The following is a 115,343-nucleotide window of genomic DNA, read 5'->3' on the forward strand; positions in this document are numbered from 1 at the left end:
TCCCCAGAACCTCTCCTTTAGAGGCAAAGACAATGATAGAAACCGCACAGAATAATCTTTATCATTATGTCTTTGATTTTATGCCGAATCAACGAATTACTTTTAGTTGTGGTATTGCTAGCTATCCTTCTAGTACATATAGCCCTCAAGATTTTTTTGAGATGGCTGATAAAGTAATGTATCAAGCAAAGCTTTCTGGGAAAAATAAAGTATTGATTGGTTAAGGAAAAAGTCTCTTAAAACAGAGGAAAGACCAAAAGAAAGTTCTCTTGGTCTTTCCTCTTATTCTTTACTCTACTACCATTGCTAAAATACTTTGCTTACTTTGAATACCTACAGTGCTCTTTACGATCTTACCATCTTTCATGGAAACAAGGGTTGGAATACTCATAACGTTAAAAACCTTGGCAAGCTCTGGTTCTTCGTCTATGTTTACTTTACCGATTTTTGCTGCATGCTTTGTCTCCTCTGCTACCTGATCTACAATCGGTGCTACCATTTTACACGGACCACACCAAGTTGCCCAAAAGTCCAGTAAAACGGGTTTATCTGATTTTAAAACCTCTTTTTCAAAATTTTGTTTTGTAATCTTTAATGCTCCCATATGTTTACTCCTCTCAAAATAAAATAATTTCATTTGTTGCTTATAATTCTATTATAATGATTTCTCATTATTTATCTGTGATAGCATCACACACTCTTATCGTACGAATGCATATAATGAATCATTTATACTTTTATCACTTTTACAAGGATTTGCTTTTGTAGTTATTATATTTATGTAAAAAAAAAGGCTTTGTGCCTGTTTCTTTACAAAACTCACAGCTAAAAAAAAATGAGCAAGACTTTTTTTGTCTTACTCATTTTTTATTCTTATTGAATACGTATGTTAATGTATTCTTTAATTAGGGTAACTGCTTGTGCAAAGGTTAGTTCACTAGTATTAATACAAAGATCATAATTTGCTGCATTATCCCATCTTCTCTTTGTATAGTATTCGTAATACGCCGCTCTATGTTTATCAATTGATTCAATCTTTTTTTGTATTTCTTTTCTTGAACCGTGGGACATCTTTTCTAACGTATCAATACAATGTTCGAGTGGCGCATGTACAAAGATTCGAATCACATTCTTATGATCCTTTAAGATATAGTCTGCACATCTCCCCACTATAATGCATGACTTCTCCTCTTCTTTTGCCAGTTGCTTTATTACTTTTGCCTGATAATTAAAAAGATTGTCATTTGAAATGAAATCATCGCTATCTGGTGTAATAATTTCACCAGAGTAAGATTTTCTCATAATCTTATAAAGAAAGCTTTCCTTAATCTTTTCGTCTGCTTTTCCAAATAGTTCTTCACTAATTCCGCTCTCATCGGATGCAAGGCGAAGAAGCTCTCTGTCGTAATAATGTATTCCAAGCTCTTCTGAAAGCATCTTTCCTATGGTTCTACCACCACTTCCATACCCTCTTGCAATAGTGATTACATATTTACTCATAAAATCCCTCCCAATTATCATTTTTGCTGCTTGGATCTAAGCAAATTATACCATATTATTCTCCTAAATATGCCTTTTTAACAGAATCATTTTCCAGTAAATCCTTAGCTGCTCCTTCTAAAACAATATTACCTGTTTCCAGAACATATGCCCTATCTGCAATGGATAATGCTTTTTTGGCATTTTGCTCTACCACAAGAACAGTTGTACCACTGGCACTGATTTCCTTGATAATATCAAATATTTCGGATACAAATATTGGTGATAATCCCATGGAAGGTTCATCCATTAAAATAATCTTTGGATGTGACATTAACGCACGTCCCATCGCAAGCATCTGCTGTTCACCACCACTTAGTGTTCCAGCCATTTGAGATTTTCTCTCTTCTAGTCTTGGAAAGCGTTTATAAATGACTTTCAGCGTATCTTCGATCTCTTGCTTATCCGTTCTCGTATAAGCACCTAGCTTTAAATTCTCAAGTACGGATAAATCTGCAAATACTCTTCTTCCTTCTGGTACATGTGCCATTCCAAGAGAAACAATTTTATGTCCAGGCAACTTTGTAATGTCTTTGCCCTCAAATTCTATTTTCCCAGCTTTGCATTTTAATAATCCCGTAACGGTATGAAGAATCGTTGTTTTACCAGCTCCATTTGCACCAATTAGCGCAATTACTTCACCTTGTTCTACTTCAAAGTTGATACCGCGGATTGCCTGTATCATACCATAACTTACTTCTAAATCTGTTATCTTTAACATTGCCATGCGTTTATCCTCTCCTATTCTCCAAGATATGCTGTAATAACTTCTGGATCGTTTAATACCACCTCAGGTGTACCAGTTGTAAGCTCTGTTCCAAAATTTAACACAGTAAGCTTTTCACAAATACCTGTAACCAATTTCATATCATGTTCAATTAATAGGATTGTAATTTCAAATTTGTTGCGGATAAAACGAATGGTATCCATAAGCTCTGCTGTCTCATTTGGATTCATTCCTGCCGCTGGCTCATCTAATAACAACAGCTTTGGATTGGTTGCAAGAGCCCTTGCAATCTCTAATTTTCTTTGCTCTCCATATGGAAGATTGGAGGCTAGAAGACCCGCGTATTCCTTCATTCCAAATACATCCAATATTTCAAGTGCTCTCTGATCCATAGCCGCTTCTGTCTTTTTATATTTGCCAAGATGAAGTAATCCACTTGCCAAAGAATAATTATATTCGTTATGCAAGGCAACCTTTACATTATCAAGTACTGTCATTTTCCCAAACAAACGAATGTTTTGAAACGTTCTTGCAACTCCACTTTGGCAAATCTGTGCTGGGTTCTTACCCACCAAATTCGTTCCATCTAATAGAATACTCCCATCTGTTGGAAGATAAACGCCAGTAAGCATATTAAACACTGTAGTTTTACCAGCTCCATTTGGACCAATTAATCCATACAAACAACCTTTTTCAATGGTTATATTAAAATCATCAACTGCGCGTAAACCACCAAAGGAAATTCCTAAATTTTTAACTTCTAATAATGCCATGATTTACGCCTCCTTTTTTGTCTTTTTCAATTTTAAAAAGATATCACTTGATAAAATGCGTTGTTTTATTTGAGAAGAATTAAATATCATCATTGCAATTAGCACAACTGCATATAAGAACATTCTAAATTCATCTGCACTACGTAACATCTCTGGTAATATCGTAAGAATGATAGCGGCAATTACAGAACCTTTTATACTTCCCATTCCTCCAAGTACCACGATAACTAAAATCTCGATCGACTTATTATAATCAAATGTAGTTGGTTTTAAAGTACCTACATTATGACCATAAATAACACCTGCAATCCCTGCAAAAAATGCAGCAACCACAAAAGCCATAACTTTGAATTTACTTACATTAATACCAACTGCTTCCGCTGCAATATAATTATCACGAATCGAGCATACTGCTCTACCTTGTCTTGAATTTACCATATTTTTAATCGCAAATATCGTGATTACGGTTAAGAAAAATACATATCCAAAATTTTTATAGTTTCCATGAAGTTCAATGTTTGATAATCCCATTGCACCATTGGTAATCTTTAATGAGTTAATAATTGATTTGATAATTTCACCAAATGCTAAAGTAACAATCGCTAAGTAATCTCCGCGAAGTCTAAGTACTGGTACACCTATAATAACACCGAATAATGATGCCACCAATCCTCCTGCTATGAGCGCAATTGGAAACTCTATTATCATTGGCAGATTTAAGTTCATCGTAACCAATGCCCCTGTATAAGCTCCTACTGACATAAAGCCTGCATGACCTAGGGTTAATTCGCCAAGAAATCCAGTTGTTAAGTTTAAAGAAACTGCAAGAATTACGTTAATGCATACTGGAATCAATAAACTTCGAAACTGACGGGTCAATAAATCCCCATAAAGAAGAAATTCAATGGCCGCGAATACAATGACGATAATTGCTAAATTCTTAATAAGCTGCTTATCTATTTGTTTGTTTTTCATCACTTGTTTCCTCCATTAAACCTTTTCTTTTCTTATTTTACCAAGCAAACCAGATGGCTTAATTAATAAAACAAGAACAAGAATACCAAAAACGATTGCATCAGAAAGCTCCGTTGAGATATAAGCCTTTGATAAGCTCTCAATCAATCCTAAGATAATACCTCCAAGCATAGCTCCTGGAACACTACCAATTCCTCCAAGCACCGCTGCTACGAAGGCTTTGATACCAGGCATCGCTCCAAGCGTTGGCTTTAAAGACTGGTACTGGCAAACATAAAGAATTCCAGCAATGGAGGCAAGCGCAGAACCAATTGCGAAAGTTAATGATATAGTTTTATTTACATCAATACCCATTAACTCAGCGGCACCTTTGTCTTCTGCCACTGCACGCATTGCACTTCCCATCTTTGTCTTTTGAATAAACCAAGTAAGAGATATCATACAAATCGTTGTTACAATTAATGTAACAACCGTAATTCCTGAAATTGATAAACCACCAATCTTAATTCCTGCAAATTTAACGATTGATTCCTGTGGAATTGGAGTTGCACCAAAAATCAACAAGGAAACACTTTGTAATAAAAAACTAACACCGATTGCCGTAATAAGTACAGCTAAAGGTGGTGCCGAGCGAAGTGGTTTGTAAGCCACACGTTCAATTACTACACCAAATATTGTACAAACGACAAGTGATAGAAGTATTGCGAGAATCGCTGGTAAATGAAGTATGGATAAACCAACATAAAGTGCATATGCACCTACCATGATAATATCACCATGTGCAAAGTTAATCATCTTTGCAATTCCATAAACCATTGTATAACCAAGAGCAATCAAAGCGTAAATACTACCACTTCGAAGCCCATTTATAAATTGCTCTAAAATATTTTGAAGAATTCCCATTCTTTTACCCTCCTGCTTTTATAAGCCTTTATCTCAGCTGATAAATACAGCCTTTAATTCTTTAAAAGTTGTATTTATCAACTGAAATCTGTAAAAGATTGATAGCAGGAGTGAGCAACTCCCAAACCATCAATCTTTTACTATCTATTTCATCACTTCTTTTATGTTACATAAAATATATCATTCTTATTCTGCTGTATATTCACCATTTACAATTTTGATAAATTTAGCAGCTTTTTGTGGCTCGCCATCTTCTGTAAAGCTGATTTTTTCTCCTGTAAGACCATCTACAGAAATCTCAGTCATTGCTTTTACTAAATCTGCTGTTTTTGTTGATGCTGCTTTTTCCAATGCTGCTTTGATTACATAAACACCATCGTAACCATCTGCTGCAAACTGATCTGGAGTCGCTTTATAAGCTTCGTTATATTTTGTAACAAAATCAGCGGCTGCTTTATCTCCTGAGAAGAATGGACTTAAGAAAGTAGCTCCTTCTACAGTCGCTTTATCTGTAACCGTATCAAGAATTCCATCCCATCCATCGCTACCAAAGAAAGGTAATGTCATAGAAAGATCTGCTGCCTGCGTTACAATGTGAGATGCATCTCCGTAATAAATTGGAGCAAAAATTGCTTCTGCATCTGTTCCTTTGATTGAAGTAAGCTGTGTATTAAAATCTTCTCCATCTGCAAATGCTTCTGCTGTTGTGATTGTTCCACCTAATTCTGCAACCTTTTTTGCAAATGCTTCGTATACACCTGTGCTATATTCATCTGAATTTTTATAGATAACTGCTACATTTTTAAATTTTAAATCTGTAATCATATGCTCAGCCATTGTCTCTCCTTGTAAAGGATCGGTAAAACAAAGACGAAATACGTTAGTGTTCTTTGTAATATCTTGCGCTGAACCTGATGGAGTAAGCATTAATATATCATCTTCTTGTGCTAAATTTGCTACCGCTAAACAAGAACCTGAAGTAACTGCACCTAAAAGAGCGTCCATTTTGCTATCCATTAATGAGTTATATGCAGTAACTGCTTTATCTGGTGTAGCTTGATCGTCTTCGAATTTAAGACTTAATTGAAGTGTCTTATCTCCAACCTTTACGCCACCTGCATCATTAATTTCTTTAATTGCAATTTCTGCGCCTTGTTTTACAGAAATTCCATAAGAAGCGGCATCACCTGTAAGAGGTCCAATTCCACCAATTACATATGTTTCTCCACCTGCATTTGCACTAGAATCTGTGCTTGTATCTGTATTTGTATCTGTTCCTTGCTTTGTATCAGTTTCTGATTTACTTTGACAGCCTGCAAGTGATGCAAGTGCTAAAGTTGTTGCCAAACCTAAAGCTACTAATCTTACTTTTTTCATAATATTCCTCCTGTTTCGACTGTGTCATGTGTACGCACATTTGCATCTGCTTAGCGTACAATATCAAAAACAAATATACCTTAAATGTGTTAAAATGTCAATGGAAAAGCGTTATAATGCTTTAGAATGCGTGAAATTGTTCAAATTAAAAAGTATAACGTATGAAGGAAAAACAATTCTATTATCTTGTTAAAATAGTTAAATTCTAAGAAATAATTCAACAAAATTTGCTTATACTAAAATAGATTACTATTAACAAAGCGATAAAACCTTTCAAAGGAGGTGTTCAAATGACAACAACTACAAAGCAACCCAATAGACTGTTACAAGAAAAATCACCGTATCTGCTTCAACATGCTTATAACCCTGTTAACTGGTACCCATGGAGTACAGATGCATTTAAAAAAGCTGTAGCAGAAGATAAACCCATCTTTTTATCTATTGGGTATAGCTAACTTGTTATATTTATAGTACTTGTCATTGGTGCCATGTAATGGCACATGAATCATTTGAAGACCAAGAGGTGGCTGATTATCTAAATGAACATTTTATATCAATAAAAGTGGATAAAGAAGAAAGACCTGATATTGATAGTATCTATATGTCTGTATGCCAAGGTCTAACTGGTAGTGGCGGTTGGCCACTCACTATATTTATGATGCCCAATCAAAAGCCTTTTTTTGCTGGAAGCTATTTCCCAAAACACTCTCGCTACCAACTGCCTGGATTTTTGGATTTACTAAAGGCCATTCATGAAAAGTGGTTAAAAGACAGAAATGATCTGGTGCATACGAGCCTTGCAGTTACACAATCATTGCAAAAAGAATCGATGCAAGAGAGTTCGCAAAAGATAAATATAAAGACAATAGAAAAAGCTGCCAAAAATCTACTGCAACAATTTGATTCAACCTATGGCGGCTTTGGACATGCACCTAAATTTCCAACCCCGCATAATCTAATGTTTTTACTTCGTTATGCCGCTTTAAAACAAGATAACATGGCCTTAAAAGCGGTAGAAAAAACACTTGACTCAATGTATCTTGGTGGTATCTTTGATCACGTAGGTTATGGTTTTTCCAGATATTCAACAGATGAAAAATGGTTGGTTCCTCATTTTGAGAAGATGCTATATGACAATGCTTTGCTTGTACATGCATACATCGATACCTACCAATATACGGGTAAGCAATCGTATAAAGAAATAGCAGAAATGACTCTCGCATATGTAGAGCGAGAATTAACACATCCAGAAGGGGGATTTTATTGCGCACAAGACGCTGACAGCGAAGGTGTGGAAGGAAAATATTATGTATTTGATCCTAAGGAAATCGAGCAAGTGCTCGGAAAAGAAGATGCAGCATATTTTAATTCCTATTTTGACATCACAAAAGAGGGAAATTTTGAAGGAAAGAGTATTCCGAATCGAATCAAGTCACTTCACCCCACTACGCCATTGGAAGATAAACGAATCAATGCAATGCGTACTAAAATATATGATTACCGTTATAAGCGAACAACGCTTCATAAAGATGATAAAATACTGACTTCTTGGAACGGAATCATGATTGGTGCTTTTGCAAAAGCTTATAAAGTACTGCGTAAAGAAAAATACCTTCATCTGGCACAAGCGGCAGATTCCTTCCTTTGTAATCATTTGACAGATGGTACAACCCTTTTTGTTCATTATCGTGATGGTAAGGCAAGTGGTGTAGGCCATATTGACGATTATGCTTTTTATAGCTGGGCTTTATTGGAATTATATGAAGCAACGCTAGAAACGGATTATCTAAGACGCTCACTCTCTTGGATTACACAATTAATCGAACTCTTTTTTGATGATACAAGTGGAGGATTTTATTTATATTCTAGTGAGGCAGAGTCCTTAATTGCCCGTCCCAAAGAAGTATATGACGGCGCTATACCATCAGGAAATTCCGTTGCTGCTTACGTATTGGAAAAGCTATATCGCTTAACGGGGAATTTAAGCCTTCGAAAAACACTTGATAAACAGCTTAACTTTCTTACTAATGAAGTGGTTCACTATCCAAATGCTTTTTGCTTTTCTATGATGGCATTCATGCAAGAGTTATATCCTACAAAGGAATTGGTATGTGTCCTTCCAACTGATGAATCCATGGAGGAGTTAAATGAAATGATATCAAGTCATTTTCTTCCTCAATTGTCGATATTGGTAAAAACGAAACAGACAAAAGAAGCACTCTCTCAATTAGCAGAGTTTAGCAAAGATTACCCTTTGACAACGGATGAACCCTTCTTTTATCTATGTGAAAATCATGCTTGTCTTGCCCCTGTTCATGATCTTACAAAAATTATCTCGTTATTATAGAAAAAAGTGGAAAGATTTATTATATCTCTTTCCACTTTTTTCTTATATGTAAGGACTCGTTGCCTATCTCCTAGCCCTTTACGGCTCCTTCTACAATACTTTTTTGCACCTGATCACTTAAAAGCAGATAGATAAGTATCGTTGGTATGGTAGCAATTACAAGTCCAGCTCCAATCTCTCCCCACTTAGTCGTATAAGCCCCTACCATGGACATAATTCCAACCGTTAACGTTTTATACTCTTTCTTACTTACAAAGGTAACTGCAAACATCAATTCATTCCATGATGAAATATAGGTAAAGATGGCAACTGTTGCAAGTGCTGGTTTTACCAGTGGAAATATTACATTTCCAAAGATACGTATTGTTCCACACCCGTCAATCGCTGCCGCTTCCTCCATTTCGCGTGGAATGGAGGATAGAAAGCTTGCCACAATATAAACAGCCATAGGAAGCCCAAACGCCACATAAGGAATGATAAGTGCGAAATATGTATTTAAGATATGAAGTTGTTTGAGTACCATAAATAACGGCAGTAATGCCGCATGAATGGGAACCATAAGACCTAGTAAGATGATTTTCATAACGGTCTGCCTTCCTCTCCATATCATTCGTTCAATTGCATATGCACTTGTTGAGGCCAGAATAATTACAATCAAAATGGTAATCGACGTAACAAACACACTATTAAAAAAATAATTTAAAACCTTTGCTTCTCCAATGGCACTTAGATAGTTTTCAAACTTCCATTTATGTGGTAATCCTGCTACATTACCGCCAAATATTTCGGTATTGCTTTTTAAAGAAAAGGTCAAAAGCCAATACAATGGATAGATTTGAATGATAGCAAATAATATCAAAGCGATTTGTATGCACCATTTTTTCCAATTTCTTTTCATTACAATACCTCCTTTTCTTTAAATAAAAATCCTAGAAATACCGTAAACAAAAGACATTCTAAAATAATAAAGATAGAAATTGCACTTCCATATCCATAATGATACGAATCAAAAATGGTTGTATACATATAGATGCTTGGAACCTCTGTAGAAAAAAAAGGGCCTCCATTTGTTAAGACATATATTAAGTCAAATACCTTTAATGCTCCTATTAAGGAAAAGGTAACACAGACTTTAAGAATTGGCTTTAACAGCGGAATTGTAATACGGAATGCGACTTGAACTTTACTAGCACCATCCATAAGTGCTGCTTCTAAATATTCGGGTGGTTGCGATTTCACACCTGCATACATAATCAACATATGATATCCCACGTACTGCCAAAGAATCGGAATGAAACTACATAGTAAAGCGGTCTTTTCTTGCCCCAGCCAGTCTTGACTTAGGTTGGTAAGTCCAAGGTTATCAAGTAACGCATTCAACAATCCATAATCTCCATTGTATATTTTTTGCCAAAGCTGCCCAATTACTACCGTTGAAATAATAACTGGAATAAAATATGCCGTACGGTAAAATTTTTCTCCTCTGCTTACGTTAGCGACCACAATGGCCAGTAAAAGAGAAAAAGGAAGTTGGATAAAGATAGACAATGCCGCGAATAGTAATGAGTTTTTCACTGAATTTAAAAAGCGCGTATCTTGCACTAATTCTATATAGTTATGTAGACCAATAAAGCTTCCTTTTCCAATTCCATCCCAATCTAACATACTATAATAAAAGGAAATAAAAATAGGTATAACAACAATCAGTGTCGTTATAAGAAGCGTAGGTAGTAAAAACAAACATAACACTTTCTTATTCGATAATATTTTATTCATAATTTCTCCAATAATTATCTGAGTGATTTATCTATTTGTTTGGTTCTAATAAGGGGCTGTCATTCGACAGCCCCTCTCTTATATTAATAAAGCTCTGATGGCTGCAATTTTGACATCTTTTCGGCAAACTCTTGAGGAGTTATCTTTAATGCAAGTAATTCTGCAACCAAATTTTTATAGCTTTCTGAATCGTCAGCACTTAAGATGTTATCCCACCATGTAATGTAAGATGTTCCAGTCTCCATAAGCTGTGCGGATTGCTGGCTAAGCGGTGAAAGCTTGCTTGCATCTACACTAGAAGCATCCCAGCAAGGAAGTCCTGCGCCAGCTTCATAGCCTTCGATTCCGATTCGCTCACTTAAATAAGCAAGATATTCATAGGCTTCTTTTGGATGTTTGGTATTGGCATTGATGTAATAACCGTCTGAACTTCCACCAGAAAATTCGGTTGCTGTTCCAGCAGCGCCTTCAATAATAGGAAAAGCGATTGCTTTTACTTTTCCATTGGTAACTGCATCCTCATTTTCAAAGTTTGGATGAATCCAGTTGGCTTGGAATAGCATAGCTCCTTGACCTGCCGCGAATCCAGATACCATTTCATCATAACTCATACTAAGCATGGTTGAATTAAAAGCACCTGCATTTACTAACTCTTGCATTTTTTCGGCTGCCTTTACAAAGCCTTCGCTGTTGAATTTGGTTGGATCTTTAAACGCTTCCATTATCGCAGGATTTCCCACCTGTCTTGCGGAAATGATGTCAAACCAGTACATACCAGGCCATCTATCTTTTTCTCCTAGAATAATTGGATTATAGCCTGCTGCCTTTAATTTATCAACTGCATCTAATAATTCAGTCCATGTCGTTGGATAGGTGGCTCCTGCTTTTTCAAACATTTCCGTATTGCAATATAAGTTTGCTAAGAAGGTAATGGTTGGAAATGTATAAATTTTTCCATTATAGGTGCAATTTTCAAGCATACCATCTAATATTTTGTCTTTTACATCACTTGTCAGATATTCATCAATTGGTAATAAATAGCCTGCATCAATATATGGTTTTACAAAGCTTCCACCCCCAAACATATAAGAAATATCAGGTGCTTCGCCTGCGGCAAAAGCAGTCTTTATTTTTGTCTTATATTGTTCTCCAGTAACCCCTTCTTGTACGATGGTTACATTTGGATGAAGCTTTTTATAATCTTCTACAGAATCTTCAATGATTTTTTTAACAGGATCTGTGTCCGTTACAGATTGATGCCAGATGGTGATAGTGACCTCTTCCTTGGCTTCCTCCTTTACGTCTTCTTTTATTGACGTATCATCACTGGTTTTGTCCTCAGTTGTTGTGATTGTATCTTTTGTGTCCCCTTTTGTAGATGTGCCTGCACAAGCCATAAGCTGCATTGTCATAACAGCGCTTAATAATAAGACTCCTACCTTCTTCAATCTCATTTCATACATACCTCCCAGTATAGTTTGTTTGTAGAGAATGGCCATTCTTTTACAATAATTATTGTTTCCTCTATTCTACATGAATGGTACGATAGGAATACATTCATAATTATAACTACAACATTCACTTTTTTTGCAGAGAAAATAATTCATTCATTATTTGAACCTCTTCGATATTCACTTAATGAAAAACCTGTCATTTTCTTAAACCAGATACTTAGATAATGTGCATCATGAATACCAATACAGGTTCCAATTTCATACCCCTTTAACTCAGAATGAAGCAATAATTCTTTCGCTTTTTCTAAACGAATTTCAGATAAATATTCGCTATAGGTTTTGCCTACAAAACGTTTAAATAATCGTCCCATATATCCTGCGCTGATATGAAACTTCTCTGCCACTTCATTCATATTAAGTTGAGGATTATCCATATTTTGAAGCAAGAACTTTTGAATTGCTTCAATCAAATCGCCCTTTTCCTTCTCATTAATACGGGCAATCTCACTTGCGGTATAGAGTAAGACTTCTTTGGCAATCTGATACATGGTCGGTAAGTCCAAATCCTTTTCATAGGTTCCCTCTAACTTACTTAACTTTTTATAGTAATCTTCGATTTGCATACTTACCATGATTTTTAGGCACCAAGAATAAATATCACCAATTCTTATCTTTGCTTTTTGCAAACCATATTCTTTATCATGTTCAAACAATTCCCATAGTAAGAGTAGTTGGTCATCTACCTTATCAACCATTCCATTTTGTACCAAGGAAGCAATCTCATTCCAGATACATTGTTCCTCACCCGATACTTCAAGTTCTAATTTCCCTAGATTCGAATACGAAAGAATGCAGTTATTTGCCTCAAGGCTTCCAACATTCAACGCTTCAATTGCTTCCTTATAAGCCGCCCCAAGCTTTTGATAACTATTCTTTTTTAAACTAATTCCTATGTTTATGTAACATTTTAATCTAGTTATAATCATCTTTTGTAATAAATCCAGGCACTCGATAAAAGGCATACTTGGGTTATTATTTGCGACTATGATTCGTCCCAATTCATCTTTAAAGAAAAACAAATACTCATCGCTTTCAAAAAACTGTTCAATCAATTCCCTCGCTTTTAGATACAGTAAAATATCACTATGCTCCACAAGAAAAGACTTTACTGGTTTGATTTCAATGGCAGCGATTTGAATTCTTGCATCGGTTGGATGCAATTTTACTTGATAACTTTCCATCTTTTCTCGAAATACACCATCTTCAATTTTACGATTCATTATCTCAATTAAGAATTTCTCACGAAATACTGGAATATGCTCCTTGATTTGCATTTCAAGTTTTTTGCGTTCTTCTTTTTTGCTTCTTTCTTCAAAAATCTTTGTTCTTATTTTATATAATGAGCTATTTAATGCCTCCTCTTTAATTGGTTTTAATAAATAATCTGCCACCCCAATTTTTATGCTGCGCATGGCATAATTAAATTCATCATAGCCTGTTAAAATAATGACCTTTATTTGCGGAAAGAGATGAATGCATTCTTCACTAAACTCAATTCCATCCATTCCTGGCATGCATATATCTGTGATAATAATATCTGGCTCTAATTCCGAAAGTTTTTCAAGTGCCTTTTTGGTATTGGAGAATTCTGCTATAATAACTAATCCTAATTTTTCTGCATCAATTTTCATCCGCAAGGATTTTCTTATTAACATTTCATCATCTACTAGAATTACTTTTAATTGTTCCATATAACCCCTCTCCCTTTTTAATACTCTTTCATCTCTACATAAAAATGTATCTGTGTCAATTCACCATTTTCAATGCGATAAGAAAAACGCTCTTCATAAATAAGCTGCATTCGTTCAATGGTTCCCCTTAGTCCAAAACTAGTTTGTTCCTCTTTTTGGGATTTACTTTTTATATGTTCTAAAATATGAGTTGGTATTCCATCTCCGTCATCCATCACCCAGATATGTAGTATGGTTTTGTCCATCTTGGCTCCAATAAAGATATGTCCTATCTCTTCTTTTTCTCGAATTCCATGCTGGAACACATTTTCCACTAAAGGCTGTAAGGTAAGCTTTGGCAAACGATAATTTAGTGCCGATTCATCTACTGTGATTTGCTCTATGAAGGTATCACTAAATCGAATCTTCATGATACTAATGTAATCTTCTACAATCTTAATTTCTTCTGCTACCGTAAGCATATCTCTACCTTTACTTACACTCCTTCGGTAAAAGTCACCTAAGGCTTGTACTAGCTCACATACTTTTTTATTTTCTCCCAACATGGCAAGTGCTTCAATGGCATCTAACGTATTATATAAAAAGTGAGGCTTCATCTGCTCTTGCATCTCATTTAGCTCTACCCTTCGAATTATTTTCTGCTTTTCTATGGTTTGTCGAATTAACAATTGGATTTTTTCAATCATTAAATTATAGCCTTCAAATAAAATCGTAAATTCCTTAAAAAAGGATTTTTCATGTATCTTATAAAATTCACCTGTTTCAGCCTGCTTCATATGTGTAAGCATTAACTGAATTGGCATTGTCACTGCTCTTGAAATAATGACAGAACCAATCAATATTAAGACGGAACTAATAATAATTAGTATTATATTAATAGAGAGCATTTCTGTGTTATAGCGCTTCATATCAATCGGTAAGATTCGAAGAATCGTATAACCTTCTTTGGGAATCTTTACCCCAGTAATCAGATACCTCCCGCCATTGACTTTGATATGCTCCATAAAGCTATCCTTTGTCATGTTATTTAACTTATGATTAAACCTAGCAAATTCCCCTTTATCTAAAATAGAAACCCCATCCTTACAGATAAAATTATCTTCTTGATCCATAATTACAATTTCTTCACTGCCTTGATCTAGAGCATTTAGATAAGTAGAGCGCAAGGCATCTATTTTTATATTAATACTATAAAAGCCAATGATTTCAAAATTTTCTAAGTTCTTATAGGGCCGAATCATAGATATTGAATTGGTTTCTTCTTGTGTCGTAACAACCAGTTCATAGCCTCCTTTTTTTAGCAACACTGGTTCATACCATGTAAAGTCATGTAATGAGTCAATGCTATAAAAGTCATTGGACTGATCTCCAATGGATAGGATTTGATTTTTCGAATCAATAAACCACACGGATTCTATCAGGTCTGAGAATTGTGTTTGCGCATAGATTCGTTGGTTTAAAGCAGACTGTTCTGAGATATTACCAAATAAATCACCTGAATTCATGACCTTTTGAATGACTTCATCTGCAAGCACTAACTTTGAAAAGTCGTTGGCGCTTTTAATAACTGTACTAATCGCGGTCTGGATGGTCTGTAAGGTTGCAATGCTTTCTTCTCCCATTATCTTTTTTTCATGCTCCATATAGACAAATTGAAATGTTCTAAAATACATTCCAATAATAAATAAAATAACAGCAAAATACAAAAGAATTACCTTTATCTCAAGTCTATGTTTCGTCATTTCAACTATTCTCTCCCCCGTATTTAGTTATTTTCTACCATATATAACCAATATACAGCCAAACTGTCAAAATGTAAACCAATGGAATCGCAAATACCCAATCACAGACAAGACGACTCAAGTCTAAGTGATTGGGTATAAAAAACAAGCGTATCAATCATAGTAAATGATACGCTTGTTTAGATATTTCTCTTGACAGTTTTTTTCCGCATTATAAAATCGTATATTTTTTTAAGAATTCAATAATTTGCTTTAAGGTTTCTTTACAGTAAAAGACACTTCCTCCATGATCGGCATCATCTACACAATAAAATTCAACCTTCTTTTTATGCTCTACACATTTCTCAAATAACTCTATACTTTGTTCAAATGGTACAACACGGTCCTTATTACCATGCATGATTAACAACGGATCATCATTTGATTCATCATTAATAAAGTAAATAGGCGATGCCGTAAGTGCCTTTTCCAAATGATTTGAAAGATGGTCAATACCAAGTATGGCTGTTGCAGGTGAATTTGTTTCATGCTCAAATGCAGATTCGTAATGATGCATCGAGGCTAAGTTGCTTACCCCATACAAATCAATAAACCCTTTGACACTACAAAGAGGTTCATTCGTATAATCAAGCATTCCATTCTTCCAGGTTGCCCAACACATGGTAGACGTATGTCCTCCACTTGAATCTCCTGATACAAAGACATTTTCTAAGTCAACTTGAAGTTCGTCGCTATGGTTTTGAATATAGCGCATGGCACATTTGGCGTCTAAAATCTGTCCTGGAAATAATGTAACATCACTAAAACGATATTCTACGATTGCTAAAATGTAACCGTTTGTAACAATATCTTTCAAATCCAATATGTGGTCATTTAAGTTTTGTTTCATCCACGCGGAACCTTGTACATGAAAAAAGAGGGGATATTTCTTATGCTCTTCAAGCGACATTGGGTAAACCATTCTAAGCCTTAATTCGATTCCATCTCTCTTACAATAAATGATATCATCACTTATAAATGCTCTTATGTTATCTTTATCCCCTTTTATTACTTTCGTTCCCTTTGGATAATTAATAACCTTTGGCATCGTTTCATAGCTATATTTCATTTCAGGTACCATATCTTATCCTCCAATCTATATCTTACGATATTGTTTCAACTATGCTTTTGTTCTATTAAGAATTATATCAAATCATTTGTCCGAAATACACGCCATATTACTCCTGTATTAGGGATAAAAGCATCTGGGTCTCCCCATATATTTAGTCCTGTATCTATGATATACATTGCACCATCAGGCCCAAATACGAGATGTGATGGTCTTTCAAAGCCTCCTTCTTTTGATAAAGAGGAGGGAAATCCAGTTTTATTGATAGCAAAAGTACTAATTGACCTTGATTTCATATCTATTTTGGATATGCGATGACCTGCATTTGTATAGGATACGACATCACCAACTCTTGTGTGAATTGTACTTCCATACTCCGCCAAATAAACATCCCCATAAGGTCCAAACTCCATGTTGTAATTAAACTCAAACGATCTTATAGTCGAATTAGGCGGAAACGTGACAAAAGGTCTTGGTGGCACATTTGGCTGATTTTTAAACAAAAGGGTCGGTTGGACACCTCCTGCTGGTCTAAATCTAGGTGAATTCACTGCCTCTCCTGCTGAATAATCAGGCCAGCCATACCACAAATTAGGAAAAATATAATAAAACTCATCTGGCGCATTTTCAATCGGCCTACTTCCTACTGAATTATAGCTATTATTTATTGCATACAGTTGACCACTATTATCAAATCTTAAACAGGAGGGATTGCGAAATCCCCACGCAACTTGTTCCAAATTGGAACCATCTAAATTTGCCCTTAATATACTTCCTGATGCCTTGATATATTTCTTTCGAACCTCAAATTGTATATTGGGTATTCCATAGGGCGAAAAAGCACCGGTTAATGCAATATCATCTGACAAGCCTTCTGCTAAAATATTGTTTGTTGAAAAATTTTGTCCGCGTAACATGACATAGTCTCCAGAGTAATCACATAAAAGTGGAGAAATCGGTACCCATTCATTGTCATTTCCAACTACTCCACTATTGGTCACTGTCCCCTGTCCAAAATATAATTTATTGTCTGGTGAAAAAGTAACTGGACTATTATAATGATCTCCATTGCTTGGCAATCCCATGATAATATTTTCTCTTGTACCATCTTTGTATATCTTTGTTACAAATCCTCTATGAGACACATAAAGTACACCGTTTAAATAATTTATTCCTGATATGGGAGTGACAAAGTCTTCTGCCACTGTCTCCAAATGATTCTCTACTAATTTTAATACTTTAGGATTTCCACTTGCCAATCCTGAATCGGTCAAAAAGATGGCTCCATCCTCATCAAAGACCATACTATTTGGAGCATTTAATTCCTTTAAAAAAACTTCGATGTTATAACCATTTATAATATAAATATCAGATGGATTTACATATCGCTTTTCTATCGAGTCATTTTGATTGCACGAATAGATTTTCCTTCCCTTGTTATCACGAAACATTCGATTAACCTAGTAATTTTTATTATAATATATTCGAACTTATGAAGTAATTATACAATATATGAAAAAATTAACGATATTTTTCAACTTCTTAAATGTATTTTGATTTCTATCTATCGATTTTTACTTTCATCTCTTGCCTTTTTGGCCTTTTCAAACTTATCGACTCCAATATGACAATACCCGTTTGGATTCTTGGTAAGATATTTTTGATGATATTCTTCAGCCTTATAATAGTTCGTAAGTGGTAATACTTCTATGGCAATCTTTTCGTCATACTTTTTTTGTAGCTCTTTTATTGATGCAAGTATCATCTCTTCATCTTTGTTATCTGTATAATAGATACCCGTTCGATACTGCGAACCAACATCTCCTCCTTGTCGATTGATGGATGTTGGATTAATAACATCATAATAAAGTGTTAAAAGATAAGATAGTCCTATGATATCGTCATCATAGACAACTTTGACTGTTTCTGCATGTCCAGTATTGTTATGACATACCTCTTCGTAGGTCGGATTCTTTGTCAATCCATTTGCATATCCAACCTCTGTTTCTAATATTCCTAAAACATGTTCCAAATATTTTTCCGTTCCCCAAAAGCATCCTCCTGCCAGATATATTTCTTTTTCATAAATAAAATCTCCTTAGATAAGTTTCACTTTATATATCGATGCACTTCTTTTCGAATGATTGGTAATCTTTGCGCTTCAAATTCAGGATAATCTTTGAACCATTTCATATTAAGAGGCGATGGATGGGGCAAAATATAAGCTGGTTTTCCATTGATTGTTTTGTCCTCAAATGCTAAATCCGAAATCTTTTCGTCTGGAAAAAAATATTTTGCTGCAATTCCACCAATAATAATATAGATTTCATTTTCCACAAGCTCCATTTCTCTTCGTAGCCACGTTTTAGAGCAAATCTTTGGGGGATGTCTATCTCCGCCTTTTGAGGCTTTGCCTGGGTAGCAATGAGCCATTGATACAATATAGAAATTATCAGGATTATAGAATTCCTCGTCTGTTATTTGATACCATTCATTTCGAAGTTTTTTCCCACTTGCATCATGAAACGGTCTGCCTGTTTCATGAACACTTTTAGATGGTGCCTGACTTATTTGCATGATTTTTGCATTGCAATTCCCAAAAAGAATGGGATGTGGTTTAAATCCAAACGTCTCTTCACATAGTTGACATTGTGCAATTTGGCTATGAAGTTGTTTTAGTTTTTCCTTGTTATCATTTTTTTGTTCTATTCTTTTTTTCATATTATATTTCCTTAGCTATTTTATATCATCTAGTATTGGTCACACTGCTTACTCTAATGCTTAAAATAATTATATAATGTTTTCATATAAAAAAATAGTAATTATTCTTTTTTGATACTTCACTTTATAAAATCTTATGTTTTTAAATTTTCCTAAAAATTCAACATAATAACAACTTTTCGAAACATGTCACATAGAATATGAACTTTTAATATTCTATAATTAATTTGTAATAAAAGCCAAACGAATTTTAGGAGGAAAATAATATGAAAATTACTTTTATGGGTGCTGGAAGTACTGTATTTGCAAGAAATGTATTAGGAGATTGCATGTGCACCAACGCTTTAAGAGATAGTGAAATTGCTCTTTATGACATTGATGCCCAAAGACTAAGTGAAAGTGAAATAATATTAAAAGCAATCAACAAAAACATAAATAATGACAGAGCAGATATAAAATGCTATTTGGGTGTTGAAAATAGAAAAGCGGCTTTAAAAGACGCTACTTTCGTGGTTAATGCCATTCAAGTTGGAGGATATGATCCTTGTACAATTACAGACTTTGAAATCCCTAAAAAATATGGCTTAAAGCAAACCATTGCAGATACAATGGGAATCGGTGGAATCATGCGAGCACTAAGAACCATTCCTGTCATGGCAGAATTTGCAAAAGATATGGAAGATGTTTGTCCTGATGCATATTTCTTAAACTATACAAATCCAATGGCTATGCTTACAGGGTTTATGCAACGTTTCACCAAGGTAAAAACAATTGGTCTATGTCATAGCGTTCAAGTATGCTCTGAACATTTATTAGAGGATTTGGGTATGGAGGATAAACTTGAAGGTAGAAAAGAGCTAATTGCTGGTATCAATCATATGGGTTGGTTATTAGAACTCTACGATAAAGATGGAAATGATTTATATCCTGAAATAAAGAAGAGAGCGGCTCTCAAGAATTCTAGCAATGAAAAACATAATGATATGGTTCGTTACGAATATATAAAGCATCTTGGATATTATTGTACTGAATCTAGTGAACACAATGCGGAATATAATCCATTCTTTATTAAATCAAAATATCCAGAATTAATCGAAAAATATAATATACCACTAGATGAATATCCAAGAAGATGTATGAAGCAAATAGAAGGCTGGGAAAAAGAAAAAAATGAAATTTTACAAAATGGCAAGATTACACATGAACGTTCCAAAGAATATGCTTCTTATATTATGGAGGCAATCGTGACCAATACTCCATATAAAATTGGTGGAAATGTAATCAATACTGGCCTTATCGATAATCTGCCAGCTGATGCCTGTGTAGAAGTTCCTTGTATGGTTGATGCTATGGGTATTCATCCAACCTATGTTGGCAAACTTCCAACTCAGCTTGCTGCTATGAATATAAGCAATATAAATGCTCAACTATTAACAATCGAAGCAGCAGTAACCAAAGACAGACATAAAATATATCAAGCTGCCATGATGGACCCACATACAGCTGCTGAATTATCCATTGATGATATTATAAAAATGTGTGATGAAATGATCGAAGCACATGGGGATTATATGAAAGACTTTAACTAGACTTGAAGCATCGAATATAAATAGTCGTATTAAAAGCTTCGTTATAAATCAGTTATAACCTGTTTATAACGAAGCTTTTGCTTAATAGAAAAATATCTTCACCGAAAGAAATCTTTCTTTCATTATTCACCTAACCCTTGTTCGATGGCTTTTAATAGGCAATCAAGGTCTTCTTTTTCCGTCTCACCACTACATTCTATTTCTATTTGAGTACCACACTTGATCCCTGCTGACATAATACTAAAAATACTTTTGGCATTGATTCTTCTCTCTCCCACAATGAGTGTAATATCAGAATCGCAAGAAGTAGCTATTTTTACTAATTCTCCTGCAGGTCTTGCATGTAATCCATGTGGATTCTGAATCATGATAGTCTGACTAAGCATTTCTTACCTCCTCTAATTTATATGATTCCATGATGTTGAAACAATATTTTTTCTGCCTCACCATTCCATAGTCCATTATGTCGTTTCACAGATTCCGCTAATTGTTTCAATAATGGATTTGTTTTTCCTAATTCTTCAAAATCTTCGATTGCTGTAAGTGGCATATCAAATTGCGTATATGTTAATTTTTTACCGCCTGGTATAGAAGGAAGATTTAATGTCGCATCGGCAATTGAATCAATTCCCCCTATATGAGTTACCATTACTGCTGGTCTGATTTTTCCTTTTGCCGCAAGTTCAAGAGCCTCCATTAAATCATCATTGTTTCCACCTGTCGTACCAATGATATGTGCACTGGTGTAATGTACGTTGTACATATTGATTTCAGAGGTAAAATCATTGTTTGAAGGGCCAGCAAAGAAATTCATACATCCGTCAAAAGCCAAAAGAGAATCTCCCAGTTCAACTACTGATTTATTTGGTATGTAAACAAATACATCGTCATAGCCATGATAATTCGTTAATTCCATTAGAGTTTTGTATGGGCCTTCTAGACTGGCTGTATTGATATAAAGAAGTTCAACTCCTTTTTGCGCTGCTTCTTCTGGCGAAATTTTCTTTTTTGCATCTTCAATTCTTGCATCACTAATATCCGTTACCACAATTCTTTTTGGTTTGTTTTCTGTATATAGTCCATAGCTTACAGCACCCATTCCCATTGGACCACATCCACCAAGTATGATGATATTTCCGTCTTTTTTGGTGCCCATGGCATGATTGTAATTTTGTTTGTTTGTATGATAATTGGCATGATAACCACCGATGATACAACTCATTGGCTCAGCAAGTGATGCCTCAAAAAAGCTTTCACCATGAAAAGGAAGAAGACAACCTAGTTCCATTACTTCATGAGGCATAATGCAATAAGTCGTAGCTCCTCCACAGTACTCATAGGAATATCCAGGAGAATCTAACTTACCCATGTAGTTTAATGCTGGCTGCAATGCAAATTTATCTCCTACGCTATACTTATCTTTCCATTTTTCTCCTACCTCAACGATAATTCCTGCACATTCATGCCCTATAATAACAGGATTCGTGTCTATGTTTTGAGGCGCTCTTTTATGCTTTTTTCCTTGTTTTACTAATTTATAGGTTGACATACAAATGCTATCGCTCATTATCTTTACTAATATCTCATCGTCTTTGATCTTTGGCAGTTCAAATTCTTCTAATCGTAAATCATCTTCCCCATACATTCTTACCGCTTTTGCTCTCATACTCTACACTCCTTTATAATTCTATGACTTCAATCATTTGTTTCAATTCCTCTATTAGTTCTTTACTTGGTGGTTTCGTTCCGTGTGTTGTCACAGCACCTGCTGATACTGCTACTGCAAGCTTTACACATTCCACGAGCTCAACTCCTTTTGAAAGACTATAGACCAATCCAGCTACCATTGCATCCCCTGCCCCTACTGTAGAATGGGCTTTTACTTTAATACCAGGACACTTTATCACTCGTTCATTCGTAAGAAACAGTGCGCCCATTTGCCCAAGTGAAATAGCTACTAAGCTGCTCCCTTTTAAAAGCAACTCTTTTCCCATGTCTAAAAGCTCTTCTTGAGTGACTCTATAATCCTTACCAAAGTACTCCTCTAGTTCAATTCTGTTTGGCTTAATGTAATCAGGTTTCCCTTCCATTCCTTTTGCAAATAGTTCTGCGTCTGCATCTAAGAATACCTTTGCTCCTTTTTCTTTCACAAGCGGTATCAGCGTCTGATAGATGTCATTTTCTATGCCTCTTGGGATACTCCCTGCAAAAACAAATATTGCTTCATCATTTGCATAATGAATTAGTTTTTGCGTCAATTCCTCTAACTCTTTACTTGTAACAACTGGTCCAGGTTCGTTTAACTCCGTAACAATTCCATTTTCTTCAACTATCTTTAAATTCACACGAGTTTCATCCTTGATAGGAACAAAATCACTTTCGATTCCAAACTTTGCTAAACTTTCTTCAATCTGCCTTCCTGTTCCACCACCACAAAATCCAGTTGCAATGGATTCACCACCCATAGCCTTTATAGTCTTTGATACGTTGATACCTTTTCCACCAATATCCCATAGACAATTTTGAAGTCTGTTTAAGTTTCCTCTCTCAAGCTGTTTTATTTCAGCTGTCTTGTCGATTGCTGGATTCATTGTGACCGTAATTATCATAGGGCACTTTCCTCCTTTTTCGTTTCTACTAAAATCTCATAAATCGTATCAATATCACTGTTTATTATACGATTTACGTTTTCCATTTCAGATAATTTATCTGCTATATTTGCCAGAATCGCTAGATGCTCATCTCCCACACCTGCAACTCCTATGACTAGATTTACTTTATCACTTCCCCAGTTGGTACCTTCTGGAAATACCATAACGGCAATGCCTGATTTCTTAATTGCTCCTTTGGAAGCTTCTATTCCATGGGGTAACGCAATTTGATTTCCAATGTTGGTAGAAAAGGACTCCTCTCTTAACAGCATGGCTTCTATATAACTTTCCTCAACATAACCGCTTTCATATAACTTCTTACCTATTTGACGTATTACTTCTTCTTTATCTGCTGCTTTGCAATTAATCTCAATGTTCTCTTTTTTTAAAAGTTCCATCTAACCACCTCTTTCTGGTTCTATTATAAATTCTTAAATCTGTCTATACAAGAAAAGCAAATTTGACTTTGTCATCATATCTTGTAGACATTTTTAATCTTCTTTTTTGTCCTATTCTTTAAATAAACTCTAAATATTGCTTAAAATACTGTCTTAAAATCCTCTCCAAGCATTCTTTTAATTCTTCTTTTTCACCCTGAAATACTAAATGTAAAAATTCTTTATTTTCAATTAGCTGACTACTCAAACAGCCCATAATATCACTATTTATTGCTGTCTGTTCATCTTCTGGAATCAACATGATAACCACTGCTTTTACCCCTTTAAAGTATGGGTCTGCAAAATAAGTGCGATCCTTTGTTACACATACTGAAAAGTTAGGCTTTACCACGCCTTTTGTTCTTGAATGCAATAGAGCAAATCCATATTCTGGTATCATTTGAGAGGATATTTTTTCTCTTCTCATAATGTCCTCTTGGATTTGTAGTCTATTCCTATTAAAAGGTGATATTTTTTCAGAAATTGCAACTAAAAGCTCTTCAAAGTAAATAGACTCACTTACCTTCATAAACTGAAAATCTTTAATAATACCTTTGATTTGATTGATGCAGATATTAATATGCTCTAATTGTCTGCTAAACTCTCCTTCTCCATGATTGTTATTGGAAGTTTTTGAATAAAATGTAACCTTATCTTCAATCATGGTAAGCTCAGTCTCACTTAGGATTTCACTCACTTTTAAGATATCTGCTTTTGTATCACCAAGTTCAATATTGGAGATGATAAAGTCTAAATTTTTTAATACACCAGGGGTCAAATCTCTTTGCCCATATGTGTATATTTGAACTCGATCTTTTAGAAAATTTTTTAACTGTGAATGCATCAGTCTTGATATCCCAATTCCACTTGCACATATAATACCAATGTTTACCTTTCTAAGGCTTTCTTTTCTGTCAAGAAGTCGAACTTCAGCCGCCCCAAAATGCATAGTTAAATATCCAATTTCATCCTTTGGAACCAAAAATCCATACTTTTTCTCAATATAGTCTCCCACTCTTAAACAGCTTTCATAAGTTTTTGCATAGGCAACTTGTATCTGAGATAATAACGGATTGCTAATTGATAACCGATTCTTTAACCTAAAAAAGGTAGGCTTTAGATGAGCTAAAAGACCTAGTATAAATTCTTCATCTTGTTTTAAATCATAAGCTATTTGGGGATCATAAATATCAGTGATTTCGTTGATTAATTCCAAAAGTTCTTCTCTTACAGCCACATCCTTTTCATACTCTTCTTCTATGTTGGCTGACTGAATTTTGGCTCCACTTACATGAAGCAGTATATAGGCGATTTCACCTTTTGGAATTTTAACTGCAAATATACGCTCTAACGATTCAGCTATTCTATAGGCTAATTGATGATCTTCATGATAAAGAAATTGATTCCATGTTTTTGAATCTTCTTCTATAAATTCTTGACTTTTAATTCTCATAATTGCTATTGTTATATGCATTATTAGAGAATAATAAGATTCATTGGTAAAGCGTGTCAATTTCTTATCTGTTACTTGTTTTAGACACAACATTACTTGCTTTAAAACCTCATAATCTATTAATTGAAAGATACCTTTATTTTCTTTTTTGTAATAGTCTTCTAATACTTCTAATTTCTTTTCTTCAATTGCAACTTTAAAATCATCGGTATCAGAATTCTCATCAATAAAACTTTTCACCGCAAGGCGATAGTTCTTTTCACTACCCTCAAGTGCCACTCCATACCCTTGCTTTCGAATTAATGTTAAATCAAACCTTTTAAACCAATACTCAATTGCTTCCATATCATTACTTATGGTCGCTTCACTTACTCCAAAAATATTTCTATAATAATAAAGTTTCTTTGGTTCTCTATCCTTTAATACTTCTAAAATGAGACCATTTCTTCTTTTTTCTTTGTCAATATAATCAAACGTCTCTTTGGATTGCAATTCCTTTAGCAGTTGTTTCTTGCTATCTTCCTCACCCTCCATCCAGATACCTGTTCCAGCCTTGGTATTCAGACTTAATCCATATTTCTTTAAGAACCCTTGTGTATTATCCAATTCTCTTTGAACCGTTCGCTTACTTACCTTAACATCATCTGCCAGTTTTTTAACTGATACCACCTTATCCTCATTTAATAGTATTGTAAATATCTGTATGAGACGCTGTGATAAAATCATTTATTTCCCTCCTTTCTTATTTGAAACAGATGCGGAACAGATGTTTTGCAATTAACAAATGCAACCTTCTGTTCCGCTACTTAATTATAACTTTAATTCTTCTACTAATAAATCATATTCCGGAGCAGACATGAAATTCTTGATAAGTACTAATTTGGCTCCTGGACAACTACTAGCCGCACGTTCCTTTAACTCTTCATGTGTCACAACGACTTGCGCACCTTCTGGTATTGAGGATACGGAAGCATGCACAACACTTATATCATTAAGTCCTGCTGATGCTAATTTCTTTTTTAAAATGGTCGCTCCCATTGCACTTGAGCCCATTCCTGCATCACATGCAAAAACAATACTCTTTACATTTTTTGCGGTTTTTAAATCCACTAATCCTTTGGAAGCGTCTTTCATTTCTTTTACTTTTTCTTTTGCTGCCTCTAAATCCTCTACCCTTCCAAAAGCCTTTAGAAGTGGTATGGCTACAATACAAGATACCGCACAAGATATAATTACAGACAGAATAACTCCTAAATAACTGTCTCTTGCTGTCATTCCAAGAACCGCAAATATACTTCCTGGAGAAGCTGGACCTGCAAGACCTGCTCCAAAGATACTAAGTGTAAATACTCCACTTGCTCCTCCTGCAATCGCTGCAAGTAATAAAATTGGATTCATGAGGATATATGGAAAATAAATTTCATGGATACCACCTAGGAAATGAATGATAATGGCGCCTGGAGCGGAGCTTTTTGCATCTCCTTTTCCAGCTAAGCAATAAGCAAGTAAAATACCAAGACCTGGACCTGGATTTGCTTCTAACAAAAAGAATATGGATTTACCTGTTTCCGCTGCTTGCTGCATACCCATTGGTGATAAGATTCCATGATTTACTGCATTATTTAAAAATAATATTTTTGCTGGTTCTATAAAAAGACTTACCAAAGGTAAGATTCCATGATTAACAAAGAAACCTACACCCATTTCCATAACTGTGTTTAATCCTGATACAATCGGACTAACACCAGCATATCCGATAAGAGCAAGAATTGCTCCTAAAATACCCAATGAAAAGTTATTAAATAGCATCTCAAAACCTGCTGGTATTTTATTTTCTACCGCTTTATCCAGTTTCTTGATTAGATATCCACTTAAAGGTCCCATTAACATAGCACCTAAAAACATTGGTACATCCGCCCCAACGATTACACCCATAGTTGCAATCGCACCGATTACTCCTCCTCTTACACCAGCAACATTTTTACCACCAGTATAAGCAATTAGTATCGTCAATAGATACGAGGCCATAGGCCCTACCAGTTCTGCTAGTTTTTCATTTGGAAGCCAGCCAGTTGGTATAAACAAAGCTGTTATGAATCCCCATGCAATAAAAGCTCCGATATTTGGCATTACCATACCACTTAAAGCTCTGCCGAATGTTTGAATTCTTTCTTTCATATCTTACCCTCTCTTCGATTCAAATTAAATAGCACATTGCCTTTAAGAACTGATTGGCCAATCTCTTCTTAAGTTACTTTTATTATAAATATAGCCTAACAAATATTCAACTTATTAAAAATTCTTTTTGTCACTATTTAATAATGACATGGTTGAAAAACTATTTTTTTTAGTAAATTTTATAGCTATGTTTAGTTTTCATAAAAGATTGTAAGTCAAAACAGACAATTGATTCAAATGATTATCGTTAGATAGCGATAACGAAAGGTCATGTATTTCATGCAAGCATGAAACAATGACCTTTACCTTTCACAATTATTGCAATACTCTCTTCTAATATAGCATTCCCCTCTTCACAAAATATTAAGTGTAATCAATATAATTATAAAATCAGTTGAATAAAGGCTATTTTAGCATTTGGTTATCGTGAAAAAAATTCTTCCAAGGATCATCAGCGTTTATTCTTAGAAGTGCTTCTTGCATATCTATCCCATCAGGAGCAATTGTTTCTAACTCTTCCCACGAAATTGGCATAGATACCTTTGCCCCTTTTCTTGCTCGCAGGGAGTATGGTGCAACGCTTGTAGCCCCTCTTCCATTTCTAATCCAGTCAATGAATATCTTTCCTTTTCGATTTGCTTTCCTTACATTGCTTGTATAGCGGTCTGGCCACTTTTTCTCCATGACTTCGGCAACTTTTCTGGCAAAATCATGAAATGTATCCCAAGAAACTGAAGGCTTTAGTGGCACTACAACATGATACCCCTTACCTCCACTGGTTTTAAGATAAGAATGCAAAGATAGCTCACTTAAAATGCTTTTCACATCGTATACTCCCTGACGAACTCTATCTAATTCCATTCCCTCATCTGGATCTAAATCAAATACCATCATATCTGGTTTTTCAAGTGTATTGTAACTACTTCCCCACGTGTGAAATTCAACTGTTCCCATTTGAACCTCATATAAGATTCCCTTGGTATCTTCCACATAAAAATACTCTTCCACCTCCCCGTCACCATTTGTAACAGGAACTGTAATTATCCCTTTACTATCAGCTCCTGGATGCTTTTTATAAAAGCAATTTTGAGAAATTCCTTTGGGGCATCTAACAGTGGTTAGAATCCTTTGCTTCATGTAAGGAAGCATACGTTTTGATACCTTTTCATAGTACTTTACCACATCTAATTTGGTTAGACCGCTATCATCATAAATGACTTTATCTGGGTTGGATATTTTGATTCCTTCAAATATAAGGTGATTTGCTGTATTGGATTCCATTGTCTCCTCCACTCTACTTACTGATGCTAAGGGTTGTTGTATCTCCCTTGTTATTTCAGTAGGCTCTTTATCTTTTCGCAGTCCTTTATAACTAGCCTGCCTGAGTTGATTTTCTTTCGTCCACTCTGCAAATTTAATTTCTGCTACTAAGCCTGGTTCAAGCCAAGTGATCACTTCTCCTGGTTTTGATTTTGGTGGAACATGAAAGGGAGAGTCCATTCGTTTTATGTCTTTAAATTCATTTTCTAACCGTTTCATCTCCCCTTCACTAATACCTGTTCCCGCACGTCCTGCATAAATCAGTTTATCCCCTTCAAACACGCCAAGTAATAGTGCACTTACTCCACTTACTCGTTTGTCCGTAAGTGTAAATCCTCCTATTACAAACTCCTGCCTCTTATCACATTTTAGTTTAATCCAGTCACCATTTCGTGTTCCGCTGTAGATAGAACCAATTTTTTTACCAACAATTCCTTCCATTCCAGTCTCATTGGCTGCTGCAAAGCTTTCCTTACCTTTTCCTTTGATATAGCGACTATAAAATAGATTTTTAGGTGCATCTTTCATTAAATTCAATAAGATATCTTTTCTTTCAATTATGTCTTTTTCTCGTAAGTCCTCTCCATCAAGAGCAAGAAGATCAAAAATAATATAGGTTAATGATTGGGATTTGGCATTCTTTAAATAATTTTGCAGTGCTTGAAAATCGGTCTTTCCCGTTTCATCCGTGATGACCATTTCTCCATCTAGCACCATTGCCCTTCCCTTTGCCCATTCAACCAATGCACGTGCAACGTGATAAAATCGATTGTGATAATCGTTTCCATTTCTGGTTAAGAGCCTTACCTGATTGCCCTCTATATAAGCAATGATTCGATACCCATCGTATTTTAGTTCGTAAATCCAATTTTCATCTTCAGGTATCTCTTTTACTAACTTTGCTAATTGTACATTTGTCTGTTCAAAAGGATTCTTTGTAAATTTTACTTTCTCACCCTTTTCTATCTCCTCCATCGTACGCCCTGTTCGAATACTTGTATCGTATCCTAGAAGATCATTAGACTCTTTGCTGTATTCATCTTTTTCTTTTAACAGCAACCAGTTATCTTTTGTCTCTCCTTCTTTGGGCTTTAAACGAATCAAGGCCCATTTTCCTACTAACCGTTTTCCTTTTAACGTAAATTTTAACTCACCTTTTTTGAGTCCTTCTTCAACGTTTTTATAAGGTTCCCATATTCCTTCATCCCAAAGCATAACGGTTCCACCACCGTATTCTCCTTTTGGAATTATTCCTTCAAAATTTCTGTATTCTAGCGGATGATCTTCTACTTGAACTGCAAGTCTTTTATCAAGCGTATTGTTAGATGGACCTTTTGGAACTGCCCAGCTTAATAAGACACCTGCCCATTCAAGTCGAAAATCATAGTGATCCCTTCTAGCCATATGGTGTTGTATTACAAATCTCAGACACTCTTCCTCTTGGTCTGATTTTCCTTCTGGCTCTAAGGTTTTTGTAAAATTTCTTTTTTCTTTATATTCGCTTAGTCTTGTATTCATATCTAAGCTGGTTCCTTATCTTTTTGAGCTTTTTCAACACTTGCTTTGAGTGCTTCCATAAGATCAATTACTTTACCAGCACTATCTGGCTCGGCTGCAACAATTTCCTTGCCAGATACCTTTGTTTCAATTAATTCACGAAGTCTTGACTGATATTCATCTTTGTATTTGGACGGATCAAATGGGGTATCCATAGAATTTATTAAGATTTTAGCCATATTTAGCTCTTGCTCTGATACTTCTGGCTTTGTGTATGGCTTTTGAAGTTCTTTGATTTCATCTGCGTAAAACATGGTAGATATTAAAACACCATCTTCACGAGGAATGATTGCCATTAAGGTATCCTTTGTACCCATAACGGTTTTGCCTATGGCAATTTTTTGCTCATTCATTAAGGCGGAGCGAAGTAACTCAAATGCCTTCTCTCCGCCTGCCTCTGGTACAGCCTGGTAAGTCTTTTCATAATAAACAGGGGATATTTGGTTCAATTGAGCAAAATGTAAGATTTGAATTGATTTTTCTTTTTCTGTCTTAATTTTCTCAATTTCTTCCTCTGTAATAACAACATACTTATCTTTATCGTATTCAAATCCTTTCACGATGTCTTGTGTGCTAACCTCTTTGCCACAGTGAGCACAGGTCTTTTTGTATCGAATACGACTATTATCCTCTTTATGAAGTTGATTAAAATGTATGTCATTATCTTTTGTTGTTGTTAACATAGCAATTGGAATTGCCACCATTCCAAATGTAATAACTGATTTACGTGATACCATAAGTAAACACCTCCTCAGGTTATTGTTTCCAACCAAACGCTAAGTATTCTAAAAAGTGTTTTCTTTTACTATGAACTCTGCTTAATTATTAACTACTACAGCTCTTTCTTCCATTTCATTTCATACTCTATTTCCTTTGTATTCTCATCTATCTTTTCTTCGGTTATCACAAAGCCTTCTCTTAGATAGAATTGTACTGCTCTCTCATTTTTTTGATAGACATCAAGTGTTAACTCGTCTAAGTTATTTTTACAATGAGCTAGTAATTTTTTCCCAATTCCTTTTGACTGCATTTTATTAGATACAAATATACCAGCAATATAATTGTCCATTAAGCCCACAAAAGCCTGAATGGTGTCTTCTTCTTGGTATGCATAAATAGTTGCCTGCGGCATCATCTCTTTTACTGCTTCATAATTGCTTTGCCAATAATTACGATCTATAAAATCATGTGCTTGGATATTCGTCTCAAGCCATAGCTTCATAATTCTATCTAACTGTTCGCCTTCTAATAATTCAATCTTTTTAATCATTTTTATCTCTCCTTTCAACATACGATATCATTGTAACATATATGTCAACCCCTATCATATCGGTTACTGGGAAATTATATTTATTAAATTATTCTAAAATCCCTTTGTAACTTGCTAAGTAATGCCGATATATATTTTTAGTAAACTATAACAAAAATTATGGGAACAGCGTCTCAAGACGATATGAACCTTAAACTGAAAGGAAAGGTATTATGGAAGACTTACACAACAATGATATTATTAATGCTTTAAAAATAAGCATTCCATATTTAAGACAATTAACAAAGGATGATTTGGTTATCACCTTATTTATTGATGGAATCTGTGATAGCTGTTACTGTGATCCAAACTCTGACGCTGGGGTTGAACCTGGTTTTGATATGAGCAACGACCCTAGTCTACTTGAAGTATTACGAACAGGAAAACCCGTTCACAATGTACTTCCTAGAGAATTATTTGGTAAGGCAATTGAGGGAGAAGTTGTTCCAGTTAAAAACAGTAACAATGAAGTAATTGCAGTTCTAACCTCTGGATATGAAACAGAAAAACTATTTCAAGTAGAAGCCTCTAGTTTTGAATTATCTGAATCCATTGACCAAATCAATCAAACAATTGGAAACATTTCTTCGAGTGCTGAAAGCCTCAATCATCAAATAAAAGTTATAAAAGATTGTTTACAAGAGATTACGAGTGAAATTCAAAACATTAATAAAGAAGTCGACAACATACAAAAGAGTGCAAATCAGTCGAACATGCTTGCATTAAATGCATCCATTGAAGCAGCAAGAGCTGGGGAAGCGGGACGTGGATTTACGGTAGTAGCAAGTGAAATGGGGAAATTCTCCAAAGACAGTACTGCTTCAGCTAAAAGAATCAATGATAAAATAACAAAGCTATTATCTTACGTTGATCAATTAAACGATCAATCCAACCAAGCAAATGAAATATCTGAAACTCAAAAAACTGGAGTTGACCATATTCTAGATGCCATTCATACGATTTCAAAGAATGCAAAAGAATTAAATGAACTTGCAAAAAGCTAAATAACCTATAAACGGTAACCTTTATTCGTAACAATACGAAAGGAAGGTTACCGTTTTTATATTATATAGATAAGCTATGTTTTTTATTAAGCATCCAATGAATGTCTCTCTCCGATTTGGAAATCATCCGCATGCTCAAACATATATTTTACTGTAATTGGCTCATCTCCTGTTAGCTTTTTAAAATCATCTGTAAATTCTGCCATCTTACCTAGACGTATTGCCTGTGCAAAGGTCACCATGCCCTCTGATGAAAACGGAGCTTCTGACCCCTTTTGAAATACGCCATCTGTTGTTCTTGGAACTCCCATTGCATCAAAAATAGCATAATTTTCTTCATCTGTAATCTCTTCATATACAACGTGATTCCCTGTTGCTTCATTACCATACGCAACAAAATCAGCAATCGTCATAAGTTCTTTTCCATTTATATTTAGTATTGCTTCGTGATAATCTTTTGTTACCAATGCATGGGCAACAGCCTTTGCGCAGTCTTTTCTTGATATATAAGCCATCTTTCCATTTCCTTGGCTATTTTTTAGGGTACCGCCCATTTTAACAAAGGTAAAATAATTGGTTATCATTGCTTCTGCATACTGAGAGTTACGCAGAAAGATAAAATCAAGGCCTTTTTCTTGTATATATTTTTCTGTAAATGCATGATCGATTTTCTCAACACTTGGATTCGTCTCATCGGCTGCGTTTACCAGTGATGTATAAATGATTTGCTTTACACCTGCTTCTTTCGCCGCATCCACTACATTCTTATGTGCATTTTGCCTTTTCTTTCCCACAAATGGCATGGAGATGAGAGCTAGTTTCTCAGCACCTTGAAATGCCTGCACTAGTCCTTCTGGTGAATTAAAGTTTGTCACTCTTGTTTCAACACCCATTTGTGAAAACTCTTTTAACAATTCGCTATTGTAGCCACAAAAAATAAGCTTGTCCTTATCCACGAGCTGCAAAAGATATCTCGCTGCCTGATTCCCTAAATTTCCGTCAACACCAGTTAATAATAATTTTCCCATACGCTCTACACCTTTCTTATTTGCTTTTAGTAATTTGTTGCTCTATCTATATGCTATGACAAAAAAATAACAAAGTCCAATAGAAAAAACGTATGACCTATTGCAAAAACGAATTCTGCATATACTTTAAAAAGGTATGTAATGCATCATTTGTATTTTCCTTCAAAAATCCTGCAACGATTTCAAATTTATGTTGTGAATTCTTAAGTGGTATCAGTTTTACGTTTTGACCGATATAGGAGGATTGATAATTATCTGGAAAAAATCCAATTAAATTCTCTGTAACAATATAAAATAATTCAGTTTCCACATCATCTACTGTTCTTTGAATTTTTGGCTCATATCCTTCTTCTATGGCTCGTTGAATCATTTGGTAATAGGAAGTTCCTATCACAGTCGGATTCAGCATGACCAGTGGATACTCATATAATTCATTGATATGTATAAACGATGCATGATAAAGAGGATGTGTTTTACTAACCATTGCACAATAATTTCCTTGATATAGCGATTGTGTTAAAATATTTTGACTATCATACAATTCGGAGTCAAACGTGATTGCCATATCATATATCCCCTTTTTTAGATATTCTGCAATATCTTTTAATAATACTTTATTAAGTTGAATCTTTATGTTTGGATGCTCTTTTTGAAATGGTGGTATGATTTCTAACAGCAGTTGAATATCAGTTGAAGCAGCATATTCAATGCTAATTATCTGTTCACATCCTTGTTGATAAATCATCATCTTTGTTTTCATCTGGTTGTATTGCTTCCACAGTAAAATTGCTTCACTGTAAAATAGCCTTCCTGCTTGGGTTGGTTCAACCGGAATCTTTTTTCTATCAATTAATAAAACACCAAACTCTTTTTCTAAGGAAGCAATTTGCTGACTAATTGTAGTCTGAGAGACATAATTTTTTTTCGCTGTATCTGTAAAATTTTTACACTCTACTAGATCAATAAAATATTTTATTTTTTCTATATTCATGCTTTCTCCTTTAAAACTGGTGCTTTACTAGTTTTCATTGGTTATCTATGATGAAACAAAATACCTGCAAGTGGTTCTTTCTTTTTAATTGTACCATCTTTCATTTTTATTACTTCAAAAATATCTTTATGTTCCTTCACGGTAATACTTACCTCAATATGATACCCTTGCTCCTTCATTTCATAAAAATCACAATCAAAAAGAGCGTCTCCAACCTCTACATGTTGCTTCTCTTCTACAAAACATTTAATAAATGCTCCATTTAGTTGTACAATATCGTTTCCGATATAAATCCATATTTTCACACCTTCTGCTGTTTCGATTATAATGGAATGCTTTTCTTTTGCTATGGACTCTATTACACCTGCAACGGGAGATAAGATTTTATTACTACTTGGGCTAATTGATACCCCTCTACCAAAAAGTTCGTATTGAAAGACTGCATCTTTTATCTGACTTACAGGAATAATTTCCCCATTTACTGGGCTATATACCATCAATTTATTGTTCATAGTGTTACCTCCTTTTTGATTAATCCCAAACAGAATATAACACTCTATATTATGAACTTCAATGGAACTAAAATTATTTGTTCGAATGGTTCATAACTTTTTTTATAAATCCGTCTTTTTTGACACTTTAGTGTCATAATATATTTCTTTGTCATATAAGTAATTCATGATATGCCCTCGCGCTACAATTTCATCATAATCATTTACTAACATTCCTGTTACAAAAATATCCATCATATAATTCACACATTGACTGATTAATATAAACCCTGTTTCACTTTGCATTGCTTTTTCTGGTAAACGAAGCACCTCATCACAGCTTTTTTCTATTTCCTCTGCAATAGGACCTACCACCCCTACCACATAGACTCCCATTCTTTTTAAAACTTCGGCTTCGTGAATTGCGAGGGGATTATTTCCGGAAAAGGTCATTATAAATGCCATTATTTTTGTTTTTTTTAGATTTGCTGCTAAATAACGTTCATTTAATGTGTTATAAGCTTTGCTCTCAATTCCAAATGAATTGAATTTTTGTGCAACGGATTCTAGCAAAGTATATCCAAATCCTGTTGCATAAAAATCAATTTGATTCATTCTACGCATTCGATTTAGAATACGCTGAAATAAATTTTTATTGTTACATAGATTTACTTCTTCTATCGTAGATTTATATATTTCAGGTAATGTCACTATAATATCGTTAATTGTACTGTTTTTATCAAATTTTAAATTCTTCTTTTTCCTATATTCGCTACTATTACGCTCAAAATATAATATTTTTTTCAGTTCTTGATAGCCTGAAACATCCAGTTTTTTACATAAGCGTACTACAGTTGATTTACTTGTAAATGTGGCCTTTCCTAATTCTTCACAACTCATTTTTTGAAACGCTTCTGGTGACTGTAAAATGAATTCTGCGATTGCTTTTTCTTGACTGGTAAAATTATTTTTTCTTTCTAGTTTTTCAATTATCATGATACGTCTCCTTGTTTCATACGATGAAAGATATATACCTTGAACTTTATGAATGACTTATTTTCTCTTATTAGTTTACCATATTCTCTCTTAGTATGAGTACCTAAATAAGCTTAATAATATCAAATAATGAATTAATAATTGTCCATACTTGGGCATTGTATATCATAATATTCCATACTCCGTTACCATATAAATGATTCTCTTTTATTACTTGCATCAGTGCAAGTAAACTTCTCGCATCGATAAACCAAACGATATGTTGTTGTCTTACATTCTGATCCAACTCATAAAAATAAAAAAATGGAGTTTGAGATATATCGTCAAACTGTATTACAGAATTTGTCTCATATGCCAATCCTAACACAGAATTAATGGAAAGTGAATTTGCTTTTGATAGATAAGGTACATAAGGAAGTCTCCAATCATAACCAATCACTGGTTTTCCAATACTTATTTTATCATTTGGTACACTTAATGAAACAAAATCAATTAACGCTTTTACGTAATTAATATTACTCACTGGCTCAGGTGGTCCATAATTCGTTCCCCATACAAATCGCATAAAAATAAATCCACTAATATATTCTGTAAATTGTGAGTAATCAATTTTAACAACTGTTGTTTGTGTTTCTTCTACGGATACATCGTAGTTTATGGTAATAAAAAAATATAAATTTTCTTCTTTTATTTTTTCGGATATCTTTTTGACAAAGTTAACATAAAGTTCTGTATTTTCCTCATTAAGATTATAAAATATTATATTAACTCCTAAATATCCTTTCTCCTTAATAATCTGCCTAAAACGCTCTATGATTTGATCTTGTAATTTTTCGCTTAATAGTAATTGATAATCTAGTTCTATATTTTGTTCACCGAATGGCGTTAATGTTGTTAAAAGCATAAGCGGTATTACATTGTACTCCTTTGCTGTTTCAATTAAGCTTGAATCCTCCTCAAAGGTAATGATATTTCCTTCAGAAGTGATTGTATAATTAAAAACTGATAAATACGTTAGGTTTGGCAATGTTCGAATCAAAGTATTCTTGCCTAAATAAGGGTAACAAAAACCATTGGTTGCAATGCTTCCTGTTGTATCATAACGAACTATGATTGTCTCGTTTGCAATTAATTCTCTTGTTGTAAGAAATGGGTTATTTCGAAGCAGTTGCATTTTAGTAACCTGATATAAATCAGCTATTGTATCTAGCGTTTCGTTTGGTTGAACCGTATGTGTTTGCTTGGGATATGTTATTACCAAAGCTTGACCTTCTACTAGATTACTAATAGAGCTTAATCCATTATCTAGAATTAATTTTTCTGTACTGATACCATACTTACGTGCTATTGATGTGAATGTATCTCCCTTTTGAACTATATATATTTCCATATGTATTCACTCACTATAACTCTTTGAAACTAATATATTGTTTCTTTAATTAAAAAAGTACATTAACTCTAACCTCATTTTGTTATAAATTTTTTTAAATTTCATTGGTATAAAACGATTATGGTTGGTAACAATATTCTTATCAAATAACCCAATTCTAGGAGGAATTAAAATGAATAATAATAGTCAAGACAAATCAACCAATTACAGTAACTCAACAAATACTTCAACAAACAAATCTAGTAAATCCAAAGTTTCAAACAAATCTAGTAATTCAAATAGCTCCAATAGCTATAACAACAATAATAATAACTACAATAACGATAGCTCTAATAACTCAACCGATTCTAACAATAACAACAACAATAATAACTAATTACTAGTTTTGAAGTAGTAACGATATTGCTAATAATATATATTTAACCACTTCATGATAAGTTGGATAAATATCATATTTGAGTGTGTAAAATGAAATATACTCCCCCTTATTATAGATAGTTTTAAACTATTTATTATGAGGAGGAGTATTTTTTTCTTGATTATTCTACCTTTTTTAACTATTCATTTCATTTATTACAATTTAGGAAATTTCCATTACAGTTTTATAAACTCAATAGAATACAATTATTTTTTGTGATACGATGAGTGTAATAAATTTGATTATAAAATAGGAGTTTCTAGGAGGTAATTTATGAAAAATCAAAAGCAATTACAGAATATATATTTTTACAAATCCAAAACAAGCTTCATTATACTCTTATTGGTGACACTACTTTTAAATGGCTGTGCTAACTCTTCACCCCCACCAAATCAAGAGCCAACTGTACCTGAGGTGTCAAAGGAAGTTAATTCCAAGAAAGAAACGGCAACAAATGAGAATCAAGTCACTACAATAGAAAATACGGCTTCTACAATAGAAAGTGATAACTCGTACCAGATAGTAACGAAAGAGTATAACAAAGATAATATTCATATTAAATACCCTCAGTTAAGTGGATTGTCCGATGAGAAAAAGCAGACTGCGCTCAATGAATTCATTGAAAATGATATTTTAGACAGTCAAGTAAATCGTATCTATGAAAGCAATATTGCAAACGAAACAACGCCTTTAAGTCTCGACCTTGATTATCAAGTTAAGTTAAGTACACCTGACGTATTAAGCTTTGCTTTTGAAGGCTCGTCCTATATAGAGGGAGGCGCTCACCCAAATAGCTTTTTGTATGGACTTACACTTGATTTACAAAATCAGAAAAAGTTATACCTTAGTAATTTTACTGATATTAATATGGAACTGATTGAAAAAATAAAAAATGCAAAGACAGTTTCGAATCAGTCTCTTGGTGACATTAATGATGAAATGGCAGAAAGTATAAAGACTTATCTTAACAATAATTTGGAAACACTAGGAACTGGTTTTATGATTTGGTCTTTGGAGCATGGTAGCGAATCAAACTTTTATGTAACAGACGAATCATTATTTGTTAGTTTAGATGTTGGTCATGTATTAGGTGACTATGCTGCATTTGAAATTCCAGGTCTTAATATTGCTAATTTTGCGCAAACCTATAATTCCAACTTATGCTTACCGACTGAAAATCTTGTTGTACGATTTGATATGAAGGATTCTGATAAAACATTAGCCGTTTGTATGGATAAGCAAAAGAACTATCTTGTTTACCGATTTGGTACTAAAGATAAGATAGAATTTGAATACCCTGAAAAGAAAGATAATTCATGGTCCAATTTCTCCTATCTCCATCAGGACAATGCTGGGGAGAGTCAATCTGAAACGCTTACTACCTTAACATTTCAAAATGGCGATTATGAATATGTAGTATATGAACGTTTGGCAAATCAGACTACTTTTGTTGGAGTGAAAATCATCAACCTTTCTACTAAAAAAGAAACGGATAGACAAGGAGATGCTTCTACATTTGCTGGTGTTTGGTATGATGTTGAAGAAACTTATAAGAATGTATCTACCACTCCTTAACGTTTATATGTACCTTTAAAATCTTTATTTACTTTTATAAATCATTAAATTCTTAAACTGAATGGGGAATTTTGTTTGATAACAAAATTCCCCATTCAGTTTGTAGACAAACGCTTTTAAAGACGAAGAGTTTAAGAACAAAGCGTTCTCATTTTATTACGTAAGCAGAATTTTCTTTTGCTGTAGCGTTACAATCAGCCTCTATACTTAACCAATTGTGAGAAATACCGTAACAGCAACTCCTCTACTGAGTGCTCCAACACCAGCGCTAGTAGTAATTTGAACTGATAATAGCGTTCCTTGAGTAACCGCTACACTTCCTGTACCTGTTGCAAGACAATTTGGTGTCTCCTCTGTATTAGGACCAGTAATTGTAGCCGTAATTCCAGTAGTAGTAGGAGCTTCAAATCCACAAGGACTCGTATAAATTGTAGCTGTAACTGTTTCTCCTTCTGGAATTGTGTTATCCCTGATATTTAATATTAATCCGACAATCGTTGTATTTACAGGTATCGTAACAGTACTTGTTGAAAATAAAGGCTCTGCTGATGAAGTGCCAAGTCCAACCCATCCGCCATCACCTACCGATTGATCTGTTGCTAAATATATTGTTGTAGCTCCTGAACCAGTCGTTCCTGTTGCTCCCGTGGCTCCTGTGGCTGCCTGTATTTTATGACAACGCTGCGTAAATTATAATGAAAATGAATAAAATCGCTTTTTACTGATTTTATTATTCTCTACAACGGTTAGCTCTTTTCTGTTTTTCAAGCAACTCTACTATGCGCCGGTGTTGATCTGCAAAATTAAAGTTAATCGTTACGTCACCACCCTCATGGATATAAATAACTTTGATTAGCTCGACAACAATCCCCCGTTCAAGACTGCATATATTCTTGTACTTATGAAAAGCGTCAAAATAAGGATTATCAGAAGTTACTCCCTGCACTAAATTCTGTTTTTCTTCTTCAAGTTTGGCTATGTTCTGTTTTAATTGCTGTTTCTTTTTCTCAAACTCTTTTTTCATGCATTGGTATTCCTCACGGGTAATATCGCCGTTTTTCCAATCCATATAAAGCCCTGTATCAATACCTAAAATCCTTTCAAGCTCTTGTTTTTGGCGCTTGATTGAAGCCATCAGCCGCTTTGAAACGATTCGGGGAGCGGACGCCTTGTTTATGTCATTGATAAGCTCTGCCATGCTGTCAATCAGTTGGATTTGCTTTTGAATGGTTTCCAAAACAATACTTTCAAGCATATCACTTCTTATGGAATGTCTAGTACAAAAACCTGTCGTATTATTTGTTCTGCAGGCATAGTACACATGATTTTTTGATATTCTTCGTCCCATTGATTTTCCACAATCGGCACAACGCAGAAAGCCGGAAAAGATGTATAGCTGACCTGAGTGTGGAGCGGTTCTCGTGTTCCTTTGCATTAGCTTTTGTGCTTTGTCAAAAGTTTCTTTGTCTATAATTGGTTCATGGGTGTTTTCAACAATAAACCACTCGTTTTCGGGTGTGTTAATCCTTGTATGTACCTTATAGCTTTTTACTTTCTGCTTTCCCTGCACCATATGACCTAAGTACATTTGATTGGTAAGAATTGCAGTAATGCTCCGGGCAGACCAAAGTGGTTCATTGTTCACAATGGTGGGATTATAGTACTTCATTCCATTTTGTCGTTTATAAGCGGTGGGGCAAGGAATTCCCATACCAATGAGCTTTTTTACAATTCCGTTTTTGCTCATGCCCTCTCGCACAAACCAATGAAAAATATCCTGCACAATCGGAGCGGTTTCATTATCCACAACTAAGTGGTGTTTGTCATCTGAGTCTTTTAAATAGCCATATGGTGCAAAGGCTCCGATAAACTCACCTTTTTTTCGTTTCATGTTAAAAGTCCCCCGAACTTTGATTGAGGTTTCCCGACAGTGATTTTCATTGTACATACTCTGGATAGAAACGCCCATTTCGTATACTTCATCAGGGTTTTTGTAGCTATCTAGTTTGGGAAGCTCCAAAGAAATAAACCTCACATCTTTAACTACAAACAAATGTTGCAAATACTTTTTGCACTCCCAATCATTACGGCTCAAGCGCGACAGATCTTTGACTATGACACAATTTACAATTCCCCTGTCAATATCTTCAAGCATGCGCTGAAAGTTTTCTCGGTCGCTATCTATACCAGTGTAGCCGTCATCAATATAAATATCCACAAGTTGTATTTCTTCCTCAAGCATGAGGTTTTCTAAATATTCTTTTAATCGTTGACGTTGGTTTTTTACGCTGTAGCTTTCGTCATTTCCGTCCTCTCTGGATAGCCGTATATATAAAGCCACTTTCCAAAGAACGAGGATTCGTTTGGTTTTATCAAGGCTTTTTCTTACACGAGCCATTATACCTCCCGCCCTTTATAACCATATTTTAATTCACTATAGTTAAACTAAAAAGTCATTTAATATGATGTGTATGCTCATATTTCTTAGACTTTTTTTAAGCTGATAAAAAAGTCTTTCATTTTGTTTTTTAACTCATTACCCGTAGGCTCAAACCTTATTCGAACAACACTATCACCACACAAAAAGCAATAAGGGTTTTTCACCTGCTCTAAATAATTTATCATTCTTTGTTCCAGGGGTAGGTTCGTATCAATCATGATTCCACGAATATCCACAAGCCCAGTTTTATCTATCTTTTCTATTCCTGACTGGCTCATTTTGTCCAGTTGTTTTACTGTCAACATTTGTTCCCCCTCCTTTTAGGTATTCAATACAGCATATGAAAGACCGCTTGTACGGTATGTTGTCGAAAAAAGAGGTCATATCACACCCAACTTTTCGCTTTTCACAAAATGATCTATGAGAGCGCAAAAAAGAACGGAATACAGATTAATTACTGATTACCGTTCTTTTATAATTGTTTACACTAAAAATATATCTTCAACATAATGAGTAATGTTTTGAAGTTTCAATGCTATCGAATATTTACTTATCCAAAGAACTGAATTTTACTCATATCAATATCTTGCTTATTATATCGAATGAGGACAGCTCTTTCATTCTCACTTAACTTAATGTTATCTAATGGCGTAGGTATCGGAAGGTGCTCTTGTACCTTATCAACTAAACATAACTGTAAGACATCTAGCGCCATTGTCAAGCCCTCACTATCATTCCTAGCACAAGTGTTGGCTTCTGGTATGTCTGGAAAAGTAATTGATATACCATATCTCTCCTCATTACTATCATATTCATCATAATTAAATATTGCATAATACTCAACGTCCATAGATATACCTCCTAATTAATCCATCCTGCCTGTCTCCAAATATTTCTTAAAGTTCCAATCGGGATTTCATGGTTTGGACGTGGTTAGGAACGGTTACAGTTCTATTACCCTTTTTCCACTTTTCATGACTACCACTTTGCCCTGTCTTTTGAAATCCCTCTCTTTTTAATCGCTGTTGAAACCTAGCAAAATAGGAAAATGGAGGTTCGGATGATACTTTTCTAATTCTTAATTTCCTTGAGATACTATTTTTAGCCAGTTATTATATTTCTCATCATTAAAATAATATAATGCCTTTTTTGCATAATCCTCTGCTATGTGTTCAGAGTGTGGTGGTGTTAAAGCGGTAAAAATGTAATATGAGATAAGGTAGCATATATAAGCCAATTCCTTTTTCGAATTTTGCTCTTTTAAATAAATGTATTCATTTTGTAAATGAAAAAAAACATTGATTGCCTCTATCTCATTACACTGTGCATAAAGATTGTCCAAATCTGTTTCTGTTAATTCCATTACAATCTCTATAGGAATTTCAGAGCTTTCATAAGAAAAATATTCCATAATATCCATTCTTTCACCTTCCGTTGCTATTTGTTTTTGAGCCGTCTTTTAACACTTTTATAAGTATAGGTGATACATCTGTCCACTTGCAACAACAATTGCTCCGGCTGCTGTTATAACAACTTCTCCAGCACCTGGTATCCACCATGTTCCAGCCACCAATGCTATTGCACTATAAGTAGTGCCACCTCCTGATGAAGATGTCTCTTTTACAATAGCAGTATCAAGTAGTTAAATAAATTGTTCTTTAGTATAGTATACACCGTTTATATATACCCCTGTTTCAGTAAGATAATTGATTCCAGTAGATGTTTTTTGGGATACATTTTGATTACCGGTAGAAGATTCACTTGCCATAGAAGTAAAACCCGATGTAAGCACCATGGATAAAATTAATATAAAGCTTAAAACTCTGCTTGTCAATTTTTTCATATTTTACATCTCAAGATAAATCCCGCTTTGAGTTCGTCTTTCTTCCGGTGCATATGATTTCAATCATGTTGTCAACAATTTTATTCATACAGTTATTGGCAGTATAAGAGCCTTGAAGAAAAAATCGTACTTAATATCCTGTAGTAAACACCGTAGTTGTCAATAAATACACGGTGCGGTTGCTCCCGTGGCTCCTGTGGCTCCTGTGGCTCCTGTGGCTCCTGTGGCTCCTGTGGCTCCTGTGGCTCCTGTAGCTCCCGTAGCTCCCGTAGCTCCCGTAGCTCCTGTATCTCCTGTATCTCCTGTCGCTCCTGTGGCCCCCGTAGCTCCTGTGGCTCCTGTTGCTCCCGTTGCTCCTGTGGCCCCCGTAGCTCCTGTATCTCCTGTATCTCCTGTCGCTCCTGTCGCTCCTGTCGCTCCTGTGGCTCCCGTAGCTCCTGTGGCTCCTGTGGCTCCCGTTGCTCCTGTATCTCCTGTATCTCCTGTATCTCCTGTCGCTCCTGTGGCTCCTGTCGCTCCTGTGGCTCCCGTAGCTCCTGTGGCTCCTGTTGCTCCCGTTGCTCCTGTATCTCCTGTATCTCCTGTGGCTCCTGTGGCTCCCGTTGCTCCTGTATCTCCTGTATCTCCTGTCGCTCCTGTGGCTCCTGTGGCTCCCGTTGCTCCTGTTGCTCCCGTTGCTCCTGTATCTCCTGTCGCTCCTGTCGCTCCTGTCGCTCCTGTGGCTCCTGCTGGACCTGTTAGACCTATTGGACCTATTGGACCCGTTGGACCTGTTGACCCGGTAATATTAGGAAAACAAACTGCCTTTTTATTAGCGGTCTGTTAAACCGCTTCGGATTGAGTGTTGATTTCTATGTATTCCATTATCCGGCGTAGTTCGTCAGCGAATTTAAACTTCACACTGATGTTACCGTTCTCATGTACCTTGATATGGTCTACAAGCTCAACTAAAACCTCTCTTGTCAGTTTGTCGATATTTTCAAACTTCTTGAAAACTACTAAGCAAGGGCTTTCAGCGGTAATGCCGTTTTGTAATTCCTCACGCTCTGCATGGAGGTTTTTCAAAACTTCGCCTAAAGCGGCTATTTGCCGTTCGTAATCTTCGCTCATATGGCGGTAATCGCTATGGGTGATTTCTCCGTCTTTCCAATCCTGATAAATGGATTGCTTATAACGCATGATTTTGGAGCGTTCCTTTTCTTTTGCGTCTATCAATGCTTCAATCCGTATGGACTGGCTTTTTTGAAGCGGAGCCGTGCTGATATATTCCAAAGTATTTGCATAGTGTACTGCAAGATATACCTGTTGCTGAATGGCATACAGGACAGCCGCTTCCAGCCGGTTATGCTTCACGGAATGTTTGGTGCAGGCTGTTTTTGACTGGTCTTTGTAGGTGCGGCAGAAATAGTACACCGTGCCTTTTACTTGACTGCGGCTCATAGCCTTACCGCAATCGGCACAACGGAGAAAGCCACTGAACAGATAGAGTTTCTTTTTCTGCGGAGCGGTGCGGGTGTCACGCTTTAGCAACTCCTGCACTTTTTCAAAGATAGGCCGTTCTATGATTGGCTCATGGGTATTCTCCACAATGTACCATTCATTTTCGGGAACCTGTTCCTGCGTATGTATCTTATAGCTTTTCACACGCTGGCGGCCTTGTACCATGTCCCCTACATAAAGGCGGTTTTTCAAAATGTCGCTTACAGTCTTTGAACTCCATAACGGCCTTTCGGAACCGCTCGGATTTTGATAGTTTAAGCCCTTGCTTTTCTTATACTCGGACGGACACAAAATGCCACGGTCATTGAGATTGTGTACAATAGCATTTTTGCTCATCCCGTCCAGAAACCACTCATAAATGTTTTTTACAATCTCGGCGGCTTCTTCATCAACTATTAAGGCGTTTTTGTCCTTTGGGTTTTTCTTGTAACCATAAGCGGCAAACCCACCGATAAACTCACCATTGCGCCGCTTCATATCAAAAACCTGCCGTATCTTCTTTGAAGTCTGATAGCAGAAGTTGTCGTTGATAACATTGGTAATCGGCACAATGAGATTAGAAATACTGTCCGGGTTCAAGTAACTGTCAATACCCTCTGTCAAGCTGATAAACCGTACATTCATCTGTACAAACAGATTTTCAATCAAGCTCCCTGCGTCCGTATAGTTACGGGAGAGGCGAGAGAGGTCTTTGACGATAACACAGTTTACTTTTTTTGCGTATATGTCAGAAAGTAATCTTTGAAAGCTGTCCCGGTTGGTATCTGTTCCGGTGTACCCATCATCTACATACGGCGGTTGGGTACTTTCAAACTCGTCTATGTGCTGTTGGTAGTAATCATCAAGCAATGCTTTTTGGTTGGTAACGCTGTTGCTGTCATCCTTTCCACGGTTTATGTCCTCTTTGGATAAGCGGATATATTGAGCGAGTTTCCAGCGGATAATTTGAGGTGCGGATGTTTTTTCCTCAAAGCCCCTGTTTTTTGTTCGTGCCATGTGTCCTCCTTCCTATCACATTACACTTATATTATACCATTTCAGCGTAATGCGAACAATGTTGTCGCGGCCTGTAAACTGGCTTTACAGGCCGCTTTTCTTGCGTTTGAGGAAGTCGGCAAACACATCTTGCAATGGGGGAGCGTTCTCTGAAAACTCCAGCTTTACGCCCATATCTCCCACACGAAAACAATAAGGATTTTTAACCGCCGCTATGACTTTCGCCGCACGTTGTTCCTGCGGCACAGTCGTATCAAAGGTAAAGCCGCTCACATCAACTAAATCCTCTTTGTTCACCGCTTCTATGTCTACGCTTGCCAACTCTGAAATTGGAATACGTTTCTTCAATCACAATCGCCCCCTCCTTTCCATGTATATGAAATGCTCTGATTGTCCTATGAGAAAACACAAACAGCCACCATTTTTATCAGCAAAAGTGATGGCTGTTAATCTTTCCTCATACTTCGGGCCAAGTTGGCCCGAAGTCAATAAGGGCTGTTCTGATAGTGGGTTTCCGCTTCCTCTATGCCGCAAGTATCGAAAACATAGTGAAGCTCTGAAACCACACGCTTTATATCGTCCGGGCTGAAATCACAGTTTTACATAGCCCGAATGACATAGCCACGGCAAGCGCCGTTGCTCCATTGCTGATATAGCAATGACTGTAATTCCTTATCCATAGTAAAACTCCATTCATCAATCGGGAGTATGCCGCGCCGTTATAAGTCGGCTTGTCGTAAGACAGAAAAAGCGGCGCGGCACTCCCTTTATATAAAAAACGATAATCCGGACGGGCGGCGGCAACCGCCCTCATGGGAATTTCACCCCGCCCCATGCTGATGGCGCGACGGTCAATGCTGTGAAGCGTTCAAACCGTAAGTATCATTGTATCAATCAAAAGATTTTCGCCGGGCAGATTACCACATCTGTCTTGTCACAGTTAGTAGGAATCGCTCACGCTCCGTTTGGGTTTTCCCCCTTTCAACGGGCGGTCTTGGCGTACTCTGCGGCTTGGCTCCCTTTTGATTGAACGTATCCGGGTTATCGGTATTCAGTTGTCAAAGAACAGCAGACGGAGAAAAACTCCTTCTAATAGCCATGTGATTTGAAGCTCAAATTCGGAACTGGAAATCAAGACTTTTTTAAAAATTCCTCCATGCTTTTCAATCCTTTCTCAATAGCAACCCTGACTGCTTTTTCATTTACACCCTCTGCTCGTGCAATATCGGATTTACTCATGCCGAGTATGTAATGGGCATAAATTCGTTTTCCCTGCTTGTCCGGCAAGGAAGCGATTGCAGAGTGCAGTTGTTCGGCAGTAATTTTACGCTCGTAAATCTCGCAAGGGGAAAGGGATACAAAAAGAATATCCTTTTCAATCCCGTCGTCAGCGTCCAGCGAATAGTGGGCCTTGTTATAGAAGCGGCGGCGAATGTAATTTTTCTCCAAACGTTCCGCTTCCAGCAAAGCGTCCTTGATTACATCGGGTATTTCAACAAAGAAGTCGGAATTATAAAACGGGTAAAAATCCCGCAGATTGATTTTAGCCATAGGGCGTTCCTCCATTTCGATTTTTTAGGGAATAGTGAATCGAAACGGAGCGGGAGGGGAACGACAGCGGGGTCGGACTTCGGGCCAAGTTGGCCCGAAGTGACAAAGCTTGTCCCATACGTTGTCAGTGAAAAAAGGGTACAAAAAAACACCTTTACGCAAATTAGCGCGAAAGGTGTCGAACAAAAAATGGGCGCAATAGCCGCCCATTAGTTGATATAATATTTTTAAACTATGTAAATGAATTTTTTCTGCTATATTAAACCGTCACAATATGGCGGCGTTTCTCTCAGAGAAAAAAACGCTTTGGGGCACATAAAAACCTCCTTATCCCAAAGCCGCCAGATTAAGAAGAATTACAGATATACTCTTTCCGGTATTTAAAACGGAAAATGACGGCTTTGTATGTCTGTTAAATTTGTCAGCAATCGTATAGCAGAAAATTGTTGTATGAAAAGAGCCGATAATCAAGAGATGTGTACTCATTGATTATCGGCTCTGCGTCTTTGCGTCTGGCTCTTTGATAACTGACATATTCAGTTGTCGCACATTGATTAGAGATTCTTGTTTGCATTTGGGACAGTATAGGGGGAAGTTTTCGAGTTTCGTATCTTCTCTAATTTTCAGTCTTGTTTTATTACCACATATAGGACATAGTAACCATTGAACTTCAATCATTATCACCCCCTACATCATTTCATCAGTTACTATTTTTCTGCTCTAATAATTACCGTTCCACAATTTTGATACAAAACCTCAACAGTTTTAAAACCGGCATTTTTCATAAGCTCAAATTGATGTTCCAATGTCAGTGGAATATCAATATGTATAAACATATCTTCGGGTATATTATTTTGCTTGCGTCTATATTCGTATCCCTCAAGACAAAGTGCCTCCTCTTCATCACAACAGGCAATATAGTCACATTCTATATAATATCCACCGGCTTTTATCGTCTGATAAAGTTTACTATAAATCAGTTGCTTTTTTTCATATTTAAAATGGTGAAGTGTTTCAAAAGACATAGCAGCGTCAAACTTATTTTCCTCAAACGGGTATTCAAAATAGTCCGCATTGATTATTTCAATGTTTTTATCACCATAGTTTTCTCGCAACTTGTCAAGCATAGATTCAGACAAATCAATACCTGTAACCTTGACTTCGGGAAATCTCTTGTACATTGATTCAAGCTCCAAACCTGTGCCACAACCAATATCAAGTAATGTTTTCAAACTATCATCAAAGAAATCTGCAATATGAGCGTATTCCTCGCCCCAGTTTTTTAAATGAACATTATTATATTCACTAATCCTATTAGCGAAAAAATCCGCCATTTCTTCCACAGGAACATTCTTTACCCCATCAAGCCAATCTTTTAATTCGCTTAAATATTTTTTGGTTTCCTCTTGAGTTCGGATTTTACTTTTTAGCATAACGATTTTGTCCTTTCATAAAATCTGTTAATAATGAATTGATTATTTGATTTGCGTTGGGTTAGATAATAGGAGTATCACTTATGTTCTTTGTCCTCTATTACTAAAGCAAATCGGTGAAAAGCATTTTTAATAAGCGTAATTACTTCCTCATATGGCAAGTCAATATCGTCTGATACAATTTGAGTTGCAATACCATGTGAATAAAGCCACACATCCCTAAATAAATTTCGTGCGTTTTCCAGACTAAGGCCCGTTATTTCCTTTGCATTTAGAATTGAAAGTTGGTTCCAATCAGCATCAAGAATATCTTTAATACTTTTCCCCGCACAAGCTTTGTTCATAAAAAGGGTATTAAATATATTTTTTTCTTGTCTGGCAAATTCAATGTAAGCAATTCCTTGCATTAGGAGGCGGTTATCATTACTCATTCGGGCTTCCATGAAAGTGTTATAATATATATTGAGTTGAGTAATGACATCTTGTTTTAGTGCTTCCATATTTTCATAAACGCGGAATAAAGGTTTGGTTGAGCAGTTCAATACGGAAGCAATACTTCTTGCGTTTATCCCCTCCATGCCCTGTTCGCGTACTATAGAAATAGCAGCCCTCAAAATTGCTTCCTTATTAGTTAATGGCTTTGGCGGCATATAAAGTCCTCCTAAATGAATATTTATCATTGAAAAAATTGCTTTTTAATAATGAATATGAACGGAAACGGATGTTGCGCAACATCTGTTACTATTATATCAAAACCACACAAAATGTCAAGGAGTTGGCCTAACAAGCTTAACAAAACTGGTTAAGCAGTTCCTTGTGTAGCTCTCATTAACGGAGGTTATGCTAACCAGCAAGCAGGGCAAGTGTATTGACACTTGCACATTTTTGAGATTTTCCCTTACGGGAAAACTCAAAAATTGCTTGTTGGGGAGTGCCTTCCCCAAACCCTGCGACTTCGGGCCAACTTGACCCGAAGTCGGTGCGTTGCACCTCATGTTGCGTCATGTTCGCTATCTCTCCATTTCCTTATTTTTCTGCGCGTCCGTCAGGCCGAGCAGATGGTCTATATTGCTTTTCACCGTAACAATTTCCTGCATGGCTTTTTTGGTTTCCCGGTACTCTCGGTAAGCCTTTTTCTTGTCTGTCGACAACCGCTGAAACTCTGCTTTCAGCGTATCCATTTTGGGGAGCTTTGCCCCGGACAGCAACCGCCGGAACGTATCCTGCGCCGCCCGGTAGGCGGCAATATCCGCTTCATGCTCCGCAAGATATTTTTTGCTGTACTTTGCCGCCTTGTACCCCTCAAACACAGGCCGGGCTTTCGCATAATCTACCACAGCCGCCTTTAGCTCTGCATTGATACGCATAGCGGATTCGGCGGCTTTTATGCTGTCTGAAAGCGTATGGAAACGGTCGGTAAGCTCTGCGGCCTTTTGCTCCAAATCAGCATATTCCAGCAAGCCATTTTCCTTCAAATACTGTAAGGCCGCTGCCATCTGCTTGAGGTTGAATACCTTTGCCCAGCGTTCATAGGCCGGGCCTTTTCCGGCTTTCATACGGGCTTGAATATCCACAATCAGATTGACCTTGCGCCGTTCCTGCGGAGTAGTTCTGCCCTCAATAGCCGCTTGTATATCCTCCTGCCCGTAGCCCTTACCAAGCGTAGAAGCGTGGAGCCGGGTAAAGCGTTCCTGCCCTTCTGCTCGGAAGCTGATTGTGCCGCCGCGCCCGTGTTTGATTTCATAGCCAGCCGCCGCCATTGCCTGTAAAAAGGTGTCCATATCCGGTGGCTTCGTTGCAAGACAAATATCAATCTGCGCCTTTAATTTTTCTTGAAAGGTAGGCGGCTTATGACCGCCCAGCCATTCCCCGTAATGCCTGAATTTCCCCTTGCTGTGGCGTTTGGGATTGGTTATAACAGATAATCCGTTTTCAAGGCATATCCGGTCAGAGAGCCGCCGTACTGCACGGGCAGAACCGATAAAATCCCGGAATTTCCGGGTGCAGTCCAACGAGGTTGAATTGTAGTAGATATGACAATGGGGGTGGGGTCGGTCAGCATGGGAAACCACGAAAAAGGCGTGTCGGCCTTTCGTCCAGCGCATGGCAAGGTCATAGCTGATTTTAAGAGCGGTTTCCGGGTCTGTTTCACCGGGCGGGAACGACTGCCGGATTTGATAATACAGCACATCATTTTCCCGTTTTTGCTCCCGCCCGGTGATAGTCTTATATTTTGCTTTAGAGAGTAAAAATTCTGCGTCAGCGGTGGCGGGGTCACATTCATAGGCAAGAATTAAATCGCCGTTGCGGGTCTTATCCGGATTTTTCCCGTAGTCAAAACCGTCCTTTAAGGTTTCCATAATGGTCATGCCGCTTCCAGTGTGACGGGTCATAAGGCGGGTGGTTGCCATGTGCGTTTCCTCCTTTCCTCAAAAAAACAACTTCGGGTCAAGTTGGCCCGAAGTTGCCCGGCGGGTTCTGTTATGCTAATGTTAGTTTACAATAAAAAAGCGAAGCGAGTTGTTCAGGCTGTGCAGTCCGTCAATGAGGTATTCCGCAATGGCGGGAATCCCAAGGGGAGAAATCAAAAATGACAGGAACAGGAACACGCCGAAGCCCAGCTTTTCGCCGCTTATCAGCAGGGTAATACTGATAAGAACGCCTATCCCGGAAACCACCTGTAAGAGAGCGGCGGCATAGCAGAACACAAATTCAATCATGGGTGTTACTATCGTCAGCAGAACCACAAACGGCGCGGCGATAATCTTAAATATCAGCTTGATTAACTTCATAAAAATTCTCCTTTCATTGAGTGGCTTTCTTGTTGTATCCTACCTATATTTTACCATTTCAGGCAGAGTACAACAATGTTGTCGAGGCCGCACCGATCTTGTCCCGGGACTTCGGGACAAGTTGACCCGAAGTTATTTGTCTGTTCAACAATTAGGTAGATTTATCGCATATTTTTTGGTATAATTAAATCAAAATTTTGAAATTTCATTTTATTAAATGTATTAGGTATTTTATATAGTAGCAAATATGAGAAAGTAGAATTTGAAGGTGAATAATATGGCAATCGATATAAAGGATTTAGAAAAAAAGCTGGCGCAACACAAAGTATATGATGCATGGCAATATGTTAAGAGTTTAAGGGAAACTTTAGGATATATGACAGTTTCTTATGAGCTTCTATCAGCTGTTTACACACATAGGTTAAGCACTTTGCAAGCATTAGAACAAGAAATGCTACAACGTGCAATTAGTAGTGGACAAGCGTCTTATGGAACATCGGAAATGGAAAGAACCAATTTAAATATTGGCGGATTTTCTATTGACGATGTGGTGTTTTTAAGAAAAACTTCCATGGAATTTTTTCATTATGCCAGAATTAGTATGGATGTATTATTTCAAATAGCAAATGCTGCTTTGTTAGGTGACAAAGCATACGATGTAGACGACAAGGGATTGTTAAGAAAATTGCTCACTAAGTTAGGCGGTAAACCTGAATTTTCTAAGTTGCTCCAGTTGCTGGACGCAAACAAAAATGATGTAAGATATCAATACCTTACAGCTTTTGACAACTATATTAAGCATATTAAAACAATTCTAATAACAGTTAAAAATAGTTTTTTAATTGGGGATACAAACACATTTTCACTCAATGAATTTTGTTATGATGGGAGGTACTACCCAAGTGAAAACGCGATTGATAAAATACAAGAATTGAATAATTATGTCACACAGACTATTGAGGCTATTCTGGAAGAAGTTTTATTACAAATTCCAAATTGTTATGATAATAGCCATCGTATACAAGCTATTAAATACAAGCAAATATTCCAAGAAACAGAAAAAGGCTCTGTCTTAGAATATATGAGTTTTTTCATTGAGGTTGAGCAAGACTTGTCAGAGCTACCTCAAGAAATAAAGGTTCTTCCTCTAATCATAAAGCCAAATGATGAAATATATAGTTTTGATTTCAAGTTTGATAAAATCTTTATCAAGAAAAAAGGCTCAACAGAAAGTGATATTATTGGTTGTGCACACATGAAAAATGGTCTAGAAACTAATGAATTTTATCGAACTTTTACTGTAACTCCTTGTGATCTTATTGAATATTACAAGTACATCAGCACATTTAAAAATACATATTCCAAAATTACATTTAACATTTATGCAATGGAGGGAGAAATGTTATTTATTAAAGACTGATTTATGAGGTGTATGTATGGAAAAAATCGCGGAATTGCTTAAAATATTTTTGGAGAAGCATTTGATACCTGCACTAATTTCAGTAGCGGGTGCAATGATTATAATATTATTTCTTCCTGCTGATAATTGGATGATTACTAAACTTGGAAATACTTTATTTGTTATTCTTGCATTCTGCTGTATTTTCCTCGTGGTTCAAATATTAATTAGAGTAGGTAATCAGATTAAGCTTTTAAATGAAAGAAATAGCGAAAATCGGTATTACGAAAAACAAAGAATCCAATCAAATCAAGAAGCCATCCAAACAATAAATGATTTTGTGGATGAGCTATCTCCAAACGATAAAAAGTTACTCTTAACTTTTGTGATGAACGATAATAAAATATTGGTTGCCAATGAAGCGTATCATTCTTTTGATAGCCTGCTTGAAAATACTAACGTAATGAATCGCTCCCGTTTTGCAGGTGATATTAAACATATTGATGAAAATATCTATTGGATGGAACACTCTCTTAAAGAAATATATTCACAGGGAATGCGTCCGGTTCAGGGGTTATGGCAATATAAAATTAAGGATTCACTTTTCCATGATTTAAAATTAGTGTATAAGCAACAGGGGAAATTAGGAAACTTTTAATTACATATAAGGGGAGAGCATGATTTGCTCTCCCCTTACTATTTATAGCTCCACTATCGCCGTAAGCTGTTTAAGTACCTCTGAAACCCGGCCCCATAGTTCGGTATAATCTTTTTGCAGGGCGGCAATTTCGGACGGATAAACGCCGTAAGTATTGGCATGAATGGCAACCTGATTCAGATTGTTGGCACATCTGCGTTGCAGGGAAACCAGTTCCCGGACGGGAGCAAGGTCAACATTCAGCACATAGCCATTGAGCGCCATTTTTCGGATATAGGCGCTTAAATTCTGCGTCCCAGCCTGCGCCATACGTTCCTGAATGGCGGCGTATTCATCATCACTCACCCATACATAAAGGGGAACACCCCGCCTGCGTTTGGGGCGGCTCACCGTTCCTCCCGTTCCCGGCTCCGGCGTTTTGCCGGCGGCTCCTTTACCCGGTATTTTGGCTTTTCCTCTGGGAGAGCCTGCGGAACAGGCAGAGGGGCATTATTCGGAATCCCATCAATCATGTTGTAATTCTGTTCCGTGGAAAGCTCTGCATTTTTCAAATAATTATCCTTTTCCATAATCAAAAAAACCTCCTTTTTGTGACTTCGGGCCAAGTTGGCCCGAAGTGTTTACCTGTCTTTCTCTGTGCTTTTTTCGGGGGCAGGCCGGGCGGCGTTTTCCCGTTCCACCTGTTTTGCTCCCTCTGCCAATCGGGCGGCAATGGATTTACTTTCTCCCTGTTCCCGCAGGGGGGCTTTTCTGTCGGGATTGCCGGGAGCCGCCCGAAGCTCATAGTCGGCCATCTGCTTTTCCGTCAGGGGTGCGTCATACACAAGATAGCCCCATGCCAGAAAGCGGCTCTGTTCCACACTTTCCCGCTTATCAAAATTCACAAGATATAACGGACCGTTCTCCGTTTTGGGGAATGTGCCAATATCCACCGGCCTTTGTGTAGAATAATATCGGTAAGCTGATTTTTCGGATATGCGGTAGTCATGCTGATATTCGGAAACACGGTTCTCATAATCCCTTGTGGCGGCGGCTTTATCGGTGGTATAGTGCCCCCAATAATAATCGCGCCTGCCGCTTGCGTCCTCGGTAAACTGCCATGTGGCAAAGGGCTGTACCGCCTGCGGATTTTCCCCAAGGGCAAACCCACGGTCATTCTCAAAGACAATGGCCCGTTTGATTTCATATCCTTTTACGTTATCGCTCATTTTTCCCTCCGTTCTCATACATGGAAATGTCACGCTGTTACCCTCAAAAAGAGGGGGCTGGAAGCATAGATACCTTTTCCTTGAAACCGGGGCCGGAAAGCCCCGAAAATCAAGGCTTTTTCAAGCAAACTTCGTGACACCTTACCCCTTGTTTCTGCGCCTGTGCCGCTGTTGGCGGCGGCGGTCTGCTTCGCGTTTTCCTTTCCGACGGCAGGCTTCGGAGCAATAGGTCTGACTGGTGACAGGAAGATAGGCCGCACCGCAGACCGGACAGGTCTTACGGGAAAGCACCGCAGGGTTTCCGGCTAAATCGGCTTCCAGCACCGTGTCAAGCGGAAGCACGGCAGTTTGAAAATATTTGCAGTATGCGCCCGTCCACCACTTGTTCAGCATATAGCACTCACAATCCAGTGGCAGACAGCCATATTCCGGGTCATAGTTGGCGCATATCCCTGTTACCAGCCTGCAGATTGCGGTGCGTTCCCGGCGGGTCAGTTCGCGGGAATCGGTACTCATTTGTCCGACTTCGGGCCAAGTTGGCCCGAAGTTCCCTCCCTTTGTGGAAAAATCAAATCCCGGTAGCAAACGCCCATGCAGACAGATCCGTTCCAATAACTGCAATCCCGGCAGGGGGAGCCTTTCGGCGGCTTGCGCGTCGGAGCCAGGCGGCAGGGACGGGGCTTTTCTTTCATCATTTTTTCATAGGGGCTGTTGGTGAAATTCATACGTCCTCGTCCTCCCCGGTATCCGAAGCCTCCCCATCTACTTCCCACGGCGGGGTATCGTCCTCCTGCTCGTCGTAGGGGTCGGCTTCGTATTCGTCAAATTCGTCCTCGGTCAAAGCGGCCTGTTCCTGCTTCGGGCGGTAAATCTTAAAGTAATATCCGGCCCCGCCGCCAATCACTACAACCGTCAGCACTAACAGGAGCATTGTAGTATTGCTTTTTTGCTCCGGCTCCGTAGAGGTTTCTAAAGAAGTTTCAGAGCTTATATCCGTTTCAGAATCGCTTTCCGGTTCGGGAGCGGATACAACGACGGTTTCATTTTCCTCGGTATCCTCGGATTTCTCCGCAAGGGCCAGCAAGTCTTTTTCCGTCACGGCGTTCAGAAAATATACATTGTCCGTTTCCCGCTGAAGGTCAATCACAAGATAGAATACATTTTCGTCCGGGGTGGTGATGGTGTAAAACTGCTTGCCGTCCTCGTCTGTGGCGGTGTTGACTACTGTTCCCGTTCCGGCAGGGGTAAAGGGATTGGGGTCGCTGGTTGTTTCAGAAGTAGCCGGAGCTTCCGTTACCTCCGGGGTTTCCTCACCACCGCTGGCGTAGGCCACAGTGCTAAAGGAAAATACCATTAAAAAAGCGGCGCATAGCACCGCCATCATACGAATTTTCTTCATTCTTCGATTTCCTCCTTTTCAGTTTGAGCGGCTACTGCGGACTTCGGGCCAAGTTGGCCCGAAGTTGCGCCGCCTGTCTTTGCCGCTTTCAGCAGGTCGGCAAGGTCGGTCAGGGAAATATCCATGCCGCGCACCGCGTCTACGATTTCCAAATTTTCAAGCTCGGTTTTCTGCTTTTCCAGCTCCCGCAGCTTCGTTTGAAACTCATTGATTTTTTCCTTTGTTTTCTGTATGTCCTTGCTTACACGCTCAATTTTCGCGTTCAAAAAACCACTCCTTTCAAAACGGGCCTATAACCGGCCCATTGCATAAAAATGTTCCGTCCAGTAATTGGTGTCCATACGGGCGTACTGAACGCCGCCGCTGGCACAATGTAGCATCATATTCCCGCCTACATAGATTCCAACGTGCGACACAGGCCCGGAACTGTCGTAGGTTCCCGTAAAAAAGATAATGTCGCCGGGTTTTGCTTCGGAGCGCGGGATCTTCGCACACTGGTTAAAAATGCCCTGCGCGGTTGTCCGGCTCATGGGATATACGCCGGACTGATCCAGCACATAGCACACAAAGCCCGAACAGTCAAAGGAAGTGGAGGGAGAAGCACCGCCCCAAACATAGGGATAGCCTAAATATTTTTCCGCTTCTGCAATCAGGGCGGCAAATTCCGGGTCGGCCAGAGCTTCCGGCGGTATGTCGTAATCGGTGTATTCGCCAGGGTGAACGTAGATATTGCCCTCAAAGAGATAAGGGCGGTTGCCTTTGGTCTTTTGGTAGATAAGGTAGCGTTCCGTCTGCTCCGGGTCGAGATTGGCAAGGGCCACGGCTCCCAATGACTTATTTTTCAAAGACACATTGAGGATATAGTAATCGTAGGGAACCTCGTAGGTGTCGGTATGGGTTTCGCCGTTTTCGTCCGTCCAGGTGTCGATTTCCGTGCGGTAGCGTACCTCCACCGTTTCCGTGATGGTCAGAATATACTGTTGCCCGAACAGGGATTGCAGTTCTACCTGTACCTGTGCCGGGGTGTAGCCGCCGTATTTGGCGGTAAGATAGGAAGCCAGTTCAAAGGGGTCATGCCCGATTTCGTCAACGGAATAACGGTACTCGTCATAGTTCGGATAATCCCGTTCTATTCGGGAGAGCCGTTCCCGCAAATCCTTTTCCAGCTCGGTATAATTTTCTTCCACGGCTTCAATATCACTGTCCGACGAACCGTAGGAAGTGCCGCCCACAACGCTAATCAGGCCGTTTCCAATGGCGGTGATTCCCGCCATGCAGGATTGTAGAACCACAATCAGCAGGAACAGCACCAGACCAAGCAGTAAAATCTTTGGATTGCGCTTTACAAAGGCCGCAACCGTTCGGGCTACTTTTTCTGTGAAGCGTACCGCTTTTTTGCCCTGCTTTGCCGCTTCCTTCGCCTGCTTTCGGTACTGCTTTTTTAGCTGTTGCTTCTGCCAGAACCGGGAAACCGGATTGCTTTGCAAGCTCGGATTTTCCAGCATAAGCTGGCGGTAGGCGTAATCGGCTCTTGCGCTGATATGTCTGTTTTCCCACTTGCGAACCTGCCGGGCGGGACGGGTGCGGATACGGTGCTTGATAAAGCGTTTACCGCCCCGAACAAGGTGTTCCCCGGCAAGCTCGGTTTTGTGGGCGGCTTCCGTGCCCGCATTTTCATGCTCCACCTGATGAATTTTCCCATGCACATACCACCACGATTGGTAACGGGCGGCGCGGCTAATGGTTTTTACCGGGCCGGGCTTTTTCGGGGGCTTCTGTGCCGCCAATTTCTCACGGGCGGTATTCAGCTTTTCACCGCTCTTTTCCATACGGAGCTTTGATTTCTCCATGTGCTTACCGTCTTGCGCCGCCTTTTTGTTGGTGGGGCCAGAATGAGAATTGGCTCCAGTAGCTTCACCACCGGGTGGGGTGTCTGTTTTTTCATTACCGGGCGGCGGTTCTCCCTCATGTCGCAGACGCTCAGAGGGTCGGGGCTTTTTGCTGTCCTGCCGGAGCTTCCCCGACTTCGGGCCAAGTTGGCCCGAAGTGGCAGGGTCAGCAGATTTCGGCGGGGCGGCTTCATCTTCAAACCGCAATTTCCGCTTTTCCATATCAAGTGGAGCCGGGCCTGAGCGATTACCCACAGGTGGCGAAGCTCCCGGCGGGTCGGAGATTGGCGGCGGTTCCTTTTTAGGTATAGGGCGCTTTTGGGACTTCGGGCCAAGTTGGCCCGAAGTTGCCGCCTGCCCCTCCGGCTCGAACCGCAAGCGGCCCGGCCCGCCCGTATCACGCATTTTGGGCCTCCCTTATATCCTCCGGCCTTGTGGTAAGCAGATTGTAAATCTCACCACGGGGGAAACGGTCTACAAAGGGAATGGTGGTATTGCCATAGAACAAAAGCCCCTCCCCGGAATTGCTGTGGGCGATATATGATAGCTGATGCTCCGATATGCCAAGCTGTTTGGCGAGTATCGCACGGTCGCCCTGCGCCTGTGACAGCAATATCATAAAGTCGCTGTTTTCAAGGATATTTTCAATCTCACGGCTGGCTAAAAGGTCTTTCACATTCTGCGTGAGGGCACTCGGTACACAGCCCTTTTTACGGAGCATTTTCCATACACGGACAAAGTAGCTGGCAGAAAGCGCGTCCTGCAACAAAATATGAAATTCGTCATAGTAACACCAGGTCGCAAGGCTTCTGGAAAAGTTTTCGTCTACCGCCTGTGTTACCAGCTCGTTTGTGATGTGCATGGCGATTTTGCGTAGGTTTTCGCCCATGCTTTTTAACACGATACAGGTAATGCGGTTGTCGGTCTGCACGTTGGTAGGGTGGTTAAACATATTGAGGGAGCCAGTGCAGTAAAGCTCCAAGGCGGTTGCAATCCGTTTGGCTTCGGATTCGGGTTGCTGGCATAAGGTTTCATATAGGTCTTGCAGAAGCGGCATTTTTCCCTCCCCGATACCAAGGGCAAGCTCCCGGTAAACCAGCCGCACACAACGGTCAATAACGGTTTTTTCAATGGGCTGTAAACCCTCCTTGCCGCCGATGATCAGTTCGCATAAGGACAATAAAAAATCCGCTTTCATAGAAAGCGGGCTGTCCTCTCCGGCTAAGTTCAGTTTTAAGTCCATTGGGTTGATGTGATGGGGGCTGTTTGGCGATATTTCTATAACCTCCCCGCCAAGCCGCCGGACTAACGGAGCGTATTCGCCCATTGGGTCTACCACAATAATGCGGTCTTTGGTGGCAAGAAACACGTTGATTAGCTCACGCTTTGCGGCAAAGCTCTTGCCGGAGCCGGTGGAGCCAAGATATAAACCGTTGGCGGATTTCAGCTTTTTGCGGTCTGCCATGATAACATTGTGGGAAAGAGCGTTCATTCCGTAGTACAATGCCTGCCCGTCCATGCGAAGCTCCTGCGTCATAAAGGGAACGAAAATCGCCGTGGAACTTGTTGTCATGCCCCGCTGTATTTCAATGCCATTCCAGCCAAGGGGCAGACTGCTCATAAAGCCCTGTTCCTGCTGAAAGTCCAGCCGTTTGAGAAAGCAGTTGTATTTCTGTGTAATGCCCGACACCGTGAAAATGTCATTTTCCAACTGCTGGCGGGTGGGGGCCGTATTCACCACAAGGAACGTGAGAAGAAACATTCGCTCATTGCGGCTCTGTAAATCTGCCAAAAGTGCCGCCGCGTCCTTGCTGTAAGTGAGCAAATCCGGGGGCAAAATGTCAATGTCATATCCGGCCCGGGCGGCTTTTTTCTGCTCGTCCATTTTCATTCGGTCTATGTCGGTCAGTTTGGCCTTGACCGTTTTCACCGCTTTGGTCTGGTCTACCGTCTGGATATGCAGGGTAATGGTCATTTCCGCGTCCACCTCCAAAAGCTCTGCTAACAACTTGTCGGAAAGCTCGGAAGCCATAATCTGCATATACAGAGCCGCGCCCCATGTGGTTCCCACACGAAAGGCGCGGCTTTGGCGAAAGTCAAAGGAAGTGGGAGCAATAAAATCCTTTGTTCCCATGCCTGTTTTGGGTATCATATCCCACGAAAAGCGGAATGGCTCCCGCCCTCCGGGGTGAAGCTGGCTGTGCAGCACCTCCAAGCGTTCCCGCCCGGAAAGGGTTGCCGACTGTACGCCCAGCTTCTTGAAGTTCCCTACAATATCCGCTTCGATACGCTCCAAGCGGGGACGAGCCGCCCCGATCCTGTCCGCATTGATACCGAATGTGATGTATTTGGAGCGGACAATGCCGTTGTTGCTTTTGGCAATCTGGTTTTCCAGCATGGCGGTAAATTCTCCCCGGATACTGTTGAAATCGTCGTCCTGCGGGGAAATGTTCACGCTGTAACGGTTCTCCGGGCGGGAGCGGTGATTGATAAAAGAAAGCTGAAAGGGCAAGGCACTGTCAAAATAATTGAGAAAGCCGCAGTACCCGTCAAAAATGGTGCTTTGGTCGTCACTGGAAGCCACAGCGTAGTTAATATCCTCATAGGAAAGGGTCTTTGTATAGTAGCCCTCCCGCACCTTGCAGATACCGTCTTTCAGCATTTCCTTGTAGGGAATGGTCTGCTGTGCCGACTGCGGCCCACGCTTTTTAGGCTTTCTGCTTTTTGCGGGAACGGGCGGGCGTTTTGTTTTTTGCACCATTGGGTGAAACCTCCTTTCCGGGGTCGCTTAGGTAGGAATAGAAATTCTGTGTCTGATAGGGGCGTGTGCGGGGCCATAGGAATTTGGAGCGGACAATATTTTGCACCACCTTTTCCAGCGGCTGTCCGTCACGCTCATACATGGCAATGAGAAAGCACGGGAGCATAATGGCAATCATCAGAAGCATAGCCCCGGTATTGCCAATGGTGGTACGGGTAAACAGATACGTTGGAATCCCTACTACTGCCGCCGCTCCGAAGCATAGTAGCTGGCGTTTGGTAAGGTTGAACGCCACTTTGGTTTTAATTTTTGATAAATCATTCGGTACACTTACATAGGCCAATGAAAAATCCTCCTTTCTGACTTCGGGCCAAGTTGGCCCGAAGTGTCAACGTTCTGCGCTATGAGCGGGAACCGTCTGCCGGGCCAGGGTTTTTTCCTGTCCGGCCTGCCGTACCCGCCAATAGTCCGGGTTGTGTTCCCGGAGTGACCTGTTGATGTTATCCTCAAAAGCGGCCTTATCCTTAATGCGGGCAGGAACAGCCCACAGCTTTTTATCCAAAAGCTCCCGCAGGACAACATCTTCCTGTGTATCTTCCTCAAAGCAAAGAAAACCGCTGTGACGGAAGCCACACTTGATAGCGGCAGGAGAAAGCACCGCCGCCATATCCTTTGCAACCATCGTGCCGCCATGACTGGCGGTACTTACAAGAAACACGCCGGGACAGAGAATATCACAGGTCTGTATCTTGCCCCACGGCGATTGTTCCGGCTGTTGATAGAGCATAAAATCCTCCTTTCCGGCACTTCGGGCCAAGTTGGCCCGAAGTAGCAATATTACCTTTCTGCATTTTTGGTCTTACCGGCCTTTGCCGGAGCAGGCCGGGCGGCGTTTTCCTGTGCCGCCTGTTTCGCGCCCTCCGCAAGCTGTTTCGGGATAGACTGCTTTTCGGGGGAAGCAATGGCAGCGGCGCGGGTCTGCAACTTTTCAAGCTCTGCATGGTAGGCCGCTGTCACGGCTTCGGTCAGTTCCGCGCGAAACTCCTTTGTAATGGGGCGGGCCGTATCCCGGTAGCCGGTCTTGCTGGTCTTATCCGGCTTGCTCGGCATACCAACAAAAGTGCCCTTATCACTCTGCAAAATCTTAAAATCATCAATCACAAAGCAGTCGTTCAGCTTCAGACTGGCAAAGCCTACAAGGTTGCCCTTTGGCTCAATGAGCCGGGCGGTAACGTCCAGTTTCAGCGGCATAGCCGCCTGTTCCGTTTCCTGCGGAACCGTTGTTTTTTCGTTGTTCATAATAAAAATTTCTCCTTTCTCACTTCGGGACAAGCTCTCACCCCAACAAACCTACGATTTGCCGGGGACCCCGAATGGCCTCGAAGTTGTCAGTGTGCTCCAAAAATAGATTTTGCAAGGCTTCCCGTCTTGAACATGGTGAAGCAAAGTAGAACCGTATAGCCGATAACCGTCCATATGGCTCCAATGGGGTTGCCGCCTACGGCGATACTCTGCACCAGCTTTGCGTAAATCCCCACGCATACCAAAATCAGCAAGCCTTGAAAGCCCACGGCGCACAGGGATTTCAGATAATTCTGGCCCATGCCGCCAATTTCCCGGTTGACCAAGGTTGCCATTGGCACGGGTGCTAAACTGGTCAAAAGATAAATTTCAATCATTCTGCCGTACACAATGACAAACACAACAATGTTGATTGCTACGACAATAATCTTAATCAGAAAGGATTGCATCCACAGACCGAGCAGAGGGCCGATTTCCATTGTCATGAGCTGGGCTTCCAAGCTGTCCAGCATATCGGGGCTTACCCCTGTATTTCCTGCAATCACGCCCCCTGCACTGTTAATGACGCTCTGCGATACATCAAATACCGCCATTACAATGTTGAACGTGTTGGAAAGAAGCAGTACCGCGACAAAGGTCTTGAATATCCACTTGAAGAAAATCCATGTGTCAATGTCGTGCAGGTTGTTCCGGTCAATGAGCATTTGAATCAGCTCATAGCACATGACAAAGGTAAGTACCAGTCCGGCAATCGGCAAAACAACCGTTTCGGAAAGCTGCCGTATGAGGGAGAATACGCCGGGGTTCCAGTTCCCCGGCGTGGTTCCCACCTGTGTTGCAATCTCTCCGATCTGGTCGTTCACGTTCTCGAAAAGACCGCTTAAATTGCCCATGATACCATCTACCAGCAGGCCCTTTATCCATTCGTTAATCCAGTCGGTGAGAAAATCCATACCGGCCTACCTTAAAACAGGCTGGAAAGCATAGGTACAAGCGTTGTTCCCAGCAGGATAACGCCGCCCCCGGCCATAAGCTGTTTAATGCCTTGCGATTTCGCGCCCGGATTGTCGCTACCATACCCTTCCAAAAGGTTGATAACACCCCACACGGCAAGGCCCGCGCCAAGAGCCACAACAAGGGTCTGTAAGGTACTAACTGCACTCGTAAAAAATCCCATAATCTAATTACCTCCATGTTTTTATATTGTTTTTGGGTACAAAAAAACCGCCATTTTCGGCGGCTGTCACTTCGGGACAAGTTGGCCCGAAGTTATGCAAATGCTTCCGGGTCGTCCACATCATCATAGTTGAGAATGTCCTCGTTCTCGTCTATGGCGGCGGTTTCCTCGTCGGCACTTACTTCATAAACGGTATACTGCTCATTAGGATTGAGCTTTTTCATGCGGCGGTTTACCAGCTTTGAAGCGTCAAAAGCGTTACGCTTGTCGGCTTCGGCGGTATACCTATAATTGGGGTGCTGTTTCAAATCATATTTGGGGGAAAGGAATGGACGTAGGCCGCGAAGCTGTAAAATACACTTGTTGCCCGGCATAGTGGTCAATTCGTCCATTGTCATAAGCTCCTTGCCGAGCCGTTGCAAGTTCTGTCCGTAGCTTTCCGACTGGCCCCGCGTCCGGCTTTCCGTCTGCATGGAAATGGTTTCTTTCCCCAAAACCTCCGAAAGTTCCTTGATGGTGGAATGTTCCCGACCACCAAGAAAAATCACGCTGTCCATATTTCCCATAATGGTTTCAGCGTGGTCTTTATATAAGGCTTTGAGCTGGCTTTGCGCCTGTAAAAACAGGCATAAGGATATTTCGCGGGAGCGGATAACGGCAACCAATTTTTCCAGTTGCGGAACCTGTCCCGTATTGGCGGCTTCGTCCCATAATACCCTCACATGATGGGGGAGCCTGCCGCCATACTTGCTGTCGGCCCGTTCGCATAAAAGGTTGAACATCTGCGAAAAAGCAAGGGCAACAATAAAGTTGTAGGTTGTATTGGTGTCGCTGATGATGAAAAAGGTGGCGGTTTTCTTATCACCCATGCGGTCAAGCTCCATTTCGTCATAGCTCATAATCTCACGGAGCTGTCCAATGTCAAATGGGGCTAATCTTGCTCCGCAGGAAATCAGGATACTTTTAGAGGTTTTTCCGCTGGCGAGCTTGAATTTCTTGTACTGGCGCACCGCAAAATGATTGGGGTTGCGCTTCTCCAAGCCAAGGAACATATAGTCCACGGCATTTTTGAAATTTTCATCATCTTCCCGTGTTTCCATGCTGTTCAGCATATCCACAAGGGTATTGATATGGCGTTCTTCCTCCGGCCCCTCAAAGACGATATAGCCGATAAGAGCGCAGTACAAAAGCGTTTCCGCTTTCGTCCAGAACGGGTCGCCCTCTTTGCCATCTCCTTTCGTGTTCTCAATGAGGGAATTTACAAACTTCAAAATATCGCTTTCCGTCTTGAGGTAGGCCAGCGGATTATAGTGCATTGACCGGGCAAAATCAATGGAATTGAATACCTTGATTTTGTAGCCCTGCTTTTTCAGAAAAGAGCCGACCTGCTCTAAAATGCCGCCCTTTGGGTCAACCACCACATAGGACGAATGAGCCTGTAAAAGCTGTGGGGTCAGCCAAAATCGGGTTTTCCCGCTTCCGCTGGAGCCTATGATACAGCAGTTAAGGTTTCGGGCGTTGGCGGGATTGGCGGGTCGGGTATTCATGGTAAGAAGCTCTGTCCCGGTTAGTATCACGTTGTTGCTGAATTTGGGGTCGATAAAGGGCTTGATGTCCTTTGCCGTTCCCCACCGGGCCGAGCCATATTCCACATCCCTCCGAAACTTTTTTGCGTTTTTTACCTTATACCATACCACCAGCCGGAGTATGCCCGCCCCGGCAAGGCCAATGAGCCAATCGGACAGCACAAAGCCCGGCGCAAATGAAGCAAACGCCGGGCTTATGGTTTTTATCATGCCAACCAGCTTATTTCCGAAGTCTGCACCTGCCGCAAGGCGGTAGGCTGTGCCGAGCTTCAGAAAGAACCACAGCACGAACAGATAGGGAATATTGGGAATCACATATTTACGGATTTTATCGTTCATTCCGCGTCACCTCCCGTTTTCGTTCCTTTTGGCGCGGTTTGGTACGCTCCCTGTCGGCAAAGGCTTTTAACTGTTTCAGAATAGAGGGACGGCGATTCTTGCCCCGGTTCAGCACCAGCTTTGTGTATTCGCCAAAACAGGCGGTAATAGCGTCAGCCTGCCCGGCCTTGAAGAATAACAAATATTTATCCGGCCCGGTTTTGTGAAAAGCATAGTCTACATTGTATTTCCGAGCCACACGGTCAAAGAGCTTCGTATCCCCGGACAAATCAAGACTGTTCGTAGAAACGCCGTGGTTCATCAGCTTTTTTACGCTCTGTCTGCCCTGTGGTGTCTGCCGTTTCTGATGGCTCTTTTGTATCTGCCGGAGTGCTGCCGCCAACACCTTTGCCAGCGTCCGGCCCGTCAGCTTTGTGGCATTGACGGATAGGGCAACCGTCCGGCGTTCAATATCTTCCTGCATGAAATTCCTCCTTTCCTGCCAGATAGGACAATCGTATAGGCGGGAGGACTTCGGGCCAAGTTGGCCCGAAGTGTGTTACCTCTCTGCATTGACAGGGCGGGGGCGTTCTGTGGTGAGAGCGTCCTTTTGTGCCTGCGCGATTTTTTCATTTTGGGTCGCAAGAGCTTCCCGGATAGAGGGCTTTTTCTCTGCCGCCCGTTCTTCCAACCGTGCCAGCGTATTCAAAGATTTTTCTATATGGCTTTTTATACTGGAAAAATGGGAACGCTCCGCACGGAATGGAGCGGATATGACCGCCGCCAGCTTGCCGGGCTGTTTTACTTCCTGTGCCGCTTCTCTGCCAAGCATGACCCGGCCCATGTTTTTCAAATGCCGCCCGGCTTGATGGTATTCGGTGCTGATTGCTTCGATTTTGGCAATAGCCTTATCGTCGTACTGAATATCCTTTGTGAGCATATCCCGCATGGCTTCTAAAGTGGGGCGCACCTTGAAGAACCGGGCTGCGTTATCCAGCGCGGAAATGCCGGTTTCCTTAAAAGCGGTAACGGCGTTCTTACAACCGTCTATGACGCTTTGCTTTAGCTCCGCCAATTTATCCCGCAAGTCCAATACCTGCCCCTGCATAACAATGACCGCCTTTTGCAAAGCGGTTTTAACCGGGTGGTTCTGTTCCTGTGCTGTTCGGAGTTCCTGCCGCATGGCGGCAAGCTCCTTTACAGCGGCGTCAAGCTGTTTTTCCATTGCTCCGACATGATGTAGAACCGCAAGAAAATCTTTTGTGGACGGGGAATTGTTTTCCCGCAATACCGCCAAAAGCTCCTTAACGTGTTCATTTTCCAGAATCGGTTCGGTGGTGGTTTTCGTTTTTGCCATAGGTTTTTTAACCTCCTTTCTCACTTCGGGACAAGTTGGCCCGAAGTGGCTTTACCGTTCCTCACAGGCCGGGGCAATGTGAGCCTTTTGCGAAACGGGTGCATTGTCAATCATCTGCTGATACTGTTTGAGGGTGTCACGAATCGAGAGCTTTTCTGGTTCGGGATAAACGAAAATCCGGTATTCCTCCGATAAATCATCCCTGCCGCTGTAATGCTCGGTGAAGCTGTTGCCTGTCCGCACCACATAGCCGCCCTCGGTAAATCGTCCGTCCTAGTCCAAGCTCATATCCCGCCCGTAGGCTTCATAATCAATGTAATTCTCCAAATGCTCCGGGATTTCCAGCGTACACATTTCTTCAATGTAATAGCGGCCCAAATCTTCCTCATTCTCAATTCCGGCGTAAAACTCGAAGCAATCTAGATTTTGCGTGAGGTTGATTAGGTCTTTCACACTGTTGTACTCTCCGAAGTCCACGGCGGCGGCAAACTTTTCCGCTTCCCATTCCGGCATATCGTCCAGCAGGGAAGCCAGATAGTTTAGCTCGTCAATGCTTTCATATTCTCCCAAGCAGTCACGCAGACCGGAAATGTCGGTTTCATAATTGGTAATAAAAATTTCCTCATACCGCACACCGTCTACATGGATACGCTTCAAAAGTGCCTGTACTTCCTCGGTGGTAGCGGGGAGCTTCAAAGGCTCCCCGTCCAAATATCCCTCATTATACCGCCCAAGATTGGTCACAAAGGCTTCAAGCATGGTCTTTTTCCTGTCCCTGCGTTTTCACGGTCAGAATCCCGTCCAGCGTGGTTGCCGTGATGTTCAGCCGCCCGGCAACGGCAATGTCGTTCTTTACGTCCTCGTCAATATCGCTTCCGCATACGACAAGCACATGGGCGCGGCGCAGAAGATCCCGGCTCATATCAATGCCGCTTTTATGTTCCTCCGGGATTGCGTCATTGAGAAAAAGCGGAAGATACAGGGTCGGGCAAACCGGGGAAAACCCGGCTTCATAGACTGCCCGGCAATACTGCGCCGCCTGTTTGGTATCCGTATCGTGATTGCCGCACCACGCGGCAGTAATGTATGCTAAAGGTCGTTTCATGATTTAAGCACCTCCGTTCTTGTTGCGCTGAATGTGTCAACCTATCCCCCCGCCCTTTCCACGCTTGGAAAGGGAGCAGCTCAAAGGAATATATATCCCCGTCGCTTGACTGCCTTAAAGCATAACCGGGAGAAATCCGTCAAGAGTGCGAAGCACCGCCTACGGCGGCAGGCTCTTGACCGATTTTCCCGGTTATGCTACCTGATATATGGCGACGGGGAATATATTATATCCTTAGAGCTTTGGGGTGCGGGGCAAAGCCCCGCATACACCGACTTCGGGCCAACTTGACCCGAAGTGCTTATTTTTCCTGTTCGGCTTTCTTTTGAGGAGCCGAAACCTCTTTCAGTTTTGCCTTGTTTTCCTCAAGCAGCTTCATAATGGTATCCTTCATTTCGCGGGGTGTTTTCTCCTTGCCGAAATACTGGGAAAGTTCCTGACTTGAAATAATCACTTTGTCTGCCTCCTTTTTTTCTTCTAACATGATTCCGTCAATCACATCGGGGTTTAACAGCTTCTTTTGGTCAAGGTCACGCATACGCTGTGCCTGTGAGAGCGAGGGAGCCGACTGCTGGCCCTCAATAGCGATAGCAATATACCGCTGATTTTTTGGCTTGATAAACGCAAGCTCCACCGCAGGAGTGAACGCGGTTTTCTTTTCGTCCACCATTTTCATTAGGTCGGGAACCAGCTCATTGAGCTTGATATACCGCTGAACCTGCTTGACCGTCATTTTGTTGCGCTCGGCTACGACCTCATTGGAACGCTGTCCGTTGCCGGTTCGCGCACCCTGCCGCTTGATGGCTTCCAACTGCATTTGCAGGGCTTTGGCCCGTTCGCTGGGCAGGATATTTTCACGCTGATTGGTGTTGTCCTCTACCATCTGCGTGATGGCCTGCTCGTCCGTCATGTTGCGGATAATACAGGGCATATCCGTAAATCCGGCTAATTCACTGGCTTTCTGGCGGCGGTGGCCGGATACGATTTCATAGCCGCCATCTTCGCGGGGGCGGGGTGCTTCCCTCGGTTCGGGTGGCAGTTCCGGGGCAGGGGGCGGCGTTTCCTGCTGTGCCTGTTCCGTAGCTTGCGGGGAACCAGAAGCCCCGCCGCCAATTTCTGCGGCTTGTTTCGGTTTATCCGGTTTTACAGCCTTTGGGGCTTTTTCCTGTTTGGTAGGGCGAGTAGGCTTTTTGTCCGCTTTTTCAGTGGTTTTTTGTGAGCGGGATTTGGGCTTGCTGTCAGCCGTTTTCGGCTCGTTTTCCTTTCCCTTATCCATACCAGGTTTCTCTGGCTCTGCCTTTTTTTCGGTATGTGCTGATTTTTCCACGTCCTTTTTTTCGGGGGCGGTCTGCTCCGCTTCCTTTACCGCCGCCTGTTTCCCGGAAACAATCTCATTGATTTTGTCAAAGGAAACCACCACATCACCGGGGGCGGGAATGTCAATGGGGGTAGGTACTTCCGGCCTGTCCTTATCAGATTCATGCAGGGCGACTCCGTCCTCATGGGGAAGTGCCGCTGTTTCTTCGGCAGTCTTTTCCGGGGCAGGAGCTTCGCCGCTAATCTCCGGCATGGGTTTGGGAGTGCTTTTTTCTTCTGTTGTTGCTTCCTGTGCGGGAGCGGTTTTTACTTCCTCCGGCTTGTTTGGCTCATTTTTTGCCATGCGTTTTTCCTCCTTGTCTGTTTTATGGCATGAAAAAAGGGGCTTGATTTTTAGGTCAAGCCCCAACGGGATATTCGCAATCCCTCCTTTCGACTTCGGGCCAACTTGACCCGAAGTTCCGCTATCCAGATACAAAAATACCGCCCATCTTGTCCAATTGGGCGGTATCCTGTGTAATGTGATAGCTCATATTTTATTTTGGTATCTCCTTATCCCGCATAGAATAAGGGCTTTTGCAGTTTTCCTTAAATCACGGGGCCTGTTGGACCTGTGGCTCCTGTGGCCCCTGTTGGACCTGTTGGACCCGTTGGACCTGTGGCTCCTGCTGACCCTATTGGTCCCTGAGGACCTATTGGACCTTGAGGACCTATTGGCCCTTGGGGACCTTGCGGCCCACGTGGCCCTCGAGGACCTGGTGGTCCTTGCCTACAACATGAACAATTACCACTTATATTACCTCCTGGTCTTCCACAACAATTTTGCAAAGTTAACCCACAATCATAATTATATTTCATATTGTTAAGCTCCTTTTATACATTAGAATAAAATTCAAATAAAAAAGTTATTCTAAAATAGTATATGAAATGCATATATTATATGTTACCTATTTGAAAAAATTGATGTCGTATCAATGTAGTTATTTTAATCTTATGTTGTCTTTATCAAAATAAAAAAGAAAATATTATGACGCACTGATGATTTAACTTGATGTTAATTTAAGCAAAAAACGGTGATTTTGAAATAATAATCAAAATCACCGTTTTACTTTACGGAATCGTTTAATCTTAATCGCTCATTCTTTTAAATCTAACATAGATTCAAAACTCCAATTGCTCTTTCATCAAACTTTTTCAATTGGTAACCATAACTCGCAATAACTTTCTGGGATAGCCTCTTCACTAAGCGGAGCATACAATTCAATGTTATAATTTCCACTAAGCCTATAGTCTTTACAGTTTGGCAGCCATTCATTCCACATCTTTGTATTTATCTCCTGTAAATTTTTCAGCTTACAGGGAAATACTGCCCAAGTACCAGCAGGAAGTGTTCTTGTTTCGTAACCATTTGGGATTTCCTTCCAAGGCAAATAAACATCTGCTATTAGATACTCAAAATTCGAACCATTTGACTCCATGCAAAGTCCAAACATTCCACAAACAATCTCACTTCCCCCATCTTTCATATGTTCTTCCCAAAACTTAGGAATCTCTTGATAAGATGTCTCATTACAGAAGATTCTTTTTCTTCCCATAACAGTAAATGCTGCTTTTTCTTCAATTCGATAATCCATCATAGTTCCACCCTCCAGTGATAGTATTATTTTTATGGGCGCAAAATCGCGAAGAAGTACGCCCTTTTCCTTTGCAGCCGATGGAGTGATTCCATGAAACTTAGTAAAAGCTCTAGCGAAGCTATCAGGTGAATCATAACCATATTTCATGGCAACATCAATGACTTTTACATCACCACCTGTCAACTCTCTCGCCGCCAACGCAAGTCTTCTGTTACAAATATACTCAGCAATACTAAATCCACATAACGTTGAGAAAATACGTTGAAAATGAAACTCTGAGACATATGCCTTTTCAGCTATTTCCTTTACCTGAATATTCTCTGTTAGATTTTCTTCCATATATTCAATTGCGTTTTGCAAGCCCTTGACCCAAGTACTCATTACATCACCCCCTCATGACTGTAATCAAATGATAATACTATCTCTTATAATCTTCCCGACTATTCTTGCTTTGAAATGTAGGATTTCAAACTGCATTTACCTTTTTAATTATGAACCGTTATATTAAATATTTGCATCAGTTGCAAACGCTTCCGAGCCCATTGGTGATATTGTAACGTAAAGGCGTAAAATGTCTTCACCGCTGTTTATAACCTGTAAGCTTTCTTGTCCATCCACTTGCATTAATTCTCCAACCTGCAACAAGGTTTCATTGCCATCCGTAACAACCTTCGCACTTCCCTCCATAACCTGCAAAAAAAGGGTAGATTCAAGATGTGTATGTCCTGGCAGTATTTCTCCTTTGGCAATGTTTAAAACAAAAGCAATTACATTATCACTTTTAAATATCATTCTTTTTGCAATTTTACCTTCTGGTTCCTGAAAATAATCTTTGATATTAAATTTGTTCATGATAAATCCTCCTTTGATTTAAGTATATCTTTAATATACCACAACTTGGTGATAATAATTACTTTAATTTATCCAATATAATGTAAATTAAAATATGCTCCAACTTCGAAAAACAAAGTTGAAGCATATTCATATATAAAAATACTTATTTTTTAATATTTAAATCTACCTATGCAATCTAGTATTAATTCAGCTTGTTTTGATAGCTCATCACATGCGCTGGCTATTTCCATGGTAGAAGCAGTTTGTTCTTCTACGGAAGAAGCAACCTCTTGAGTTCCTGCTGCATTTTCTTCTGATACAGCAGATAGATTTTCTATGATACCTATTATCTGATTTTTCTTTATGTTCATTTCGTGCTCACCTTTATTTAAGGTTTCTATCGCATTTCTCATGTCATCTATGGAATCAGCTATCACATTAAACTTATCTTCTGTATCATTTACATTTTCTGATTGAGATTGTACTATTTTTTCAGTTTTTTCCATAGCCATTACAGCTTCATTGGTTTTATTAATTAACTCTTCAATTATGTTTGTGATCTCATCTGTAAAATTATTAGACTCTTCAGCAAGCTTTCTTATTTCATCAGCAACCACAGAAAATCCTCTTCCAGCTTCTCCTGCTCTTGCAGCTTCAATTGCAGCATTTAATGCCAATAAATTGGTTTGATTTGCAATGTTCTTTATCATTTCACTGGCTACTGATATTCTTTCTGCACTACGCTTTGTATCTATTGTAATATCATTGATTTTTTTTGAAATTTCACTGTTTTGTATCGCACTATCATTTAAGCTCTCTAAAGTTTTGTAACCTTCTTTTACCGTCTTTATCACTTCATTTGATAACAGTTCTAAGTTGTTAACTTGTTTTATATCTTCTTCGATGATTTGACCTAATATATTAATATTAGTTGCGCCATCCACTGTATCCTTCGCTTGTTCACTGGCGCCTCTTGCTATCTCATCGATGGCTCTGGCAACTTCTTCTGCTGCTATTGATGATTGTTGAGTTGTGGACGTCAATTCTTCGGAGGATGCCGCTACTTGTTCTGAAATACTTGCAATTTCTACTACTATAGTTCTAACTTTTTCTACAAATGTATTAAAACTATTTGCAATATCTCCTATTTCATCTTTACTCACAATCTCAACTCTTGAAGTTAAATCACCATCATTTGTTGCCAACTCATCTAATCGATTGGTTATTATTTTTAATTTTTTAACTTTTTTGGCCAAGAGAATAAATGTTATAATTACAATAAGTATAAATATAGTCTGTAATACATATACAATCATAAATAAAATTCTTGATTTGGCTGTTGTTTCTTCTACTTCTTTCGCGGCCATTTCATTGATTTTATTCGTAAAATCATTGATTAAATCTGTTATAATCTTTTTACTCTTATTATAATTATCGTCAAATACAAGTCTTCTTGCGGTTTCAAAATTTCCTCCCTTGGCTGCATTCATCGCTTCTTCTTCAACCTTTGCCAAGCTGTTAGACGCTTCTCCTGCATCCTCTAGTATCTGGAAATGTTCTTGTTTTGCTCCTAGTTCACCTAGTCTTTCTATCACTTTTTCTCTTGTTTTAGTCTCATTTACTTCTTTCCAATAGTTATCATAATAAACTTTTTCTCCAAATTGCACGTAGGCTCTAGCCTGATTTGTTAAATAATCCGAAGCCTCCTTAAGCTCTAACCCTAAGCTTTGAAATTGAGATTGCGCATCTCTAGCTATCCATTCTTTTTCTATTCCTTTATCTAACGAAACTAATGCCACTGCATTAAAAACAATTAAAATAAAACATGTGATACCTACAATCTTTAGTAATCTTGAGATTTTCATCTGTTTCCTCCTAGTGCGTATATTTGTGCAACGAATTATTTAACTCAACACATGATTCACTTAATGTGAAAACTTATCACAAGTTTATATCAACCTCCCTGGTTCATAAAGTCAAAGCCTAAGCTATGCTAATTCTATCAATCTATATCATAGTTGGAATGAAGTTTTTGCATATATAATCCAACTAATTGATACATAAGTTTTCCTGATACTTACTGTCTTTATCATAGCACAAAAGTACCAATAAAACTAGGTAGTATCCATTTTTTCGACGTATTTCGACATCGATAACTAGTAGTCGCAATTCTAATAATAGTTAGATTCTGTAAGCAATATTGGGAAATCTAAAACAAGACAAAGAAAACCCTTGATTTATAAAAACCGGCAGAAGATAACACCTAATGGTATTATCTGCTGCCGGCTTAACCGATAACCTGTATTATTTCACTTTCTTCAAAACAACAGTTGAGAAGCTATCTAGTTTCTCACTTTGCGTTCCATAAATAACCTCATAATTAGATTTTGGAAAATCCAACGCAACGGCTTCCCTGTTAAAGTTTTGTACAATCAGATAAGAGTCTTCCTTTGATTGTCTTGTTGTCACTTCAACACCTTCTGGAATAAATGAAAATGGTTTTTCAATTTTTTCTTTCTCAAAGACTGCTTCAATTAAGTCCGTATAGAATGCTTCTTCCATATCTGCGCATACATAATAGATTCTTCCTTTTCCATATTGATTGCAAGTTAGAACTGGAAGTCCTTTGTAGAAATCTTTTTCATAGGTCATAAGAACTTCTGCGTCTGATACCTTCACCAATTCACATAAATTTCGACATGTATACTTTTTATTTAAGGAAAGAGAATTATTCTTTTTTGGAATAGCCGTATTTTCTTCTTCATCATAAAGTCCATCTATCTCTGTTCTTCTTAGTCCCAACACATCGGTTAACTTACTTGGCGTTTCACCTAAAAAGCAGCTATCTGCATCATCTACAACACCTGACCAAAAAGTCATAATAACCGTTCCACCGTTTTCCACAAACGCTCTTATTTTCTTCTCGATTCCTGCACGAAACATATAAAGCATGGGAATTAATATTATTTGATAATCCTTTAATACATCTTCCATATCAATGACATCAACATTTACTCCCTGTCTTCGAAGAGCTGCATACATTTTATCCGCCGTTTCTTTATATGGCATTCCACAATTCCTTGGTCCTTGTGCATCCATAAGCGCCCATCTATTTTCTGTATCATACAGCAATGCAATCTTCGAATTTTGTTTTGTTCCTCTTAATTCCGTAAGTTCAGCTAGCGCTTTTCCCACCTGACAAACTTCTTGATAAACCCTTGTATCTTCTCCGCCATAATGGTCAATGACTGCTCCATGGAGTTTTTCAGAAGCGCCTTTGCTTTGTCTCATTTGAAAATACAAAGCACTATCAGAGCCATGCGCAATCGCCTGTAAGGAAGCCGCTCTTAGAATACCTGGTTTTCTTAATTTACTCACATCCTGCCAATTTGTTGAAGAAGGTGAAGACTCCATTAGTAAAAACGGCTTTTTTAATAAACTACGCATAAAATCATGCTGCATCGCTGTCTCTCTTGCCGTTTGTATTTCTGGTTTTCTATGCCATTCTGGATAACTATCCCACGAAGCAATATCTAGTACTTCTTTAAATTTCCTGTAATTAAGCCCGTCATAATCTCCCATAAAATTGGTAGTAATCGGTTTTTCGCAGCCTCCATCACGAATTGCCTGTTTTTCCCATTCAGCAAAATCTACCGTCTGAGCCGTAACAAAACGCCTCCAGTCTAAATTCAAAGCATGTAAAAGCATCTCTCCTTTGGGAGACGGACTCTCAACTTGTTCAAAGTCTTGATAGATATGACTCCAAAAAGTAGTATTCCACCTACGATTGAGCTCTTCAATCGTTTTATATCGCTCTTTTAACCATTCTCTAAATTTTGCCTGACATAATGGACAGTGGCAATCTCCTCCGTATTCGTTCGAAAGATGCAAAAGTATAATTCCTGGATGATTTCCTAATTCCTTTGCAAGTAACATGTTAATATCCCGAACTTTTTTTCTGTAAGCCAAAGAGGTATAGCAATGATTATGGCGGGCACCAAAAAGTTGTCTCTCTCGGTTTGCATTTACACGAAGAACCTCCGGATAGCTTTTTGCCAGCCATTGCGGTCTAGCACCTGATGGAGTCCCAAGGATCGTATAAATCCCATTTTGATACATTTTATTCACTATTTCTATAAGCCAGTCAATTTGATACTTCCCATCCTCTGGTTCTAATACACTCCAAGAAAACATCCCAACTGTAATAACATTGATGTTTGCTTTTAAAAAAAATTCCAAATCTTTTTCCAGTATTTCTGGAGAATCTAACCATTGCTCTGGATTGTAGTCGCCGCCATGCAGCAATTGTTCAAGTCTGATGTTTGTATTCTTCTGCATTTTTATCTCCATTTTTCAAATATTTCCTAACTACATCGTAGATTCTTTAATCAATACGTTATAGCCTAGTATTAGTTTATTGTAGTCTACCTTCCCACTCATAGCATCTAATAGTTTTTTAGAAGCTACTCCTCCTATTTCTTTTACGTCAAATTCCAAACAGGTAATAGACGGATAACAGTTTGCTAATGATTTGCCTCCATAGCAAGATGCAACCTTTATGTCTTTGGGAATCTTTACCCGACTCTTATGCAGTGCATTTAGGACACTCAAACAAATATTATCGTCAAGGCAAAGAATGCAATCTACCCCTTTTTTTAATATCTTTGCAACATCCTTTTCTACAATCGAAGGATACACTGCTCCTGTATAAAGTAAATCTTCATCCATAAGGACTCCCGCCTCTTGATATGCATCCCGTATTCCTCTCAATCGACTCTGTGTTACGATGTGTCCTGCATCGCCGCAAACACAAGCAATCTTTTTAATATTCATGCGTAAAAGCACAGAGGCTAAATCCTTGCAGCCACCTTCTTGGTCAAAATCTACCTGAATCACTTGTTCTTCAACCCAGCTTCCAATTACAACAAAAGGAATCTTTTGTTTTTCTAGATAGCGTATTGCTAAGTCACCTTCCATTGTTCTTGTGAATATCGCTCCATCTATCTTGCGCTGTTCAACCAAAGACATTAACTCCCCTATATTGGTTGAGGTAGTCTTAACCAATAACACTCCATATCCCCACGCAGAAAAACAATCATATACACTTAGTAATATCTCCTGAAAATAAGGTAACTGTGCATGACCTTCCTCTCCAGGCAAAAGGACACAAATATTCTTGGATCTCTTTTTTGTTTTTTCTGTTGTATTTGGGATATACTGGTACTCCTCTAAAAATTGAAATACCTTGTTCTTTGTTTCTAAACCAATCCGTCCTTTGCCTGAAATAGCTCTTGATACGGTTGTTGGAGACAGGTCTAGCTTTTTTGCAATTTCTTGTATCGTAATTTTCTTGCTTTCATTCTCTTTCTCATACCGAAACTTCATATTTTTTCACCCTACCTACTGATAATCCATATTTTTTTTTACCGTATTCAAAACTTCGTTTATTTACTTACAGACATTACTTTTGCCGTTGCCAGATATTTCGGCACTCTAACTCTAATAATTGATATTATTATATCTGTTTTTAGGCATAGAAGAAAGAGAATTTTAAGCTTCCGTTTTATTTGCTATACCAAAATTAATCTATAACATTTATTTTAATCCAGTTCGTAACAAATACCCTTCATACTGTTTTTTAAACTCATCTGTCACTTTATCAATTCCAGCGTCTCTTAACTTCTTTTGAAAACTAGCAAATTCGTTTTCTGTATTGTCTCCATAAATACCAAGTGCAAAGCTTTGTTTATATTCATCAATAATTGACTTGATTACTGTATATTCTGTTTCTACTTTTTTCGGATCAAACGTAAAACCTGCAACTTCTGGACGGTATTCATGTGCCATTGTTATTTTTGAAATCTCAACCTGTCTTTCATCTAAGCCATCCTCTTCTGGTTCATCTTCACGATTCAAAGCCCATGCCCAGTTATTCCAGCCATAATCTTTTGACTTATCTAATGTGACACGTGTTCCTCCTTCTGTTAATTCATAATGAGTCCCTTCTATTCCTCCAAGTAACAATCGATTCAAATTCACGTCACTTTTCATATAATCTAATACAAGAGCTGCTCTTTGTTGGTTCTTTGACTTTGTGGTAATTGCAATTGCATCTGTTGCATAGCTTGCACGACTTCGAAGTGCCTCTGATGTCAAGTCATATACCGCATATGTTCCAATATTTGCTGACTCTAAGTTTTTCCCTGCTTGAAATACACTGGTATTCCATACAAAAGAACCAGAGGTTCCATTTTCAAAATAAGCTTGTGCATCTGTTGTATCATTAATTGCATCTGCTGACCAAAAACCTTTCGAAGCAAACTCTGCCATTTTCTTACAATATTCAAGATTTAAGTCAGAGCCATAATAATAAAAAATATCGCTTGCATCTGGTGCATCTTCTTTTCCATTGTTATAATACATCCAGTCATACCCTTCAGCAACATTTTGAATTCCTTTTGTCTGTAGGAAAGTAGTGAGTAACTGTTCTCGATTTGCATTGGTATTTAATGGTACTACACCTGTTTCACTTTTTAATTGTACTAATTCCTCTAAATATTTTTGATAGTTATCCCAACTATTTGGTACTGTTAATCCATATTTATCAATTAAATCTTGGCGAACGGCTGTAATGTTATAAGCAGTAAAAGTAGCTTTTGCTTTTGGAACTGCATATATCTTTCCATCAATTGAAATCTGATCCCAACTCTCTTTTGGCTGCTGTTCATAAGTATATGGCATATTTTCTTTTAAAAATTCATCTGTTAACTCCCAAAATGCTCCTTTGGCTGCTTCTTCATTATAATAACACCATGCCGCAGTATAAATTAAGTCAACCTGCTCTCCACCAGAAAGCAAAAGCAGATACTTCGTCGTATAATCACTCCAATTCAAGAATTTAATTTCAACTGTTGTATTCAAATTAGGTTCAAAATATTTTGCATTCGCCTGCTCTACAACCGTTTGCATGTCTGCTGGTTCATCACCTAATACATACATCACTATATTTTCTCTTTTTGATAAATCATAACCTTTCTCTGCATACGGGCTATCGGCTGCAATTTCCGTGGAACTGGTGCTATCTGCCCCCTCCTTTGACACATTCGCCGTTTCCTTACTCATTCCTTTACACCCTACTAGCGCAAAAGCTGTTACAAAAGCCAACGTAAGAGATAGTAATTGTTTCATTTTCTTTTTCATCATCATTTTCTCCTTTTCATTTTCTTTTTTTATCGGTACTTTTCATACGGTTGAAAGCACCTTACCCCTTTACTGCACCAATGGTAAGCCCTTTTACAAAATACTTTTGTAAAAACGGATAAAGTAATACAATTGGTCCAGTTGCAATGACTGTCATTGCAAGCTTTAATCCTTCTGACGGAAGCTGTCCAACCTGCATTCCTGTTTGTGCCGCAACACGTTTTAAAGCATTGGTACTATTTAAAATGTTTTGTAATGTATACTGTAAATTCCAGTTATCACTAGTACTCATAAACAGCATGCAATTATACCAATCATTCCAATAAGCTAACGCGATAAATAAAGTCAGCGTTGCAATCAATGGCTTTGCCATTGGTAAAATAACCTTATAAAAGATAAAAAAGTCTCCAGCTCCATCAATTTTGGCAGCCTCTGTCATTTCAAACGGAATTCCTTTCATAAAACTCTTTGCAATAATCATATTCCAAACTGAAAACAGTCCTGGAACAATCAACGAATACATATGGTTACTAAAATTAAAATATTTTGTACATAGTAAATACCAAGGAACAAGACCACCGTTAAACAATGTTGTAAAGAAAAAGAAAAATGAAATTTTATTTCTCCATGGAAAATCAGGTCTTGCTAATACGTACCCTGTCATAGTAGTTAAGAAAATAGATAGAGCCGTTCCTACTACCGTTACAAAAATAGTCACTCCATAAGCATTTAGTATACTCTCTGGGCTTTTTAAAGCCATTTGATAGGCTTCTAGCGAAAATTCTTTTGATGTAACAAAAAATTGATATCCTTTTGTCACGATAATATTTTCTTTGGTAATTGATCCAACTATGATTAAATAAAATGGAATCACACAGGCAAGAGCAAAAATTCCGACTAATATGTATGCCATAATATTAAATGCAATTACATCTTTTCCTTTTTTTATTTTCATCTTTTTGCCTCCTAAAATAATGTATAGTCTGGATCAAATTTCTTCACAATATAATTGGCTGTACAAATTGTTACAAAACATAATACCGACTGAAACAATCCTGCTGCAGCTGACATTCCTATATTGGGTGAAGTTATCAAGGATCGGTAAACATATGTGTCAATCACATCCGAGGATTGAAGCAATAACTGATTCGCTCCTACTAACTGATAAAACATTCCAAAATCACCACGGAAAATATTCCCGATTGCTAAGAGTGTCATTATAAATATCGTTGGTTTTAAACAAGGTATCGTAATATAGCGTATTCTTTGCCATACAGATGCTCCGTCAATTTGTGCTGCCTCCATCATTTCCTGGCTAATGCCTGCAATGGCTGCTAAATACACAACAGTTCCGTATCCCGTCTGCTTCCACATTCTAACAAAAAGCATTACGATTGGCCATCCAGATACCTGTTGATAAATACTAAAGTCTTCTATCCCAACTGCTCCAAGCAATGAATTTAACACACCATTTTCACCAAAAATATTTAGCATAATGGTTGAAACCACTACCCATGAAATAAAATAAGGAAGGAAGATAAACCCTTGTGTTACTTTCTTAAAAATTTTACCGTTTATTTCACTTAAAATAATTGCAAACCCTACCTCAAAAATGATTCCAAAGAAAATGAAAGCCATATTGTATAACAAAGTATTTCTGGTAAGCTCCCAAATCTTACCGGTTACAAATAAATAACGGAAATTATCAAATCCTACCCAAGGACTCCCCAAAAAACCATCGTAATAATTATAGTTTTTAAATGCTACAACAATTCCTGCCATTGGAATATAGCTAAAAATAATAACAAATAAAATTGGAGGCACCAACATCAGTAAAAGTGTTTTATTTCTTTTCACATTTTTAATTAAACTATTCATAAATCAATCCTTTCTCTGCCGATGCTTTGGACATTGAATCCATAAAAAATAACAATTTAATTGGCCGCTTTATCCTTTATTTTACGAAACACTTGTAAAGAATCCAGTGCCTTTCCTGTCGAATTAAACATAGCCATATTGTCCCAAGAGCTTCCTTTATCCTCTGTTGCATACTCTATTACCTTATCGTGAAACAGTAATTCATAATTGCCAGATACCTTAGATGCAAAACCAGTTCCATATCTTCCGCTTTTTGCTGTATCTACACCAATCCATGCAGGTTCCCAATAAAATCCACCCAATCCATATCCGTTCGTGCCTGACTGTGTATTAACAGATGCAACTGCCATAAAGACTGCTTCAATTGCTTCCTTTTGTCCAGCCACACTAACTTCATAGTCTGAATATGCCATGTCACTCAAAGAGCTAACATTGTTACCCGTAGAGTCAGCATTTGCAAATGTGTATGGATAAGAGGTCTCTGCTACCATTACTTTTTTGTTGTATGTTTTTGCAACATTTTTTAGCGAAGTAGCCAGTTCATCTACACTACCGTGCCAAAATGGATACGCTGATACTGCAAATACATCATAATCAATTCCTTGTAAAGCTGCTTGCTCGGCATACCAAGTAGCTGTAGTATTGGGATCTGTAAAATGAAGTGCTTTCAGAATCGCTTTCTCACCAGACAATCCATATTCGTTGTTTATCGTATTGACAGCTTCGCAACCCTTTTGCATTGCTGCTCCTACTCCACTGGTAAGATTCCATATCCCGTCATATAGTCCACCCATTCCAGCCATCGTACCCATTGTTTCGTTTCCAATCTGTACCATTCCTACATCCACTCCTGCCAAAAGAAGCTTAGAAAGAGAATCATATGTAAAATCATAAACTGCATCAGCCTTTTGTTCTAAAGTGTAATCCTTCCAGGCTTTTGGAGCATATTGCTTAGCAGGATCTGCCCAGAAGTCAGAATAATGAAAATCAACAAGCAATTTCATTCCACGTGCTTTGGCACGCTGACCAATGGTAATTGCTTTTGCAATATCATTATTTCCACCTCCATAACCTAATTTACTTTGGGTATCATAGGGATTGTTCCATACACGAACACGTATATAGTTCACTCCTGCATCTTTTAGAATGTCAAACATATCTCCCTGTGTCCCATTCGCATAGTAAAACTTTTGTCCAGCTTCTTCAAAGGCTATAATACTAGAAATATCAACTCCTCGAATAAAGCTTTTTGTAATTCCTTCATTCTTTTTCGCACCCTTTACATCACAGCCTGCTTGAAGGAAAATGACAGCACCCGCAATCATACTAAATGCCAATGTCATACTTGTGGCAACCCATTTCCATTTTCTTTTTTTACCCATTTAATCTCCTCTTTTTATTATTTTTGCGCAATTTTATAATATTGCGTAAATTAATTGCGCTATAATGATATTTTATGCCAAATTGATTCACTTGTAAATTGATAATTATATACAAATATCACAAATGTTTTTTGTTTGTTTTTTCATAAAAAGGGTGCGCAATTATTTTGTATAATTGCGCACCCTTTTTATCCTTTTAATATAATATGATGCAGTGTCAAAAAGTTGGAGTTAAACAAAATTGTATTACTTTTCCATAGACTGGGGGTGCACTTACTTTTATTCCAACCTCCAGCAACTCCTTCTCTTGCACTTGTATATTTGTGATTTGGTAAAGCATCCACTCTTCGTCTTGCGGAAAGATTTGTGTTAGACAAGTCTTTTCTTTAGTTTTTGCAAATAAATGTATTTCTACTCCAGTGGTATTATCGCCTTTATAGCGACAGGATAATTGATAGCTTCCCTTTTTTAAAGGCTGTGACTTCGTCTTAAGTATCCACTCACAGATTTCTTCTGCTCGAAAAAAAAAGACATTTTGTTCTAGCACTCCTACTTCTTGTACTTTCTCTTTACCAATGTTGATCTCAAGACAATGATTTCCTTTTGTTACGTTTACTTCCCAGCCTTGCATCCCCTTTTCAAAGCTTGCATTGTTAAGGAAATTTTGCTGTCTATCTCGTATCTCTTTTAGTACTGCCTTTACTTTTACTATTTCTTCATATCCTTCTACCACACCACTTACTTCATAAATTCCATCTTCCTCTTCCAAAGCACTTTCCCACATAATCTCTTTTTCCATCAATGTTCCATCCATTTTAAGTGCTTTGACTTTGGGCAATAGCTCTCCCATTTTATGTAAATGTTCTCTCGTAGCAATTTCGATCTCTAGGGGTACATAGACTTTAGCGATCTTATCTTTGTTTTTTTCAAATTCATGATAGGAGATTGCACGTAGCCCTTCGGTAGCTACTCCATTTTCATCCACTAATGCCATACAGCTTCCCCAACCTTCCATGTCCTTTGGCATACGCATAAATGGTTCCCAATAAAAAAATCCCATTCCTTTTTTCTCACTTACATTTGCTATAATAGACTCGATTAGTTCTAGTACTTTCCTTTGATTTTTTGGTGTGGCAAAAAAACCTGCCGCATGTTCTTGTGCTTCTCCAAAGAAAGTGCCATTGCTTCTTTGAAATGCATGTGCTGTTTCGGCTACTAATAAATCTTTTCCGTATTCTTTTACCAGATTTTCCATTGTATTTTTAAATTCATAAAACGTACCATGCCAAAATGGATAGTAGGACAATGCAATGATATCAAAATCTTCTACTCCATTTTCGATTGCTGCATCAAACCATTCTTTGTAATAAACATAGCGTCCGCCCTGATCAAGATGTATCACCACTTTTGTCTCTTCTCTTGACAAGGTATCACGTACCGCCCTAATACCACTGTTAATTAATCCTGCCAATCCTGTCCAGTTTTTTACTGCTCCTTCTGGAAATAGCATACCTGTACGAATTTCATTTCCAATCTGTACCATATCAGGAACTGTGCCTGCATTTTTTAACGTACACAAAACCTCTTTTGTATAAAGATAAACAGCTTCTTTCAACTCAGTATCATTTAAATGTTCCCATGCTTTTGGCTTTTTTTGATGACCGGGGTCAGCCCACCAATCCGAATAATGAAAATCAAGGAAAAAGCCATATCCGTACTTCTTTATTATTTTTGCCATCTGTAATGTCTTTTCTAAATCACAATAGCCGCCTGATTCTTCAATCAACCAAGGTTCATTCCAAATACGAAGTCTTACATAATTAAATCCTTCTTGTTTTGCAAATTGCAATAAATCAACTGGATTTCTTTCATAATCATAATATTGATACCCTTTATCCTCCATCTTAAAAAAGTGTCTTCGACACTTCAACTCCCCTCCCCCTCAATCTTGAGGGGATTTAGGGGGTTTTCTTTTTGCTACAAATCCTTCATAATAATCTTATGAGCAACATACTTCAGGATATATTTAAAGATAACTATGAAAGAATGATTTATACTTTACACCCTCGCAAGTCGGTCATTGAAAATGTTAATCGTATGATTAACTGCGGTGACCCTTCTTTTGGTGGTGCAATGTATGGTTGCGGCAAATGTGGTACCCTTAAATTTGTTCCTTTCCGTTGTCACAGTCGCTTCTGTCCTACCTGTGGAACTAAGTATTCCATTGACCGCACTACCTCTATGTCTTTTAAGATAATCAATGCTCAGCACCGTCACTGTGTTTTTACCATTGATTCTGAACTTAGACATTACTTTCTTGAAGATAGAAAACTTCTTAATCTTCTTTTTGAAGCTGTTCAAAGTGTTGTCTTTCGCTTATTTCACAAAGACAATAAAGCCGAAAAATTCACGCCTGGATTCATTCTTGTTCTCCACACTTTTGGTAGAGACTTGAAATGGAATCCTCATATTCATTGTCTTCTGTCCGAAGGTGGCATTGGTAACTCTGGTATTTGGCGTCCCAAAACTCACTTTAATTACACATTCCTTCGCAACGCCTTTCGCACAGCCCTCCTTAACTTAATGGAGAAAAAGCTTGGGCCATCTTTTATACTGGTCAAGGCTAAATGCTACCACGAACATAAAGAAGGATTCTATGTCTATGCAAAACCTAATAAGTGTAATCCTAAAGTTGTTACTAAATACATAGGCCGTTATCTTGGTCGTCCTGTTATTGCCACTTCTCGTATCGACGATTACGACGGTGAAAATGTAACTTTTCACTACAATCGTCATGAGGATGACAAACTTGTCGTTGAAACCATTCCTGTTATGGAATTCATTGAACGACTAAGCATGCACATTCCTGAAAAACACTTCAAACAAATCCGCTACTATGGTCTTTATGCAAGAACACGTGAGAGTGATAAAAAGCTATCTCTTGCCATATCAAAAGAAAAACATAAGGTTATTCTTTCATTCAATCGCTGGCGCAATTGCACTTTATCCTCTTTTGGTTATGATCCTCTCAAATGTCCATGCTGTGGCGAGACAATGCTTTTTCTTGAGCTTTATCATAAACATCAGCATATTTCTCTGGACAAAATGTATGAAAGGGCAATGGGAAGACTCCCAACTTTCTCTTCTGCATGAAATATATACATACCACCTCCGTCTGTGATAAAATATATAAAACGGAGGAAAACACTATGTCAAAATGTTCAGATGAAATCAGAAACAAGTATATACAGAATCCACCCGAAGGCATGACCGCTGATGACATCCGCCACATGAGTGAGGATGATTTGCTTGATATGGATTACTTCTTAAATGAAGACGATGCGTTTGACGAAGACTTCCCGGGAGCTGAAGGTTTCTATATCTTCTAAAACCTATCGTTTACTTGTTGTGCCCGCCTCCATGCGGGCCCTTTTCATATCAAGAGTTCTCCGAAGGAGAACTTTCCTATAAAGCAAGAAAGGAGGAAATATCCATTCCTCTTATAAATTCCCTTGTATCCTTCATACTTTTCCCTCTCTTTTTATAACAACCACTGTACCGTAATTTTAATTCTATTATCTCAATAATATGGTATGTTTACCTTCCTAAATCAATAATATTTTGGATAAGACCTTTGCATTTTCCGCACTCTTCTCCACTTTCTTCGTCAATACCTGTTCCAGCACCTGTTATCTCTCCAACTTTTTCTACTGTATCGGCACCATTTTTAACTGCATTCACTACTGTTTCTAGAGAAACTTTCTTACAACCGCAAACAGATGAAAGAATACCAGCTAATTCATTTTTACAACCTTCACATTCGGTACATACTCCTGTAATTTTTGCTACTTCCTCTATCGTTCTTGCTCCAGAAACCATAGCCTTTCTAATTGATAGATAATCAACATTATTTTTATTACAAATCACTCTGTTTTTTGCCATATCGTTTTATCTCCTTCTTATGAATAATTATTTATATAGTATATCATGTTTTTCTTAATATAAACTGAGTCATTTGCATTCATACTGTAAACAAAAAAGTACCATCAGGTACTTTTTTGTTTACAGTATGAATGCAAAATAACTATTAGGGTTCTACTCGTATTCTCTGAATACATTAATGATTACTCCATCATTATACTTCGTCTTCTTCCTTACCTGCTTGATTTCTTTCTATGTAAATAGTTGTTCCCCCAATTACTATTACACCTATGATTCCAAGAAGAATCCAAATTGCCATCATACTTCCTTTCGTTTCTTTCGTTGCCTGTTCTTGTGTAGGTTCTACCATTGTGTTTTCGTTCGTTTGGTTGGATGATGTATCTGTTATAGACGCTAACGCACTCTCATTTATCACCTCATGACTCAAAACAACAGTATAGGCCGAAGCGTGAACAAAAGTTAAAGTTGCTTTTCCACCTTCTCCCACCTGTGTCGATTCCATGTACTCTAGTTTGCCAGTCTCTTCGTTGTAATAAAATAGGTTTGCAAACTTTCCTGCTTCTTTTTCATCAAAAGCGATGGTAAGAGTAGCACCAAATCCAAAAGCACCATCATGAGCTAATTCTATCGAAATAGCATTATTTTCCCCTCGAATACTATTTACAACATCCTCTGGGATCACACTTGTGTTCCTTGTTACACCCAGATCAATATCAAAAAGCTGTCCGTCTGACACGTCCATTCCATGAATGGTCCATATAATGCCATCTCCCATATCAAGAATCAGATTTATATTTTGACCACGAAGTGCCTCCAAGACATTGGCAGGAACTTTGCTTACTCCATTCATTTCTACGGTCATCATAACAAGTTCTTGCATTGCCTTTGAGGAACTTGCCTCAATTTCCGCCAAAATTGCTTCCCAACCACTTTTTTCTTCTTCTCCTAAAAGATATGGTTTGTCTGCCTTGCTCTTAGTTCGGTTTTTGGTCTGCTCGCTGGTTACACCTTGTGCACTTCCATTTGCATTTTGATTTACTAACGTATCTGCCTTCGTACTTTCATCTGTTATTGCTTGATTTGATGTCGTATTATCGCTATTATTATTTTGATTTGTCTTAGTTCCTTCATTGGAATTTTCACTGTCTTTGCTACTTTTTTTACTATAATTTGCAGTTACTGTAACTGCCTTAGCAGGCATTTTGAAGGTTGTAGTATTTGCCTTTTTATCTGTAAAGGTTACTCCACTATCACTGCTCCAACCTTTGAATGTATAGCCACTTCTGACTTTTGCTGTAACCGTAACAGTTGCACCCTTTGCATAGCTTCCACTTCCCGTTCCATTTTTTACTTTGACTGTATAGAGCATCTGTGGTGCTTTTGCCGTGGAAGTAACCGTTACAAGAATATTGTAATCTTTGTAGTTGGTGGCACCCGTCACAGGAATTGTCATGGTAGCATTTTCTCCTGCTTTGCTTGCAGATGCGGTATAGGTCAATGTGCTACCTGTAATGCTCATATCTGTTATCTTAATTTTTCCACTTGCCATTGGTGTACTGTAGCTAGCGCCTGCTGGCAGGGTAGGAAGTATTACAGTTGCCCGTGATTGCCCACTTGCCAATACGCTTGTCGACAAGGCAGTTGTGCCATTATATGCAATTTTATTGATTATGTAGTCGCCCAGGTATAGTCCTGTAACTGAGTTGTATTCATCATTTCCAGCAATATCCACTATAACAGCATAAGTGTCTGCATCGATTGGTTTGGTGGTGCTACCGTTATATTTGATTGTGATTGCGCCTAAAGTCTTTCCTGATACTGCTGTCACAGACAATGGCTTGGCAGTGCCGTCATAGTCTACTGCCAAAAGATCATAGGTCAAATCACTTATAGTAGGTGTTTTCTTGATAAATGGCTCAATCTTGACGTATTTATAATTAGTAATACCACTTGCAAGCGTCGAATCGCTTATGACTATCGCACCGCTACCATCGGCATGTAATCCCGCCGTATTTTTGTGTTGGAAGCCAACACCAAAAGTTGGAGCTACGCTTATTGCCTGATGTGCAGCACTGGCAGTGAGGGTTGCGTCGTCAATGATGATAGGATTAGCTAAATAATTGAAAAACACACCGCTACTTTCATAAGTTGCGTTTCCACCAACAGCGTTTAGGCTGCCACCATTTATAATGGTAAGGTTGCTATTTTCGTATCCAAGATTAACACCACAGCTTTTAGTGCTTTCTCCGATACTATCACTCATAGCGGTTAGACTAGCGCCGTCAATCGTCAGGCTGCCATTGGTAAACACGCCATCGCTATAGAAAGCACTACCACCGATGGCGGTAACGTTTGCCTCGCCAGAGATGGTCAGGTTCTTTTCGAAATTTTCAACGCTCATGCCAAGACTTCTACTGTATGATTTGCCTGCAGTAGCGGTTAGACTGCCTGTTCCTAATATGTTTAAATCGCCATCTCTGACATAAATCCCTGCACTGGACGCTCCTGTAGTATCAAAACTGCTGCCACCTATGCTGTTATTACCCACCAGCACTAGGTTTAGATCTCCATTAACAAGAATGCCAGCTACAGCTTTTGAAAAAGGATTATAATCATATTCATATGCATTTGTAATATTTGCATTTGTAAGAGTTAAGGTTGGAAGCGTACCACCTGTAATAGGGGCGTAGCTGACTGTTCCATCTCCAAGCACATCACTTGCATTGGCACTTGTCACTTGCACGCCATCTACCCAAACGTCATGGTTAATAGGAATAAATTTATCAGCAAGTAATTTCCATTCATCACTTGCCTCTTCTCCTATATAACCTGTACTGCCTACATTAATTTGAAACTTTAAACCATTGGAAATGTCTATTGGATTAGAGGCAAATGCATACCGAGCCAATGTCGGGGCGGTCATTCTATTAAATGTTATCAACTGCAAAGCAGTGCAGTCAATAAATGTAGCGTGATTAATTTCACTTACCCCAACACCAATCGTTACCTCTGTCAATGCATCGCATTTATAAAAAATATGTGATCCTACCGTGGTAATATTATCTGGGATAGTCATGGTTGTTAAATTCTTACACGCATAAAATGCACACGGGAGTAAAGTGTTCACACTTTCTGGAATGGCAAATGATTCTCCACTTTTTGCAGATGGATATCTTATTAATGTGGTTTTATCCTTATTGTAAAGAACACCATCTTCGCTCATAAAGGTTGTATTTTCTGGATCTACATTGATAGCAACAAGGTTAGGGCAAGCAACAAATGTATCTGGGCCTATACTTCCACCAATTGTTTTTGGGATAAAAACACTCGACATCCTACAGCTATTAAAACAATGTCCGCTTATCTCTGTAACATCATAGGTATTCCCGTAATTTGTAACTGTTTCAGGAAAAAATAAATCCCCTGTGTACATTTGTTCAGCTCCACTATAAGGACTGTAAATAGTCACTGTTCCGTTTGTTTCACCGTCTGGCTCAGTTAAAACAATAAATTTCCATTTAACATCCGTATTACTGCCAATTGTGATTGGAGCTATAAATGTAGTTCCATACGTATCCGGTGTAATCGTATCTGGTGCAATCTCATCCAAAGTCATGGGTGCCTCTTCCACCTCCACGGTAATCTCTGGCGGATCCACTTTGACTGTGTAGCCCTCAATCAACGGTGTAAAGATATACGTTCCCTTGATATCTACGTTGTACTCCGGCTTAGAAGTCCATGTAATTGGTATATCCACGATAGTTTCTTGCCATTCGGATTCGGTGGCTGTTAGGTCGACTGCCATATCTTGGTTTCCCAAATCTTGTGCAGACTCTTTCTCGGCAACCACGGTTGTCCCTACCGTGGCGGTTAGTGTTTTTGGCAAATTTAAATCCTCAATAGATGTACCTGTTATAACCGTTTTTTCTGCTTCTTCAAGCGGTGCAAAGTTAATGATTTCTTCGCTTGTAACAATCGTCGTATCCACTTCTTGTGCCATTGCAGAAACCGGCAGCATACTAAGTACCAGGCATAGCGCAAGAAACATACTAAGTAGTCGTTTGTTCATAGGGTTTGTTCCTCCTTGGATATCGTTTTTTCCTTTTTCCAGAAGCTTGTGCAACATATAGGTTTTTTCTTTGGTGGCAAAACGAATGTTTTTCTTACAGAGAGGTATTTCTTTGTTGCACCACCAAGCTATCTATTTTCAAATGTCTTCAAATATAATGCATTTGATTTAATATAGGCTATTTTTTATGTGTATAAAATTCGCTTCGCATTATTAATATACCAAAAATCTATCTTCAAAAACTGCCCCTTGCATGAAACATGATTATTTTGACATGAATCATAATTTATTGATTATAATAGAAAAATAGAAATAGTAAATTGGAAAAACTAAAAGAACAAGCGAAGAACTTTTCTCCGCTTGCATTATGCACTTTAATATTCAAAGGACAGCTTCCTCTGTAGTAGTACACATTTCTTCAATTGTCAAATTCATCTGCTGCTTTCCTTCTTCTACCAATAGTAATTTTGTCTTTCTTCTAATTGAATCAAAGCCTCAAGAAGCTGTTCTTGGAGCTCCGTCTTAGAGAGACTTTTAACATATTCCTCCAGCTCCTCATAGTGTTGTTGTTCCCTTGCTTCTTCCTCCTCCTCCCAGCTCTCTACTTCCTTTAGAAAATCTAATGCCACTTTAGGTTCTGCGGTAAAATATAGTGCAATCATATGTTTGCAAATAACCCTCCGTCCATCTGCAAAAGGACAATTGCAGCTAGATTTTCTTGGATGCGCTTTGTCTATCTTTACCATATATTTATTGCCATTACTGCCAGACACAATTCCACTATAGGTTTCTGTTCCAGTCTTCTCCAAAGAGATTACCTTTTTTCCATTATAGTAATCCATTCCTCGCCAGACTGAATTTCTCCTTGCTATTTCAATTAATCCCATAAGTAATATTCACCCTCTTGTTGCGTTATCATATAATCATTGTAACTGATACCATTTTTTATAGCAACAAATACGCATTAAAAAAGAGCCCAATCACTGTAATTGTTTGCTAGTTCTTTCAAAGAGTTTATGAACATTCCTATGTGAAATCCATCACAAACAGAGTGGTGTACTTGTATGGCTAGTGGCATCAATACCTTTTCTTCTTCATATATGAATTTTCCAACAGTGAATATGGGTGGTAAGTAGTAGCCTTCGTTATAAACATTTAAATTAAATGAAGTAAACTCCGTCCATGGAATACATGAAATAGTAAATATATTTTGGGGCATATTAGGCTTTGGTGTCATAAGTGTTGAGCTGGAATAATCGTAAATATCTTGAACACAATTATCATAAAAAGTTGTGAAACACGAATTATATTCAGTCCAAATGCTTGAAAATGTTTGATTTTCTTCATGAAAGACTGTATAACTAGGGTTTACCTCACTCCAATATCCTAAATGACCATCACTGTCAGTATCCATTCTAAATTCTTTATGGTGATTGACAGCAGTTGCTATCATGTATATCAATGCTGGATATATTTTTTTGTTTTTCTTTTTCATTTCTTGTTTTAGAAATGTAATATCGATATTAGTAGTTAAACTGAATGTACAGCGTAAATTTTTAATATAGTGTAAATAGTGTTCTTTTCTATTCCATTTTTCTATATCAATTATATTAAAATTCATCTCATCCTCCTTACTCAAAGCTACAAAACGTATGGTTGTAGATAGGAATAATCAATAATACTCTATTCGTTCAATGCCGCTGATGCTTTAATAATCATAGCCTGCACATCCCTTCATATCATTATTATAATTCTTTATTCCTGTAAAGTAAACGGACTTCTAACTTCTAATCGCGTAAATTTATCTTTGGAATTTAAAGGTGTAGAGTTCACCTGCGATACTCTGGCAAAATATCCTATTACATAGACAAATGCAAGATTTTATAAATTTTAAAAAATAACATATTTTCTGGTAACGTTTCAAAAAAATAATATTCTACATATTTCCATTTGTCTGGATTGTATATTAATACTATGCCAGTACACTCTTTGAAATTTTGAGAAAAACTTAATGATTTCATCGTCGATACTTCTATTATTTCTTTTTCAATTTCTAACGCAAACTTAGATTTTGAAAAATTCTCATATAATTCCACTAATGATGGCACTCCAATATTTATTTTTTGCCAGCCAAATGTTTTTAAGATATTGTCATAATAACCGTTAAAAATAAACCGATTCATACCTTCATTATTCTTCCATAAATACAATGGAGAATATTCATTACTACTTTCTGGAGTATCATATTTTTCACTCATCAGATATGCTTTAAAAATTAAGTCTGGGAATCCATCTGTTTTCTCTCCATTGGCGGAAACTCTGTGACGAATCGTATTCATATCATAACTGTCTGGTAGCTTAATTTTATATTGCATCGCAATCATTATTATTCCTTCTCGTATTATATAGTAGTAGTGTTTATAGTCCCTCTCCAAGGACTGTATGCTATACTAATGGAGATACTGTGGATTGGTGCTCACCTTCTACCACTTGATGGTTACAGAAAGACTCCAACCACAATCTCTTTGTATATTTGTTAATCAGTTAGATACCGCATGACGGTTTATTTAGAACGAGAATACAATCGCAAGGAGTATCCGTGGTTCCAAACAGTATCAAATACATTTCAAAGGAGAATTGCTATGATATACGCAGGAATTGATATTGCAAAGGATAAGCATGATTGCTTTATCACTAACTCAGATGGTGAAGTGCTCTTTAAAGCATTTACCTTTCCAAACAACCGAGATGGTTTTGATGAACTCTATCAGAAAATCATATCCGTTACAGATGATTTAACCGAAGTAAAAGTAGGACTTGAAGCCACAGGACACTACAGTTATAACATCTTGGGATATCTTCTTGATAAAGGTCTGACCACCTTTGTTATCAACCCGTTACATACCAACCTTTACAGAAAAAGTCTAAGCCTTAGAAAGACGAAAACGGATAAAGTTGATGCCCATACGATTGCTACAATGCTTATGTCTGATGTGAACTTAAAGTCCTACTCAGACACATCTTACCATAATGAAGAATTGAAGTCACTAACTCGCTATCGTTTTGATAAAGTTAAGGAACGTGCCAAGTTAAAAACCTCCATTTCCCGTCTTGTTACAATTCTTTTTCCAGAACTGGAGAAACATGTGCCAACACTCCATATGGCATCTGTTTATGCTTTATTATCTGAGTTTCCAAGTGCATCTGATATTTCATCAGCTCATTTGACTAGGCTGACAAATCTACTTTCTGTTTCTTCTAAAGGTCACTATGGAAAAGATACTGCTAATCTTTTCAGAGAAGCAGCAAGGACATCCATTGGTTCTCATATGCCTGCCAAATCTCTGGAACTAAAGCATACCATCAGACTGATTAAGGAACTAAATTCTGAAATCAATGAAATTGAATCCCAAATCAAATCTATCATGGACAATATCAATTCACCAATTCTAAGCATTCCAGGTATCAACTACCGTATGGGTTCCATGATTATTGCTGAAATCGGTGATTTTTCTTATTTTGATTCTCCTGATAAGATACTCGCTTATGCAGGTTTATCACCATCTACTTATCAATCCGGTCAACTAGATTCTTCCTATGCACGCATGGAAAAACGGGGTTCCAAATATCTACGATACGCTCTATTTAACGCAACTATATTTGTGTGTCATTGGGATCCAACCTTTTCAGCTTACCTTGCCAAAAAACGCTCTGAAGGTAAGCATTATTATGTTGCAATATCACATGCTGCTAAAAAACTCGTCAGAGTAATTTACCGGTTAGAAAAATCCGGACAATCCTACATCAAAGCAGCTTAAGTTTTTAATAAAAATGTCTCCTTATTGAGCACCTGTTAAGATGCTCTATTTGTCATGCAGTTTTCAATGTTCAAATATATGAAATGCATATCCGCAATTCATTCAAAAAAATATCATTTTAGACTTGACTTTTAATAGTTAGTCTTTCTGAATAAAATAAGCCACTAAGGTGGAAATTGCACCTTAATGGCTATACGTTTATATTATTATTTTTATGTGTTGAACTACTAGATTGTTACAAGCACCCAAGGATATAAGAACCTTTTTCTTTCTATTTATTCATTAGAATTATACCTATAAAACATAACCCAAAACCCATTACTCTTTTTATAGATATTCCCTCTTGAAACACTAATGCACCAATAAATAATAAGATAATAGCTATACAAATATTTACACTCAATGAACCTTTGCTTAGTTCCCATCCACCACGGTACATAAATATATAACCACCTTCAATTCCAACGACAACAAAACCTAAAATGACATTTGAAATATTAAACTTTGCAAATTCTATGCCATTATGGTATTTTGAAGTGATTAAAAAAGTAATAAAACTTATAAAAAAAGCAACTCCATAAGTTATCGACAGTCCAAAATAAACATTGAAACCACTTGTCATATTTTTACTTATAATATGATAGAAAATATTACAAAGAATTACCACAAAAAATGGAATATAATAACTTATGTTCATACAACATCATCCTCCAAATTCTTTATCATCCAAACATGTGGGCAATCTTCATCTAGATATACTTCTCCTTGCTTTGTGTATCCATGCTTTTCATAAAATTTTGCAATCCGAACTTGTGCTGACAAAATTACGCTACTACCACCATTATTTCTAATACTTTCTTCTGCAAATCTAAGCATTACTGCTCCTACATTATTTCCTCTGTGTTCTTTAAGAACGGCAATTCTACCAATTACAAACATTTGTTTTCCGATATGAAAATAAATTCTGCATGTCGAAATTGGTTTATCCTTATTATACAAGACAATGTGTACAGAATTATTATCTGTCTCATCAAACTCATTAATAAATCCCTGCTCCTTTACAAATACTTCGTTCCTTACTATTTTGGCGTCTTCTGGTAAATAATTAAACTCTCTGATTGTCATTTTGCCCTCCTTAATAATAAAAAGACACCCAAAAGCTGACCTTATAGTGTGAAAACACACCGTACCTACGGTTGGCTTTTGGATGCCTATAATGCTATTATCCGGTGATAACAGCATAAGCACTTATTTAATTTACAAAGAGACTATAACAAATCAGTAAAGAGATGTCAATGTCAATTTACCTCTTACAGCTAACCTTAGTGTATGCTTTTTTGCTGTTGTTGCGCAATCTTCTCATGAATATTGGTATTATAAAGCCTATAAAGATCCGTATCCTTACTAATCTGATTATCAAAAGGAATCACTACCGATTCACACTTGATTAGCCCCATACCTGATGAAGTGTTCGTTACAAATCGAAGCTGTGCCTCAGATACACCAATAACCTCAGCCATCTTAGAACTATCTGTATTTGCTTGCTTCAGAAGTGCTACGAATTCAGAGTTTGCAAGCATGGTTGTTGCTGTGTAGTTTTGAAGTAAGTCAACAACATTCTGGGTAATCCCTGTACAAAGTCCACCCTGCTTTCTAACTTTTTTCCATAGCTGTTGCAGATACTTCGCTGAATATTCAGAATTTAAAAGCACATGAAACTCATCAATATAGAGCCATGTTGCTTTTCCCTTCTGACCGTTTTCAACAATTTTCTGCTGAATTGCTTCCATCATAACAAGCATTGTAATCGGACTTAATTCTGCTCCCAAATCCCTGATACCATAGACAGTGAAGCGATTATCAATATCTACATTGGTCTGATGGTTGAATATATTAAGGGAACCATTTACAAACAGCTCCAGGGACAATGCAATGTCTTTTGCCTCTTCCTCTGGCTGTTGTAAAAGCAGTGCATAAAAGTCACTCATAACCGGAATATACTTTTCCTTGCTTCTTGCAATATCAAGATACAGCTTTCTTACACATCGGTCAATGATTGACTTCTGTCTGGAATTTAGACTATCACCAATACATTGTTCGCAAAGTCCAAGCATAAATTCTCCCTTTTCCCTTACCATCCCTTTGGAATCGTTTGGATCAAGGCTCCATACATCAAGCTCCAACGGATTCACATAGTTATCTGTATAAGTGGACATATTTACAACTGTTCCACCGTAGGTATGAGCGATATCAAAGTACTCGTTCATTGGGTCAATACAAATGATTTCATCATTTCCTGATAAATAAACGGAACCCATTTCCATCTTACAAAAGAAAGACTTACCAGAACCCGGCACTCCGAATACAAAACCATTTCCATTAATCAGCTTCTTACGGTTACCGATATTTGAGATAGTCAAGCAAAATTGTAACACCAATACTGATATTTTTATCGGTAACTAAATCTCTTTTCAAATGGTGTTAAATACCCATTTGATGAATGTGGTCTCACATGATTGTAATATACAAAAATATAATCATAAGTTGCTTCATTTAATGCCTCATCTGTTTCAAAGCTATGGTGATTTGCAAAATCTGCTTTAAATGTTCCGTAAAAGCTTTCCATGGGAGCATTATCATAAGGGCATCCTGCCTTACTCATACTTTGAGTAATATTTTGCAAAGAACAAAATTCTGTAAAAGCTCTCGATGTAAACTGCGACCCTTGATCACTATGAAGGATAAGCCCCTTCTTAACGGTATTATGATTCAGTGCATAGGTCAGAGTTTCAATTGCTAATTCTGCATTAATACGATTACTATTTAAAGTTGCCACTGGTGAACGATCATATAAATCAATAATAGTACAATTATATCTTTTCGCTCCATCCTCTCTCCACATATACGTAAAATCCGTACACCAAATCTTATTGGGTTCATCTACTTTAAAGTTTTGATTCAATAGGTTATCAAATTTTTTATAGCAATCGCCCTTTTTGTACTTTGGTTTTTTGGGTACCACAATTGACCTAAGTCCAAGCTCATTCATATATTTATGAACGGTTGGATTACTTAAGCTTATAGATTTTCTATTAAGAAAGATACGCATCATTCGATATCCTGGTCGCCCCGCATACTCATGATAAATCTCTTCAATGGTTGCTTTGATTTCTTCCTTTTTCTTATAATAGTCAGCTTTTCTATGTTTTTTGTAATTATAATAGGCATTTGGCTTTATATTAAATCTCGATAAGAGCCAACGTACACCATAATTTTCATGGTAGAAATCAATGAAATGGTATTGTTCTAATCTAGTTCCTTTGCGAAGAATGCGGCCGCTTTTTTTAAGAAATCATTTTCCTTTTTGGATTCAGCAAGTTCCTTACGAAGTCTTAAATTTTCTGCCATTAAATCTTTCTCATTATTTAACTCTGGATTTGATTCGCATTCTTCACTGTACTCGCGTATCCACTTGCGCAAGCTACCTTCTCCTAAATTGTATTCCTGATTTACGCTTTTCATTTGGCGTCCTTCTTCAAGGACTAATCTCACTACTTTTTTCTTAAACTCTGGGGTATAAGTTTTTTTGATTCCTGCCATTGTAATAGCCTCACTTTCATATGAATTATTTTATCATAAATATCAGTGTTACTGTTACAACTTTAGTTTAGCATCTCATTTCAACCCCGCCTTTCTGACCACTCCTCATGGGGTCACAATAATAGATGCTTGTGCGCTCGATATCATTTATTCCAGTCTCAAGTGATTTCGGATCACCGAATTCCGATCCCCTGTCTGTGAGAATGGTATTGAACAGAGAAAGGAAACCATAAGTGCTGAGCTTCTTCTCTAAACGGTCAAAAACCATACGAACAGCACCCTTTGTGCATCGGTTCATGATATATGCAAGGAACAGCTTCTCACGCTTAAAAAAGAAGGTCAGCAAAGTCTTTCTGGATTCCCTTGAAGAATGCACCGTGTCCATCTCCGTCCAAATCTCCGGATTAAGAGTTTGGAAATCAGCATAGGTTCTGCCGATGAATACCGTACGGTCTGTGATCTGCGTTTTATGACATTTACGGATTTTGAACTTAGGCTTGCGCTTGAGATCGATATTCCTTGCTGTGAAAAGCCCTTTATCCAGATATGTATATACCGTACGAACAGACATATCCAGTTCGGGATGATTCGTAACGATATGATAGGGTGACTGCCCTTGAGCAATCAGAGGAGAAACGATCCTGTCTTTCTTGTGTAGATCCTGCTTAGTCATGTTGATACCGGCCCGGGAAGAACTAAGTAGCTCGTGATATTTTCTGTCTGCAAAACGAGCGTCATAACGGTACTTATGGGCAATGGTACAGTGATTAATCCTTTTGTCACAGCCGTTGCAGACATAGGGAGCCTTATCCAGCCTATTGCAGCGCTCTTTTACGAAATCCTTGCAGGTCTGATTACAGGTCGGGCATGAGGTACATTTGATATGACACAGAATGATCTTGTTGCAGGCATTCGTCTTACGACAGTGATAGCGATGGATGCAAAAGTTGTGCGCATTATAGAATGTCCCCTTGTGATACCAGTCACTTAATCGGTGTAATTTAACTTCCTTAGAAATGGTAGTTGGATCCTTGCACAGGTAACGTGCTATATCCTTAAAACTTCGTCCTTCATTTAGAGACCTTTCAATAAACAAGCGGTCATCAAGTCTTAGATGTTTTTGGTTACCAGGTATTAGATTGCTCATAATATCTCCTTCTACTGCCGTCAGAAGGTATGACAATCATATCACCTAGGTATGAAAGAGTAAACTCTACTTGTGCGAAAGTAAATTCCACAGCATAAAAAAGGTGTGGAATTAAACTTTTCAATTTTCACCCAACTTTCTCTTCTGCATGAAATATATACATACCACCTCCGTCTGTGATAAAATATATAAAACGGAGGAAAACACTATGTCAAAATGTTCAGATGAAATCAGAAACAAGTATATACAGAATCCACCCGAAGGCATGACCGCTGATGACATCCGCCACATGAGTGAGGATGATTTGCTTGATATGGATTACTTCTTAAATGAAGACGATGAGTTTGACGAAGACTTCCCGGGAGCTGAAGGTTTCTATATCTTCTAAAACCTATCGTTTACTTGTTGTGCCCGCCTCCATGCGGGCCCTTTTCATATCAAGAGTTCTCCAAAGGAGAACTTTCCTATAAAGTAAAAAAACTGATAGAGAGTTAGAGTGTTTCACTTTAACTTTCTATCAGCTTTATTTTACAAATACTTATAGTCCTTTGACTATGGTATCATAGCTTCCATAAACATACTATAATAGCAGCACTGGCTGTGGTATGGCCTCAATAAACTTTCTACAAAGATGGGCAAAACATCCAACTCTTATAACTCAAAAATATTTAAATATAAATCAATAACCTTTACTGAAATTCTCTGAATTTCTCTTTATATCACCAGCTATTGCTACATTAAATTATCATCTATTTCAGTATTTTCCTTTGTGTCACTTCCAAACCACATCTCGCTATTGGTTCTCACTTTACCAATAGCAGTATTTAAGTAAATCTCCATACTTTCTTTTTATTTTAATAATTCTTTCATCATTTCGGTCTTAGTTAAATCAATTTTCTAGCTTTAAAATCAGTTCATTGCTGTGCTTCCGATCTACTACAACGCTTTAAGATTTATACTAATCAATCATAAACAGAATATTACCATTTAAATTCAAGTCAACAAAAATTTAGTAATATCCTATATCTGTAATAATCCATTTTCCATTATTTTTAACTAAAAAATAGGTAGAAATTTGATTTCCATTTTCTAGGGGTTCAGTTGAATCATCATAGTATTCAACTTCATAACTCACTTCATATATAATTAAATCTTTTCTTTGAGTATTATTTATACTACCTAAACCAGAACCAAGATATCCACTGTACAGATGATCATCTTGTATAAAAGAAACATCGTTTATATTAATTTTCTTTATATTATCCAATCCATTTTTTATAGCATTTGCTAGGTCATCTGAATACAAGCTGTATAATTTCTTTTCTTCTTTTGAATTTTTATATTTAAAAGAATTCTCAACGGTTTGTTTAGAACTGAGCAAATCATAATAAGTATAGTATCGATTGTACTTAGAACTTTTATAAATAAATATTACAAAAAACAATATTATTACAAAAATCAAAATGGTAATTATAAACTTAAGAAGAGTCCTTTTTTTCATAATAAATTATTCCTTTCTCCATATTAATAATAAAATTTTGAATTGTAGATCTATTTTATGAATTTCATTGTATTTTATTTTACTTTGTTAAGAATAAATATTTGTATAATTATAATTCCATTTTTCAATTATGTCAACAATGTTTTAATATTAATTTCAATTATTTAACAATAAAATCGTTGACTAATATAATATTTTAAAATATAATGACATTATAACCAACTGTAATGTCATTATATTTTAAATTTATAAAAAGGAGGGTAGGACGTAAGTTTAGGTTAACCAAACAAAGTTAGAAGAGATTTTAGTAGGGTATTTTTCTAATTACTTGGAAGTACAAAAAAAATTAGAAAACATTGATAATACTTTTGTTGCCGAGTCAAGTAAACTAGAAGAATATACAGAATTACATTCTGAATTATCAATTAATTTATACAAAAAAACGACAGGACAAATTGATTGGTATGATATTGATATAAAAATAAATTCTGTAGATAAATTTGATGAACTAATCAAAGTTGATGTAGATAATATTGTAAAATTAAAATATACAAATACAGATTTTGATAGTGATTATATAGAAAGTCATATTATTTACTTAAGAAACTTTGATGGTGATATGAAGATCGTAGAAGATATTTTCGATCCCGCTTTTACAGCTTCTGAAATTGATAGTCAGATTATGGCTAGACAGATGACTGAAGATACGTATATGGAAAATAAAGTTGAAGACTTGAAAACCAAACTTAAGAACTTAGATGGTTACATCGAAGCAAATAAATCTAAGGGTGAAAAAGGTGGAATAACGCCATTTGCCACTGTAGTCTATAATGGAAATGCTGCTGCTAAGTGGGCATACGACAATGTTTATTCAACACCAGACTATGATGCAGATTGTACTAATTTTGTCTCTAAGGCGATAAATAAGGGGGGAATTCCGACTGATAGTGTATGGTATCTACATAGTAATGCCTGGATTCGTGTTATAGAATTAAGAAACTGGCTTATAAATAAGGGATATGGAACACAATATAGTAGCTATAGTAATGCTTTAATAGGTGATATTGTACAGTTTTATAGTCCAAGCTATGGGAACTGGCGACATTCAGTAATGGTAACTGCAAAAGATAACTGGAGTAGTTATCCTTATGTAAGCGCCCATTCATCGCCGCAAAGAAATGTTCTTGCATCATATTACTATCCAAATGGTAGTTATACTAATTTTAGAGTAATAGATGTTCACGGTAAATAGGTTCATATAATAAAAAATCTAACTTATTTTATTGTAGTCATAATAAAAGATTAGATATTATTAATATAATTGCTTAAATTTTTGTATCCGTAAAACAAACAGCTTTCTGACTTGAACAAAATATAGACAAAAGGTAATGGTAGAAAGACATCTTTCTACTATTACCTTTTTACAGGTATCTATTAGAGAACCAACAGGATACTTATCTCAACGATTTGAATTGATTTTTCAGTATAAAACCAATGATGATTTGAATTTAATCTCAGAAAATAACAAACGTTGCATTGTTTATTTCTACCATCTTGGGAACAACAATAACAAGACGATTATTTAGTAGGTGGTGCTACACCATAAAACTTGTAGGATTTTGGAATAGGCTTATGCTGAAAAAAATGGAGTTATGCACTAACCGTTATGTTATTCACTGTACTCAACTAACGTAATATTGAGGAGCAACATGCATTGGGTCAGCTACTTAATTTCTTAATTCCCTTTGTGCTACTTTTATAGCTTGACTAAAAGCCTTAAAAGCATATATTAGACTTGTCGCTATATAATACGTCGTCTTAATAATGTATTCATCTGTTTAGTTTTTAAAAGTATATGGTAAATTGATATAATTGACTTAACATAATTCCCATTCCCCTATCCACTGCTGTTTTGAATAATTATATTGTCTGCGATACATTTTTCCATCGACAGCTTTATAACGCCATCCAACAATATCAGCAAAAGGAACTACAGTATATTCACCTGTTCTTGAATTGATAACATTTCCGTTCGATGAAAAAAATGGAATATCTAAAGCTTTAGTTTGAGCATATACGTCTGTCGACATAGTATAAGCTATCATAAGTGTTACGAATAATAATAGTTTCTTATTTTTTGTTCTCATATTTTTTGTTCTCATATTTTTTTACCTCCTCTAAATTACTGTATACCTTCAAGTTTGAATAGGACTCTTTAATCTCCTGAACAGTCGCAAAAAAACTATGGTTAATATATACATCATACCCGCCATTTGAATTTAAAATCAAATAACTTGTGTCTTCTGTTAATTCAACAGTATTAGCAGCATGATCAGTAGGTATTGAATAGGGTTCAAAAACTGCAATAAATGAGAAATACATTAATAGAACTAATTGAGCGACCATTAAGATGGTCACTAAACGCGTATTGTTTGAACGTTTATAACCTCCAAGTATTAGATGAAACCTTTGAGAAAGTACAGAGGTTTTCCCATTATCAAAAGTGACTAAAAAATAATTGTTTTTTTTCAAAGATAAGTTCTTCGCTATCTTTAATAAGCAATCCAAATATTTTGTTTTTTCATACTCACTAAAAGCTTTAGTTACTTCTAAATCAGTTCTAATTTCAAGCATTTTGTCGATTTCAGCATTAAGAAGATATATAAAAGGATTCCACCAGTAAACAACTTGCAATATCTGTACAAACATTTTAATTTGCAAATCTCGATTATAATAATGAGTTATCTCATGTTTTAATACAAAGTACCATTCTTTATATGTTAAATCCACTGTAGGAACTATTATTTGGGGGTAACGAAAACCGTAAAGCATTGGTGATGAAATTAAGTTTGAATGAATAACCTGAAATGATACAGGTCTCTTATAGTCTTGTGTAACTTTATGTAATATTTTATTTACTTTTGAATCGTGTAATCTAGGTAGTTTTTTAACAACATGTCCAAAATATAGGTGAGTTTTTATTGTAACAGTTGCCGTAATTACTATGCCTACTCCCCATATAAAGAGTACAATATGAAATATAGTTACTGTCTTATTAAATGCACTAGTAACAGGCGTATTCAAAATACTTAAAATACATGGCATTATATATCTGCTAGCAAAGGAACTAGAAAAAGTAAACTCAAAGGGAAATATAAGCCGTATTGCAATAAAACTAATAAAAATTATAATACTTCTTACACCTATTAAAACCATTCTATCTATATCAAGCAAATAAAACCAAATAAAAATTATTAGCAAACTGCATAAAAACACAACAGATATCACTGACGAAGTTGATAAAAACATTCTATACCCCCTTCTCTATTTTATTTTGTTGATTTAATTGTTTTTTCCTTTCTTCAAGTAACTTTTCCAGCTCTTTAATTGTATTAGCTTCATTTTTTTCATGTTTAAGAAGAGTTGCTACAATATTTTTTGTAGATATCGCTTTATCTAAGTTTCTATAATTATTTATAACCTCATTACTAATGAAATCTTCTATACTAATTAGTGGCCGATAGCTCCGAGACAAAACTGTGCCACTGTGTACTATATCAGCCACCTCAATGATATTCTTGGATAAAAGATTTCTTAAAGATAACTGAACAGAGCTTATGCTTAAAGAAGGGTTTAGTTTTGGTATATCGGAAGCTAATAATGGAGTATCACTGTTCCATAATACTTCGAGTACATCTTTCTCTCTATTTGTTATTTTTGAATCACTTTTTTTACTTGGCATTTCTAACCACCCTTCCTACAATCTTTATTTTATTAGTATAATAATATAATTATTTTTTTATGTCAATTATAGAATGATATTATAAACAATAAATAAAATAATAATTTTAACTAATAACTACAATTATATAATAATATAATACTTTATTGTTATATTAAAAAATATCTCATTCTATGAGTGCCGTAAAAACAAATTTATAAAATAACATCATTTCTCTAATTCTGCCTTAGAAGTAACAGCAATTCTTGAATAATCTGATCCTTTATTAAATCAACATTCCTTATCTGATTCATATGTCCTCCTTTTTATAAAAGCCGGACTTTCCCCCGGCTACAATGAACTATTTTATTAACGGAATGGTACCTCGCTCTCGACACCCCTTCGCTCCATTCGTGCCTGACTCTGTGCTGCCAACTGCCCTCTTTCTGATACCAATTCCTTTTCTTGATGATAGCAGTTAAGAATCTTCTCATACAGTTTTTCCCGAAAGGTTTTTGTTACTGGAAAGCAGATATCCTGATAGGCTGGCTTTCCATCTTTTCCAGTCTGTTTTACCTTATGGGACGGCATTGCCACAAATTTCTTTTCCTTTCCCTGAATAATGCTTACGTTTCCTACCACAAAGCTGTCTTCAAAATAGATACGGGCAAGTCCTAAAATATTGCTGCCCTCTCGTTCATATGGTGTGACCTTCACAGAAAACTCCGGTTCCTCTGCTCCATGATGCTCCCTTATTAATTCTGTTCTTCCCGTCTCATCCATTTTCTCATATAAATCAAGAATTCTCATAAAGTTCCTCTCTGAACTCTTTCGTAATGGGATTACAAATATCCTTATACACCGCTTCATTCTGCTCGGTTCTTTCATTGCTGCGGTAACGTGGCATGGATACAAAGGTCTTCCCCTCTTGATTGGTGAGCACTGCGGTATTGGTAATTTTAAAGCTTTCTCCAAATGTCAGCGTTGCAAATGCCTTGATACTTTTTTCTGTCTGATTCACTGCGTTTAACTTAATTGCATATTCCATACATTCCTCTCTTTCTGCCCCTTTTGTGGCTTAAAACACCATTTCTATGTTCTGTTATTTAAAAATACCAAGCACAATTCCTTAAGAAGAAAACTCTTCGGGTTTACGGATAAAACAACTCATCTGCTCCAATTGTTCTAGTTTTACATTTCCATGAAACCAATTGGCAAGAGTAATCCAAAAACCGTCCTGTTCATAATAGATCCATGCATCTGCTCCTATTTCTTTTATTACTGTAATGGAGAAATCCGGCAGGTATATTTGCTCTTCTTTATCAAAATTACAGATAATTCCTTCCTAAAGGCAAAGTCCCAGTTCCGGAATTTCTATCCACCAGCCGCTTATTACAATCTGATACTCCTCTTCCCTCTCCATCAAAACATCCGGTATCTCTTCCAAATCCAGTTCTGCAAGCACTTCTTCGATTTCTCCAAGCCTATACATCTGCTCCATATTCCCCTCCTCTTCCATTCCCTCTTCTTTCAGCCACTTCTTACTCCGTTCTTCTCCTGTCATATTCCTTTTCGATTTTCCCTGTCAGGCTTTTTTTGTTGCATTTCCTGAATCTGTTCACAGTTTGACTGGCAACCTGCCAGGTATGTATTCTTAAAAAGTTCCGGCTCTAATACCGCGCTAGTCAAATCACATTGAAGAAAGGCATATCCAGATATGTCAATTCCGGTAAAATCACACCCTCTGAAATCTTTCCCAGCAAATACTTTTTGGCTATCTATGATTTCCTCTGCATACTCTTTTTTCAATCTCTCTTCCATTAGCAAAGGCGGTTCAGCGTGATCCATTTGATAAACTTCCTCCAGTAATTTTTCCCTTTCTTCAAATTCCAGAAGATCCCGTTCCACATATGCTTCCTGTAAATCAATCCGCTTGACAGCCATTTGATTTAACTGTGCCTCCAGCTCCATTTTCTCTGCTTCCTTTACAGTCTTAGGTAAGTGAATTAAAATTAAATTTTTTATTTTTTCCATATCAAAGGGAATACCCCATTCTGCTTTTTCATGGTCATACCCACACACCCAGACAAGTGTATCTCCTGCATAGGGGATACTACTTTCCAATCTTCCAAATTCATCCGTCTTTCTTACCATAAACGGCTGTTCTATTTGAGGATTATAATAAAAGGCTGCATGACCATTCTTCTCCAGGCAATAATAGTCATGACCAAAATAGCGTTCGTTCTGGTACTTTTTATAATCCAACGAATATCCATAGGGCTTCACCTGATAGCCCTCCTGTTTCAGCCATTCTCCAAACTGGCAGATATGAAACACTCTCTGACCATGCTGAAAATGATATTCATCCAAGTAGGTACAGGGCTTTATGATTGCCTCCGCTTCTTTTCCGGTTTTCCATACCTTTAATTGTTTTCCGTCCTCTACTTCACATAAAAGGCGATACCTATCATCTACAATACGAATTTTTTCCATTCTGCCTCTCCTCCTTAAAACCAGAATCCCTCTTTTGATTAAAAGTTAGAATTCCTTCTATTTCACAGGGTTCCTTCTCTAACTCCTCAAGTGATATCTTCCCTTCCTGCCAATGAAATACACATGCAACAAAGTCTTCTTCCTCATCATAGAGAAGCTCCCCACACTCTTTATCCAAAATGGCAGTTACTATATATTCTGGTTTCCATTCTCCCTCCTGTTTCTCATAACAGATGAGTCCCTCGTGACCGATATGTGAAAATGTGGCAGATAGACACCCGCACCGCTTACCACCATGACACCCTGTTTTAAAGCAAGCTCGGTATCTGGTATGAACCGATGCTCTCCTTCCCTTAAATAAGATTCTACCGTTCCAAAAGATACGTTCAAACCGCTTCCTCCCTTTTTTCCGATACATATAGAAATAGCACCTTCTTTCTTCTCACATTTTTAAATGACTCTTTGCGGATACAAAGTATGCTCTGCCACTCGATTATCCTGCCCTGCCAGATCAACATCCGCCACCTTATTCTCCAAATCAAGTGCTGCATTTAGCTCATTTAGTCTGGCTGTCTTTTCCACCAGTTCTAAATCCTGTTCAAATGGTTTTTCATACTCTGCCTTGGATTCCTCCAGATCCCTTTGATACTGCTCCATACGTTTTTCTAAAAATTCCACATTTTCCTGCAAGCTGCCAAACAGATTTTCAAGTTTTATCATGTTTCCGATGGGGCTTGTCGATAGCTCTGCTTTATAGTCTGTCTTTCCACGAAGAACCAGATAATTGACACCGATAAAATTCTTCTCCACCAGTAACTCAAATCCTTTGAAGCTGCCAATCGCTGTGATTTCTCCGGTTTTGCATTTACTGATTGCCTCTAACATGACAGTTCCGCCGTCCACCCGTTCCGTAAAGACCGCCTTTCCAACCGTAATGGCAAATTCTGTTTCTGAAAGCATTGCCTGCTCTGCCGCCTTGATGTCTTCCTTTACACAGGTCAACTTCTCCCCAGCCGCTTTGATTAGCTTGGGATAGCGGAGCAGATAATTATCCTGTAAGCTGTATCTTTGACTGTCATAGGAATTTTTCAGTAACTTCAATCGCTGCACATCATTTTCTAACTGCATTTTTTCCTTGATCAAAGGATTTCCGGTGGCAACTGCTTTGATTTCCGCATAGGAAAGGGTTGCTTCATCAATGTCCTCACAGGTTCGGGATACCGACTTACTGGTCATGACCTGACTGATAAAACGCTGTTTATTTTCGACCAAGCTCCAACTGTATGCATCGAAGGTTTGTTTGGTCACATAACGATACACGGCCACTTCATCATTTTCATTTCCCTGCCGGATGCCCCTCCCTTCTCTCTGCTCGATACTGGAAGGTTTCCAGGGGCAATCAATGTGGTGCATTGCCACCAGATGCGTTTGGACATTGACCCCCGTACCGCATTTATCCGTGGAGCCAATCAGTATTTTCTTTTTTCCTGTTCTCATTTCTTTAAATAACGTATCCCGCTGTGCATCGGTTTTGGCATCGTGTATAAAAGCGATCTCCTCTGCTGGAATCCCTCTCTTTACCAGTTCCGATTTGACATAGTTATAAACATCAAATTCTCCTCCCGGCTTCCAATCCATAGACCATGCATTTTTTGGTGTTCCAATGTCAGAAAAAACAAGCTGGCAGCCGATATTAACATCCACATTGTGCTGGAAATACTCGGCTGCCACATTTTCGACTACCTTATTTAATTTGCTGTCCGGATTATTTGGTGCATCCGGCTCTAACAGTCTGGCATCGGTGCCAAGAAGCCTTGCTTCATGGGTAATCTTTAGGAAATTATCGGAGCCGGTATCAACGCCCCCATTACGGATTGCCTCCGCCCGGACTACAAAGTTCTCCATGACTTGCTTCACATACCAGTCCGGTTCACTCTCCACAATCACATATTTTCCGCCACGTAGCTTTGGTACGGGTAAATCAAGCATATCCGGAGTCTGTACGTCAGCCACTTTGGTGTTAGAATATAAATAGTACAAGTTGAACGTGAAAAATTCTTAACATAGATATATAATGAAAACATATGGAGGGAATGAATCATGGCAACAAGACAGTACACAGAGGAATTTAAAAAAGATGCTGTACGATATTGGAAGGAACATCCAGAATTGGGAATAGCGAAATGCGCTAAGAATCTTGGTGTAGGTAAGAGTACACTATCTACATGGGGAACGGCATTTGATTCTAATGAAGGAACGATTCCGACAAGAGGACGAGGTAACTATGAAAGTGACGAAGCAAAGGAAATCGCTCGTTTACGTAGAGAATTAAGAGATACTCAGGATGCCCTTGATATATTAAAAAAAGCAATCAGCATACTGGGAAAATGACAGAAGCTTTGTTTTTGGAAACTGCTCAAGCAGATGCGCAGTTACAGGAACAAGGAGAACGCCGGCTGAATGTTTGCGGTGTGCTGAAAAAATTAGGCGTTTCTAGAAGTGGATATCTTTATTGGAAGAAGAAGCTTCCATCTAAACAAGCAATCAGAAAACAAAAGATAAAAGAAAGAATTATAGAAATATATAACGATTCTCACCAAAATTATGGAGCTCCCAAAATCGCAAAATCTTTGCAACAAGAAGGGGAATGTATTGCTGAAAAAACAGTAGGGAACTATATGCGTGAAATGGGACTTAAGGCTCAATATATCAATCCATTTATTGCAACTACAATAGACTGTGATTTCAGTGATGAGTTGAAAAATATATTAGAGGAACAATTCAATCCCGAACAACCCGATGCTGTTTGGTGTTGAGATATTACCTATATATGGACGCTAGAAGGATTTGTTTATCTGACAAGCATTATGGATCTATATTCCAGAAAAATTATTTCTTGGGTATTAAGTGATACCTTAGAATCGAAGTGGGTAATAGAGGCCGTTAAAAAAGCAAAAAGAGCCAGAGATACAAACAACCCTTTAGTGATGCACAGCGACAGAGGTGCGCAGTATGTATGCAGAGACTATTTAAAAGAAACAGAAGGAATGCAACGTAGCTACTCAAAGAAAGCATATCCGTGGGATAATGCCTGTATAGAATCCTTTCATGCATTAATAAAAAGAGAATGGATTAATCGATTCAAAATACTAGATTATAACCATGCCTATAGCCTTGTGTTCCAGTACATTGAGACCTTTTATAATACAATAAGAATACATAGTCATTGTGGATATCTTTCACCCGACAAATATGAAAAAATGTATTGGGAGGAATTAAAGATAATTGAATTGAAAGTTGGATAAAATTAGAGGTTACTAGAAAAGTTCACTTTTAACTTGTACTTTTTCTTGACATAGTACCACTTCCCGAAAGGTCAGCATTAATTCCGGCAGGTTTGTAAATTTATTAAATCGGCTCTTAAACCGGAACCCGCTTCCTTCTACCGTTAATTCCAGTGCGGTAGTCACTTCTCCAAAGTTAGCTGCCCATGCATCAAAATGGTGGATTCCCATCCGCTCCAGTGCCTCTTTTTGCAGATAAAGCTGCATGACATAAAGCTCGCACATACTGTTCGACAGAGGGGTTCCTGTGGCAAATACGATTCCTCTGCCCACGTTTATCTCTGTCAGGTATTGGCATTTTAACTGCATATCCGTTGCCTTTTTTGCTCCGGAACTGGAAATGCCGGATACATCATTCATTTTCGAGAAGATCGCCAGATTCTTAAAATGGTGCGCTTCATCTACCATAACGGAATCAATGCCCAGTTCTTCAAAGGAAATCAGATCATCTTTCCGGCTTTCATCGGCCAAGGATTTTAGTTGTTCCTCCAGCTTCTTTTTCTGACTTTCCATCTGCTTGACTGTCCAACGCTCCCCATTCTTTGCCTTTAATTCATCAATAGCATAGGATAATTCGTCGATCTGGTCATTAATCATCCGCTCTTTTCTTTCTTTGGAGATTGGGATTTTTTCAAACTGGCTGTGGGACATGATGATGCAGTCATAATCTCCAGTGGCAATCCTTGAAACAAACTGCTTTCTGCGGCTTTTTTCAAAATCCCGTTCGGTTGCCACTAAGATATTGGCAGATGGATACAACCGCATAAATTCCCCGGCTGTCTGTCCAATCAAGGACTTTGGCACTACCATTACATTTTTATTGGCAAGTCCCAGTCGTTTTTGCTCCATACAAGCTGCCATCATGGTAAAGGTCTTTCCTGCACCGACACAATGGGCCAGTAAGGTGTTTCCTCCCAAAAGGATTCTTGCAATGGCATTTTTTTGATGAGTACGAAGCTTAATTTCTGGATTCATGCCCGGGAACTGTAAATAGTAACCGTCATATTCCCGCAGTCTGATGCTGTTAAAGGTATTGTTATAATACTCCACATATTTTTGCCTGCGTTCCGGTTCTTTAAAAATCCAGCTTTTAAATGCTTCCTTTATCTGGTTCTGCTTTTCTCTGGCAAGCATGGTCGCATTTTTGTTGACGACACAAATCAATACTGCCAATGCCGATTTCATCTGATTTAATTGTCTCAAACATAGCTCTGACCTTATCCTCATCGCCATGCACTTTTAAGATATTTGTTACATGATTAGGCATTTTACATTCCTCCTTTGATTACATTGATCCCATATCGCCTTACCAAAAAGGCATTAACAATAAGTCTTAGCAGCTTATCGTTTATCAGTTCCGGATCACTTAGTTCAGAAACTGTAATGTGTTCCTTTCCAGAGTAAAGCTCCTTTGCCATATGAAAGATGACATATCCATCTAAATCCACACCATGAATGCGGATAGCTTCAAAATGAATGAGTTGGCTGTCTATACAATTTTTTGCCTTACTCCAGACAAACGCATCTGCAGAGAGTAAAAAAATAGCGGCTACATATCCATAGCTTTCATTAAGCTTTGGAAACAGACCGCTTTTACAGATACTTTGAAATCTCTTTTTATGCTCTGCATTTCTAAAAAGCATTTGGTTCACCTCGCTTTCTCCGAGGTTGCTCGCAGCCTCTATGATTCTTTGCACTCGCAGAGCAAATGCCTGTAACTCTATCTCTTTGAGGAACAGCCCCAGCAATTCTTCATACTGAATTGGGTTTGGATTCACATTTCTTTGCTGGCATCGGAATGTTCCGCAAGCACGAGGAGTAAAGCCGGGAATAAGTTGCATTTCTATTTCTATAGCAGCGAGAGGTGTATCTCTCATAAATCTTGTAATCACTTTAATCAGTCCTTTCTTTTTCTGCAAATCGAACAACAAAAAAAGAGACTATGTTTTTCAGTAACGAAGAACATAACCTCTTGATTGTTTACCCGATGGCATTTATTAAGTTGTTTTTGGTTTTATATGAAAACAAAGGCATCAAGATTTTTCATCCCAATGCCTCTGTTTTTCGTCTGTATAGAGTAAATTTTTATAAAGTACTCGAATTGCTGCTACTGTTAATAATATGCTTAATTGCTACCACATATTTTTCTTCATAATGTAAGTAATTAAAATAACTTCTATCCTATAGCTGCTCTAGTGCTTGCTTTAAATCATCAATAATATCACTCACATTTTCGGTTCCCACAGAAAAACGAATTAAGTCCGGTGCAATACCTGCCTCCCTCAATTGCTCATCTGTAAGCTGTCGGTGAGTATGACTTGCTGGATGTAAGAGACATGTCTTACTGTCAGCGACATGTGTTACAATAGAAGCTAATTTCAGCTTGTCCATAAACTGAATTGAGATATCTCTTCCGCCTTTTATTCCAAATGCCAATACTCCACATGTACCATCTGGCAGATATTTATTAGCTAAGGCATGATACTTATCACTTTCCAAATCAGGATAATGAACCCACGCAACTTTCTTATGTTTTTCCAAAAATTTTGCTACCGCCAAAGCATTTTCGCAATGCCTCTTTATCCTAAGATGTAGTGTTTCTAAGCCGAGATTCAGATAGAACGCATTTTGTGGGGACTGAATAGAGCCAAAGTCACGCATTAGCTGCGCAGTTGCCTTTGTAATATAGGCACCCTTTCCGAACTTTTCGGCATATATGATACCATGATAAGAATCATCTGGTGTGGTTAGCCCTGGGTATTGATCCGCATGCGCCATCCAGTCAAATTTTCCGCTATCCACGATACAGCCTCCAACGCTCACTGCGTGCCCATCCATATATTTAGTTGTAGAATGTGTTACAATATCTGCTCCCCATTCAAATGGCCTGCAGTTTATCGGAGTCGCAAATGTATTATCAACAATAAGCGGAACCCCATGTGAATGCGCTAGTCTTGCAAATTTTTCAAAATCAAAAACAGATACAGTTGGATTTGTAATCGTTTCACCGAAAACGGCCTTTGTATTTGGCTTAAAATACTTTACCAACTTTTCTTCTGGTAAATCTTGATCTACGAAGGTGCATTCAATTCCCATTTTTTTCATAGTAACACCAAACAGATTATATGTCCCACCATAAATGGCAGATGAGGCAATAAAATGATCTCCAGTTTCACAAATATTAAATATGGCATAAAAATTTGCTGCCTGCCCCGATGAAGTGAGCATCGCTGCCACTCCACCTTCCATTGCGCAAATTTTAGCTGCTACGGCATCATTAGTCGGATTTTGAAGCCTTGTATAAAAATAGCCTTCCGCTTCCAAATCGAATAACTGCCCCATTTCATCACTTGTATTATATTTAAAAGTTGTACTTTGAAAAATAGGCAATTGTCTTGCTTCGCCATTTTCAGGTTTCCATCCTTCATGAATACATTTTGTTTCTATCCTATTTTGCATTACAATTCCTCCAAATTAAAATTTCATATTTTTTCGAGAGTTGCGTTATAACTCGTCCTCCATATCTCCTGTGTTTTTGAGATTAAGTATATTCATACTGTGTTTATAACTGATTTCTTACCATTTCTGCAGCTTTCACTAGATTTCGAAGACTTGCATCTGTCTCAGGAATACCTCTTGTTTTTAAACCGCAATCTGGATTCACCCATAACTTATTCTGATCAATTTTAGCAAGCATCTTCTTTATAGCCTGAACAATTTCTTCCACCGTAGGTATTCTTGGAGAGTGAATGTCATATACTCCCGGTCCAACCTCTGTTTCAAAATTATTTGCCTTTAAAGCATCAATAATAGTAAGTTTGGAACGTGATGCTTCAAAAGAAATAACATCTGCATCCATATTATCAATGTCTTTTACAATCTCTTCAAATTCACTGTAGCACATGTGCGTATGAATCTGTGTTTCGGGTTTCACCTTACTATGGCAAAGACGGAATGACGGAATCGCTGAGATAGTCAAGCAAAATTGTAACACCAATACTGATATTTTTATCGGTAACTAAATCTCTTTTCAAATGGTGTTAAATAATCATTTGATGAATGTGGTCTCACATGATTGTAATATAAAAAAATATAATCATAAGTTGCTTCATTTAATGCCTCATCTGTTTCAAAGCTATGGTGATTTGCAAAATCTGCTTTAAATGTTCCGTAAAAGCTTTCCATGGGAGCATTATCATAAGGGCATCCTGCCTTACTCATACTTTGAGTAATATTTTGCAAAGAACAAAATTCTGTAAAAGCTCTCGATGTAAACTGCGACCCTTGATCACTATGAAGGATAAGCCCCTTCTTAACGGTATTATGATTCAGTGCATAGGTCAGAGTTTCAATTGCTAATTCTGCATTAATACGATTACTATTTAAAGTTGCCACTGGTGAACGATCATATAAATCAATAATAGTACAATTATATCTTTTCGCTCCATCCTCTCTCCACATATACGTAAAATCCGTACACCAAATCTTATTGGGTTCATCTACTTTAAAGTTTTGATTCAATAGGTTATCAAATTTTTTATAGCAATCGCCCTTTTTGTACTTTGGTTTTTTGGGTACCACAATTGACCTAAGTCCAAGCTCATTCATATATTTATGAACGGTTGGATTACTTAAGCTTATAGATTTTCTATTAAGAAAGATACGCATCATTCGATATCCTGGTCGCCCCGCATACTCATGATAAATCTCTTCAATGGTTGCTTTGATTTCTTCCTTTTTCTTATAATAGTCAGCTTTTCTATGTTTTTTGTAATTATAATAGGCATTTGGCTTTATATTAAATCTCGATAAGAGCCAACGTACACCATAATTTTCATGGTAGAAATCAATGAAATGGTATTGTTCTAATCTAGTTCCTTTGCGAAGAATGCGGCCGCTTTTTTTAAGAAATCATTTTCCTTTTTGGATTCAGCAAGTTCCTTACGAAGTCTTAAATTTTCTGCCATTAAATCTTTCTCATTATTTAACTCTGGATTTGATTCGCATTCTTCACTGTACTCGCGTATCCACTTGCGCAAGCTACCTTCTCCTAAATTGTATTCCTGATTTACGCTTTTCATTTGGCGTCCTTCTTCAAGGACTAATCTCACTACTTTTTTCTTAAACTCTGGGGTATAAGTTTTTTTGATTCCTGCCATTGTAATA

At 38.1% G+C, this 115,343-nt stretch carries 116 protein-coding genes and 4 pseudogenes (1 of these 120 only partly in view); 18 read left to right on the top strand and 102 right to left on the bottom strand.

The features are described 5' to 3' along the window. A protein-coding gene (locus F7O84_RS10140; protein WP_151144559.1) for a GGDEF domain-containing protein crosses the window boundary here: on the top strand, positions 1-224 show its 3' portion. It extends 865 nt beyond the left edge of the window; only the last 224 of its 1,089 coding nucleotides appear in the window; the start codon falls outside the window, past its left edge; it ends in the stop codon at positions 222-224. Positions 225-289: 65 nt separating this feature from the next. Here F7O84_RS10140 and trxA read toward each other — a convergent pair whose 3' ends face one another. From trxA to F7O84_RS10175, 7 genes are all read right to left on the bottom strand, one after another. Beyond that, on the bottom strand, positions 290-604 hold the full coding sequence (gene trxA / locus F7O84_RS10145; RefSeq protein WP_151144562.1) for a thioredoxin: 315 nt from the start codon (positions 602-604) through the stop codon (positions 290-292). A gap of 269 nt (positions 605-873) precedes the next feature. Further along, on the bottom strand, positions 874-1,500 hold the full coding sequence (locus F7O84_RS10150; protein WP_151144565.1) for a cytidylate kinase-like family protein: 627 nt from the start codon (positions 1,498-1,500) through the stop codon (positions 874-876). Between the two features lie 55 nt (positions 1,501-1,555). Then, positions 1,556-2,266 carry an ABC transporter ATP-binding protein gene (locus tag F7O84_RS10155; RefSeq protein ID WP_151144568.1) on the bottom strand — a complete coding sequence of 237 codons (711 nt, stop codon included), beginning with the start codon at positions 2,264-2,266 and terminating at the stop codon, positions 1,556-1,558. A 14-nt stretch (positions 2,267-2,280) separates the two neighbouring features. Beyond that, positions 2,281-3,039 carry an ABC transporter ATP-binding protein gene (locus F7O84_RS10160; protein WP_151144571.1) on the bottom strand — a complete coding sequence of 253 codons (759 nt, stop codon included), beginning with the start codon at positions 3,037-3,039 and terminating at the stop codon, positions 2,281-2,283. A 3-nt stretch (positions 3,040-3,042) separates the two neighbouring features. Next, the gene (locus F7O84_RS10165) at positions 3,043-4,014 is read right to left on the bottom strand and encodes a branched-chain amino acid ABC transporter permease (protein WP_151144574.1); all 972 of its coding nucleotides are present in this window, start codon (positions 4,012-4,014) and stop codon (positions 3,043-3,045) included. A gap of 15 nt (positions 4,015-4,029) precedes the next feature. Continuing rightward, positions 4,030-4,917 (bottom strand): branched-chain amino acid ABC transporter permease, encoded by an 888-nt coding sequence (locus tag F7O84_RS10170; RefSeq protein ID WP_330578763.1) that lies wholly within the window; start codon positions 4,915-4,917, stop codon positions 4,030-4,032. Between the two features lie 186 nt (positions 4,918-5,103). Next, positions 5,104-6,294: an ABC transporter substrate-binding protein gene (locus tag F7O84_RS10175; RefSeq protein WP_151144577.1), complete on the bottom strand. Its 1,191-nt coding sequence runs from the start codon at positions 6,292-6,294 to the stop codon at positions 5,104-5,106. Positions 6,295-6,584: 290 nt separating this feature from the next. Here F7O84_RS10175 and F7O84_RS19425 point away from each other — a divergent pair, with 290 nt between their 5' ends. Both F7O84_RS19425 and F7O84_RS10185 read left to right on the top strand, forming a co-directional pair. After that, a complete protein-coding gene (locus F7O84_RS19425; RefSeq protein ID WP_151144581.1) occupies positions 6,585-6,749 on the top strand; it encodes a DUF255 domain-containing protein in 165 nt (54 codons plus the stop codon). 38 nt (positions 6,750-6,787) lie between these two features. Beyond that, the gene (locus F7O84_RS10185) at positions 6,788-8,641 is read left to right on the top strand and encodes a thioredoxin domain-containing protein (protein ID WP_151144584.1); all 1,854 of its coding nucleotides are present in this window, start codon (positions 6,788-6,790) and stop codon (positions 8,639-8,641) included. A gap of 70 nt (positions 8,642-8,711) precedes the next feature. Here the strand turns inward: F7O84_RS10185 and F7O84_RS10190 are convergent, their stop codons facing one another. From F7O84_RS10190 to F7O84_RS10230, 9 genes are all read right to left on the bottom strand, one after another. Then, on the bottom strand, positions 8,712-9,539 hold the full coding sequence (locus F7O84_RS10190) for a carbohydrate ABC transporter permease (RefSeq protein WP_151144586.1): 828 nt from the start codon (positions 9,537-9,539) through the stop codon (positions 8,712-8,714). Beyond that, positions 9,539-10,417: a carbohydrate ABC transporter permease gene (locus F7O84_RS10195; RefSeq protein ID WP_151144589.1), complete on the bottom strand. Its 879-nt coding sequence runs from the start codon at positions 10,415-10,417 to the stop codon at positions 9,539-9,541. Before F7O84_RS10195 ends, F7O84_RS10190 begins: the two co-directional genes overlap by 1 nt. An 83-nt stretch (positions 10,418-10,500) precedes the next feature. Beyond that, positions 10,501-11,871, bottom strand: a complete 1,371-nt coding sequence (locus F7O84_RS10200; protein WP_151144592.1) for an extracellular solute-binding protein — start codon at positions 11,869-11,871, stop codon at positions 10,501-10,503. A 149-nt stretch (positions 11,872-12,020) separates the two neighbouring features. Next, positions 12,021-13,622, bottom strand: a complete 1,602-nt coding sequence (locus F7O84_RS10205; protein ID WP_151144595.1) for a response regulator — start codon at positions 13,620-13,622, stop codon at positions 12,021-12,023. Positions 13,623-13,639: 17 nt separating this feature from the next. Continuing rightward, positions 13,640-15,364: a sensor histidine kinase gene (locus tag F7O84_RS10210; RefSeq protein ID WP_151144597.1), complete on the bottom strand. Its 1,725-nt coding sequence runs from the start codon at positions 15,362-15,364 to the stop codon at positions 13,640-13,642. 211 nt (positions 15,365-15,575) lie between these two features. Next, complete coding sequence (locus F7O84_RS10215) at positions 15,576-16,484, bottom strand: alpha/beta hydrolase (protein ID WP_151144599.1); 909 nt, start codon at positions 16,482-16,484, stop codon at positions 15,576-15,578. A 62-nt stretch (positions 16,485-16,546) separates the two neighbouring features. Continuing rightward, positions 16,547-17,923, bottom strand: coding sequence for a PQQ-dependent sugar dehydrogenase (locus tag F7O84_RS10220; RefSeq protein ID WP_151144602.1), 1,377 nt, complete (start codon positions 17,921-17,923; stop codon positions 16,547-16,549). Positions 17,924-18,036: 113 nt separating this feature from the next. Continuing rightward, positions 18,037-18,561, bottom strand: coding sequence for a peptide-methionine (S)-S-oxide reductase MsrA (msrA, locus tag F7O84_RS10225; RefSeq protein ID WP_151144605.1), 525 nt, complete (start codon positions 18,559-18,561; stop codon positions 18,037-18,039). A 20-nt stretch (positions 18,562-18,581) separates the two neighbouring features. Beyond that, positions 18,582-19,193, bottom strand: a complete 612-nt coding sequence (locus tag F7O84_RS10230; RefSeq protein ID WP_151144608.1) for a uracil-DNA glycosylase family protein — start codon at positions 19,191-19,193, stop codon at positions 18,582-18,584. A 266-nt stretch (positions 19,194-19,459) separates the two neighbouring features. Between F7O84_RS10230 and melA the strand changes: the two genes are divergently transcribed. Next, positions 19,460-20,782, top strand: a complete 1,323-nt coding sequence (gene melA / locus F7O84_RS10235) for an alpha-glucosidase/alpha-galactosidase (protein ID WP_151144611.1) — start codon at positions 19,460-19,462, stop codon at positions 20,780-20,782. A 122-nt stretch (positions 20,783-20,904) separates the two neighbouring features. Here the strand turns inward: melA and F7O84_RS10240 are convergent, their stop codons facing one another. The 9 genes from F7O84_RS10240 to F7O84_RS10280 form a co-directional block, all read right to left on the bottom strand. After that, on the bottom strand, positions 20,905-21,168 hold the full coding sequence (locus F7O84_RS10240; RefSeq protein WP_151144615.1) for an HPr family phosphocarrier protein: 264 nt from the start codon (positions 21,166-21,168) through the stop codon (positions 20,905-20,907). 17 nt (positions 21,169-21,185) lie between these two features. Next, positions 21,186-22,448 carry a zinc-binding dehydrogenase gene (locus F7O84_RS10245; protein WP_151144618.1) on the bottom strand — a complete coding sequence of 421 codons (1,263 nt, stop codon included), beginning with the start codon at positions 22,446-22,448 and terminating at the stop codon, positions 21,186-21,188. Positions 22,449-22,461: 13 nt separating this feature from the next. Further along, positions 22,462-23,391 carry a 1-phosphofructokinase gene (pfkB, locus tag F7O84_RS10250; protein WP_151144621.1) on the bottom strand — a complete coding sequence of 310 codons (930 nt, stop codon included), beginning with the start codon at positions 23,389-23,391 and terminating at the stop codon, positions 22,462-22,464. Continuing rightward, a complete protein-coding gene (locus F7O84_RS10255) occupies positions 23,388-23,831 on the bottom strand; it encodes a PTS mannitol transporter subunit IIA (RefSeq protein WP_151144624.1) in 444 nt (147 codons plus the stop codon). Before F7O84_RS10255 ends, pfkB begins: the two co-directional genes overlap by 4 nt. A 118-nt stretch (positions 23,832-23,949) precedes the next feature. After that, positions 23,950-26,049, bottom strand: a complete 2,100-nt coding sequence (locus tag F7O84_RS10260; protein ID WP_151144626.1) for a BglG family transcription antiterminator — start codon at positions 26,047-26,049, stop codon at positions 23,950-23,952. Between the two features lie 84 nt (positions 26,050-26,133). Continuing rightward, positions 26,134-27,501, bottom strand: coding sequence for a PTS mannitol transporter subunit IIBC (locus tag F7O84_RS10265; RefSeq protein WP_151144629.1), 1,368 nt, complete (start codon positions 27,499-27,501; stop codon positions 26,134-26,136). 405 nt (positions 27,502-27,906) lie between these two features. Continuing rightward, positions 27,907-30,339: a DNA ligase D gene (gene ligD / locus F7O84_RS10270; protein WP_151144632.1), complete on the bottom strand. Its 2,433-nt coding sequence runs from the start codon at positions 30,337-30,339 to the stop codon at positions 27,907-27,909. 2 nt (positions 30,340-30,341) lie between these two features. After that, positions 30,342-31,115 (bottom strand): non-homologous end joining protein Ku, encoded by a 774-nt coding sequence (gene ku, locus F7O84_RS10275; RefSeq protein WP_151144635.1) that lies wholly within the window; start codon positions 31,113-31,115, stop codon positions 30,342-30,344. A 95-nt stretch (positions 31,116-31,210) separates the two neighbouring features. Next, a complete protein-coding gene (locus F7O84_RS10280) occupies positions 31,211-31,648 on the bottom strand; it encodes an N-acetyltransferase (protein ID WP_151144638.1) in 438 nt (145 codons plus the stop codon). 212 nt (positions 31,649-31,860) lie between these two features. Between F7O84_RS10280 and F7O84_RS10285 the strand changes: the two genes are divergently transcribed. After that, positions 31,861-32,691 carry a methyl-accepting chemotaxis protein gene (locus tag F7O84_RS10285; protein WP_151144641.1) on the top strand — a complete coding sequence of 277 codons (831 nt, stop codon included), beginning with the start codon at positions 31,861-31,863 and terminating at the stop codon, positions 32,689-32,691. Positions 32,692-32,777: 86 nt separating this feature from the next. On the opposite strand, the gene F7O84_RS10290 is transcribed toward F7O84_RS10285, so the two are convergent. The 5 genes from F7O84_RS10290 to F7O84_RS10310 all read right to left on the bottom strand — a co-directional run bounded on the left by F7O84_RS10290 (position 32,778) and on the right by F7O84_RS10310 (position 37,587). Further along, positions 32,778-33,719, bottom strand: a complete 942-nt coding sequence (locus tag F7O84_RS10290; protein WP_151144644.1) for an NmrA family NAD(P)-binding protein — start codon at positions 33,717-33,719, stop codon at positions 32,778-32,780. Positions 33,720-33,816: 97 nt separating this feature from the next. Next, a complete protein-coding gene (locus tag F7O84_RS10295; RefSeq protein ID WP_151144647.1) occupies positions 33,817-34,710 on the bottom strand; it encodes a LysR family transcriptional regulator in 894 nt (297 codons plus the stop codon). Positions 34,711-34,751: 41 nt separating this feature from the next. Beyond that, positions 34,752-35,222 (bottom strand): PTS sugar transporter subunit IIA, encoded by a 471-nt coding sequence (locus F7O84_RS10300; RefSeq protein ID WP_151144650.1) that lies wholly within the window; start codon positions 35,220-35,222, stop codon positions 34,752-34,754. A 102-nt stretch (positions 35,223-35,324) separates the two neighbouring features. Continuing rightward, positions 35,325-36,197 (bottom strand): MurR/RpiR family transcriptional regulator, encoded by an 873-nt coding sequence (locus F7O84_RS10305; RefSeq protein ID WP_151144653.1) that lies wholly within the window; start codon positions 36,195-36,197, stop codon positions 35,325-35,327. A gap of 103 nt (positions 36,198-36,300) precedes the next feature. Further along, positions 36,301-37,587 carry a LysM peptidoglycan-binding domain-containing protein gene (locus tag F7O84_RS10310; RefSeq protein WP_151144656.1) on the bottom strand — a complete coding sequence of 429 codons (1,287 nt, stop codon included), beginning with the start codon at positions 37,585-37,587 and terminating at the stop codon, positions 36,301-36,303. Positions 37,588-38,278: 691 nt separating this feature from the next. On the opposite strand from F7O84_RS10310, the gene F7O84_RS10315 reads away from it, so the two are divergent. Together F7O84_RS10315 and F7O84_RS19365 are read left to right on the top strand one after the other, a co-directional pair. Continuing rightward, positions 38,279-39,580, top strand: a complete 1,302-nt coding sequence (locus F7O84_RS10315; RefSeq protein ID WP_151144659.1) for a DUF4163 domain-containing protein — start codon at positions 38,279-38,281, stop codon at positions 39,578-39,580. 460 nt (positions 39,581-40,040) lie between these two features. Beyond that, complete coding sequence (locus F7O84_RS19365) at positions 40,041-40,172, top strand: hypothetical protein (protein WP_279237995.1); 132 nt, start codon at positions 40,041-40,043, stop codon at positions 40,170-40,172. A 138-nt stretch (positions 40,173-40,310) separates the two neighbouring features. Here the strand turns inward: F7O84_RS19365 and F7O84_RS10320 are convergent, their stop codons facing one another. From F7O84_RS10320 to F7O84_RS10395, 15 genes and pseudogenes are all read right to left on the bottom strand, one after another. After that, the gene (locus F7O84_RS10320; protein ID WP_151144661.1) at positions 40,311-41,978 is read right to left on the bottom strand and encodes a recombinase family protein; all 1,668 of its coding nucleotides are present in this window, start codon (positions 41,976-41,978) and stop codon (positions 40,311-40,313) included. Positions 41,979-42,064: 86 nt separating this feature from the next. Further along, the gene (locus F7O84_RS10325) at positions 42,065-42,325 is read right to left on the bottom strand and encodes a DUF6870 family protein (protein WP_151144663.1); all 261 of its coding nucleotides are present in this window, start codon (positions 42,323-42,325) and stop codon (positions 42,065-42,067) included. A 245-nt stretch (positions 42,326-42,570) separates the two neighbouring features. Next, positions 42,571-42,870 (bottom strand): type II toxin-antitoxin system HicB family antitoxin, encoded by a 300-nt coding sequence (locus F7O84_RS10330; protein ID WP_151144665.1) that lies wholly within the window; start codon positions 42,868-42,870, stop codon positions 42,571-42,573. Between the two features lie 46 nt (positions 42,871-42,916). Next, positions 42,917-43,129 (bottom strand): type II toxin-antitoxin system HicA family toxin, encoded by a 213-nt coding sequence (locus F7O84_RS19590; protein WP_207708063.1) that lies wholly within the window; start codon positions 43,127-43,129, stop codon positions 42,917-42,919. Then, on the bottom strand, positions 43,099-43,440 hold the full coding sequence (locus F7O84_RS10340) for a hypothetical protein (RefSeq protein WP_151144668.1): 342 nt from the start codon (positions 43,438-43,440) through the stop codon (positions 43,099-43,101). Before F7O84_RS10340 ends, F7O84_RS19590 begins: the two co-directional genes overlap by 31 nt. A gap of 222 nt (positions 43,441-43,662) precedes the next feature. Then, the gene (locus F7O84_RS10345) at positions 43,663-43,863 is read right to left on the bottom strand and encodes a hypothetical protein (protein WP_151144670.1); all 201 of its coding nucleotides are present in this window, start codon (positions 43,861-43,863) and stop codon (positions 43,663-43,665) included. 177 nt (positions 43,864-44,040) lie between these two features. Next, positions 44,041-44,613: pseudogene (locus F7O84_RS19595) on the bottom strand (hypothetical protein); the annotation flags it as partial. Between the two features lie 72 nt (positions 44,614-44,685). Further along, positions 44,686-46,359 carry a recombinase family protein gene (locus F7O84_RS10355; RefSeq protein WP_094902710.1) on the bottom strand — a complete coding sequence of 558 codons (1,674 nt, stop codon included), beginning with the start codon at positions 46,357-46,359 and terminating at the stop codon, positions 44,686-44,688. A gap of 84 nt (positions 46,360-46,443) precedes the next feature. After that, a complete protein-coding gene (locus tag F7O84_RS10360; protein WP_042435574.1) occupies positions 46,444-46,707 on the bottom strand; it encodes a DUF6870 family protein in 264 nt (87 codons plus the stop codon). 783 nt (positions 46,708-47,490) lie between these two features. Then, positions 47,491-47,910, bottom strand: coding sequence for an RNA polymerase sigma factor (locus F7O84_RS10370; protein WP_042435577.1), 420 nt, complete (start codon positions 47,908-47,910; stop codon positions 47,491-47,493). A 489-nt stretch (positions 47,911-48,399) separates the two neighbouring features. Next, the gene (locus F7O84_RS10375; protein WP_013271013.1) at positions 48,400-48,588 is read right to left on the bottom strand and encodes a cysteine-rich KTR domain-containing protein; all 189 of its coding nucleotides are present in this window, start codon (positions 48,586-48,588) and stop codon (positions 48,400-48,402) included. Positions 48,589-48,617: 29 nt separating this feature from the next. After that, complete coding sequence (locus F7O84_RS10380) at positions 48,618-49,343, bottom strand: class I SAM-dependent methyltransferase (RefSeq protein WP_052335665.1); 726 nt, start codon at positions 49,341-49,343, stop codon at positions 48,618-48,620. Between the two features lie 77 nt (positions 49,344-49,420). Beyond that, the gene (locus F7O84_RS10385) at positions 49,421-50,023 is read right to left on the bottom strand and encodes a TetR/AcrR family transcriptional regulator (RefSeq protein ID WP_243140861.1); all 603 of its coding nucleotides are present in this window, start codon (positions 50,021-50,023) and stop codon (positions 49,421-49,423) included. A gap of 330 nt (positions 50,024-50,353) precedes the next feature. Further along, on the bottom strand, positions 50,354-51,754 hold the full coding sequence (locus F7O84_RS10390) for a relaxase/mobilization nuclease domain-containing protein (protein ID WP_151144672.1): 1,401 nt from the start codon (positions 51,752-51,754) through the stop codon (positions 50,354-50,356). An 81-nt stretch (positions 51,755-51,835) separates the two neighbouring features. Further along, positions 51,836-52,135 carry a CD1845 family protein gene (locus F7O84_RS10395; protein ID WP_151144675.1) on the bottom strand — a complete coding sequence of 100 codons (300 nt, stop codon included), beginning with the start codon at positions 52,133-52,135 and terminating at the stop codon, positions 51,836-51,838. A gap of 277 nt (positions 52,136-52,412) precedes the next feature. Between F7O84_RS10395 and F7O84_RS10400 the strand changes: the two genes are divergently transcribed. Then, complete coding sequence (locus F7O84_RS10400; protein ID WP_151144678.1) at positions 52,413-53,555, top strand: hypothetical protein; 1,143 nt, start codon at positions 52,413-52,415, stop codon at positions 53,553-53,555. A 16-nt stretch (positions 53,556-53,571) separates the two neighbouring features. Next, positions 53,572-54,192 carry a hypothetical protein gene (locus F7O84_RS10405; RefSeq protein WP_151144681.1) on the top strand — a complete coding sequence of 207 codons (621 nt, stop codon included), beginning with the start codon at positions 53,572-53,574 and terminating at the stop codon, positions 54,190-54,192. A 42-nt stretch (positions 54,193-54,234) separates the two neighbouring features. Here the strand turns inward: F7O84_RS10405 and F7O84_RS10410 are convergent, their stop codons facing one another. The 31 genes from F7O84_RS10410 to F7O84_RS10560 all read right to left on the bottom strand — a co-directional run bounded on the left by F7O84_RS10410 (position 54,235) and on the right by F7O84_RS10560 (position 84,472). Further along, a complete protein-coding gene (locus tag F7O84_RS10410; protein ID WP_013271022.1) occupies positions 54,235-54,582 on the bottom strand; it encodes a plasmid mobilization protein in 348 nt (115 codons plus the stop codon). Further along, positions 54,579-54,761 (bottom strand): DUF4316 domain-containing protein, encoded by a 183-nt coding sequence (locus tag F7O84_RS10415; protein ID WP_151144683.1) that lies wholly within the window; start codon positions 54,759-54,761, stop codon positions 54,579-54,581. Before F7O84_RS10415 ends, F7O84_RS10410 begins: the two co-directional genes overlap by 4 nt. Positions 54,762-54,812: 51 nt before the next feature. Further along, entirely contained in the window at positions 54,813-55,400 is a 588-nt protein-coding gene (locus F7O84_RS10420) for a defense against restriction DarA-related protein (protein ID WP_151144686.1), read from the bottom strand. A 141-nt stretch (positions 55,401-55,541) separates the two neighbouring features. Beyond that, positions 55,542-55,916: a cysteine-rich VLP protein gene (locus F7O84_RS10425; RefSeq protein ID WP_151144689.1), complete on the bottom strand. Its 375-nt coding sequence runs from the start codon at positions 55,914-55,916 to the stop codon at positions 55,542-55,544. A 205-nt stretch (positions 55,917-56,121) separates the two neighbouring features. Beyond that, on the bottom strand, positions 56,122-56,799 hold the full coding sequence (locus F7O84_RS10435; RefSeq protein WP_151144695.1) for a DUF4366 domain-containing protein: 678 nt from the start codon (positions 56,797-56,799) through the stop codon (positions 56,122-56,124). Continuing rightward, positions 56,796-57,065, bottom strand: coding sequence for a DUF4315 family protein (locus tag F7O84_RS10440; RefSeq protein ID WP_151144698.1), 270 nt, complete (start codon positions 57,063-57,065; stop codon positions 56,796-56,798). The genes F7O84_RS10435 and F7O84_RS10440 overlap by 4 nt, the downstream gene beginning before the upstream one ends. Before the next feature lie 24 nt (positions 57,066-57,089). Further along, positions 57,090-59,093 carry a C40 family peptidase gene (locus F7O84_RS10445; protein ID WP_151144700.1) on the bottom strand — a complete coding sequence of 668 codons (2,004 nt, stop codon included), beginning with the start codon at positions 59,091-59,093 and terminating at the stop codon, positions 57,090-57,092. Continuing rightward, a complete protein-coding gene (locus tag F7O84_RS10450) occupies positions 59,086-61,449 on the bottom strand; it encodes a VirB4-like conjugal transfer ATPase, CD1110 family (RefSeq protein ID WP_192451715.1) in 2,364 nt (787 codons plus the stop codon). Before F7O84_RS10450 ends, F7O84_RS10445 begins: the two co-directional genes overlap by 8 nt. Next, complete coding sequence (locus F7O84_RS10455; protein WP_151144703.1) at positions 61,397-61,792, bottom strand: PrgI family protein; 396 nt, start codon at positions 61,790-61,792, stop codon at positions 61,397-61,399. The genes F7O84_RS10450 and F7O84_RS10455 overlap by 53 nt, the downstream gene beginning before the upstream one ends. A 45-nt stretch (positions 61,793-61,837) precedes the next feature. Then, a complete protein-coding gene (locus F7O84_RS10460) occupies positions 61,838-62,236 on the bottom strand; it encodes a DUF7007 domain-containing protein (RefSeq protein ID WP_151144706.1) in 399 nt (132 codons plus the stop codon). A 50-nt stretch (positions 62,237-62,286) separates the two neighbouring features. Beyond that, a complete protein-coding gene (locus F7O84_RS10465; protein WP_192451716.1) occupies positions 62,287-62,748 on the bottom strand; it encodes a SpoVG family protein in 462 nt (153 codons plus the stop codon). An 89-nt stretch (positions 62,749-62,837) separates the two neighbouring features. Continuing rightward, complete coding sequence (locus F7O84_RS10470) at positions 62,838-63,704, bottom strand: VirB6/TrbL-like conjugal transfer protein, CD1112 family (protein WP_151144712.1); 867 nt, start codon at positions 63,702-63,704, stop codon at positions 62,838-62,840. A gap of 11 nt (positions 63,705-63,715) precedes the next feature. Beyond that, complete coding sequence (locus F7O84_RS10475; RefSeq protein WP_011988858.1) at positions 63,716-63,928, bottom strand: Maff2 family mobile element protein; 213 nt, start codon at positions 63,926-63,928, stop codon at positions 63,716-63,718. A 92-nt stretch (positions 63,929-64,020) separates the two neighbouring features. Beyond that, positions 64,021-65,853, bottom strand: a complete 1,833-nt coding sequence (locus F7O84_RS10480; protein WP_151144715.1) for a VirD4-like conjugal transfer protein, CD1115 family — start codon at positions 65,851-65,853, stop codon at positions 64,021-64,023. Continuing rightward, entirely contained in the window at positions 65,843-66,316 is a 474-nt protein-coding gene (locus tag F7O84_RS10485) for a PcfB family protein (protein ID WP_151144718.1), read from the bottom strand. The genes F7O84_RS10480 and F7O84_RS10485 overlap by 11 nt, the downstream gene beginning before the upstream one ends. Before the next feature lie 75 nt (positions 66,317-66,391). Then, positions 66,392-67,189, bottom strand: a complete 798-nt coding sequence (locus tag F7O84_RS10490; RefSeq protein ID WP_151144721.1) for a DUF6674 family protein — start codon at positions 67,187-67,189, stop codon at positions 66,392-66,394. Positions 67,190-67,240: 51 nt separating this feature from the next. Further along, on the bottom strand, positions 67,241-67,435 hold the full coding sequence (locus tag F7O84_RS19655; RefSeq protein ID WP_330578765.1) for a hypothetical protein: 195 nt from the start codon (positions 67,433-67,435) through the stop codon (positions 67,241-67,243). 27 nt (positions 67,436-67,462) lie between these two features. Next, a complete protein-coding gene (locus tag F7O84_RS10495; protein WP_330578766.1) occupies positions 67,463-67,948 on the bottom strand; it encodes an antirestriction protein ArdA in 486 nt (161 codons plus the stop codon). Then, entirely contained in the window at positions 67,941-68,294 is a 354-nt protein-coding gene (locus F7O84_RS10500) for a DUF7768 domain-containing protein (RefSeq protein ID WP_011988863.1), read from the bottom strand. The genes F7O84_RS10495 and F7O84_RS10500 overlap by 8 nt, the downstream gene beginning before the upstream one ends. Positions 68,295-68,595: 301 nt before the next feature. Further along, positions 68,596-69,954 carry a ParB N-terminal domain-containing protein gene (locus tag F7O84_RS10505; RefSeq protein WP_192451717.1) on the bottom strand — a complete coding sequence of 453 codons (1,359 nt, stop codon included), beginning with the start codon at positions 69,952-69,954 and terminating at the stop codon, positions 68,596-68,598. Between the two features lie 245 nt (positions 69,955-70,199). Further along, the gene (locus F7O84_RS19375; protein ID WP_151144724.1) at positions 70,200-70,469 is read right to left on the bottom strand and encodes a hypothetical protein; all 270 of its coding nucleotides are present in this window, start codon (positions 70,467-70,469) and stop codon (positions 70,200-70,202) included. Positions 70,470-70,795: 326 nt separating this feature from the next. After that, positions 70,796-71,629 carry an AraC family transcriptional regulator gene (locus F7O84_RS10515; protein WP_151144727.1) on the bottom strand — a complete coding sequence of 278 codons (834 nt, stop codon included), beginning with the start codon at positions 71,627-71,629 and terminating at the stop codon, positions 70,796-70,798. A gap of 123 nt (positions 71,630-71,752) precedes the next feature. Then, positions 71,753-72,100: a cupin domain-containing protein gene (locus F7O84_RS10520; RefSeq protein ID WP_151144729.1), complete on the bottom strand. Its 348-nt coding sequence runs from the start codon at positions 72,098-72,100 to the stop codon at positions 71,753-71,755. A 152-nt stretch (positions 72,101-72,252) separates the two neighbouring features. Continuing rightward, positions 72,253-73,947, bottom strand: coding sequence for a methyl-accepting chemotaxis protein (locus tag F7O84_RS10525; RefSeq protein WP_151144732.1), 1,695 nt, complete (start codon positions 73,945-73,947; stop codon positions 72,253-72,255). Between the two features lie 439 nt (positions 73,948-74,386). Next, entirely contained in the window at positions 74,387-76,420 is a 2,034-nt protein-coding gene (locus F7O84_RS10530) for a beta-galactosidase (RefSeq protein ID WP_151144735.1), read from the bottom strand. A gap of 30 nt (positions 76,421-76,450) precedes the next feature. Then, entirely contained in the window at positions 76,451-77,467 is a 1,017-nt protein-coding gene (locus tag F7O84_RS10535; RefSeq protein WP_151144738.1) for a LacI family DNA-binding transcriptional regulator, read from the bottom strand. 210 nt (positions 77,468-77,677) lie between these two features. Continuing rightward, positions 77,678-79,282 carry an extracellular solute-binding protein gene (locus F7O84_RS10540; protein WP_192451718.1) on the bottom strand — a complete coding sequence of 535 codons (1,605 nt, stop codon included), beginning with the start codon at positions 79,280-79,282 and terminating at the stop codon, positions 77,678-77,680. Positions 79,283-79,343: 61 nt separating this feature from the next. Continuing rightward, complete coding sequence (locus F7O84_RS10545) at positions 79,344-80,237, bottom strand: carbohydrate ABC transporter permease (RefSeq protein WP_151144744.1); 894 nt, start codon at positions 80,235-80,237, stop codon at positions 79,344-79,346. An 11-nt stretch (positions 80,238-80,248) separates the two neighbouring features. Beyond that, positions 80,249-81,160 (bottom strand): ABC transporter permease, encoded by a 912-nt coding sequence (locus tag F7O84_RS10550; RefSeq protein ID WP_151144746.1) that lies wholly within the window; start codon positions 81,158-81,160, stop codon positions 80,249-80,251. Positions 81,161-81,216: 56 nt separating this feature from the next. Continuing rightward, positions 81,217-82,542 carry a glycoside hydrolase family 53 protein gene (locus F7O84_RS10555; protein ID WP_151144748.1) on the bottom strand — a complete coding sequence of 442 codons (1,326 nt, stop codon included), beginning with the start codon at positions 82,540-82,542 and terminating at the stop codon, positions 81,217-81,219. Positions 82,543-82,759: 217 nt separating this feature from the next. Beyond that, positions 82,760-84,472, bottom strand: a complete 1,713-nt coding sequence (locus tag F7O84_RS10560) for a glycosyl hydrolase 53 family protein (protein WP_192451719.1) — start codon at positions 84,470-84,472, stop codon at positions 82,760-82,762. Between the two features lie 71 nt (positions 84,473-84,543). Here F7O84_RS10560 and F7O84_RS10565 point away from each other — a divergent pair, with 71 nt between their 5' ends. Beyond that, entirely contained in the window at positions 84,544-85,695 is a 1,152-nt protein-coding gene (locus F7O84_RS10565; protein WP_151144754.1) for an IS91 family transposase, read from the top strand. Positions 85,696-85,751: 56 nt separating this feature from the next. Continuing rightward, positions 85,752-85,931 carry a hypothetical protein gene (locus tag F7O84_RS10570; protein ID WP_042679852.1) on the top strand — a complete coding sequence of 60 codons (180 nt, stop codon included), beginning with the start codon at positions 85,752-85,754 and terminating at the stop codon, positions 85,929-85,931. 208 nt (positions 85,932-86,139) lie between these two features. Here F7O84_RS10570 and F7O84_RS10575 read toward each other — a convergent pair whose 3' ends face one another. The 5 genes from F7O84_RS10575 to F7O84_RS10595 all read right to left on the bottom strand — a co-directional run bounded on the left by F7O84_RS10575 (position 86,140) and on the right by F7O84_RS10595 (position 92,937). Continuing rightward, on the bottom strand, positions 86,140-86,484 hold the full coding sequence (locus F7O84_RS10575; RefSeq protein WP_151144756.1) for a (2Fe-2S)-binding protein: 345 nt from the start codon (positions 86,482-86,484) through the stop codon (positions 86,140-86,142). Positions 86,485-86,677: 193 nt separating this feature from the next. Further along, entirely contained in the window at positions 86,678-90,553 is a 3,876-nt protein-coding gene (locus F7O84_RS10580) for a leucine-rich repeat protein (RefSeq protein ID WP_192451720.1), read from the bottom strand. A gap of 452 nt (positions 90,554-91,005) precedes the next feature. After that, on the bottom strand, positions 91,006-91,440 hold the full coding sequence (locus F7O84_RS10585) for an SWIM zinc finger family protein (RefSeq protein WP_151144761.1): 435 nt from the start codon (positions 91,438-91,440) through the stop codon (positions 91,006-91,008). A 77-nt stretch (positions 91,441-91,517) separates the two neighbouring features. Further along, a complete protein-coding gene (catA, locus tag F7O84_RS10590) occupies positions 91,518-92,174 on the bottom strand; it encodes a type A chloramphenicol O-acetyltransferase (protein ID WP_151144764.1) in 657 nt (218 codons plus the stop codon). 238 nt (positions 92,175-92,412) lie between these two features. After that, the gene (locus F7O84_RS10595) at positions 92,413-92,937 is read right to left on the bottom strand and encodes a DUF4865 family protein (RefSeq protein ID WP_151144767.1); all 525 of its coding nucleotides are present in this window, start codon (positions 92,935-92,937) and stop codon (positions 92,413-92,415) included. Positions 92,938-93,195: 258 nt separating this feature from the next. Between F7O84_RS10595 and F7O84_RS10600 the strand changes: the two genes are divergently transcribed. Beyond that, complete coding sequence (locus F7O84_RS10600) at positions 93,196-94,371, top strand: IS110 family RNA-guided transposase (protein ID WP_151141897.1); 1,176 nt, start codon at positions 93,196-93,198, stop codon at positions 94,369-94,371. Between the two features lie 271 nt (positions 94,372-94,642). Here the strand turns inward: F7O84_RS10600 and F7O84_RS10605 are convergent, their stop codons facing one another. From F7O84_RS10605 to F7O84_RS19600, 5 genes and pseudogenes are all read right to left on the bottom strand, one after another. Continuing rightward, positions 94,643-95,068 (bottom strand): transporter, encoded by a 426-nt coding sequence (locus F7O84_RS10605; RefSeq protein WP_151144770.1) that lies wholly within the window; start codon positions 95,066-95,068, stop codon positions 94,643-94,645. After that, positions 95,065-95,496: a GNAT family N-acetyltransferase gene (locus tag F7O84_RS10610; RefSeq protein ID WP_151144773.1), complete on the bottom strand. Its 432-nt coding sequence runs from the start codon at positions 95,494-95,496 to the stop codon at positions 95,065-95,067. The genes F7O84_RS10605 and F7O84_RS10610 overlap by 4 nt, the downstream gene beginning before the upstream one ends. Before the next feature lie 197 nt (positions 95,497-95,693). Further along, positions 95,694-96,779 (bottom strand): annotated as a pseudogene (locus F7O84_RS10615) (VirB4-like conjugal transfer ATPase, CD1110 family); the annotation flags it as partial. A gap of 41 nt (positions 96,780-96,820) precedes the next feature. Next, positions 96,821-97,971, bottom strand: a protein-coding gene (locus F7O84_RS10620) for an IS3 family transposase (RefSeq protein ID WP_151143866.1) whose coding sequence is annotated in 2 segments (ribosomal slippage) — positions 96,821-97,704 and positions 97,704-97,971 — 1,152 coding nt in all. Because the reading frame shifts where the segments join, the coding sequence is not laid out codon by codon here. Positions 97,972-98,050: 79 nt separating this feature from the next. Next, a pseudogene (locus tag F7O84_RS19600) lies at positions 98,051-99,118 on the bottom strand (helix-turn-helix domain-containing protein); the annotation flags it as partial. Positions 99,119-99,326: 208 nt separating this feature from the next. Between F7O84_RS19600 and F7O84_RS10630 the strand changes: the two are divergent. Further along, the gene (locus tag F7O84_RS10630; protein WP_123610264.1) at positions 99,327-99,506 is read left to right on the top strand and encodes a hypothetical protein; all 180 of its coding nucleotides are present in this window, start codon (positions 99,327-99,329) and stop codon (positions 99,504-99,506) included. 621 nt (positions 99,507-100,127) lie between these two features. Here F7O84_RS10630 and F7O84_RS10635 read toward each other — a convergent pair. Beyond that, a complete protein-coding gene (locus tag F7O84_RS10635; protein ID WP_151144779.1) occupies positions 100,128-100,619 on the bottom strand; it encodes a DUF4829 domain-containing protein in 492 nt (163 codons plus the stop codon). A gap of 328 nt (positions 100,620-100,947) precedes the next feature. Between F7O84_RS10635 and F7O84_RS10640 the strand changes: the two genes are divergently transcribed. Beyond that, positions 100,948-101,871, top strand: a complete 924-nt coding sequence (locus F7O84_RS10640; RefSeq protein WP_151144782.1) for an amidase domain-containing protein — start codon at positions 100,948-100,950, stop codon at positions 101,869-101,871. 136 nt (positions 101,872-102,007) lie between these two features. After that, positions 102,008-102,205: a hypothetical protein gene (locus F7O84_RS10645; RefSeq protein ID WP_151144784.1), complete on the top strand. Its 198-nt coding sequence runs from the start codon at positions 102,008-102,010 to the stop codon at positions 102,203-102,205. 291 nt (positions 102,206-102,496) lie between these two features. Here F7O84_RS10645 and F7O84_RS10650 read toward each other — a convergent pair whose 3' ends face one another. The 9 genes from F7O84_RS10650 to F7O84_RS10685 all read right to left on the bottom strand — a co-directional run bounded on the left by F7O84_RS10650 (position 102,497) and on the right by F7O84_RS10685 (position 108,846). After that, positions 102,497-102,781 (bottom strand): hypothetical protein, encoded by a 285-nt coding sequence (locus F7O84_RS10650; RefSeq protein ID WP_151144786.1) that lies wholly within the window; start codon positions 102,779-102,781, stop codon positions 102,497-102,499. Further along, on the bottom strand, positions 102,750-103,928 hold the full coding sequence (locus F7O84_RS10655; protein WP_151144788.1) for a M56 family metallopeptidase: 1,179 nt from the start codon (positions 103,926-103,928) through the stop codon (positions 102,750-102,752). Before F7O84_RS10655 ends, F7O84_RS10650 begins: the two co-directional genes overlap by 32 nt. 1 nt (position 103,929) lies before the next feature. Next, positions 103,930-104,361: a BlaI/MecI/CopY family transcriptional regulator gene (locus F7O84_RS10660; RefSeq protein ID WP_151144790.1), complete on the bottom strand. Its 432-nt coding sequence runs from the start codon at positions 104,359-104,361 to the stop codon at positions 103,930-103,932. A gap of 348 nt (positions 104,362-104,709) precedes the next feature. Next, a complete protein-coding gene (locus tag F7O84_RS19230; protein WP_243140863.1) occupies positions 104,710-105,150 on the bottom strand; it encodes a SpoVG family protein in 441 nt (146 codons plus the stop codon). Next, positions 105,137-105,388: a septation protein SpoVG family protein gene (locus tag F7O84_RS19235; RefSeq protein ID WP_243140864.1), complete on the bottom strand. Its 252-nt coding sequence runs from the start codon at positions 105,386-105,388 to the stop codon at positions 105,137-105,139. Before F7O84_RS19235 ends, F7O84_RS19230 begins: the two co-directional genes overlap by 14 nt. 297 nt (positions 105,389-105,685) lie before the next feature. Next, entirely contained in the window at positions 105,686-105,904 is a 219-nt protein-coding gene (locus F7O84_RS19240) for a hypothetical protein (RefSeq protein WP_243140865.1), read from the bottom strand. Further along, positions 105,901-106,833: a pentapeptide repeat-containing protein gene (locus tag F7O84_RS10675; protein WP_151144793.1), complete on the bottom strand. Its 933-nt coding sequence runs from the start codon at positions 106,831-106,833 to the stop codon at positions 105,901-105,903. The genes F7O84_RS19240 and F7O84_RS10675 overlap by 4 nt, the downstream gene beginning before the upstream one ends. Further along, a complete protein-coding gene (locus tag F7O84_RS10680; RefSeq protein ID WP_151144795.1) occupies positions 106,808-107,251 on the bottom strand; it encodes a hypothetical protein in 444 nt (147 codons plus the stop codon). Before F7O84_RS10680 ends, F7O84_RS10675 begins: the two co-directional genes overlap by 26 nt. A gap of 32 nt (positions 107,252-107,283) precedes the next feature. Beyond that, positions 107,284-108,846, bottom strand: coding sequence for a helicase C-terminal domain-containing protein (locus F7O84_RS10685; RefSeq protein ID WP_243140866.1), 1,563 nt, complete (start codon positions 108,844-108,846; stop codon positions 107,284-107,286). A gap of 87 nt (positions 108,847-108,933) precedes the next feature. Here F7O84_RS10685 and F7O84_RS10690 point away from each other — a divergent pair, with 87 nt between their 5' ends. The 3 genes from F7O84_RS10690 to F7O84_RS19250 are packed head-to-tail and all read left to right on the top strand — an operon-like array spanning position 108,934 to position 110,138. Beyond that, on the top strand, positions 108,934-109,224 hold the full coding sequence (locus F7O84_RS10690; RefSeq protein ID WP_151144797.1) for a transposase: 291 nt from the start codon (positions 108,934-108,936) through the stop codon (positions 109,222-109,224). Beyond that, the gene (locus tag F7O84_RS19245) at positions 109,221-109,649 is read left to right on the top strand and encodes an IS3 family transposase (protein WP_243140867.1); all 429 of its coding nucleotides are present in this window, start codon (positions 109,221-109,223) and stop codon (positions 109,647-109,649) included. Before F7O84_RS10690 ends, F7O84_RS19245 begins: the two co-directional genes overlap by 4 nt. Positions 109,650-109,661: 12 nt before the next feature. Beyond that, on the top strand, positions 109,662-110,138 hold the full coding sequence (locus F7O84_RS19250) for a DDE-type integrase/transposase/recombinase (protein WP_279238005.1): 477 nt from the start codon (positions 109,662-109,664) through the stop codon (positions 110,136-110,138). Positions 110,139-110,150: 12 nt separating this feature from the next. Here the strand turns inward: F7O84_RS19250 and F7O84_RS10700 are convergent, their stop codons facing one another. The 6 genes and pseudogenes from F7O84_RS10700 to F7O84_RS10720 all read right to left on the bottom strand — a co-directional run bounded on the left by F7O84_RS10700 (position 110,151) and on the right by F7O84_RS10720 (position 115,336). Further along, positions 110,151-111,311: a DEAD/DEAH box helicase family protein gene (locus F7O84_RS10700; RefSeq protein WP_330578769.1), complete on the bottom strand. Its 1,161-nt coding sequence runs from the start codon at positions 111,309-111,311 to the stop codon at positions 110,151-110,153. Then, a complete protein-coding gene (locus F7O84_RS19010) occupies positions 111,268-111,444 on the bottom strand; it encodes a hypothetical protein (protein WP_192451776.1) in 177 nt (58 codons plus the stop codon). Before F7O84_RS19010 ends, F7O84_RS10700 begins: the two co-directional genes overlap by 44 nt. 1 nt (position 111,445) lies before the next feature. Then, positions 111,446-112,096 carry a hypothetical protein gene (locus F7O84_RS10705; RefSeq protein WP_207708055.1) on the bottom strand — a complete coding sequence of 217 codons (651 nt, stop codon included), beginning with the start codon at positions 112,094-112,096 and terminating at the stop codon, positions 111,446-111,448. 262 nt (positions 112,097-112,358) lie between these two features. Continuing rightward, positions 112,359-113,636 carry an O-acetylhomoserine aminocarboxypropyltransferase/cysteine synthase family protein gene (locus F7O84_RS10710; RefSeq protein ID WP_151144799.1) on the bottom strand — a complete coding sequence of 426 codons (1,278 nt, stop codon included), beginning with the start codon at positions 113,634-113,636 and terminating at the stop codon, positions 112,359-112,361. 103 nt (positions 113,637-113,739) lie between these two features. Then, positions 113,740-114,144: pseudogene (locus F7O84_RS10715) on the bottom strand (5-methyltetrahydropteroyltriglutamate--homocysteine S-methyltransferase); the annotation flags it as partial. 41 nt (positions 114,145-114,185) lie between these two features. Then, positions 114,186-115,336 (bottom strand): IS3 family transposase gene (locus tag F7O84_RS10720; protein WP_151144801.1). Its coding sequence is split into 2 segments (ribosomal slippage): positions 114,186-115,069 and positions 115,069-115,336, totalling 1,152 coding nucleotides; the frame shifts between segments, so codons are not numbered across the junction. Between the last annotated feature and the right edge of the window lie 7 nt (positions 115,337-115,343).

The sequence above is a fragment of the Candidatus Galacturonatibacter soehngenii genome (genome assembly GCF_008830185.1).
GTDB lineage: Bacteria > Bacillota > Clostridia > Lachnospirales > Lachnospiraceae > Lachnotalea > Lachnotalea soehngenii.

Excerpts from the sequence above, each read along its gene's own strand:
- F7O84_RS10575 (WP_151144756.1), bottom strand. The coding sequence starts at position 86,484 with ATGGCAAAAAACAGAGTGATTTGTAATAAAAATAATGTTGATTATCTA.
- F7O84_RS19425 (WP_151144581.1), top strand. The coding sequence starts at position 6,585 with ATGACAACAACTACAAAGCAACCCAATAGACTGTTACAAGAAAAATCA.
- F7O84_RS10630 (WP_123610264.1), top strand. The coding sequence starts at position 99,327 with ATGTCAAAATGTTCAGATGAAATCAGAAACAAGTATATACAGAATCCA.
- F7O84_RS10280 (WP_151144638.1), bottom strand. The coding sequence starts at position 31,648 with ATGATTAAAAAGATTGAATTATTAGAAGGCGAACAGTTAGATAGAATT.
- F7O84_RS10520 (WP_151144729.1), bottom strand. The coding sequence starts at position 72,100 with ATGAACAAATTTAATATCAAAGATTATTTTCAGGAACCAGAAGGTAAA.
- F7O84_RS10490 (WP_151144721.1), bottom strand. The coding sequence starts at position 67,189 with ATGGCAAAAACGAAAACCACCACCGAACCGATTCTGGAAAATGAACAC.
- F7O84_RS10260 (WP_151144626.1), bottom strand. The coding sequence starts at position 26,049 with ATGATTTTATCACAGCGTCTCATACAGATATTTACAATACTATTAAAT.
- F7O84_RS10150 (WP_151144565.1), bottom strand. The coding sequence starts at position 1,500 with ATGAGTAAATATGTAATCACTATTGCAAGAGGGTATGGAAGTGGTGGT.
- F7O84_RS10600 (WP_151141897.1), top strand. The coding sequence starts at position 93,196 with ATGATATACGCAGGAATTGATATTGCAAAGGATAAGCATGATTGCTTT.
- F7O84_RS10445 (WP_151144700.1), bottom strand. The coding sequence starts at position 59,093 with ATGCGTGATACGGGCGGGCCGGGCCGCTTGCGGTTCGAGCCGGAGGGG.
- F7O84_RS10315 (WP_151144659.1), top strand. The coding sequence starts at position 38,279 with ATGAAAAATCAAAAGCAATTACAGAATATATATTTTTACAAATCCAAA.
- F7O84_RS19240 (WP_243140865.1), bottom strand. The coding sequence starts at position 105,904 with ATGACAGGAGAAGAACGGAGTAAGAAGTGGCTGAAAGAAGAGGGAATG.
- F7O84_RS10265 (WP_151144629.1), bottom strand. The coding sequence starts at position 27,501 with ATGAAAGAAAGAATTCAAACATTCGGCAGAGCTTTAAGTGGTATGGTA.
- F7O84_RS10690 (WP_151144797.1), top strand. The coding sequence starts at position 108,934 with ATGGCAACAAGACAGTACACAGAGGAATTTAAAAAAGATGCTGTACGA.
- F7O84_RS10320 (WP_151144661.1), bottom strand. The coding sequence starts at position 41,978 with ATGGCTCGTGTAAGAAAAAGCCTTGATAAAACCAAACGAATCCTCGTT.
- F7O84_RS10165 (WP_151144574.1), bottom strand. The coding sequence starts at position 4,014 with ATGAAAAACAAACAAATAGATAAGCAGCTTATTAAGAATTTAGCAATT.
- F7O84_RS10390 (WP_151144672.1), bottom strand. The coding sequence starts at position 51,754 with ATGGCAACCACCCGCCTTATGACCCGTCACACTGGAAGCGGCATGACC.
- pfkB (WP_151144621.1), bottom strand. The coding sequence starts at position 23,391 with ATGATAATTACGGTCACAATGAATCCAGCAATCGACAAGACAGCTGAA.
- F7O84_RS10550 (WP_151144746.1), bottom strand. The coding sequence starts at position 81,160 with ATGAATAGTTTAATTAAAAATGTGAAAAGAAATAAAACACTTTTACTG.
- F7O84_RS10385 (WP_243140861.1), bottom strand. The coding sequence starts at position 50,023 with ATGATAAATATTCATTTAGGAGGACTTTATATGCCGCCAAAGCCATTA.
- F7O84_RS10355 (WP_094902710.1), bottom strand. The coding sequence starts at position 46,359 with ATGGCACGAACAAAAAACAGGGGCTTTGAGGAAAAAACATCCGCACCT.
- ligD (WP_151144632.1), bottom strand. The coding sequence starts at position 30,339 with ATGAATACAAGACTAAGCGAATATAAAGAAAAAAGAAATTTTACAAAA.
- F7O84_RS10545 (WP_151144744.1), bottom strand. The coding sequence starts at position 80,237 with ATGAAAATAAAAAAAGGAAAAGATGTAATTGCATTTAATATTATGGCA.
- F7O84_RS10435 (WP_151144695.1), bottom strand. The coding sequence starts at position 56,799 with ATGAAGAAAATTCGTATGATGGCGGTGCTATGCGCCGCTTTTTTAATG.
- F7O84_RS10475 (WP_011988858.1), bottom strand. The coding sequence starts at position 63,928 with ATGGGATTTTTTACGAGTGCAGTTAGTACCTTACAGACCCTTGTTGTG.
- F7O84_RS19235 (WP_243140864.1), bottom strand. The coding sequence starts at position 105,388 with ATGGAATATGCAATTAAGTTAAACGCAGTGAATCAGACAGAAAAAAGT.
- F7O84_RS10645 (WP_151144784.1), top strand. The coding sequence starts at position 102,008 with ATGGTAGAAAGACATCTTTCTACTATTACCTTTTTACAGGTATCTATT.
- F7O84_RS10190 (WP_151144586.1), bottom strand. The coding sequence starts at position 9,539 with ATGAAAAGAAATTGGAAAAAATGGTGCATACAAATCGCTTTGATATTA.
- F7O84_RS10375 (WP_013271013.1), bottom strand. The coding sequence starts at position 48,588 with ATGATTGAAGTTCAATGGTTACTATGTCCTATATGTGGTAATAAAACA.
- F7O84_RS10480 (WP_151144715.1), bottom strand. The coding sequence starts at position 65,853 with ATGAACGATAAAATCCGTAAATATGTGATTCCCAATATTCCCTATCTG.
- F7O84_RS10200 (WP_151144592.1), bottom strand. The coding sequence starts at position 11,871 with ATGAGATTGAAGAAGGTAGGAGTCTTATTATTAAGCGCTGTTATGACA.
- F7O84_RS10680 (WP_151144795.1), bottom strand. The coding sequence starts at position 107,251 with ATGTATCGGAAAAAAGGGAGGAAGCGGTTTGAACGTATCTTTTGGAAC.
- F7O84_RS10485 (WP_151144718.1), bottom strand. The coding sequence starts at position 66,316 with ATGCAGGAAGATATTGAACGCCGGACGGTTGCCCTATCCGTCAATGCC.
- F7O84_RS10585 (WP_151144761.1), bottom strand. The coding sequence starts at position 91,440 with ATGGGATTAATTGAAATAGCAAGGAGAAATTCAGTCTGGCGAGGAATG.
- F7O84_RS10470 (WP_151144712.1), bottom strand. The coding sequence starts at position 63,704 with ATGGATTTTCTCACCGACTGGATTAACGAATGGATAAAGGGCCTGCTG.
- F7O84_RS10540 (WP_192451718.1), bottom strand. The coding sequence starts at position 79,282 with ATGAAAAAGAAAATGAAACAATTACTATCTCTTACGTTGGCTTTTGTA.
- F7O84_RS10595 (WP_151144767.1), bottom strand. The coding sequence starts at position 92,937 with ATGATTGCGATGCAATATAAAATTAAGCTACCAGACAGTTATGATATG.
- F7O84_RS10700 (WP_330578769.1), bottom strand. The coding sequence starts at position 111,311 with ATGCTTGCCAGAGAAAAGCAGAACCAGATAAAGGAAGCATTTAAAAGC.
- F7O84_RS10205 (WP_151144595.1), bottom strand. The coding sequence starts at position 13,622 with ATGGAACAATTAAAAGTAATTCTAGTAGATGATGAAATGTTAATAAGA.
- F7O84_RS10305 (WP_151144653.1), bottom strand. The coding sequence starts at position 36,197 with ATGATAATTGAAAAACTAGAAAGAAAAAATAATTTTACCAGTCAAGAA.
- F7O84_RS10340 (WP_151144668.1), bottom strand. The coding sequence starts at position 43,440 with ATGGATATTATGGAATATTTTTCTTATGAAAGCTCTGAAATTCCTATA.
- F7O84_RS10185 (WP_151144584.1), top strand. The coding sequence starts at position 6,788 with ATGGCACATGAATCATTTGAAGACCAAGAGGTGGCTGATTATCTAAAT.
- F7O84_RS10515 (WP_151144727.1), bottom strand. The coding sequence starts at position 71,629 with ATGAGTACTTGGGTCAAGGGCTTGCAAAACGCAATTGAATATATGGAA.
- F7O84_RS10710 (WP_151144799.1), bottom strand. The coding sequence starts at position 113,636 with ATGCAAAATAGGATAGAAACAAAATGTATTCATGAAGGATGGAAACCT.
- F7O84_RS10400 (WP_151144678.1), top strand. The coding sequence starts at position 52,413 with ATGGCAATCGATATAAAGGATTTAGAAAAAAAGCTGGCGCAACACAAA.
- F7O84_RS10330 (WP_151144665.1), bottom strand. The coding sequence starts at position 42,870 with ATGGACGTTGAGTATTATGCAATATTTAATTATGATGAATATGATAGT.
- F7O84_RS10675 (WP_151144793.1), bottom strand. The coding sequence starts at position 106,833 with ATGGAAAAAATTCGTATTGTAGATGATAGGTATCGCCTTTTATGTGAA.
- F7O84_RS10530 (WP_151144735.1), bottom strand. The coding sequence starts at position 76,420 with ATGCAGAAGAATACAAACATCAGACTTGAACAATTGCTGCATGGCGGC.
- F7O84_RS10420 (WP_151144686.1), bottom strand. The coding sequence starts at position 55,400 with ATGAGCGATAACGTAAAAGGATATGAAATCAAACGGGCCATTGTCTTT.
- F7O84_RS10175 (WP_151144577.1), bottom strand. The coding sequence starts at position 6,294 with ATGAAAAAAGTAAGATTAGTAGCTTTAGGTTTGGCAACAACTTTAGCA.
- F7O84_RS10395 (WP_151144675.1), bottom strand. The coding sequence starts at position 52,135 with ATGAAGTTAATCAAGCTGATATTTAAGATTATCGCCGCGCCGTTTGTG.
- F7O84_RS10295 (WP_151144647.1), bottom strand. The coding sequence starts at position 34,710 with ATGAATATAGAAAAAATAAAATATTTTATTGATCTAGTAGAGTGTAAA.
- F7O84_RS10220 (WP_151144602.1), bottom strand. The coding sequence starts at position 17,923 with ATGTTTCGTGATAACAAGGGAAGGAAAATCTATTCGTGCAATCAAAAT.
- F7O84_RS10460 (WP_151144706.1), bottom strand. The coding sequence starts at position 62,236 with ATGCTCTATCAACAGCCGGAACAATCGCCGTGGGGCAAGATACAGACC.
- F7O84_RS10505 (WP_192451717.1), bottom strand. The coding sequence starts at position 69,954 with ATGGCAAAAAATGAGCCAAACAAGCCGGAGGAAGTAAAAACCGCTCCC.
- F7O84_RS10555 (WP_151144748.1), bottom strand. The coding sequence starts at position 82,542 with ATGGGTAAAAAAAGAAAATGGAAATGGGTTGCCACAAGTATGACATTG.
- F7O84_RS10210 (WP_151144597.1), bottom strand. The coding sequence starts at position 15,364 with ATGACGAAACATAGACTTGAGATAAAGGTAATTCTTTTGTATTTTGCT.
- F7O84_RS10650 (WP_151144786.1), bottom strand. The coding sequence starts at position 102,781 with ATGAGAACAAAAAATATGAGAACAAAAAATAAGAAACTATTATTATTC.
- F7O84_RS10310 (WP_151144656.1), bottom strand. The coding sequence starts at position 37,587 with ATGGAAATATATATAGTTCAAAAGGGAGATACATTCACATCAATAGCA.
- F7O84_RS10245 (WP_151144618.1), bottom strand. The coding sequence starts at position 22,448 with ATGAGAGCAAAAGCGGTAAGAATGTATGGGGAAGATGATTTACGATTA.
- F7O84_RS10325 (WP_151144663.1), bottom strand. The coding sequence starts at position 42,325 with ATGTTGACAGTAAAACAACTGGACAAAATGAGCCAGTCAGGAATAGAA.
- F7O84_RS10195 (WP_151144589.1), bottom strand. The coding sequence starts at position 10,417 with ATGAATAAAATATTATCGAATAAGAAAGTGTTATGTTTGTTTTTACTA.
- F7O84_RS10525 (WP_151144732.1), bottom strand. The coding sequence starts at position 73,947 with ATGAAAATCTCAAGATTACTAAAGATTGTAGGTATCACATGTTTTATT.
- F7O84_RS10290 (WP_151144644.1), bottom strand. The coding sequence starts at position 33,719 with ATGGGAAAATTATTATTAACTGGTGTTGACGGAAATTTAGGGAATCAG.
- F7O84_RS10300 (WP_151144650.1), bottom strand. The coding sequence starts at position 35,222 with ATGAACAATAAATTGATGGTATATAGCCCAGTAAATGGGGAAATTATT.
- melA (WP_151144611.1), top strand. The coding sequence starts at position 19,460 with ATGAAAATTACTTTTATGGGTGCTGGAAGTACTGTATTTGCAAGAAAT.
- F7O84_RS10370 (WP_042435577.1), bottom strand. The coding sequence starts at position 47,910 with ATGGCTAAAATCAATCTGCGGGATTTTTACCCGTTTTATAATTCCGAC.
- F7O84_RS10425 (WP_151144689.1), bottom strand. The coding sequence starts at position 55,916 with ATGAGTACCGATTCCCGCGAACTGACCCGCCGGGAACGCACCGCAATC.
- F7O84_RS10155 (WP_151144568.1), bottom strand. The coding sequence starts at position 2,266 with ATGGCAATGTTAAAGATAACAGATTTAGAAGTAAGTTATGGTATGATA.
- F7O84_RS10170 (WP_330578763.1), bottom strand. The coding sequence starts at position 4,917 with ATGGGAATTCTTCAAAATATTTTAGAGCAATTTATAAATGGGCTTCGA.
- F7O84_RS10285 (WP_151144641.1), top strand. The coding sequence starts at position 31,861 with ATGGAAGACTTACACAACAATGATATTATTAATGCTTTAAAAATAAGC.
- F7O84_RS19375 (WP_151144724.1), bottom strand. The coding sequence starts at position 70,469 with ATGAAATATAATTATGATTGTGGGTTAACTTTGCAAAATTGTTGTGGA.
- F7O84_RS10605 (WP_151144770.1), bottom strand. The coding sequence starts at position 95,068 with ATGAACATAAGTTATTATATTCCATTTTTTGTGGTAATTCTTTGTAAT.
- F7O84_RS10495 (WP_330578766.1), bottom strand. The coding sequence starts at position 67,948 with ATGCTTGAAGCCTTTGTGACCAATCTTGGGCGGTATAATGAGGGATAT.
- F7O84_RS10255 (WP_151144624.1), bottom strand. The coding sequence starts at position 23,831 with ATGGAACTTTTAAAAAAAGAGAACATTGAGATTAATTGCAAAGCAGCA.
- F7O84_RS10450 (WP_192451715.1), bottom strand. The coding sequence starts at position 61,449 with ATGGTGCAAAAAACAAAACGCCCGCCCGTTCCCGCAAAAAGCAGAAAG.
- F7O84_RS10380 (WP_052335665.1), bottom strand. The coding sequence starts at position 49,343 with ATGCTAAAAAGTAAAATCCGAACTCAAGAGGAAACCAAAAAATATTTA.
- F7O84_RS19230 (WP_243140863.1), bottom strand. The coding sequence starts at position 105,150 with ATGAGAATTCTTGATTTATATGAGAAAATGGATGAGACGGGAAGAACA.
- F7O84_RS10535 (WP_151144738.1), bottom strand. The coding sequence starts at position 77,467 with ATGAAGTTTCGGTATGAGAAAGAGAATGAAAGCAAGAAAATTACGATA.
- F7O84_RS10655 (WP_151144788.1), bottom strand. The coding sequence starts at position 103,928 with ATGTTTTTATCAACTTCGTCAGTGATATCTGTTGTGTTTTTATGCAGT.
- F7O84_RS10610 (WP_151144773.1), bottom strand. The coding sequence starts at position 95,496 with ATGACAATCAGAGAGTTTAATTATTTACCAGAAGACGCCAAAATAGTA.
- F7O84_RS10660 (WP_151144790.1), bottom strand. The coding sequence starts at position 104,361 with ATGCCAAGTAAAAAAAGTGATTCAAAAATAACAAATAGAGAGAAAGAT.
- F7O84_RS10345 (WP_151144670.1), bottom strand. The coding sequence starts at position 43,863 with ATGAAAAAATTGACAAGCAGAGTTTTAAGCTTTATATTAATTTTATCC.
- F7O84_RS10465 (WP_192451716.1), bottom strand. The coding sequence starts at position 62,748 with ATGAACAACGAAAAAACAACGGTTCCGCAGGAAACGGAACAGGCGGCT.
- F7O84_RS10580 (WP_192451720.1), bottom strand. The coding sequence starts at position 90,553 with ATGAACAAACGACTACTTAGTATGTTTCTTGCGCTATGCCTGGTACTT.
- F7O84_RS10635 (WP_151144779.1), bottom strand. The coding sequence starts at position 100,619 with ATGAAAAAAAGGACTCTTCTTAAGTTTATAATTACCATTTTGATTTTT.
- F7O84_RS19245 (WP_243140867.1), top strand. The coding sequence starts at position 109,221 with ATGACAGAAGCTTTGTTTTTGGAAACTGCTCAAGCAGATGCGCAGTTA.
- ku (WP_151144635.1), bottom strand. The coding sequence starts at position 31,115 with ATGGTATCACGTAAATCAGTTATTACATTTGGAATGGTGGCAATTCCA.
- F7O84_RS10240 (WP_151144615.1), bottom strand. The coding sequence starts at position 21,168 with ATGCTTAGTCAGACTATCATGATTCAGAATCCACATGGATTACATGCA.
- F7O84_RS10570 (WP_042679852.1), top strand. The coding sequence starts at position 85,752 with ATGTCAAAATGTTCAGATGAAATCAGAAACAAGTATATACAGAATCCA.
- F7O84_RS10415 (WP_151144683.1), bottom strand. The coding sequence starts at position 54,761 with ATGGAAAAGGATAATTATTTGAAAAATGCAGAGCTTTCCACGGAACAG.
- catA (WP_151144764.1), bottom strand. The coding sequence starts at position 92,174 with ATGAATTTTAATATAATTGATATAGAAAAATGGAATAGAAAAGAACAC.
- F7O84_RS10565 (WP_151144754.1), top strand. The coding sequence starts at position 84,544 with ATGAGCAACATACTTCAGGATATATTTAAAGATAACTATGAAAGAATG.
- F7O84_RS19010 (WP_192451776.1), bottom strand. The coding sequence starts at position 111,444 with ATGCCTAATCATGTAACAAATATCTTAAAAGTGCATGGCGATGAGGAT.
- F7O84_RS10500 (WP_011988863.1), bottom strand. The coding sequence starts at position 68,294 with ATGAAACGACCTTTAGCATACATTACTGCCGCGTGGTGCGGCAATCAC.
- F7O84_RS10160 (WP_151144571.1), bottom strand. The coding sequence starts at position 3,039 with ATGGCATTATTAGAAGTTAAAAATTTAGGAATTTCCTTTGGTGGTTTA.
- F7O84_RS10230 (WP_151144608.1), bottom strand. The coding sequence starts at position 19,193 with ATGAAAAAAAGAATAGAACAAAAAAATGATAACAAGGAAAAACTAAAA.
- F7O84_RS10215 (WP_151144599.1), bottom strand. The coding sequence starts at position 16,484 with ATGGTACCTGAAATGAAATATAGCTATGAAACGATGCCAAAGGTTATT.
- F7O84_RS10405 (WP_151144681.1), top strand. The coding sequence starts at position 53,572 with ATGGAAAAAATCGCGGAATTGCTTAAAATATTTTTGGAGAAGCATTTG.
- trxA (WP_151144562.1), bottom strand. The coding sequence starts at position 604 with ATGGGAGCATTAAAGATTACAAAACAAAATTTTGAAAAAGAGGTTTTA.